This is a genomic window from Gammaproteobacteria bacterium (assembly GCA_016705365.1).
Classification (GTDB): domain Bacteria; phylum Pseudomonadota; class Gammaproteobacteria; order Pseudomonadales; family UBA5518; genus UBA5518.
The window spans coordinates 570,775-683,496 of sequence record JADIYI010000008.1 but is presented as its reverse complement, the minus strand read 5'-3'; the positions used below and the strand labels follow the sequence as shown (position 1 = coordinate 683,496).

Here is a 112,722-nt window from a genome sequence, read left to right as displayed (position 1 = left end):
GCATGAGGCAGCGCTGGGTGTCCGCATCAGCCTCGTCGCTCAGCACACCGTGCAAATCGATTCCGACAAGGCGCCCCCGATACAGCGGCGGCCCCTCGAAACCCCTCAGCAACATCCCACCCTCGGAGATATTCCTGGTACTCGTGACACACGCTGTCACCCGGTCCAGCCGCACCACCACCTGCAACTTGACGTCGACACGGCGGTGAAGGCGCAAATCGCCGTGACTCGCTTCGATCGTCGTTATCTGAACGGCATTCATGCAAACAGGATCCTGCGCTTTCAGCTTGGCAATGACGGCCGGGGCCGCAATTGTAGGCGATCGCGCCCGCCATGTGATTTCCCGAGCATGAACTTCGTCACTTTTCCGGCAAGCTGCCAGCCTGCCCGATGCCCAACTCGCGCTCCAGCCGCTGGCCGGTCGCACCGGGAAGCCCGGCCCGTGCGGTGAGCAAATGATAGGTCAGCGGTACCACCAGCAGGCTCAGCACCGTGGAGACGAGAACTCCGGCAACCACCACCACGCCGATCACGTAGCGCGCCTCGGCGCCCGCACCATAGGCCAGCACGAGCGGCATCGCTCCCATGATGGTGGTGATGGCCGTCATCACGATCGGACGCAGACGCAGGCTCGCAGCCTCGAGCAGCGCCTCTTCGCGCGCCATTCCCTCGCCCCGTAGCTGGTTGGCGAACTCGACGATCAGGATGCCGTTTTTCGCCGCCAGGCCTACCAGCATGATGATGCCGATCTGGCTGTAGATATTCAGTGTCTGGCCGGTCAGCCACAACCCCAGCAGCGCTCCCGCGACTGCCAGCGGCACCGTCAGCATGATGACCAGCGGGTGCAGGAAACTCTCGAACTGCGCCGCCAGCACCAGGTACACGATCAGCAACGAAAGCAGGAATATCAGGTAGATCGAGCGGCCCGAGTCACGCAGATCGCGCGATTCTCCCTTCAGGTCGGTTACTACCCGCGCCGGCAGCGATTCGCGCGCGCTGCGCTCCATGAAGTCGATGGCCTCACCGAGCGCATAGCCCTCCTCCAGGTTGGCCTCGATCGTGATTGCGCGCGTGCGATTGTAGCGGTTGAGCACCCCGGCATCGGCAAACTCCTCGATGCTCACCAGGCTGGCGAGCGGAATCAGCGCGCCGCTGCTCTGCGAGCGCACGTATATGTTCGCCAGGTTCGCGGCGGTGCGCTTGGTTGCGTCGAGCCCCTCGAGGATCACGTCGTATTCCTCGCCGTTCAGCAGCAGCTTGGTCACCCGCCGCGAGCCGAGCAGGGTCTCGAGCGTGCGCCCCACGTTCTCGACACTGACCCCGAGATCTCCTGCGCGGGCGCGATCGATCGCCACGCGCAGTTGCGGCTTGGTTTCCTTGTAATCGTGATCCACAGCGCTCAGGCCCGGATTGCGCGCCATGCGCTCGAGCAGGATATCGCGCCATGCGGCGAGCTCCTCGTAAGTGCCGCCACCGATGACGAATTGCAGCGGTTTTTCGAAGCGTCCGCCAAGCCCCTGGGGCATGGTCGGAAATGCCTGCACGCCCGGGACATCCGCAATGCGACGATTGACGTCCGCAAGGATATCCATGCCCGGGCGTCGTCCCGTATTCCAGTGCGGCAGGTTGAAAATGCCGATCGCCTCGTTGTAGCTCTCGGTGCGCGAGAACCCGCCGGGGACACGCATCAGCATGCGCTCGATCTCGCCGTCGGCCACCATGGGCATCAGGCGACTCTCGATCTCGTCCACGTGCTTCCTGGTGTACTCGTAGGACGACCCCTCCGGGGCCTTGATGAACATGAAGAACGAACCGCGATCCTCGCGCGGTGCAAACTCGCTCGGCAGCACCCGGTAAAGCAATCCGGTTCCGGCAAGCACCACGGCGATCAGCACCAGCGCGATCCACGGGTGATGCAGAACCGAAGCGAGCCGGGCGCGATAGCCCAGCTGGGCACGCGTGAACAGCACACCGAAGCCATGCGGGGTCTGTCCCGGCCGCAACAGGCTCGAACACATCGCCGGTGACAGGGTCAGCGCAACCAGCATGGAGAACAGTACCGCCGCGGTCATCGCGATCGCGAATTCACCGAAAAGGCGCCCGATATCGTCCTGCAGAAAAGTGATGGGCACGAACACCGCCACCAGCACCAGCGTGGTCGCAACCACGGCAAAGCCAACCTGGCGCGTGCCGCGGAATGCCGCCACCAGCGGCGACTCCCCGCCCCGGATACGACGATGAACGTTTTCCAGCACGACTATCGCGTCATCGACCACCAGCCCGATGGCCAGCACGAGCGCCAGCAACGTGAGCAGGTTGATGCTGTAGCCGAAAAAATACAGCACGATGCAGGTAGCGACGAGCGATACCGGCAGCGTTGCGGCCGGCACCAGCATCGCCCGCATATCGCCGAGGAACAGCCAGATAACGGCGACCACCAGCAGGGCCGCGATCGCCAGCGTCTTGTAGACCTCATCGATCGCGCTCTCGATGTATACCGAGGAATCCCAGCTCTGCAGCAACTGCATGCCATCGGGCAGCGACAGGTTGGCGCGGTCGCGCTCGCGTTTGACCGCCCGCGCCACCGCGAGCGTGTTGGCGGTGCTCTGCTTGATGATGCCGATACCGACCATCGGCACGCCGTTGGCGCGAAACTGCTTGCGATTCTCCGCGGCGCCGAGTTCCACCTCGGCCACGTCGCCGAGACGCACCAGGTACCCGTCGCTGCCCTTGCCGAGCACCAGCGCCCGGAAATCCCCGACGCTGCGGTAACCGCGCTCCATGCGCACCACGAAATCGCGCTGGGTCGAGCGTATGCTGCCGGCCGGAAGCTCGACGTTCTCGCGCTCCAGGGCCGCCTCGACGTCCGCCACCGTCAGCGACCGAGCCGCGAGTGCGTTGCGATCCAGCCAGATGCGCATCGCGTAATCGAGACCACCGCTCACGTAGACCTGCGCCACACCATCGATCACCGCAAAGCGGTCGGCAATGTAGCGGTTGGCATAATCCGTCAGTTCGAGACGATCGAGACGGTCGCTGACGAGGCTCATCCACAGGATCACGCGACCTGATGAATCCTGCTTGCGGATGTCCGGCGCGTCCGCTTCGCGCGGCAACTGGTCGAGCACGCCGCCCACGCGGTCACGCACATCGTTTGCAGCCGCATCGATGTCGCGTTCGAGCGAGAATTCGATGGTTATCTCCGATACGCCGTCCATGCTCGAGGAAGCAATCGACTCGACACCCGCGATGCCGGATATCCGATCCTCTATCTGCTGCGTTATCCGCGTTTCGACCACTGCCGCGGAAGCGCCGCGATAGGCGGTTTCGATCGAGACCACCGGCGGGTCGATATCCGGATATTCTCTCAGCGGCAGCAGATCGAACGCCACCGCGCCGAAGGCGATCAGCAGCAGGCTGATCACCACGGCCAGCACCGGCCGGCGTACCGAAAGGTCGGAGAGAATCATTGGGCTGTGCCGGTGAGCGGCTGCTCGCGCATCTGCACCTGCTGTCCTGGCCGTACGGTGAGGCCTTCGATCACCACGAGATCCCCTTCGGCGAGACCACCGAGCACTTCGGCACTGCCCGGAATGCGCAGACCCACCTCGATCTGCCGCCGCTGCACCCGGTTGCCGTCGGCGCTGTCGATCAGCAACACGAAATGATCACGCTGGTAATGGATGATGGCCTGCTCGGGGATCAGCAGCGCATTGCGTCGTTCATGGCGAAGATCGACATTGAGCAGCATGCCGGGCTTCAACAGCAACTCGCGATTGTCGATGCGCGCGCGCAAGCGGACCGAACGGTCAACCGGATTCACGCGCGAGTCGATGCCGATCACCTCGCCGGCAAACTGATGCCCGGCCAGCGCCGGTGTCGTGGCCGAAACCGTGTCACCCGTGCGCAGGCTCCGCAGGTAGATGGACGGAACCGGAAAGTCGAGCCGCAGGGTGGCGATATCGTCGAGCGTGGTGATCACGGTCTCCGGCGTGACCAATGCGCCGGGGCTGACACTGCGCAAACCGAGCACGCCCGCGAACGGTGCGCGGATATTGCGGTCTGCCACCGCCGCCTCGGCGCCGGCGACGCGCTGGCGGGCAATCTCGAGCAGTGTCCGGCGTTCGTCGAGCTGGTTGCGTGACAGGGACTTGCTCGCCACGAGGCCCTCGATCCGCCGCACCTCGCGTATCTGTTCATCGAGAAAGGCGCGCGCTTCGGCGAGCTTCGCGACTTCCTCGCGCTGCACCAGCGTCAGCAGCGGATCGTTCCTTGCCACCGCCTGTCCGTCGCTGAAATGAATCGCCTCGACAAATTCCGTGACCGTGCTGCGCACTTCGATCGACTCCCAGGAGGACGTCGTGCCGAGCGCCTCGATATGCTCCTCGATCTCGCGCATCGTGATCCGTGCCACACCCACTGACGGTGGCGGCGGCGTGTATGCCGGATTGCCTCCGCTGGCGCCGCCGAACAGCTGCCACAGTCCGGCGACCGCCAGCACGGGCAGCAACAGCAGTAACACGACACGGCGAACCCGCATCAACCGAGTCCCATCAGCTCGACCAGGCCATGGCTGTGACCCGCGGTATAGCCGCCGTCGACTGCAAGCGCCTGGCCGGTCACGAACGAGGCGTCCTCACCGGCCAGGAACAGCGCCACGGAGGCTATTTCGGAAGCGCGGCCCAGGCGCTGCATCTTGGTTTCCGCCTGGATGCTTTGCGCGTATTCGCGCAGGAAATCATTGCCGATGGTCTGGCGCAGCAGGGGTGTATCGATGAAGCCGGGGCAGATCGCGTTGCAGCGGATCCCCTGGCGCGCATAATCCATGGCGATATTCCTGGTCAGCAGCACCACACCCCCCTTGGATGCGTTGTAGGAGCTGCCTCCTTCGGAACCCACCAGCCCCTCGATGCTGGCAATCGTGACGATACTGCCGCTGCGCTGCGCCATCATTGCCGGCAGCACCGCTTTCACCGACAGAAAGGTGCCCTTGAGGTTCACGTCGAGCACCCGGTCCCAGGCGGCTTCCTCGACCAGGTGCACCGGACCCGCATCCGCGATACCGGCCGCCGTGACCAGCACGTCGATGCGCCCGAACCGCGCCAGCACCGCGGCGACGGCGCCCTGCAGGGCCGCGGCATCGGTCACATCGCATGCATGAAAAAGCGCGCCCGAAGCGCTGCCGAAATCCTCCTCGCCGCGCAGATCGATTCCCGCGACCGTGGCGCCTTCGCGCGTGAAGCGCTCGGTGCACGCCAGCCCGATTCCCGAGCCTGCTCCGGTCACCAGCGCAACCTGCCCCTGCATCCGTCCCGTCATGTGCAATTCCTCCTCAATTCGCGCACTGCGGCGCGGTGCCAAAAAATTCGACCAGTGACTCCTCGGGCGGTGCGTACCAGTACGAACCGGACACCGGTGTCGAGAACTCGGTGAGCCGGTCCATCAGGCCGTCCTCGGCGCGCCCGAACATGCGATCGAGCTGGATCGCGAAACGCATCAGCTCGCAGGAGAAGCCCAGGAAATACAGCCCGTTGCTGCGCACGCCCCCAAATGGCGTGCTGCGGCGGTAGATCTTGAGCCCCTTGCCGTCGATCTTCACATCCGTCCGGCGCACATGCGAGGTCGGTGGCGCGTCCTCGAGCTCGATGCTGTCGGCCTTGGTCCGCCCGATCACGCGTTCCTGCTCCTCGACGCCGAGGCGGGCGAAATGCGCGAGATCATGCGTCCACTGCTGGGTCAGCACGAAGCAGCCACCGGCTCCTGCCTTTGCCGGTGCAATCACCGCGGCCTCGCGCGCCTCGGCGAGGCGCGGATTTTCGGTGCCGTCGATGAAGCCGGTCAGATCGCGCGAATCCAGGTAATTGAATCCGTGCAGTTCGAGCTCGAGCGCGGCGCTGGCGCCGAGCACCGCATCGATCGCCATCGCGCGCGCGAGGTTGAGATCATGGCGCGTGCCATGAATCCAGAAAAGGACATCGCCCTGGGTACCCGGTGCGGTGTGGTCGTTCCTGCCAAGAATCGGATGAAAGTCGATGAAATCCTCCGGCGCCGCAGTGGGTGCAAGTTCGGACCAGGCGTTACGCCCGAAAGCGACCACCAGATTGCTGTTCGCGTCCGGCACCGCCAGCGCGCGCCCGATCAGCGCTGCGCGCGTGGCGCGCTCGACGCCACCGCGCAGCGCATATTCGAGAAAATAGTGGTGCGTGCTGTCCTCGCGAAAAATCGCGCTCTGGGGGCTCGGCATGACAAAAACTCCGTGGTGCGGATCGAAATAGCGGCTCCGCAGCTAAGCTAGCACGCCGATTGCACGCCCAACAATACGTGCCGGCATGGCCGTGCATGGCTGTACTTGGATCACTTGCCTGAATAAACTCCCCATCCCGGCGCGGTTGATGCGCCCGTGCGCCAAGGGTGCCATCGTGAACGCGCAATTCGAAAAGCGATTCGCTGAATTGAGTCAGCGCGACAATATCGCGCTGCTGCGCTACATCCGCCGCGGCATCGAGAAGGAAAGCCTGCGGATCACGCCTGCCGGCAAACTGGCCCAGACCGCGCATCCCGCCGCGCTGGGATCGGCGCTGACCCACCCCTGTATCACCACCGATTATTCCGAGGCACTGCTCGAGTTCATCACCGCGCCGGACACCGAGTTGAGCAACACGCTCGCCGAGCTGGACAACATACATCGCTTTGTGTACCCGCGGATCGACACCGAACTGCTGTGGACCGCGAGCATGCCCTGCCTGCTCGAACAGGACGCCGACATACCGGTTGCACGCTACGGCAGTTCCAATGTCGCGCGGATGAAGACGATCTACCGCGTGGGTCTCGGGCATCGCTACGGACGCCTGATGCAGACCATTGCGGGCATTCATTTCAATTTCTCGCTGGACGATGACTTCTGGGAGTGGCTGCATGCAGCCGTGCACAGCCAGCTTTCCCTGCGCGATTTCAAGACCGAGCAGTATTTCGCGCTGATCCGCAATTTTCATCGCTACTCCTGGCTGCTGATCTATCTCTTCGGCGCCTCGCCGGCCCTGTGCGAGACCCTGACAGGCGATCGTCCGCACACGCTCGAACCGCTCACACGCGGTACCCTGCACGCCCCCTGGGGCACCTCGCTGCGCATGGGTGATCTCGGTTACCAGAGCGACGCCCAGGGCCAGATCGAAATTGTCTACAACAGCCTCGATGACTATATCGAAGCCTTGCAGCGCGCGATCACCACGCCCCACCCGCCCTATGTCGCGATCGGCACGCGGCGCGACGGCGAGTGGCTGCAGCTGAGCACCAGCCTGCTGCAGATAGAGAACGAGTTCTACTCATCGGTACGCCCCAAGCGGGTAACCCGGAGCGGCGAGTCTCCGCGGCACGCGCTGAGCGAGCGCGGCGTGGAATACGTCGAGGTGCGCTGCCTCGACATCGACCCTTTCGAACCGGCCGGGATCGGGGCGCCTACCGCGCGCTTCGTCGATGCCTTCCTGCTGTACTGCCTGCTGCGCGAGAGCCCGCCGTCCGATGCCGAGGGACAGCAACGGGCGCGCAACAATCTGCAGCTGGTGGTCAATCGCGGTCGCGAACCGGGCCTGATGCTGCAGCGCACGCAATCCGTGCACCAGGAACTCCCGGTCTGGGGGCTGAAGATGATCGAGGATATCGCGCGTATCGGGGACCTGCTCGATCAAGCGCGCGGTGGCAGCGAGTACCGCGCCAGTATCGAGCTCCAGAAGCGCAAACTCGAGGATTCCGCACTGACACCATCGGCAAGAGTGCTTGCGCATCTGCGCGAGCGCAACCAGTCCTTTTTCCGGTTCGCGCTGGAGCAGTCACTCGCCCATCGCGGGCATTTTCTCGCGCGTCCGCTACCGGACGCGGAGTTCGCACGCCTCGCCGTGCTCGCCGGCGAATCGCTCGCGGCGCAGCGGGCCATCGAGGATGCCGACGATATTTCCTTCGAGGAGTATCTCGCGAATTACTACCGGCAATGATCCGTGAATCATCTGGCGCACTTTCACCTGACCGGCGGCTCCGAGCCGCTGGTGGTCGGTGCGCTGCTCGGCGACTGCATCAAGGGGCCCCTCGACGGACGGCTGAGCCAGCCGCTCGAGCTGGGTGTGCGACTGCACCGGCGGGTCGATGCGTTCATGGACGGGCACCCGTTGCTGCGCCAGCTGCGAAGCCTGTTTCCCGGCCGGGAGCGGCGGCTGGCCGGCATCGTGCTCGACATGTACTTCGATCATCTGCTGGTGCGCCACTGGAGGCGGTTTCACGAGCGCGAACTGGCGCATTTCAGCAGCTCGATCTACGCGATCCTGCGGCGCAACCTGGCTCAATTTCCCGCTTCCGCAACACATCAGCTTGGCCGCATGATCGAGCACGATCTGCTCAATCGCTACGGGGATTCGTCACTGATCGACGGCGTGCTGGAGCGCATTGGCACGCGCCTCGGGCAGCCCGTCGCGATGCGTGCGGCCAGTGCGCGGGCGGGCGGGCGCCTCGACGAGCTGGAGCAGGCCTTCCTGGTGTTTTATCCCGAAGCCATCACGATGGCACGGCGCATGGTTCTCAGCGCTGGACGATGAACGAAGTGAACAGCAGGTCGGTTACGCCGGAAACTCCTGCCTCGTCCTGGATGATCTTCTGCACCTCCGTCAGTGCCGCGGTGCGCAGCGTTTCGCGCGCCTCCGTGGATTGCAGGTTCTCGATGCTTTGACCGCTCAGCATCATGATCAGCTGATGGCGCAGCGCCGGCATGTGCTGCCGGACGGCGTCTGCCGCCGCCGTATCGACCCGCAGCGAGACATCCGTCTTCAGAAAGGCCATCCGCTTGCCATCGCCAACGTTGACGATGAATGCCGGGCTCATTTCGATATAGCCAAAGCCACGGCTGCTTTCCTCGGGCTTCTTGTCGGCCGACGCGCTCGCCAGCGCCGGCAACAGCAAGATACACAGCAGCCAGGCAATACGAGACATCGACATGATCCGGGGTTCCGCAGGGAAGTTGCCTACAGGATACACGAGGCGGGTGATTTTTCGCGCCGGGCGCGCCGGGTGCATTGACCCGCCGCCGCTCATCAAATAGCGTGGCGCTTCCCTGCGCTGCGACGGAACCCCGATGTTGCCCTCCTGGTTCACTTCCCGAATGCTGTTCCTGGGTGTGTTTGCGGTTTGCACCGCCATGATGGCATGCGGGTACTGGCTGCAATTCGCACTCGGGCTCGAACCCTGCCCGCTGTGCATGACGCAGCGCGTCTTTATCGTGGCGGTGGGGCTTGCCGGCCTGGTCGCGACGCTGCATGACCCGGCGCGCCTCGGGACCCGGATCTACGCGGCGGTCATGGCACTGTTGTGCGTGGCGGGCGGCGCGTTTTCCGCGCGCCATGTGTGGCTGCAAAGCCTGCCCCCCGACCAGGCGCCGGCTTGCGGTCCCAGCATCGATTACATTCTCGATACCTTCCCGATCATGGAAGCGCTGGAGATCCTGTTGCGCGGCAACGGCAATTGCGCCATCGTGGACTGGAGCTTCATGGGCGTTTCGATTCCCGGATGGACCCTGCTCGCATTTGGCGGCCTGCTGGCGCTATCGGCCTGGACCCTGCTTCAGCCGCGCACCAAGTCTAGGTGAGCGAACACTTACTCCCTGTCCAGGCGCCATATACCGAATCTTCAACACGATTATCTGAAAAAGTCCGGATGCTCTCGGCCAATTCAACCGACAACGGGTTCCCGTTCAAATGCGAAAAATTGCCGCTTATCTCTTCACATTAAAGTGAATTATGAGAAATATCTTGCTAACCTCCTGATTGAGAAAGACTATATATTTTTGGTCAATACTGCTGTTCAGGGGATTGGAGTCAAGCATAATGAAAAACGGCAAACTCAATGCTGCCCAACAATGGCAAAACGTGGATTCACTGCTGCGCCGCTGGCTCGCCGAACGCCAGCAGTTACTGAGCCTGTTCTGCTCGCTGAGCAGCGCCGCGACAGAAACGCCGCCGCGCACCAGCGCCCAGCCGAAAATCGATCGCTTTTGCGAAATACTGGTCGATTATGTTTCGGCCGGGCATTTCGAAGTCTATTGCGAGTTGCTCGACGAGGGGGCGCGCCGCGGTGCCCGTGGCAGCCACGAAGCCGCCGCACTGTACCAACAAATCGTTCCGACCACGGCGGTGGCGCTCGACTTCAACGACCGCTACCTGCGCCGCGCCGGATGCACCAATTTCGCTGCGGATCTTTCCGAACTTGGCCAGGTGCTGGCCTCGCGCTTCGACTGGGAAGACGAGTTGGTCCGTCTCCTGCACCTCGGATCGCGCGCCGTCGCCTGATAGCCCGGGCCCGCGACGGCGGGCGCACGCGGAGATTTGCCATGCTGCATGCGCTACGGTCCCGGCCAGTGCGAATCGATATTCCCCGGCTGCTTGCCTGCCTGGTCCTGTTGTTCGCACTCGGCGGATGCGATGCTGGCCGCATGCCTTCATCGAGCCTCGAGGTAGCTGACAAGGGCGCCTTCAGCGCCGCGCTGTCCCTGGACGGTAACCTCGCGGTGGTGGGCTCGCTGACCCACGGCGGCAGCCTGTGGGATATCGGCACCAATGAGCGTCGCTTCAACTGGAATCACCGGTCCGGCGAATACTCACCGCTCACCGCCGCGGCGATCTCCCCCGATGCCGGTTACGCGATTACCGCGGAGAACGATTCGCTGGTGGTATGGAATACCGCCAGCGGCGCCGCAATCACCTTCTTCAGCGCACCGAGCCAGGTGCTGAGCATGGCGCTGGGGCCACAGGGCCAGCATGCGCTGCTCGGGCTTTCCGATGATAGCGCGGTGCTGTTCGATGCGCTGAAGGGCGGAATCCTGCGCGTGTTTCCGCACCAGGGACGGGTGCGCAGCGTCGCGCTGAATCGCGACGCAACGCTCGCGCTAACCGGTTCCGAGGATGACACGGCGCGCTTGTGGGATATTGCCAGTGGCCGCGAACTGCAGCGCTGGGAGCACGCGGGTGACGTTAGGCTGGTGACTTTGTCGGGCGACGGCGCGCGTGCGCTGAGCGTCAGCAAATACGATCGCGCAGCGCTCTGGGACACCTCTACCGGCCTCGAGATCGGCTCATTGCCGGTCTCGCGCTGGCGCACCGTCCGTGGCGAGACCTTCACCGCGGCGGCCTTTTCCCCTGACGGAACCCGGTTGCTGACGGGAACCACCGATCACCGGGTGCAGTTGTGGCAACTACCCACGCAGCGCCAGGTCGAAGCGTGGGAGTTGCCGCGGCGCGCCGACTGGAAACGTTCGGGCGCCTACGTGCTGACGGTTGGCTTCACGACCGACGACCGCCTTTTGCTGGGCGTTTCCGCCGACGGTTTCATTCACCGTCTTTCGCTTGCGGCGGCTCGATAGCGAGCAGCTCCACTTCGAACGTGAGCATCGCATTCGGCCCGATCTGACCGCCTGCGCCGCCGGGGCCATAAGCCAGGTCCGCGGGAATGTAGAGGTTCCACTTCGAGCCGACCGGCATCAGTTGCAGCGCCTCGACCCACCCCGGAATCACGCCACCTACCGGGAATGTCACCGGTTCGCCGCGCTTGTAGGAGCTGTCGAATTCGGTGCCATCGAGCAGCGTCCCGCGATAATGCACCTTGACGGTATCCTCTGCGCTCGGCTTGGCACCGTCGGCCGCCGTGATGATCTTGTACTGCAGACCGCTTGCCGTGGTCACCACGCCTTCTTCGGCGCCGTTCTTGGCCAGGAATGCGTCGGCTTCGGCCTTGTTGCGCGTGGCAATATCTTCCTGCTCGGCTTTCATCCGCTCGGCATGCCCTTCCTGAAGCTGCTGCATCGCGGCACCGATCTCTTCCTCCGTCATGCTGAGCGTGTCGCTGCTGAAGCCCTCGCGCACCCCGCGCACCAGCGCATCGGCATCGACCTGCAGGCCGTCACCGCGGAACTGGCGGCCAACCGACACTCCAAGCCCGTAGCCCATGCGCTGCTGGTCCGTTTCGAGGGTTGCCGGCTTGGCAGCGGTCTCAGGTGGCTTGGCATCGCTGCAAGCCCCCAGGGCAAACAGCGAAAGGCTGAAAAGCACGGGCAACGAGAAAGAACGGCTCATGGGGAAATCCTCTGTATGGATCGCGCGGGTGAAGAAACGCGGCATGATACACGAGCGCCCGGATCGCCGCTCAGGATCCGGACACGGCCGCGGCCAGCGAATCGGCGCGGCGTTGCGCCACCGCGGATTCGACTCCCAGCAAACGCAGGTAGTCGGCAATCGAGGTGCCCGCCTGCGTGGCGCGCTCGCCGCTCCGGCTGACGCACACCGGCAACAGCCCGGCTTGCGCAAGCCAGCACGCCTGCAGACATTCGGCCCGCAACTCGGCGGCCTGCAGCCGCGCCGCGGCCTGCGCGAGCTCGACCGAGCCGCTTGTCTGCGCGGCGGATTTCAGCGCGCGGCGGGCGGCACGCAACGGACCGATGAGCTGACGTGCCAGCGGTGCGGAGCGTTCGCACAACGCGCGCAGGCGCGTCATGTCCAAGACATCACCGCAACTGGCGCGCCAGCACAGGAACAGCAGCACCAGCACCTCGGCCGCGTACCGGTCCTGCAACTCGAGACACTGTGATTGCACTCCTGGTCGGTCGTAGCACTCGAGAGCAAAGCTCCAGAATGCCGGGCCCGCACCTGTCCCGGGCGCTCGCACGGCAACGCGGGCGCGTGATTCATGCTGCTGCGATACGCTGCTCATGGCACGCACTATAAACCCCGCGCGCTTGAAACCGGAGCCGTTCGCCTCCATGTTGCAAGCAGCTTGCACGCGGATGCTATTATGCGGGCGCACTTGAAACCCACCTGTATTGACTGCGGAGATTTCCGATGAGCGATTCCATTGTCCACGTCACCGATGCCAGCTTCGAGGAGCAGGTGTTGAAGTCGACACTCCCGGTTCTCGTGGATTACTGGGCCGAATGGTGCGGGCCCTGCAAGATGATTGCCCCGGTGCTCGAGGAGATCGCGCGCGAGTATGCCGGGCGTCTGAAAGTGTGCAAGCTGGACGTCGATGCCAACAACGAGACACCCAATCGCTACAGCGTGCGCGGCATCCCGACGCTGATGATCTTCATGAACGGGAATACCGAAGCCACCAAGGTAGGTGCCGTCAGCAAGAGCCAGCTGGCCTCGTTCATCGACGCCGCGATTGCCTGAACGGGCATGAGAGGTCCGGGTGCGGCTGCACTTGTCGGCGGGGGCTTTGGTCCGACTGACCGGATCGAGTCGTCTGGAATCAACTGATCAGCGAGAAAATTTGATGAACGAACGACCAGGAATTATCTTGACATCACAGGATCTGGATCGTCTGCAGACGCTTCTTGATACGTTGCCGGCGGCCACTTTCCCGGGCAAGACCGAACTGCAGATGGAACTCGATCGCGCCGAGGTCGTTGCGCCGCAGAGCGTGCCGCCCGATGTGGTGACGATGAACAGCAAGGTGCGCTTTGCCCTGGAGTCGGGGGAAGAGTTTTGCCTGACACTGGTATACCCGAAGGACATGGATGGCAGCGCCGAACGTATCTCGATACTCGCGCCCGTTGGTAGCGCGCTGTTGGGGCTGTCCGCGGGTGAACATATCGAGTGGCCCCGACCGGGGGGCGGCATGATGAAGGTGCGTCTTGTGGAAGTCGTCTACCAACCCGAGCGGACCGGCGAGTTCCACCGCTAGCGCGCAATATCGCCATGCCCACGCAGGTTATTCCGGCAGCGTGTAGCGGGCATTCACCAATTCTTCAATCATCTGCCGCGTCTGCCAGGGCTCGAGGTCAGCGCGACATTCGACGCGTTCCGTCTCGTCGGCGAGATGATCGTCCTTGATCGCGTGGCGGAACCAGCGCGAGTAGTCGCCACGACGGAGATGGTACATCCAGGTCGACTCATCGATACCCTGGGCGATCTGGCAGAAGACGACGAGGTTCTGGGCCTTCAGGTTGTGATGGTTGTCCGGGCCGCGGAAATAGAAACTGTGCCAACGCAGATTGCCTTCCGCATACTTGCGGTGGTGGCGGATACGCTGGGCCCGCCCGGGTTGTGCCTGCATCGCGAATGGTGCGTGCCCGCCTTTGTTGAGCCATACGACAACGCGATCTGCCTGGTAGACCAGATCCACGGGCCAGGCAATCGACCGCCCCGCCGCCCCGGCGAATTCCTCGAGGGTCTTTTCGGGCGAATGCCCGATGGCCACAACAACGTCAATCGGCGCGAGGATTTCCGGGGCCACGTGGTCGGGATGCACGGTGACCAGAATGGTTTCGTGGAGTCGTTGAGGCAGCACGGACGCGGCGTGCCCCCAGGTGTCGGGCAACAGATGGTGCGCTTCGTCCACGACCAGCCAGTGTGGCCGCCCGGTCCGGGCACGCATGGCCTGCAGGTTCGGTGCAAGTTGGGCGAAAAAATTCGGCCGCTCATCCAGCGAGATGCCGAGGAGATTGACGCTCAGGTTGATCTTGGGGTCCTCGAGGATCGCCAATACCTCGGCGACGCTCGGGGAGCGCCACTGGTTGCCGAGAGCCACGACATCGCGCAAGGTTCCGTAATCGCCTTCCGGATCGACAATGCAGACCTGGTAATCCTTCTCGATGAGCCGTTCGATGATGCCGGCGGCGAGCGTGGACTTGCCGCAGCCGGAAGGACCGGCAACGAGCATGTTGTGGCCGTAGGGCGAGAGTTGTACGGTGGTCCCGTCTGTGCGTTTCCCGAGCGAAATCAGGTTTTGCGAAAGTGAGCCTTCCAGTCGGCGCAAATCGTCGCTGATCAACTCGTCGATCAGTTCGATGACACCATTGCCATTTTCGGCCGCCGTTACCAGGGCGGCGATCTGCTTGATGGACGGTGCCGCGTTGGCCACCGCCACGGCGCACTCACAGCGCTCCAGAAACGAATGATCGTTTTCCGCGTCGCCGATGCCCACCACCTCGTGGCGCGAAAGGCCCAGCTCGCACAGCGCGTGCTCGAGGCCGGTCGCCTTGTTGACGCCAGCCGGGAGCACCATCACCGCGCCGCGATTACCGATCACCTGGACCTCGAGGCCGAGTTCCCAGATCACGTCCTGAACGGCCGCGCGGTGCGGTGCGTGCGTCGCCACCAGGACCTGTCCGATCTCGAGTGGCGCGACCCCGCGCGCCCGCAGGCCCTGTATCAGCATTGCGGAAGGTGGGTTGCCAAGCCGCGTCTCTTCGCGGCTGTCCGGAGCATAGACGACTGCGCCGTTCTCGGCGACGATGAGATCGAACAGTTGCACGCAGGAACAGAGCGCAAGCAGGTCGTCGAGCCGACGACCCGTGACCAGGATGGCCCGCCTGCCGGATACCCTCAGGCGCTCAAGGGCGCGCACCGCCGGCTCTGACACTCTGTCATTTGAAGCCAGCGTGCCGTCATAGTCCGTTGCGAGCGCAAGGTAACGCATATCGTTCCCCCCCCCACTTTATGACTGGTATTACTGCGCAGCCGGATCCAACTTGCTGGAGGTGGCTACGCTCGTATCAACACCGATCAAGCTGAAGCTGGACTGCCCGGACGGCACATGCTACATTTCTCTCCGTTCCAACGCATTCGACCCGATAATCCAGCCCTGTTTTCGTTGACCCCCTTTCCTCCGCGTCTGGATCCGCGCCCTCCGGCGTGACTCGCTCGTACTCCGATATTCCGGTTCCCGGACAGTGCTGAATATTGCCCATCCACTTTTTCCAAGACAACACACCACACCACCATGAACCTTACCGAACTCAAAGAAAAGCCGATCAATGAACTTGTCGAGATGGCCGAGGCCATGGGCATCGAAAACGTTGCCCGCTCGCGCAAGCAGGACATCATCTTCTCGTTGCTCAAGCGTCACGCCAAAAGCGGCGAGGACATATCGGGCGACGGCGTGCTCGAGATACTCTCGGACGGATTCGGATTCCTGCGCTCCGCCGACAGCAGCTATCTCGCCGGCCCCGATGACATCTACGTCTCGCCAAGCCAGATCCGGCGCTTCAACCTGCGCACCGGTGACACGATTTCCGGCAAGATCCGGCCACCGAAGGACGGCGAGCGCTACTTCGCGCTGCTCAAGGTCAGTGACATCAATTTCTCGGGTTCCGATTCGGCTCGCCAGAAGGTGCTGTTCGAGAACCTCACGCCGTTGTTTCCGGAGGAGCGCCTCAAGCTCGAGCAGGGCAACGGCAGCAGCCAGGATCTCTCGGGGCGGATCATGGACCTGGTGTCCCCGATCGGCAAAGGCCAGCGCGGGCTGATCGTCTCGCCACCCAAGGCCGGCAAGACCCTGATCCTGCAGAACATCGCGCAATCGATCGTGCGCAACAATCCCGAATGCCACCTGATCGTGCTGCTGATCGACGAGCGCCCGGAAGAGGTCACCGACATGGAGCGCTCGGTGCGCGCTGAAGTCGTGGCCAGCACCTTTGACGAGCCTCCGTCGCGTCACGTACAGGTGGCCGACATGGTGATAGAAAAGGCCAAGCGTCTGGTCGAGCACCAGAAGGACGTGGTGATCCTGCTCGACTCCATCACTCGCCTGGCACGGGCGTTCAACACCATCGTGCCCTCGTCGGGCAAGGTGCTGACCGGCGGCGTCGATGCGCATGCCCTGGAGCGGCCCAAGCGCTTCTTCGGTACCGCACGCAATATCGAGGAAGGCGGCAGCCTCACCATCATCGCCACCGCGCTGATCGATACCGGTTCGAAAATGGACGAGGTGATCTACGAGGAATTCAAGGGCACCGGCAACATGGAACTGCACCTCGACCGGCGTATCGCCGAAAAGCGCGTGTTCCCGGCCATCAATATCCGCCGTTCCGGAACCCGCCGCGAGGAGTTGCTGACCAGCGACGAGGAACTCAACCGGATGTGGATCCTGCGCAAGCTGCTGCATTCGATGGAAGACATCGACGCCACCGAATTCCTGGTCGACAAGCTCAAGGAATCGAAGACCAACGAAGAGTTCTTCAACTCGATGAAGCGCAAGTAACCGCTCGCATTGCAATGAGCTACCGTGACCTGCGCGAGTTCATCGCGGCGCTCGAGCGCATGGGCGAACTCAAGCGCGTCGCGGTCGCGGTTGACCCCCGCCTCGAAGTCACCGAAATCTGCGACCGCACGCTGCGCCGTGCCGGACCGGCACTGCTGTTCGAAAAGCCACGCGGCTCGGACCTGCCCCTGCTCGCCAATCTCTACGGCACCGAACACCGGGTCGCGCTCGGCATGGGCGGCAAGGACGCCTCGAGCCTGCGCGAAATCGGCGAACTGCTGGCCTTCCTGCGTCAACCCGACCCGCCGCGCAGCATGCGCGAGGCGTGGAACAAGCTGCCGGTGTTCCGCCAGGTGCTGGATATGGCGCCAAAGCTCGTGGCGCGCGGCGACTGCCAGCAGAACATTCTCGAGCGCGATGATGTCGATCTCGGCATGCTGCCGGTGCAGACCTGCTGGCCCGGAGATGCCGCGCCATTGATGACCTGGCCCCTGGTGATCACCCGCGGTCCGCACAAGGAACGCCAGAACCTCGGCATCTACCGCATGCAGGTGCTGGGCAGGAACCGCCTGATCATGCGCTGGCTGTCGCATCGCGGTGGTGCGCTCGACTTCCAGGAGTGGCAGCGGGCGCATCCCGGGCAACCGTTTCCGGTCGCGGTCGCGCTCGGCGCTGATCCGGCAACCACCCTGGCGGCGGTAACGCCAGTTCCCGACACCCTGTCCGAATACGCATTTGCCGGGCTGCTGCGCGGCGGCAAGACCCTGCTGGTCAAGTCAACAGTGGGCACGTTGCAGGTGCCAGCCAGCGCGGAGATCGTGCTGGAGGGGCATATCTACCCCGATGACCTTGCCGACGAGGGCCCGTTCGGCGATCACACCGGGTACTACAACGAAGTGGAGCGTTTCCCGGTCTTTACCGTCGAACGCATGATGTTCCGCGACAATCCGATCTACCACAGCACCTATACCGGGCGCCCGCCCGATGAGCCCGCAGTGCTCGGCGCGGCCCTGAACGAGGTGTTCGTGCCGTTGCTGCAACGTCAGTTTCCGGAAATCGTGGATTTCTACCTGCCACCGGAAGGCTGCTCCTACCGCCTGGCGGTGATTACCATGAAAAAGCAGTATCCGGGTCATGCCAAGCGGGTGATGATGGCGGCCTGGTCGTTCCTGCGCCAGTTCATGTACACCAAGTTCCTGATCGTCACCGATGACGATGTGAACGCCCGTGACTGGAAGGACGTGATCTGGGCGATGACCACGCGCATGGACCCCGCGCGCGACAGCCTGATACTCGAGAACACGCCAATCGATTACCTGGATTTCGCCTCGCCGGTCTCGGGCCTCGGCGGCAAGATCGGGTTCGACGCGACCAACAAGCTCCCCGGTGAAACCACCCGCCAATGGGGCACACCGATCACGATGGACCCGGCCATCAGGAGCCGTGTCGATCAGCTCTGGTCACAGCTCGGTATCGATTGAGCAGGCGTCGTGCCTTTTATTCCAGCCGATTGAATACCGGCGCCGCGAGCTGGTTACGACTCTCCGGCATCGGCAGCGTCGGCAGCTCTCCTACCGACAGTTTCACCGCACGCTGCAGCATTGCGCTGGCGCGTTCGTGCTCTCCCAGGTGCTGGTAAAGCCGCGCCAGTTCCGCGCAGGCTTCGCTGCCGGCGCCGTTGGCCAGGCTGCTCTCGAGATACTCGCGGGCCTTGCCCCACAGGCGATTGCCGAGCGCGAGTCGCCCGAGGGCGAGCAGCAGCTGCGGCTCGCGCCCATGCCCGGCAAGCAAGGATTCGGCAAACTTCAGCCGGGCGCGCGCATCGCCGGTTTGCAGCAGCGCATATGCCCGCACCAGTTGCGCATTCCATTCGCGCCGCAGCGCGGCGGACAACAGTTTCGCGGCATCGTCGCCGAACCCCGCGCGCCAAGCCGGCGGCATAGGCAGTCAGCAATGCCGGATGCTGTCGAGCCGGCGAGGGTAGCGCTTTCCATGCTGTTTGCAGGGACCCCGAGCTCGCGCCCGCGTGCTCGAGCCGCGCCAGCCAGCTACGCTCCTCGAGCGCTGCCAGGGCAGTCTCTGCGCGCAGTCCGTAGCGGCGCGCCTCGGGCAGCAGGGCCGCGATCCGCTGCCAGTCTCCCAGCCGTTCCAGCACTTCCAGTTGCAGACGCAGCAGTGCCGGGGCATCGGCGTGATCGGCATCGTCCACATCCAGCAATGCCAGCGCTTCGCTCAAGCGCCCGCCGCGCATCTCGGCCCGCGCCCGCGCCAGTCTGACCGCCAGCCCGGCACCGGGCGCTTCCGCCGCCAGCTGATAGAAGCCTTGCGCCAGTTCGCGATCACCGAGCTCCTCGCTGGCGCGCGCCGCCAGCAGATGATTCAGCAACGGGGTATCGCTGTTGCGTGCGCCGCGCGCCAGCAGGCGTACCGCAACGCGCCAGCGCCCTTCGATGAAAGCCACCGTTCCGCGGGTCGTGATCCCCCGGCGTCGCGCATGCCAGGAACCCAGCATGCCTCCAAGCCGACCGGGCTTGCGCCGCCCGAGCACACGCGCCAGCAGGTCCGCGCAGACCACCAGCAATCGCCCCAGATAATAAAAACCGAACAGCAGCAGCAGCAGAGCCAGCAGCGCAACCCAGATCGTGGTCTCGACGCTCAGCCCGTGGAACTGGACCAGCACATAGCCCGCGTCGAGGCGCACCAGGTAGGCCAGGCTCGCGGCCGCCGCAAGGATGACCAGCACCGCCACAAACAACCGGCGCATCGATCAGCCCTCGTCCGCGGTGTTGCGTTCGCGCAACGCCCGCAACGAGCCGGAGATATCGGGCAACACGGGCGCGATATCCACCTCCGCAAGCCGGGTCAGTTCGCCGAGAAAGGCCTGGTTGGCCGCAACCTCGGCACTGAAGTACGCGCGCGTCAATGCAGCCGCCTCCTGCAGCGCACCACGATACACCGCGGGCTCGGTAGCCAGCAGCGCGAGCTTGGCCTGCTCCAGTGCCAAACGCTGGTTGACCCGCAGGTACTGCTCCTCGGCCAGGGGCATCAGTGGCTTCACCGGTTGGCGCTGACGCACCACGATGTAGCGATCGAGCAGCAATCGCACCCGTGTCCACCAGCGCGGATCGGCATCACTTGCGGGTGCCACGGGCGATGCTTCGCGCGCTTGCGCCAGCGAACGCTCTTCAACCACCAGCATCGGCAATTGCGCGCCCAGCGCGGAAAGTCGCAGGTAAAGCCCCTCGACATCGAATCCGGCCACCGCCTCGAGGCTGGCACGATCGCGCGCCAATGCCGCGCGCACTTCGTGCAAAGCGGGATCATCCTGCTTGCGCAATATCTCGTCCGCGGCATCCAGCAGCGCGAGCGCCCCCCGCACTTCGCGCCCCATCAGCAGGCTCTGGTTGGCAAGGCGCAGCAGGTACTCGACCTCGGCGAGTGCCCAGTCACGCTTGTCGGCGCTGCCGATCACATCGAGCGAGGCCTGCGCGGCGTGCTGTTGCGCATCGAGTTGCGTCAGGCGCGCATTCAACGCCGCGAGTTCCTGATCCACATTTTGCAGCGACCGCAGCATCGCCGGCACCCGCACATCGGCCACGCCACCGGCCGGTGCCGCGCTATGCGTTGCGAGCGCCGCCAGTTCGAGACGCAAGCCATCGATCGTGGTCCACAGATAAGCACCACCTGCGGCCATCAGCAGCGCAAGCAGCAGCAACGCCAGCCACAGCAGTCTGCGTCCGGCCGCCGGCTGCGGGGCATTGGTCTCCACGGAAAGGACTTCCACGGTGTTTTCGCTGTTCTGCTGCTTCATGTGTGTTCCGATTCTGCACGTTTGCGCGCGGCCAGGCCGCGGAGCGCGGCGAGCATCGCCTCGTCGGTGGCATTGGCCGCGATCTCGAGACGCATGAATCCGCTGGTACGGGCCAGCTGCGCCACCCGTTCACCGGGAACCACCAGGGTGATCCTGCCTGCCATCGTGCCAGCCAGATCCCGACCGAGCAAGCCGAGCAGGTTGGTGAAGCCCTCGCCGCTGCTGATCAACACGGTATCGACGCCGCTGCGTGCCAATTGCCGCGCCAACTCGGCGGTTGGCGTGGCGGGTGCCACGCGCCGATAGAGCGCACACCCGCTGACGTGGGCGCCGCGTGCACGCAGGCTCGCGGCGAGCAGATCGCGACCACCGGCACCCTTGAAGATGACGATCCGCCGGCCATCGACCTTCGCGAGCACATCCAGCGCCAGCAATTCCTCGCTGTTCATCGCCGCCGCAGCACTCGTCGCTGCAATGCCCTCGCGCGCCAGCGCCTGTTCGGTGGCGCTGCCGATCGCCAGGCACATCAGCTGCGCCGGCCATGCGCCTCCCCGCGCGCGCCAGCGCCCCAGCGCCACACGCACCGCGTTGGCACTGATGAAAATCGCGATATCGAAACCATCCAGCCGATCGAATACCGCATCCGCGGACGCGTCCCGCTCGAGCTCCCGGATCTCCAGCAACGGGAGCGCCAGTGCTGCGCCACCGGCTTCGCGAATCGCCGCGACCAGGCTCTCGCCCTGTGGCGCGGGTCGCGTGACCAGCACGCTCACACCCTCCAGGGACCGCGCCATGCCTCAGTGCGCCTGCGCCAGTTCACCGAGAATGCGCGCCGCGCCACGGCCCAGCAACTCATCGGCAAGCGTCGCCCCCAGCGTTTCGGCATCGGCGCGCGCGCCGGAAATCTCGCCGCGCACGATCTCGCTGCCATCGATCTTGCCCACCAGCGCACGCAGGCGCAGCGTTGCAGCCAGCGAATCGATCTCGGCGAAACCGGCGATCGGAACCTGGCACCCACCCTGGAGACGGTGATTGAGCGCGCGCTCGGCACGCACGCACACAGCCGAATCCTCATCGTGCAACGGGGTCAGCAGCGCGCGCAGTTCGGCATCGTCGGAGCGGATCTCGATGCCGATCGCACCCTGCCCCACCGCCGGCAGCGATTGCACTTCGGACAGCAGGGCACGGATGCGCGCGCGCATCCCGAGCCGCAGCAGACCCGCCGCCGCGAGCACGATGGCATCGTAGTGTCCGTCATCGAGCCGTGCCAGACGGGTGTTGACATTGCCACGCAGATCGAGAATCCGCAGATCCGGCCGCAGCGCGCGCAACTGGCATTGCCGGCGCAGACTCGAGGTGCCGACCCGCGCCCCCACGGGCAGCGCCTCGAGCGCGGCAAAACGATTCGACACGAAAGCATCGTGAGGATCTTCGCGCCCGAGTATCGCGCCGAGACCGAGCTGCGGCGGAAAATCCATCGGTACATCCTTCATCGAGTGCACCGCCAGGTCCGCGCGGCCCTCGAGCAGCGCGGTTTCGAGCTCCTTGACGAACAGGCCCTTGCCACCGATTTTTGCCAGCGGTACATCGAGGATGCGGTCACCCTGCGTGGAGAGCGGCACCAGCTCCACGCCAATGCCCGGATGCGCCGCCTCCAGGCGGGCGCGGACGTGCTCCGCCTGCCACAGGGCAAGCTGGCTCTTGCGGGTTGCGATGCGGAGAATCCTGGCGCTCATGCTCGGCTCGATATCAACGGCTGGAGTGCCATGATAAGCCATGCGCGCCGCCGCGCGCGGCGGCGGCAACCACCCGGAGCCCGTCGGATCTGGTCGTCCGGGGCCTAGAGTCCCGCGACCACCGTGCGCACTGCGCTCAGATGACGCCGGCTGACCTGCACTCGCAGGTCCAGGCCATCGAGTTGCACCCGCTCGGTGCCCGCATGGCGGCTCAGCCCACTGATATGATGGATTGCAACCAGCGCCTTGCGGTGTACCCGCAGAAACTGGCCCTCGAACTCCAGCTCGAGCTCGCGCAGGCTCTCGTCGAGCAACAGGCTGCCACCGGGATACAGCGCGGTGACGTATTTCTGGTCGGCCAGCAACACCCGGACATCGGCAACCGGCAACAGATGGGTCCCGGCAGCGGAGCGCGCGCTGAGGAAGCGCCGCTGTTCGCGGGTCTCGCGCGCCAGCGCGTTCATCTGGTAGCGGGTGGTTGCGCGCGCCGCATCGAGTGCCGCGTCGAGTTTGTCACGCAGCACCGGTTTCAGCAGGTAACCGACCGCTCGGCTCTCGAAAGCTGCCACCGCGTACTCCTCGAACGCGGTGCAGAATATGATCGCGGGCGGGTGCTCGCCCTGCGTCAGGTGCCGTGCGGCCTCGATACCATCCATGCCCGGCATACGGATATCGAGCAATATCACATCGGGCTCAAACTCGGCATTGGCCTCGATCGCCGCGGCACCATTGGCGGCTTCACGCAACTCGGTGCAGTCGCTGCGCTCCTCCAGCAGGCGCCGCAGCCGCGCCCGGGCGAGCGGTTCGTCATCGACCAGCAGCAGTTTCATGCCTTCGCCTCGAGCGGAATGCGCAGGCTCGCGCGAAACGTACCCCCCTCGCTGTGCAGCTCGAGACTTGCCCGGCCTCCGTAGATGGCGCCCAGCCGGTCGCGGATATTCTCGAGCGCGATCCCGCTGCCACGACCATTCACGTGCACCGGCCCGGGTAGCGGATTCAGCACATCGATGCACAACACCCGTCCACGCACGGCAACATCGAGGCTCACGCAGCCGCCCTCGGGCAGGGGCTGGATACCGTGATATACCGCGTTCTCGAGCAGCGGCTGCACGCACAGCGGCGGCAAGCGCACCTGCTCGGGCATCTCGCCGATATGGCGCTGCAACTGCAGCCGCTCGCCGAGTCGCAGTTGCTCCAGCCGCAGGTAACGCTCGCAGAGATCCAGCTCAAGTGCCAGCGCGACCGTTGTATCACCTTCGCGCAGGCTGGCGCGGAACAGCTCCGCGAGATCCTCCACCGCGCGCTCGGCCAGCTCCGGCGCCAGCGGTATCAGGCTGGCGATGATATTCATGCTGTTGAACAGGAAATGCGGGCGAATCCGCGCCTGCAGCGACTGGATGCGGGCACTGAGCTCGGAGCTCTCGCGCTTCATCAACTCGCCGCGCAGGTGGAAATGGCGCAGCGCGGCACCACCGAGCAATGCCGCGATCAGCATATCGCGCCCGCAACGCGTGTAATCCACGCGCCCCGCACCAAGCTGTTGCAGGAACCATTGCGCCGCGATGCTGGTAAGCGCACACACACCGAGCACGATGGCAAAGCTGAGACAGGCGCCGGTCGCCACCGGCCAGCGCGCGATACGCAGACGCAGCTGACACAGCAACGCCGCGCACAGCAGCATGTTCCAGAGAATGAACAGCGCGACGCGCCCCAGCTCCATCCAGCTGAAGCTGGACAACCCGGTCGCGAACAGCACCAGCGTCAGCGCCAGCAGGGCGCTGTTCAGCAACAGGAACAACACCGCCTGCGGCGAACACAGGTCCGGGATCAGGAAACCCGGCGCCGCGGACCGCGCGCCATTCACCGGTGTGCTCCGGTGACCGGTGTCGATGGCAATTCGATGCTGCGCATGCCGCGTCTCGATCGGGAACCCAAGCGCTAGTTTAGTCCGCAAACGGCGGCGACGGGTCCGACGCCCTCCGGCGCGCTGCTATAATCGCGCGCCGGTTCACAGCTGCACCAAGGAAACCATGGACAAAGAACCTGTTGCCAAGCCCTGGGGCGGGCGTTTCAGCGAAAGTATCGATGCGTTCGTGGAGCGCTTCACCGCTTCGGTCGGGTTCGATCACCGCCTGGCGCCACACGATATCCGCGGCTCGCTCGCACATGCCTCGATGCTGCAACGCGCGGGACTGCTGAGCGAAGCCGAGCACGCCGCGATCAGGAGTGGACTCGAGACACTCGGCACCGAGATCGGTGAAGGACGGTTCGAGTGGAGCGTGGCGCTCGAAGACGTGCACATGAATATCGAGGCGCGGCTCACGGACCGTATCGGCATCGCCGGCAAGAAGCTCCATACCGGTCGCTCGCGCAACGACCAGGTCGCCACCGACATGCGCCTGTTCCTGCGCGCCGAGATCGATCGGATCGCGACCGAACTCACCCGCCTGCAACACGCGCTGGTCGATATTGCCACGCGCGAGGCCGCCACCATCATGCCCGGCTTCACCCATCTGCAGACCGCGCAGCCGGTGACTTTCGGCCACCACATGCTGGCCTGGAACGAGATGCTGGAACGCGATCACGGCCGCCTGCTCGATTGCCGGCGTCGCGTGAACAGTTGCCCGCTGGGCGCCGCGGCGCTGGCCGGTACCAGTTACCCGATCGACCGCGCCTACACCAGCGCGCTGCTCGGTTTCGATGCGCCCAGCGCCAACAGCCTCGACGCGGTGGCGGATCGCGATTTTGCGATCGAGTTCTGCGCTTTCGCGGCCCTGCTGATGACCCACCTGTCGCGTTTCAGCGAGGAACTGGTGCTGTGGACCTCGGCGCAGTTCGGCTTCGTGAACCTGCCGGATCGCTTCTGCACCGGCTCGTCCATCATGCCGCAGAAAAAGAATCCCGATGTGCCCGAACTGGTGCGCGGCAAGAGCGGGCGCGTGACCGGGCACCTGATGGGCCTGCTGATGCTGATGAAATCGCAGCCGCTCGCCTACAACAAGGACAACCAGGAGGACAAGGAACCGCTGTTCGATACCGTCGATACGGTGCGCGATTGCGTGCACGCGTTCGCCGACATGATGCCGGCACTCAGCGTCAACGCGGCGGTCATGCGCGAGGCGGCGCGGCGCGGTTTTGCCACCGCGACGGATCTGGCGGATTACCTGGTACGCCGCGGCATGGCGTTTCGCGATGCCCACGAAGTGGTCGGTCGCGCGGTCGCCGCCGGCGTCGCCAGCGGCACCGATCTCGCGGACATGTCCCTGGAACAGCTGCGCGGCTTCAGCGCGCAGATCGATGCCGACGTATTCGAGGTGCTGACCCTGGAGGGTTCGGTAGCCGCCCGCGATCATCTCGGCGGCACCGCGCCGCGGCAGGTCGCACAGGCGGCGCTCGCCGCACGCGCGCGGCTCGAGGCACGAACGGCTCCACCCGGGTAGCGCGCCGGCACTCCTCTATACTAAGCGGCATGCCGAGCAAAGCCGCATCCCCTTCGATTCCCGAGGAAGGCATCGACCGCAAGCAGTTGCGGCTCGCGCTGACGCGTTTTCGCGCAATCAGCGCAGCGCGGCTCGCGCGCGTACGCGCGATGCTCACGCAACGCCAGCGGCATTTCATCGACCTGTTACCGCTGTTGCTGCATGCCAACCACCCGGCCCTGCCAGGCTATGTCTCGCAGCAAACACCCTGCGGGATCAGCGGTTATACGCCGCCGGCGCAGGTCCTGTCGCTGGCACGACGCGTCGCGCTCAGCTTCGGCTACCAGCGCCCGGCAGCCAGCGAGGCGCAGGTGCACGGCGTGTACCTGATGGGCAGTTCGGGCACGCTCGGACACTCCGACGGCAGCGACCTCGACGTGTGGATCTGCTATCCGGAGCAGCTCGACGGTAAACAGCTCGCTCTGCTGCAGAAGAAGGCGGAACGCTTGCAGCACTGGGCGCGCGAGGGCGGATTCGAGGCGCACCTGTTCCTGATGAATGGCGAGAAATTCAAACGCGGGCAACGCGAGCCGCTGACCGGAGAGAACTGCGGCTCGGCACAGCACTATCTGCTGCTCGACGAGTTCTACCGCACCGGTATCCTGCTGGCCGGTCGCTTGCCGGCCTGGTGGCTGGTGCCCCCGGCCGCCGAAGCGCATTACGCGCAATTCTGCCGCCAGCTCACCAAGAAGCGTTACGTCAAGAGCGCCGAGCTGGTGGACTTTGGCGGTATCTCCTCGATTCCGCAGGGAGAGTTTGTCGGGGCGGGAATCTGGCAGCTCTACAAGGCGATCGACTCGCCGTTCAAATCGGTGCTGAAACTGTTGCTGTTCGAGGTCTATGCGGCGCAATTCCCGCGCACCGAAAGTCTCAGCACCGATTACAAGCGCGCGGTCCACCAGGGCGTGGTCGATATCGACGAGCTCGATCCCTACATGATGGTCTACCGGCGCCTGGAACGCCATTTGCTGCGGCGCGAGGAACCGGAGCGCCTCGAGATCGTACGCCGCTGCCTCTATTACAAGGCTGGCACGAAACTGTCCCGCCCTGCATCGCAGGACATCGACACCTGGCAACGCAACCTGATGACGCGGCTCACCGAGGAGTGGGGATGGGACGCGCACAAGCTCGCAAAGCTCGATTCGCGCCCGGACTGGAACATCCATGAAGTCGGTGCGGAGCGCAACGAGCTGGTAAGGGAATTGACCTACAGCTACCGCTTCCTGGCGGAATTCGCCGGCCAGAGCGAGGCGGGAGCATCGATCGATGCGCACGAATTCAGCATTCTCGGTCGCAAGCTGTACGCGGCATACGAACGCAAGGCCGGCAAGATCGAAGCCGTCAATCCGGGTCGCGCCCGCAACGTCGCGGAGCGCGAGCTCAGCATATGCACCCGTGCGGCACCTGCGCAGGAAGCCGCCGATTCGCCCTGGATCGCGCTCCCCGGGATCGTCGCGCCGCGCGCCGCACCAACCGCAAGCGCGCTCAGGCAAAGCGCCTGCCTCACCGAACTGCTGGCCTGGTGCGTGCTCAACGGCGTGATCGGAAAGCATTCACGGCTCGCCACACGCGAGGCTTTCGACGGGCTGCGTCAATCCGAACTGCGCCGCATGCTGGCGGACCTGCGCGAACTGGTGGATGCCAGCACCAGCCCCGAGCGGCTCGACGACGAAGCCTTTGCCAGCCCCGCGCAGCCCCTCGAATTGCTCGCCTTCGTGAATGTTGCGGCCGATCCGCTGCGTCACATGCGCGAGCAGGGCCTGCAGCGCGTGACCAACCGTACCGATTCCCTGGATTTCAGCGCGCTGCGGGAAAACCTGGTGCTGAATATCGAAACCGTGCAGTGCAACAGCTGGGGAGAAATCGTGGCGACTCGCTACGTACGCGAGGACGGCCTGATCCGCTGCCTGCGTGACTATCTGCAGCTGATAGCGGCCGGCAATGCACGCCCGCATCTCGCGATCCGCTGCTACTGCGCCAGTCGCTCCACCGCGATCGCCGCCCGGGTCGAGCAGCTGTTCGAGGACCTCGGACGCAGCTTCGGCGGCGCCGGCTTGCACGATGCGCGCTACGTGCTCGCGATCGGCAGCCGTCTGCACCTGATGCAGCTGCACGACGGCGTGGTGAGTGCGCAAAGTGCCGCTGACCTGAAGCAGCTGTATGCGCTGCTCGGCCAGGCGTGCGCCACCTGGAGCCCGCTGACCATCGATCGTTACGCCCTTCGGGACTCGGCACTGCCCACCATCTGCCGCCACATCGGTGCCGGGCGCGTCACGGTATTTTGCGGTAGCGACGACGCGGCACTGGAGATCACGGTCATCGACGAACAGGGATCTTTCTTTCACGCCCGCCATGACGATGCGCACGAGGGGCCGGCACTGTGTGCCCTCGACCAGTTTCTGGCCGCGGTTCGCTACCGCCAGAACGGTGCCGCGCTGCCGCCCTCGGCGGGCCCCGGAGGCGGCGCCGGTCCGCGGTTCTACCGTCTGTCGCGAACCGGCAACCGTGGCGAGCGTGAGGTACAGCACCTGACACTACCCGCGGACAAGCGTGCCGTTCCATTTCTGGACCTGCAGGCCATTGGCGAGAAGGGGGAGGGGGACGAGTTGCTTTACACGGTATATTGCAACGGGATCGCGTTTTCGCAACGCGAGCTCGGTGACGCCTTTCCCGGGCAACTGGCAGCGCATGTGCGTGCCCGGCGCAGCGCCGGCGCACACTACCCGATCTATCTCACCGATATCGATCTGAGTGCACTCGCCGGCAACACCCGGCAGACCCTGCAAACGGTCCACTACCTGCAGCACAAACAGCTGCTCGAGCAGCGCATCGAGCTGGCGCTGCGCGACGCGCCGACCTGAATCCCGCAGGCCGGCGCAAGCGAGCTATAATCCGCGCTCACTCAGCTGGGGTTACCCTCGTGCGCCTGTTCCTGTTCGCCTGCATTCTCGTCATGCTCTCCGGCTGCGGCCAGAAAGGTCCGCTTTTCCTGCCGCCCGATCCACCACCTGCACCAGCAGGCACCCCCTGAGTCCAGCAACCAGTATCGGGATCACGATGGACGCTTTCTGCTACCAGGATGACCTGCTCGTTGCCGAGCAGGTTTCACTCGAGAGTATTGCCGCGCGTTTTGGCACTCCGACATACGTCTACTCGCGTGCGGTCATCGAGACGCAGTACGACGCGTTCGCGCAGGCGCTCGCCATCCACCCGGCACACCTGATCTGTTATGCGGTAAAAGCCAATTCGAACCTCGCGGTGCTGGATCTGCTGGCCCGTCGGGGCGCCGGCTTCGATATCGTTTCCGGGGGCGAACTGGCGCGCGTGCTGAGCGTGAGTGCCGATCCGCAACGCATCGTGTTCTCCGGCGTGGCAAAGTCCGCGGCCGATATCGTGACCGCGCTCGATGCGGGCATATTGTGCTTCAACGTCGAGTCGGAGGCCGAACTCGAACGCCTGCAGACGATCGCGGCACAACGCGGCGCCGAGGCAGCGGTTTCGATCCGGGTAAACCCGGATGTGGATGCCGAAAGCCATCCCTATATTTCCACCGGTCTGCGCGACAACAAGTTCGGCGTCGAGATCGGTGCCGCCGGCGCACTGTATGCGCACGCCGCCACCCTGCCCAATATCCGCGTGCGCGGCATCGATTGCCATATCGGATCACAGCTGACCTCGCTCACCCCGTTTGTCGATGCACTGGATCGGGTGCTGGCACTGGTCGACCAGCTTCGCGAACGCGGCATCGTGCTCGAGCACGTGGATGTCGGTGGTGGCCTCGGTGTGTGTTATCGCGACGAGCAACCACCGTCACCGCAGGCGTATGCCGCGGCGCTGCTGTCACGCCTGGGTCCGCGCCGCCTGAGCCTGATAACCGAGCCCGGGCGCGTGATCGTCGCGCGCGCCGGCATCCTGCTGACGCGCGTGGAGTATCTCAAGCGCAACGGCGAGCGCCGCTTCGCACTGGTCGATGCCGGGATGAACGACCTGATCCGGCCATCCCTTTACGGCGCATGGATGGGCATAGAATCCGTCCGGCGCAACGCACGCGCCGAACCGGCACTCTACGACGTGGTTGGACCGGTCTGCGAATCGAGCGATTTTCTCGGCAAGGAGCGGCTGCTGGCGCTGACCGCCGGCGACCTGTTGGCGGTGAGCGGCGCGGGCGCCTACTCTTTCGTGATGAGCTCCAATTACAACTCCCGGGCACGCCCTGCCGAGGTGATGGTCGATCGTGGCACCGCCTATCTGGTCAGGGCGCGCGAGAGCTTTGCCGACCTGGTGCGGGGCGAGAACCTGCTGCCACCGGACGCCTGACGATGCTGCTGCGCTTCACCAAGATGCACGGGCTGGGCAACGATTTCGTCGTGTTCGACCTGATCACGCAAACGCTGCGCATCGATGCCCAGCTGATCCGCCGCCTGGCCGATCGTCGTCTCGGGATCGGCTGTGACCAGGTGCTGGTGATCGAGCCGCCCACCGATCCGGAGATGGATTTCCGCTACCGGATCTTCAACCAGGACGGCACCGAGGTGGGGCAATGCGGCAACGGCGCGCGCTGCGTGGCACTGTACATCCGCGATAAACGTCTCAGCGCCAGAAATCGGCTGCGGGTGGGCACGATCGGGGGGCCGCTTGATCTCCGGCTGGGCAAGGGCATCGTGGTCAGCGTCGGCATGGGTGTGCCACGCCTGCAGCCGCAAGAAATACCATTCAAGGCCGAGCTCCAGGCCAGCAGCTATACTCTCGAGGCTGATGGTGAGTGCCTCGAGATCAGTGCCGTTTCGATGGGTAATCCGCACGCGGTACTGCTGGTAGAGAACGTTGACCTGGCCCCCGTGGCCGAGCTTGGCCCGCGCCTGGAGTGGCATCCGCGTTTCCCGGAAGGCGCCAATGTCGGCTTCATGCAGGTGGTCAATCGCACGGAAGTCCGTCTGCGCGTGTTCGAACGCGGTGCCGGCGAGACCATGGCCTGTGGCAGCGGTGCCTGTGCCGCGGTCGTGGCCGGACGGCTGCGCGGCCTGCTCGACGAGCGGGTGCGCGTCTATCTTCCTGGCGGCTACCTTCAGATCGAATGGCGCGGCGAAGGCGAGCCGCTGTTGATGAGCGGTCCCGCAACCACGGTATTCGAAGGGCAGATTGCACTATGAAAGAAGAACACGCCACGAGCTTGCGCATGCGCGACAGCGCAACGGAACTTGCGACCGAGGAGGTACTCGCCTATCTCGGGCGTCACCCGGATTTTTTCCTGCATCACGAGAACATCCTCTGCGAACTCGAGTTGCCGCACCGCGCGGGCACTGCGGTATCGCTGGTAGAGCGACAAGTCAGCCTGCTGCGCGAGCGCAACATCGAGTCGCGCCAGCGCCTGAGCCGGCTGCTCGATCACGCCCGCGACAACGACGAGCTGTTCACCAAGACCCGCCAGCTGATTCTCGCGCTGCTGGAAGCCGGCACGCTCGAACAACTCAGCCAGAGCCTGGTGCAATCGATACGACGCGAGTTCGGCGTGGAACATTGCCGGCTGCTGCTGGTGTCGGACCACGACTCGCGCTGGAGCGAGGGCGGCGAGCGCATCACGCGTGACGATGCCGAGAGCACACTGAAGAGCATGTTTCGACCGGGCAAGCCCATCGTCGGACCATTGCGCCCGCAGGAACGTGCGCTGCTGTTTGCCGCCGCTGCCGAGACGGTGCATTCGGCGGTGGTGGTGCCGGTGGGTACCGGCACTCCGCTTGCGCTGCTGGCAGCCGGCAGCAGCGATGCCCGCCGCTTTCATGGCGAGATGGGCACGCTGTTCCTGGAATTCATCGGCGATGCACTGCAGCGATTGTTGCCGCGCTTTGCAGAGCACACCTGAATTGGCGCTCGAATCGGCACTGCAAGCGGGTATCGACGACTACCTCGGCTATCTCGAAGCCACCCGCCGCGCCTCGAGGCACACGCTGGCGGCCTATCGTCGCGATCTAGCATTGCTATCGACCTGCCTTGCGCAGGCCGGCATCGACACTGCGCAGGGGATCGATGCGGCGGCGATTCGGCAGTCGGTTGCGGCGCTGCACCGGCGCGGACTGGGCAGCCGCAGTCTGCAACGCTTTCTCTCGGCCTGTCGCGGCCTGTTCAACCACCTGGTCAGCAATGGAACGCTGCGGGTCAATCCGGCGCTGGGTGTGGCGGCGCCAAAAGGGCCTCGCAAGCTGCCCGCCACGCTCGATGTGGACCAGACCGCGCGCCTGCTCGATGCCGAACCCCAAAGCTGGGAGTCACTGCGTGACGGCGCCATCATGGAGCTTTTCTACAGCTCGGGATTACGGCTCTCGGAATTGTGCCGGCTCGATCTCCCCGAGCTCGATCTCGACGGCGCCCTCGTCACGGTCACCGGCAAGGGCAACCGTACCCGCACCATTCCGCTCGGCGCCCAGGCCGCACAGGCCCTGCGGCGCTGGCTTCAGGCGCGCGGCTTGTGTGCACGCGCGGCCCATCACGCGGCGGTTTTCATCAGCCGGCGCGGCACGCGCATCAGCGTGCGCGCGGTACAGAAGCGGCTCGAGCAGCAGGGGCGCGCACGCGGTCTCAGCCAGCGCCTGCATCCCCATATGTTGCGCCATTCGTTTGCGAGCCACCTGCTCGAATCGAGCGGCGATCTGCGCGCGGTGCAGGAGATGCTCGGGCACGCCAACCTCTCGACCACCCAGATCTACACCCATCTCGATTTCCAGCACCTGGCCAAGGTCTACGACGCCGCCCATCCACGCGCCACGCGGCGGCGCGGCGGCGCTGACGACTAGCGCGGCGGCGTCGATCGATGCGCCCTGACAATCCGCCCCGTTGCGCCGCGAACGCAGCACGATGAACCGGCGCTTCCGGCTGATTACCTTCGATCTCGATGACACGCTCTGGGATGTGCGCCCGGTTCTGGTGCGCGCCGAGCAGCGCGTGAGCGAATGGCTGATGCGCCATTGCCCCGAGGTGCCGCAGCGCTTCAACCGGGCGGAACTGATGAACCTGCGTCTGCGCCTGCTGCGTGAACGCCCCGAGTTGCACCACCACGTGAGCGAGCTGCGGCGCGAGTCGATGCGGCTTGCGCTGCTCGATTGCGGCTACGCCCCGCAACAGGCCACGCAACTCGCCGCAGAGGCTTTCGCGATCTTCATCGAGGCGCGGCACGATATCGAACCCTTTGCGGATGTCGCGCAGTGTCTCGAGCAGCTGTCACGCAGCTACGTGCTCGGGGTGCTGACCAATGGCAATGCCGATGTGTTCCGGCTGTCGTTGGGCAAGTATTTCAATTTTGCTTTCAATGCCGAGGCGCTGGCGGCAAGCAAACCGCAGGCACAGCACTTCAACGCGGCGCTCGCTGCCGCGCAGACCAGCGCGGAGCACTGCATCCACATCGGGGACCATCACGAGCACGACATGCTCGGCGCACAGCGCCTCGGCATCACCACGGTCTGGTTCAATCCCGATGATCGCGCATGGCCCGGCGGAGAAGCGCCGAGGGCCGTTTTCAGGGCCTTCAGCGAGCTGGCTGCCCTGATCAACGAACTGGAGTGCAGCTAGCTGCTTTCCACCGCGGTTTTCGCGGCATCCTGCGCGCTCACATTCGGCGCTACCTGCTCGATCCGACCGCCCGAGCGCAGGAACGCCTCGATATCCGACTGCATCTGATCACGCAGCTTGCAGCGCGCTTCCAGCGAACGGGTTTCCAGGGGTTCGTCACGCGGCGGCGGCGCCTCGACCTCGATCGTGTCCGAATCAACGCTTTCGTTTTCGTTCTCGTTGTCTTCATCATCTTCTGGGGACATGGCTTTCCTTCCCGTCAGCGGCGCCCGCCATTCATCACACCCGCGCGTAATTGCCCGGCTTTCACCCGCATACTTATAGTCGAGTGTTTGTGCGAGTCAAAAACTTTTTGTTTATTTGATGCGCGCTTTTTATACCCTAAACCGAGGGTGCCCGGCTCGAGGCCAGCCTGATCAGATCGCGTCCGGGCCAGCCTCGCCGGTGCGGATGCGGATCACCTGCTCGAGCGGAGCCACGAAAATCTTGCCATCGCCGATCTTGCCGGTATTCGCCGACGCGCGTATGGCCTCGATCACCGCGTCCGTCTGGCTGTCATCAACGGCAATCTCGAGCTTCACCTTGGGCAGAAAATCCACCACGTACTCGGCTCCGCGATACAGTTCGGTGTGTCCTTTCTGACGCCCGAAGCCCTTCACTTCGCTCACCGTCACACCCTGCACGCCGATATCGGAGAGAGCCGAGCGCACGTCATCGAGCTTGAAGGGTTTGATGATGGCGGTGATGAGTTTCATGCGCGAGGCTCTCCTGCGAACGGGGGGTGTACGTGGGCGCGCATTATACCGGGATACGCAGCGTACCGCCCACACTACACCGGCAGATCAGAGGTTGTAGCCACGCTCATCGTGCAGCGCGATGTCGAGGCCCATGGTTTCATCTTCCTCGCTGACCCGCAGGCCGATCACCAGGTCGACGAGCTTCAGCAACAGGTAGCTCAGCACACCGCTATAGACCAGCGTGAACAGCACGCCCTTGGTCTGGATCCAGACCTGCAGCGCGATGTTCTCGACTTCGCCAAAGCCACCCAGGGCGGGGGCGGCGAACACACCGGTGAGAATCGCACCGACGATACCGCCGACACCATGCACACCGAACACGTCGAGCGAGTCATCGTAACCAAGCGCACGCTTGAGGCGGGTCGCGGCCAGGAAGCAGATCAGTCCGCTGGCAAAGCCGATCACCAGCGCGCCACCGGGACCGGCGGTGCCCGAAGCCGGCGTGATCGCGACCAAGCCGGCGATGGCGCCCGAGGCGATGCCGAGCACCGAGGGCTTGCCGTGCCTGAACCACTCGGCCAGCATCCAACCCAGAGCAGCGGCGGCGGTGGCGATCTGCGTTACCGCCATGGCCATGCCGGCGTTGCCGTCGGCGGCAACCGCGGAACCCGCGTTGAAACCGAACCAGCCGACCCACAGCATCGAGGCGCCGATCACGGTGTAACCGAGGTTGTGCGGGGGCATCGCGGTTCCGGGGAAGCCCTTGCGCTTGCCAAGCACCAGGCAAGCCACCAGGCCCGCGATACCGGCATTGATGTGCACCACGGTGCCGCCGGCGAAGTCGAGCACGCCCCAGTCCCACAACAGTCCACCGTCGCCGCTCCACACCATATGCGCCATCGGGAAGTAACAGACCGTCACCCACAGCGCCATGAACACCATCATCGCCGAGAACTTCATGCGCTCGGCAAAGGCACCGACGATCAGCGCCGGCGTGATGATCGCGAACGTCATCTGGAAGGTCATGAACACCGACTCGGGAACCGCCAGAACCAGCGCATCCTTGGTCATCCCGGCAAGAAAGGCCCTGGACAGCCCGCCAATGAAGGAGTTGAGGTTGGTGACGCCCGCCTCCATCCCGGTGGTGTCAAAACTCATGCTGTAGCCGTAGATGGTCCACAACACCGAGACCATCGCGGTAATCGCAAAGCATTGCATCAGGACCGAGAGCACGTTCTTCGAGCGCACCATGCCGGCATAGAACAGGGCCAGCCCCGGAATGGCCATGAATAGGACCAGCGCGGTCGCGGTCAGCATCCAGGCGGTGTCGCCGGAATTCAGTACCGGCGCGTCGTCGGCCAACGCAAGCGCGGGCAAAAGCAGTAACGAGGCGCCGAGCGCCCGGGCAATCGTGGTCTTCATGGAAGCTCCCCGTGGTTCGTGAACAGCAAGTAGCGCGCTCATACAGCCTCCTCGCCGGTTTCCCCGGTGCGGATCCGTACGGCCTGGTCGACGGCGACGACGAAGATCTTGCCGTCGCCGATCTTGCCGGTGCGCGCGGATCGGGTGATGGTCTCGATGATGTTGTCGACGATGCCGTCGGCCACCACGACCTCTATTTTCACCTTGGGCAGGAAATCGACGACGTATTCGGCGCCGCGGTAGAGTTCGGTATGGCCTTTCTGGCGCCCGAAGCCCTTGACCTCGGTGACCGTGATGCCCTGCACCCCGATCTCCGAAAGCGCCTCGCGTACATCATCGAGCTTGAAGGGTTTTATGATGGCGGTGATCATTTTCATTGCGGTTTCTCCTTGAGCCCTGGCGCGCCAGGGCAGATGTGTTACATGCTTTTCGATACCGAGAACACCAGTCGCTCGTCTCCGAGTTCGTTGCTGCCGTCGATGCTCGTACCCCAGTAGGTCAGCGCGAAATCGGCACCGAGAAACGATTTGCCCAGCGATGCGTTCCACTCCGTGTATTCGTTTTCCCCGCGGCTCTCGAATGCAATGTTGTTCACGTCGCCATCGGCCTGGTTCAGTGCCACGTGCAACCCCAGCGCAAAGTCCGCCGGCAGGGCAAAGCTGTAATCGGCGAAGTAGTAGAAGAAATCCACGTCACCGTCACCGAAGGGATCTTCCCCGAGATAGTTCCAGGAATAGTTCACGCCGACGGTGAGGTCCTTCCAGCCGAGAGCCGCCTTGACTTCGTCGTAGTCGAGGTCGGACTCACCGGCGTAGGAGTAGCGGATATAGCCGATATCGAGGCTCAGATCCTCGGTGAGACCAAATACATAGCCGCCGTAGTAGTCGATTTCGGCGGTGGCATCGCTGTTGAAATCGACGTTGGAACCCCAGGCCCCGACATAGAAGCCGCAGTATTCGAGATCCAGTCCGCCCTGGACAGCCGCGTTCTCCTGGGTCTGCGACTGCCCGCGGAACACATACTCCGAGGCAAGGCTCACATTTCCGCTGATGGCGAGTTCGTCCCCGGCGACAACCGGCAGGCTGAGGCCTGCACCAACCGCGGCCAGGACAAACGTATTCACGAACAACTTGGTTTTCATCGACTGTCTCCGTAACAGTAAGGTTTGACCATGTTTCAACTGCATGCTGCAGTGCGAAACTCGATATGCCTTTTGCAGCGCACGTGCCAGCTTGATAAAAACCTTTTAAACCAATGAATTAGGATATTTCCAGGACGAAAATGGCGCGCGATGAGGAAATCAACCGGAGTCTTTTGCACCGATTCAACGCACCCGCACCGCGTTTGTGCATCGCGCCGCGGCCAGTCCTCGCATCCTCGGCCACACCATTTGTGCGCGGCATGGTTTAGAATCCCTGCGGCAAACGTTTGCCCGGAATCCCGATGATCAACGACAACCTGTTGCGCAACCTCGGCGATCAGCTCGGCCGCTTCATCAGCGACGCGGGCGCGCGCGAGGACATGCAGAAAAGCCTCAACACCATCGTGCAGACCGCGTTTGCACGGCTCGATCTCGTAACCCGCGAACAGTTCGACGCACAACTCGAAACCCTGGAGCGCACCCGGGCACAGCTGGCGGAACTCGAAGCGGAAGTTGGCCGGTTGCAGCAGCAACTGGCGGAACTGGAGCGGGCCACGGAATAGGCCCGCGTTCGTCAACCATGTATCCAGGGAAGGATCATGTCATTTGCAACCGTCGACACCCGCGCCCAGATCGGAATTTCCGCCCCGCCGGTACGCGCCGAGATCCACATTTCGGGCGGCCTGCCACGCATGGCGATCGTCGGGCTGCCCGAAACCGCGGTGCGTGAAAGCAAGGACCGGGTGCGCAGCGCGCTGCTCAACACCCAGTTCAAGGTTCCCGCGTCACGCGTGACGATCAATCTCGCACCCGCCGATCTGCCGAAGGAAGGCGGGCGTTACGATCTCGCGATCGCACTCGGGATTCTCGGCGCATCGGGGCAGATCGATCCACGCAGTCTCGAGGGATTCGAGTTTCTCGGCGAACTGGCGCTGAGCGGAGAAATCCGCAGCGTCACCGGCGCACTGCCCGCGGCCATCGCCTGCCATGCGAACGGCAAGGCACTGATCGTGCCCGGGGCGAATGCCGCCGAGGCAGCGCGGATTCCCGGTGCCTGCGTGATTCCCGCGCAACATCTGCTGCAGGTGTGCGCGCATCTCAGCGGCGCGGCGCTGACCGACACCCAGGCACCCGACAGCCCTGTGCACGCAGCGCCGGACGCCGATATGGCCGATGTACGCGGGCAGGCTCGCGCCAAGCGCGCATTGGCGATTGCGGCCGCGGGAAAACTGCACCTGCTGATGAGTGGCCCGCCGGGTACGGGCAAAACCATGCTGGCCACCCGCATGCCCGGCATCCTGCCGCCGATGGAGACAGCGGAATGGCTCGAAGTGGCCTCGATCCGTTCCGTGGCGGGCCTCGGGGATTTTGCTCCAGAGGGTTATCAGCGCCCGTTCAGGATGCCGCACCACAGTGCCTCCGGCGCGGCACTGGTCGGTGGTGGCAGCCATCCGCGCCCGGGCGAGATCACGCTCGCCCACCAGGGCGTGCTGTTCCTGGACGAGTTGCCGGAATGGCCGCGGCGCCTCCTCGACCTGCTGCGCGAACCGCTCGAGTCGGGCGAGATCATGGTGGCGCGCGCGCTGCGCAGGGTGTGCTTTCCGGCGCGCTTCCAGTTGCTCGCGGCGATGAATCCCTGCCCGTGCGGCTACCTCGGATCGGGCTTTCGCGATTGCCGTTGCACCCCGGACCAGGTGGGTCGCTACCGCGAACGGCTGTCCGGTCCGTTGCTCGATCGCTTCGATATGCTGGTCGAGGTCTCGCGTCCCGGCGCGGCGCTGTTCGAGCGCACCGACACGCATCCCGAGGAACCCAGTCACAGCATCCGCGAACGGGTGATCGCCGCGCGCGAGCGGCAACTGTCGCGCCAGGGTTGCAGCAACAGCGAACTGCGGGGCCGGGAGCTGGAACGCGTGGTCTGCCTGGGCGACGAGGATCGCGCGTTCCTGGTGGCCGCCATCGAGCGCTGGGGATTGTCGGCGCGTGCTTATCACCGCGTGCTCCGCGTGGCGCGCAGCATTGCGGACCTGGATGCCTGCGACGCGATCGCGTCGGCGCATATTGCCGAAGCGCTGGCGTATCGGATCGGGGAAACGCGCGACTGAAAAGCGGCGGTGGCCGGAATGCAGATCGTCACGACCTCCGCAATCGACGCGTCAGCGCGCCACCGATCCGAACACCTTCTGCAACAGATCGCTGCTGCGTTCAAGCGGGTTCGTGCGAATCGCCTTTTCCTCTTCGGCCACCTTCAGAAACAACCCGTCGAGGGCTTTCTCGGTCACGTAGCTGTCAATATCCAGCGAATCGCCAACCAGTCCACTGGCGGGTCCAGCCTTTTTGAGCAGGCGCTTGTAGGCGCTCGTCACGCCGGCAGCATCGGTGGCGCGCTTCACGATCGGCATCATCGCCTGCGTCAGGTCAGCGCCGGTCTTGGCGCGAAAGTACTGCGTGGCCGCGTCATCCGGACCCGTCAGGATCTTCTTCGCATCCACGATACTCATGTCACGCACCGCATCACCGACGATATCCGATGCCAGCGGCACGGCCTTCTCCGCGGCGCGATTCACCGTCACCAGAAACTCGTCGACTGCATCACCCTGGCCCATCATGCGCAGCAGCTTTTCTGCCTTCTCGAGCGACCCCGGCAGCGGTATGCGCACACTTGCATCGTCGAGATAGCCGCCCTTCCTGCCGAGCTCCTTGATCGCGCGCTCGGTGCCAACGGCCAGCGCTTCCTTCAAGCCACCATCCATCTCGACGCTGCTGAGTCCGGAAAGCTGGCTGCCGGCACCCGTGTTGCCGACGTTGCCCACCACGGCATCCAGCTGGTCCTTCCAGTCAGCATGACCGGATATCGCCAGCATCAATGCCACGGTACCTGTCGCAACGATCAACGCCCTGTGCTTCATTTCCTTTGCTCCCGTCCGGTTTCGTTTTCATGTTACGCCACAGAGCTGCGAGCGCAAACCAGAGCATGGAGCAAAGGTAAAAGGGCGAGTACGCTCGAGGAGGTCGCGGACTACGCGTCCGGTGGCGGCTGGAGCGGGAAATCAGTTTGCTGTCGTGCTGGCTCAGGCGGTAAGAGACAGATCGCGCCGCACGAATTCCAGCAGCTCGGCGAATTTCACCGGCCTGGAGTAGAAAAAGCCCTGGACCTGGTCGCAGGCGTGATCGCGCAGGAAACCCACCTGCTCGACGGTTTCCGCACCCTCGGCGATCACCGCGAGGCCGAGGTTATGTGCGAGCGAGATCATCGCCTTCACGATGGTTGCATCGCCCTGCATGCTGGTGACGTTCTGCACGAAACTGCGGTCGATCTTCAGCGCGCCGATCGGCAGACGCTGGATGTGCGCAAACGAGGAATAGCCGGTGCCGAAATCATCGAGCGAGAAGGTCGGTCCCATCGCGCGGATGGTCTGCATGCTGCGCTCCGTCTCCTCGAAATGCGACATGATGGCAGTTTCGGTCAGCTCGAATTCGAGACGGTGCGGATCGATCACCGCGCTGTCGATGATATTGCCGACCGTCTCGACGAACTTCACGTCGAGAAATTGCCGGAACGAGAGGTTCACCGCCACGTGGATCGGCTCCATGCCACGCGCATCCATGGCGCGCATGTCCTGGCAGGCCTGGTGTATCACCCAGTATCCGAGCGGCACGATCAGTCCGACTTCCTCGGCGAGCGGTATGAAGTCCGCCGGCATCACCAGCCCGCGCACCGGATGATTCCAGCGCAGCAGGGCTTCGACACCGGCGACGCGCGCATCGTCGAGCGATATGCGCGGCTGGTAATACAGTTCGAACTCGCCACGGCGCAGACCCCGGCGCAGATCCGCCTCGAGGTACATCTGGTTCATCGCTTCGACATTCAGCTTTTCGGTGTAGAAACGATAGGCGCTGCCGCGCAAACCCTTGGCCTGGTACATGGCCATGTCGGCATGCTTGAGCAGCGAGTCGACATCCTGACCGCCTTCGGGATAGACCGCGATGCCGATGCTGCAGCCGACCGTGATCTGCTGTCCGCCCACCGTGACCGGACGCGAGACGACATCGATGGCCTTGCGGGCCACGTTGACGATATCCGCGGTGGTCTCGATGTCTTCGAGTATCACCGTGAATTCATCGCCCCCGATACGCGCCACGCTGTCGCTCTTGCGCATGCACGCGCTGAGTCGTTCCGCGACGCAGCGGATCAATTCGTCACCGGCGTCGTGGCCAAGGGTGTCGTTGACCTGTTTGAATCCGTCGAGATCCATGAAAAACAGCGCCACGGCCTGGTTGCCACGCCGTGCACGCTCGACCGCGCGCTGCAACCGATCCCGGAACAGGATGCGATTTGGCACGTTGGTGAGCGGATCATAGTGCGCGAGGCGGGCAAGTTTCAGCTCGGCCTCCTTGCGATCGATTGCGTAGCGGATCGCGCGCTCGAGCACCAGCGAGTCGATACGCCCCTTGATCAGATAATCGGACGCGCCGCTGCGAATCGCCTCGCGATCGACGTTGCGATCCATCTCGTCGGTCATCACGATGATCGGGCGGGTACAGTTGTGCTGTACGGCCTTGGCGAGCAGGCCGCTGCCCTTGACGCGGTCGCTCTGGTAGTCGAGCAGTATCACGTCATGCAGATCGGCGGCGATTGCCTCGAGGGCATGACCGGATTGCCGGCACCACGTGAGTTCGTAGGCATTCGGTCCAACCGCACTCAGGAGTTGTCCGATCAGCGCGTACTCGGCGGGGTCCTGATCTATCAGGAGAACGCGGATTGCCTTGTCGCCGATAGCACCTGAATCCATTTGCCGTCGCGTTCTGCTGCCGTGCGCGGCCCGCCCCGATAGGCAAAGCCAAATTGATGATGTCGCAAACCCGATAGCTGGTTATAGGCGACAACGGCACATTTTTCTAATCGTGCGTGAAATTTCCCGGCTTAAAACACGACCGATGCAGGCTCTCGCGGCTGTTGCGCCACATCGATCGTGTGTTTTTTGACCAGGGTTCGCCGGTCGAACCAGCATCCGTGGCTATTGGCTCCTGGACACCATGTATTCAACCGCGAGCTTGATTTCCTCGTCGGAACAGTTCATGCACGTGCCTTTGGGCGGCATGCCACGAATGCCACTGAGCGCGTGGCTGACCAGGGTTTCCTCGCCCTGCGCGATACGTGGCGCCCAATCGGCCGCCACCGCGATTTTCGGGGCACCGGCCAGGCCGGAATCATGACAGGCCACACACGCGGCGCCGTATACCTGCTCGCCCGAGCGAGGGCCGCTGGCAACGGCCGCGACCGGAGCCGCGCAATCGCTCTTGCCCTGGATGCACACCTCGCCGACCGGCTTGATCCGGTCGATGAGTTCCTGCTCGAGATCGGTTGCTGCAATGGAAGCCATTGCCGCCATTACCGCCATCACACCGGCAGCCGTAATCCACAATTCGCGCTTGATCGACACTTGGGCAAACCTCTCGGCTGGGACATTGAACCGCACGATTGCCGCGAAGCAATATGGCGCGTGAAACGCGGCGGATTATAGCCATATGCTTCCCATGCGGGAAACCGCCCGCCAAATTTTGACGATGGACGCTCCCCCGGGGCGCGGTTATGATGCCCGCCGTTGCCAGTTGCCCCCGTACGAACGCCACGAGCCTGCAACGAGTGGCCGGGTCCGGCGCCACCGGCGACGGGGAGCGCTGCGCAGGCCGTCAGGCCTGCCGGTTGCAGTAGGCGAAAGTGTTGAGAATGAGATGAAGTTTTGCGCCCGTAGCTCAGCTGGGTGAGTACGGGAAAAGCCGAAGCATCGCTTCGGCCCGTACGAACGCCACGAGCCTGCAAGCGAGTGGCCGGACCCGGCGCCGCAGGCGACGGGGAGCGCTGCGCAGGCCGTCAGGCCTGCCGGTTCAACGAGTGGCCGGACCCGGCGCCGCAGGCGACAGCGCCGCAGGCCGTCAGGCCTGCCGGTGATGAAATGAGATGAAGTTTTGCGCCCGTAGCTCAGCTGGGTGGTACGAACGCCCGACCGCAAGCGGCCCGCCGGCGCGAAAGGTTGAGAATGAGATGAAGTTTTGCGCCCAAAGCCGCTGCCGCCCGGCCGCAACCCCGCAGGCCCCAGGCCCGGCCCGCCGGTGAACGTGTTGAGAATGAGATGAAGTTTTGCGCCCGTAGCTCAGCTGGATAGAGCGCTGCCCTCCGGAGGCAGAGGTCAGGGGTTCGAATCCCTTCGGGCGCGCCAAACACAAAGGGATCCTGGAAAGGATCCCTTTGCGTTTGGGCATTCTGATGGATTTGATTCAACGCCCACTGCGAATGGCCGCTATCGACGGCCCGATCCGGTCCGCGATCGGCTGCAGGGCGGCCAGGTCGAAGCCATAGGCCCGCGCGGCATTCAGGCCGAGAATCGCGCGGATCTCGTCTTCCGGGTATTCACCGAAGGTGGCATTGAGCGCCTTCATGGTGTTTGGCCAAGTGCCCTCGAGGTGCGGGTAGTCCGAGCCCCACATCAGGCGGTCCACGCCGATCTGGTGGCGGAAACGCCCTTCGTGCTCGGGCATGAACGAGGCCCCGACAAAGCAGTTGCGCGCGAAGTACTCGCTTGGCGAGAGTGACAGCCCCTTCCTGAAATGCCTGAACATCGGGTTCGCGGCCTTGAACTCGAGCACCCGCAGCTTCTCGACCACCCAGCCCACACCGGTCTCGGTGAGCATGTACCTGATGCGCGGATAGCGCTCGAACACACCCGACCACAGCAGCGCGGTGAACGGGCGCTGGGCAAACATGTCGACCTCGCTGATGAACATGGCGGTCGCACTGGGGACGTCACCGTAATCGGGCGACCATCCGGAGTGCGACTGCAGCGGCATGTCCAGCTCCTCGCACACGGCCCATATCGGCTCGTAACGCGGATGGTGATAGAACGGATGGGCACCGGTGCTGGTCGGCAGCAACACGCCGCCCCACAGCCCCATCTCCCTGGCGGCGCGGATTTCCCTGACCGAGGCGTCGATGTCTTCGACATCGATCAGCGCCACGCCCGCATGGCGCTGCGGATTCGCCCGGCACAGATCGGCCAGCCAGCGATTGTAAGCCTGGCAACCGACGAAACTCTGCTCGGGCGTGACTGCAAAGCGGTATTGCATCAGGCCCGCGCCAAAGGGCGCCATCTGAGGGAAAATCACCTCGCCCGCGATGCCGTCCGCATCGAGTTCACGGATACGCACGGTGGCATCGAATTCGCCGCGGCGCGGCGCAAACGGGCTGCTCGCATCGCTCAGCATGCCGAGCACATCTTCATCACTCAGCCGGGTGCCGGGGTCCGAGAATGCGCGCATGCGCCCGCCGCCCTCACCGACCTGTTCGGCGTAGGTCTCGACCGCCTCCTGGTCGAAAAAAGTCCCGGCACGTGCGTACATCTCCCGTGCATACCCGATCCACCAGGCGTTGGCGGCCTCGTGGTAGCGCCGGGGCATGTACTCGTTGTAGGTCACCGGCAGCGCGCCGGCGTGGCAATCGGAACTGATGATCGTGACTCTCGACATGACGGCTTCCTCGTTCACGGATGGGCGCTCAACCGAGCCCCATGTGCTGGAGCTCGATCGGGCATTCGCCGCGCGCAAGTTTTGCGGCACGCTCGCGCAATGTCTGCTCCATGGTTTCGCGCCCGATCATGATCACGAAATCCCCGTTGCGGATGCCCTCGAGCGCGAATTGCGCGAGTTCATCGAGATCCTGCACCGGCAGATCGAAGCCGGCCTTGCGCGCACCCTCCATGAACGCATCGAAGGTGGTCTCGCGCGCCGGATCGACCTGCTGCTTGCGTGCAAGCGCGGCGGGGCGGTTACGTTTCGTGGTCCAGATACCGGTGGGAAGCATCCCGCCCGACGGATAGAAGATCGCCGCGCGCAGCCTGGTGCCGCGACCGATGAGCTGCGCCGCGAGACACTCGGTCATGATCGAGACCGCCGCCTTGCTCGAGGCATACACCACCTGCTGCGCGAGCGGCGAGATGCCACCGTCACCGGAGGAGGTGTTCATCACGAAACCCTCCTCGCCGGAGGCGATCATGCGCGGCACGAAGGCCTGCACGCCGTGCGCGACCCCGTTCACGTTGACGCCGTGCACCCATTGAAAGTCCGAGGGCTCGGTCTCCCACAGGTCCAGGTTGGGAGCGGAAACGCCGGCGTTATTGCACAGGATATGGCAGGCACCGTGGATCGCGAACACCTGATCGGCCAGCGCTTTCACCGACTCCGGGCTGGAAACATCGGTGACCACGCCGCACACGGTGCCACCGAGTTCCCGCGTCGCGGCCTCGAGCGCGCGCGCCTCGACATCGGCAATCACCACTTTCATGCCCGCGCCGAGGAAGGCCCTGGCCAGCGCCTTGCCGATTCCGCTCGCGCCGCCCGTAACCACCGCCACCCGGTCCTTGAATTCTTTCATTGCATTCGCCCCGCGTTGTTGTTCGATTCGTGGCTCACGGTATCGGGGTCCGGGGCGCGTGGCAATCAGGAGTTTGATCACAATTCGGATGATGCAGCTCCACGCATGGCGGCGAGTGCCCGCTTTGCGCTAATCTCGCGGTGATGGTTTCATCGCGCGAGGCACACCAATCAGCAGCGCGCTGGGTACGGAGCTACGCCATGAGCGTCGAAACTCGAAAGACCTACTGCCGCTTCTGCCTCGGCTGCTGCGCGATCGATGTCGATGTCGAGGATGGGCGCCCGGTGGCGCTGCGCGGCGATGCCGGCAATCCGCTGAGCGGCGGCTATACCTGCCTGCGCGGCCGCGAACTGATCACGATGCACACGCACCCGGAGCGCATTCGCACGGCGCTGAAGCGCGACGGTGCGGGCTTCGTCTCCATTCCGCTCACCCGGGCACTCGACGAGATTGCGGCCAGGACCCGCGAGCTGATCGCGCGCGACGGCCCCCGCGCGATCGCCACCTATAACGGCAGCTGGGCTTATTCAAACTACCCCACGCTATCGGTATCGAAGGCTTTCCATCGTGCGATCGGGTCCACCAGCCTGTATTCCCCGATGACGCTCGATCAGCCGGCCAAGGCCTTCATGCCGTTTCGATTCGGCATCTGGGGCGGCGGCCTGCACACCTTCAGCGACTCCGACGTCGCAATGTGGATCGGCAACAATCCGTTGCTGTCGCAGTACGCCGCCAAGGGCGGGTTGCCGGTCTACAACCCTTACCGGCGGCTGCAGGATGCATTGAACAACGGCCTGAAGCTGATCGTGATCGACCCACGGCGCACCGAGGTCGCACGCCGCGCCACGCTGCACCTGCAACCGCGCCCGGGCGAGGACGCGACCCTTCTCGCAGGAATACTGCGGATCATTCTCGACGAGCAACGTCACGACCGGGCGTTCTGCGAGGCGTACGTCGATAGCCTGGAGGCGTTGCGCAGCGCCATCGACGGCTTCACCCCGCAATACGTGGCGCGACGCTGCGATGTGCCGCTGACACAGATCTACCAGGGAGCACGGCTTTTTGCCGACGCGCGCCGGGGCGCCGCAACCACTGGAACCGGCCCCGAAATGGCCCCGCGCGGCTCGCTCACCGAGCACCTGGTGCTGACCCTGAACACCGTCTGCGGTCGCTATTACCGCGAGGGCGAAGTGCCACCGACGGCTGCGCCGCTGAGCGCGCCGCAGCCGCTGCGTGCGGAAGTCGTGTTCCCGCCCCGCCCGTGGGGCGAAGGCATGGCGAAGTCGCGCTTTCGCGGTCTCACCCAGATCGGTGGCGAGATGCCCTGCAACGTGATGGCCGACGAGATCCTCACCCCCGGGGAGGGGCGCATCCGCGCCCTGTTCTGCGTGGGCGGCAATCCGATGGTGGCCTTTCCCAACCAGGTGAAAATGGGCGCCGCCATGGATGACCTCGAACTGCTGGTCGCGATCGACCCGTGGATGTCGGCTACCGCGAAGCGCGCGCACTATATCCTGCCGCCGCTGCTGGCGCTGGAGCGCGCCGATGCGACACTGCTCGGCGAGCTGTACTTCGAACAGCCTTATGCGCACTACACCGAGCGCGTGCTGGAGCCCGAGGGCGAGATGATCGAGGAGTGGGAATTCTACTGGGAACTCGCGCAGCGCCTCGGGGTGGAGCTGGTGGTAAACCGCCAGCCCTTGCCGACCGATCGAAGACCGGACAAGTACGCGCTGACCGCGATCCTGAGCCGCGGCTCGCGGATACCGCTGGCCACCGTGCGCGAGGATACCGCGACGCAGGGCGGCCGTTTCTACCCCGAGGCGCGCAGCGCCGTCGGGCCGCGCCGCCCGGGCAATACCAACCGCTTTCGCCTGTTGCCCGACGAGGTGCCGGCGCAGCTGGCTGCGCTGCTGGCCGAGACACTGGACGAGGAGGGCAGGCCCGCCGCGATCGCCGGGGCGGGCTACACGCACCTGCTCACCTCGCGCCGCATCCGCCAGTTCTTCAACTCGACCGGGCACAATTTCCCGCGCCTGCGCGACAAGGGCACGACCAATTACGCCTATATGCACCCGGACGATCTGCGACGCCTCGGCATTGCCCCCGACACCCTGATCGAGATCCGTTCGGAAAGCGGCGCGATCGTCGGCGTGGCACGTCCCGGCGAGGATCTGCGCCCCGGAATCATTTCGATGGCACATGCCTTCGGCGATATCGACAGCGACGCCGGCAATGTGCGCGCGCAGGGCAGCTCCACCAACCGCCTGGTCAACGACGAGACCTGTTTCGATCCGATCACCGGGCAGGCGCGCCAGAGTGCCATACCCGTCAGCGTCCGCCGTGTTCCCGGGTTGCAATGAGCGAGCGATCCGAACTCCATCTGCTGGACTCCGGCTTTGGTGCGCGCTGCGAGGCCGCTCCATCGGCAGCCGGGGACGGGCCGCGAGAGCCATGTACTGCTGTCCTGTCTCAGTCCGCTGGCCCTGACCAGCATCCGTCGCACATTGAAAGAAGGGCTTTTCGGCGAAGTGAGCGCTCAGTACGCAACCTCCCTGGACAGTATCCGGCAAAAATTCGCGGACCATGGCTTTGGCCTGGTTGCCGATATCGCCCGTCTGCCCGTGCTGCACACGCTGCATCTCGCGATATTCGTGCGCAATGAATAAGCCTGCCGATTAGCTGGCCGATTGGGCAATTGTCTATTACTCTGCAAGTGTCACGGTTGTTTTGTACAAGGATCTGAAGCCCATGCCATTCCCGGTAGTACTTCGTGCGGCGCTCGCGGGGCTGGTTTGCGCCGTGTTCGCCTGCGCCACCGCAAATGCCCAGCCCCGCACACCCGACCCCAAGCGGTTGCAGCTCGCCTCGTCGATGGCAGTGGTGTTCGATGCCCAGACCGGCAAGGTGTTGTACGCGAAAAACGCCGACAGCAGCGCTCCGATCGCCTCGATCACCAAGTTGATGACCGCGATGGTGGTGCTCGACGGCAAGCTGCCGATGGACGAGATGCTGACCATTTCCGGGGACGATGTGGACCGCCTCAAGGGCACCTACTCGCGCCTGCGCATCGACACCCGGCAGTCACGCAAGGAAATGCTGCGCCTGGCCCTGATGTCTTCCGAGAACCGCGCCGCCTCGGCGCTCGGGCGCCACTACCCGGGTGGCAGGGCCGCGTTCATCGAGACAATGAACAAGAAGGCAAAAGCGCTGCGGATGACACACACGCATTTCGCCGATTCCACCGGCCTGTCCAGCCAGAACCAGGCCTCGGCCGGCGACTTGGTGCTGATGGCACAGGCCGCCAGCCAGTACTCCCTGATCCGCGAGTTCACCACCACCGCGCAACGCACCGTGAGCTTCCCGCAGCCGCGCTATTCGCTCGACTTCGTGAACACCAACCGCCTGGTGCGCGGGGGATCCTGGGACATCCAGCTCAGCAAGACCGGATTCACCAACGAAGCCGGTCGCTGCCTGGTCATGAAGACCCGGGTCGGCAATCGTCCGCTGGTGATGGTGTTGCTCGATTCGCAGGGCAAACTGACCCCGCTCGGCGATGCCAACCGCATCAAGCGCTGGCTCGAAACCGGCAGCAGCGGTCCTGCACCGCGCGCCGCCTGAGCCCTCAGATCAGCGGCAAGGCGCCTGCCGAATCCATGCGCTGCAGCTCCCACAGACGACGATAGAGCCCGCCACGCGCGATGAGCTGCGCGTGGCTGCCGCGCTCCTGCACCCGTCCGGCGCCCAGCACCAGGATTTCGTCCACCTCGCGCAGGGTCGAGAGCCGGTGCGCGATGATAACCATCGAGACCTCGCCCTTGAGGCGGTGCAGCGCATCCTGCAACAGCGACTCGGTGCCGCTGTCGATGCTCGCGGTGGCCTCGTCGAGCACCAGTATCGCCGGGTTGCGCACCAGGGCACGGGCCAGGATCACCTGCTGGCGCTGGCCGGCCGACAGCGCCGCGCCGCGCTCTCCGACCTGGGTGGCGAGCCCCTGATCGAGGCTCTGCAGAAATGCGCCGAGACCCACGCGCTGCGCCGCCAGCATGATCTGCTCCGCGCCGGCGCCAAATCCGAAGTCGATATTCTCCGCCAGGGTGCCGGCGAGCAGGAACGGGTCCTGCGGCACGTAGCCGACGAGGCGGCTGAAACTCGCGTCATCGATCGCGGCCAGCGGCACCCCGCCGAGCGTGATCGTGCCGGAACCCGGCTGGTGAAAGCGCAGCAGCAAGCCCGCGATGGTGCTCTTGCCGCTGCCGGTCGCGCCAACCAGCGCCAGCAGGCGCCCGGGACCGATCTCGAAGGAGATGTCCTGGAGCACCGGCTTGCCGGCGCCGTAGGAGAAGCTCAGCGCGCGGACGCCGAGATGCGTGTCACGCGGTAGCGGACCGCTCAAGAGCGGCGCGCGGGCATCGTCACGATCCACCAGCTCGAACACCCGCACCGCCGAGACCATCGCGTTCTGGAACAGGCTGAGGCGGTGGGTGATATCGATCACCGGCTCGGCAAAACGGCCGAGGTAGTTCACGAACACGTAGACCAGCCCGATGCCGATACCTCCGGCCAGCGCCTCGGCACCCAGCCACCACACCAGCGTGGCCATGCAGCACATCATCAGCAGGTCGACCAGCGGGCGCAGCAGCATCGCGTCGAGACGCAGCGAAGCCATGCGTGCCCGATAGTGGGTTTCGCACATCCCCCTGAAACGCAGCCCGAATCGCTCCAGCTGGCGGCTCAGTTGCACCGCCTTGAGGCCACCGATCGACTCGGACAGGAACGCATTGATCTGGGCCAGCGCCGCGCGCACCGCGCGAAAACGTGGCCCGCTGGCGCGCTGGTAGACCCACATCACCGCCAACGCCGCGGGCAGGAACGCCAGGCAGGGGATCGCAAGACGCCAGTCCAGCCACAGCATCGCCACCGCCATGCCGAGCACGCGCGCGCTGTTGGCCACCACGACGCCGAGCACGTTGACATAGAAGTCCTTGACCGCCTCGGTATCGTTGGTCAGCCGCGAGACCACCGTTCCGACCGGCGTGCGGTCGAACCACGCGACCGGCAGACGCAACGCGGTCCCAAACGCCGCGACCCGCAGCGCACCGACCGCGGCGAGCGCGATATGCGCCAGCGCCACGCCCTGTGCGTAGCCCGCCGCCGCGCTGAGCAGTTGCAGGAACACATAGGCCGCGCCGAGTGCCGCCACCGTCGCCAGCGGATAGACCCCGGTCTGCACGTGCTCGTCGATGAACACCTTGATCAGCAACGGTCCGCCGACCTCGGCCGCCGCCGCCACCAGCACCAGCGCGGTGGCGATTGCGAACGCGCGCCGGTCGCGGGTTGCCAGGGCCAGCAAACGCCACAAGGCACTGCGTTTCACGAGCTCTGCTCCACCGCGGCGCTGAGCTGCTGGTAGCGCCAGGTCTGGGCATACCACCCGTCTCGGGCCAGCAGCATGGCATGGGTACCACGCTCGCTGATCGCGCCGTCGCGCAGCACCAGTATTTCCGCCGCGCCCTGCACCGCCGAGAGGCGGTGACTGACGATGACCCGGCTGAGATGACGCGTACGCTGCTCGAGCGCGCCGAGGATATGGTGCTCGGTTTCGGCATCGACCGCCGACAAGGCATCGTCGAGCAGCAGGATGCGTGACTCGCCGAGCAGCGCCCGCGCCAGACACAGGCGCTGGCGCTGGCCACCGGACAGCGTGACACCGCGCTCGCCGACCTCGGTCCGCAGCCCCTCTGGGAGCGCCTCGAGATCGCGCTCGAAACCCGCTACCCGCACCACCTCGCGGATCGCCTCCTCGCTGGCCCCGGGGCTGGCGAGTGCGAGGTTTTCGCCGAGCGTTGCCGAGAACAGCACCGATTCCTGCATCACCCAGCAAACCGCCGCGCGCAGCGCATCGAGCCGGTACTCCGCCACCGGATGCTCACCCAGGCGCACCGCGACACCCTCGGCTTCATGGAAGCGGGCGATCAGCGCCAGCAGGGTCGACTTCCCGGAACCCGTTGGCCCGACGATACCGAGGGTCTGGCCGGGGGCGACGCTGAAACGCATTTCGCGCAGCGCCGGCTGGCTGCGCCCGGGATAGCAAAACGTGCTGATCGCAACAGTGAGCCGGTGGTCCTCGACGGTATCGATCCGGCCCCGATCCTCCACCGCCGAGGGCGTATTCAGGAAGGCCTGGATCCGCCCCCAGGCCGCCTTGCCACGCTGCACCAGGTTCGCCATCCAGCCGAACGCGAACATCGGCCACACCAGTTGCCCGAGATAGAGCGTGAAGCTGGTCAGCTCGCCTACCGTGAGCTGCCCGGCGCTGATCAGCCAGGCGCCACCACCCACGCTGATCATGAACGACGCCCCCACTGTGAGGTAGATGATCGGGTCATAGCGCGAATCGATCCGCGCCACCCGCAAACTCGCCGCGTTGGCCTCGTCGGAGGCACGCCCGAGCAGTGCCGCGGCGTGTGCCTCGGCACCGAGCCCGCGCACCGCGCGCAAGCCCGCGACGCTCTCCTGGGTCACCGTGTTGAGGGTGCTGAAGGCCGCCTGGGCCGCGTCGAAACGCCGGTGCAGCGCGTCCCCGAGACGCCACATCGCCCAGCTCATCAGCGGCCACGGCGCGAGCGCCATCAGGGTGAGCCACCCGCTCAGCGCGAACACCATGACCGCGAGCACCAGCAGGCCGGTCAGCAGGCCGTCAAATATCGATAACACCGCCTCGCCGGCGGTCATTTCCACCGCCTGCACATCGTTGGTGGCGCGCGCCATCAGATCGCCGGTGGGGAAATTGCCCATCGCCGCCGGTGACAATTGCAGCAGGTGGGCATAGATCTGCTGGCGCAGCTGCAGGCTGAGCGAATAGGAAGCGCCGTAGAGAATCTGCCGCCACAGGAAGCGCAGCACGTAGATGCCGAGTGCACAGGCCACGATGGCGCCCGCATGCAGCAGCAGCGCACGCCGGTCCAGGGTGCCGGCATCGATGCCATCGACCACGCGGCCAACGATCGCGGGCGGCAGCAGGCCGAGCAGCGCCACCCCGACCAGCAACAGCGCCGCGATGCAATAGCTTCGCCAGTGCGCGCGGAAGAACCCGCGAAGCGCCCAGAAAATATCCATGGTTGCCGAATGTCCGTCAGCTCCGGGAACACCCCGGGCCCTGTCCCGTTCAGAGCCCGGAACGATAACCGATCGGGCTCCCGGGCGCGCCGGAAATATTGCCCGCGAAGGAAATCCCCCGCGGCGCGCGTCAAACCCGTACCGCCGCACGCAGACGGCGCCGGCCTGGCGATGGCTCGCAACGAGGACATTTGCGAAGATGGTGCAAAGCGTACTTTCGGTCGACTTGCCGCGTGCCGCGGACGGCGCGAGCGCTCATGGAGTCGAAACATTGGAGCAGTGCAGCGACGCAGAACTGGTGGCGGCAGTGGGGCGGCGCGAGCAGCACGCGCTCGAGGAGCTGGTTCGCCGCCACGGGGGCTGGGCGGCGCGCTTCGCCCAGCGCCTGTGCGGTGAGCCGCAGCTTGCCGAAGAAGTGGTGCAGAGCGCGTTTCTGAGGTTGTGGGAGCACCCCGGGCGCTGGGAGGGACGTGCAAGCTTCCCGACCTGGTTCTATCGGGTCGTGCACAACCTGTGTATCGACCAGCTGCGCCGCACGCGCACGAATGTCGACCCGCTCGAGGAAAGTCTCGCCGACCCTGCCCCCACGCCGCCCGAGCTGCTCGAGCGGCGCCAGCGTGGCCTCGGAGTGCAGCAGGCGCTGGCGCAATTGCCGCAACGCCAGCGCTCCGCGATCGTGCTGAGCCATTACGAAGAGCGCAGCCAGGCCGAGGCGGCCGCCATTCTCGACATCAGCGAAGGCGCGCTGGAATCCCTGCTGTCACGGGCGCGGGCAACGTTGCGCACCCTGCTTCGCGATCAACGTCACTAGGAGGCGCGGATGAACGACAAGCGATTTGCGGAACTGGCGGCGGCCTACGGGGCCGAGCGCCGACGCTGGCCGCAAGCGGAACGGGCCGTATATGACGCCTTTGCCGGTACCCCCGAAGGTCTCGCGCTGCTCGCCGATGCCGAGCGCCTCGATCGCCAGCTCGATGGCTGGACAACGACCGGCGACGACGCGGCCCGCGTGGCGCGCATCGTTGGCGCGGCCACCTCGCGCCACGCCCACCCGGTGCGGCTTGCGTGGCTGTCGACCGGTTTTGCGGCCTGCGCACTGCTCGGCTTCGTGCTCGGTTTCATGCAGGTTTCCGCGGACAGCGACGAAGCACAGTTATATGACCTGCTGCTCGGGAGCAGCACAATCGAGGAATTGTTATGAATATTATCGATACTCTTGCCAAGCCACGGGTGCTGGGCGTACTGCTGGCCGTGTCCGTTGCCCTCAACCTGTTGCTGATCGGTTCGGTGGCCGGGCGCTACAGTGCACGCTTGATGCACCCGCCCATGATGGGCGGCGGCTTCGAAGCAGGTTTGCGCTTTCTGCCCGAGGGACAGCGCAAGGAGCTGCGCCGCCAGTTTCATGAGCGCATGCCGGAGATGCGGCGCGAACAGCGCGCGCTCGGCAGCTTGCACAAGGAGCTGGCGCGCGAGTTGTCGCGCGCGGAACCCGATCGGGCCGCTATCGAGGCCAAACTGCGCGCGATCCGCGACCAGGTCATGAAGACCCAGGAAGCGTTGCAGGCCTCGTTCATCGATACGGTCCTGGCATTGCCACCCGAGCAGCGCAAGCCGCTGATCGACGAGATGCTCGCGCGGCGCGGCCCGATGATGCCGCCGCATCGCCCGCACCGGCGCGGCGGCGCGGCGGCGCCTGCAACTCCGCCACCACCCCCACAGCCGCCGCCCGCGCCAGACGAATGAGTACACTGCCGCCGTGGCCGATTACAATGCCGCTCCCGATCCCCTGAGGCCTGTCTGCCGCCCGCATGCCGGAAGAAGCCCGCAATCATTGTCTGCGTCCGCGCCACCCGGGACGCCTTGGGCTGCGAGACGGCCGGGGTTTCATCGAATCCCTGATGGTGCTCTGGCTGCGCCGATCGAGTTGGCTGATCGCACGCGAGGTGCTGCCCGACCGCATGCTGTTCGTCTACCCTCCGGGTGACTACACGAACGAGTATCCGCGCATGTTTCCCTGCGATCACTACTTCACCATTCACCCGAGGCAACATCGATGATTCCACGCACACTGTTCAGTGACGACCACGAGATTTTTCGTGCCAGCGTACGCAAGCTGCTGGAGAACGAATGCGCACCGCATCACGAGCGCTGGGAAGAGCAGGGGCATGTGGATCGCGACATCTGGCTGCGGGCAGGCGAACAGGGCTTGCTGTGCCCGACCGTGCCCGAGAAATTCGGCGGCGCGGGCACCGATTTCCTCTACAACGTCGTGATCGACGAGGAAATCGCGCGGCTCGGTCTGTCCGGCATTGGCTGGGGCCTGCACAGCGATATCGTCGCGCCGTACATCGTCAATTACGGCAGCCCGCAGCTCAAGGAAAAGTACCTGCCAAAAATGATCAGCGGCGAGATGATCAGCGCCATCGCGATGACCGAACCCGGCGCCGGCTCCGATCTGCAGGGCGTGAAGACCAGCGCGGTGCGCGACGGCGATCATTACGTGATCAACGGTTCGAAGACGTTCATCACCAACGGCTATCTCTCGGACCTGGTGATCGTGGTCGCGAAAACCGATCCCGCGGGTGGAGCCAGGGGCACCAGCTTGATCCTGGTGGAAGCCAACACCCCGGGTTTCAGCAAGGGGCGGCTGCTGAAGAAAGTCGGCATGAAGGCCCAGGACACCTCCGAGCTGTTCTTCGAGGACGTGCGCATTCCCTGCAGCAACCTGCTCGGCGAGGAAGGCATGGGCTTCTTCTACCTGATGCAGGAGCTGCCGCAGGAGCGCCTGTCGGTAGCCGTTGGCGCGGCAAGCGCGTGCGAAGCGGTTCTGGCCCAGACGGTGGCTTATGTAAAGGAACGCAATGCCTTCGGCAAACCGGTCGCAGCGTTCCAGAACACCCAGTTCAAGCTCGCCGAAGTCGACTCCGAAACCACCGCGATGCGGGTCTTCGTCGACCGCTGCATCGAGCTGCATCTGCAGGGCAAGCTCGATGTGCCGACCGCGGCCAAGTCCAAGCTGCTGTCCACCGAGCTGCAATGCCGGGTGATGGACGAATGCGTGCAGTTGCATGGCGGCTACGGATTCATGTGGGAATACCCGGTGGCACGCGCCTGGGCCGACGCTCGCGTGCAGCGCATCTACGCCGGCACCAACGAGGTAATGAAAGTGATCATTTCGCGGGCCTTGCTCGGTTGACGCCGGATAGCGGAGCAGCAACCGCCTTGCACGGAACCCGTGCTCAGGAGAGCAGCTTGCCGGATTCGCTGCCTTGCCCGGAGTGGAGCTGCAGGATCTCGAGTCGATCCACACCGTGCGCCAGGAATTCCTCGCCATAAAGTCTGCGATAGGGATCTTCCCGGCGTTCGCGCTCGTCGAACTCGAGCTTCTGGAGCGCGGGCTCGCCTATCTGGCGGATCAGGTCACGTTCGACCAGCCGCTCGGCGAGTTGATCCCAGAACGCATCGTTCTCGAATTCCGTGATGAAATCCTGCGCCGGGCTGCTCTCGCCGAAATCGCGGCTCGATACGAAGCGCTTGGCGAGGGCGTCGTAGTCGACCAGGTCCTCGAAGCCGAAAGACTCCGCCATCGCCAGCACCTTCTGCTCGAGTTCGCGATAGGGGCGGGTCTCGGCGGGCTCCTCCGCCTTGTAGGCATGCAACACCCAGTCGGCGATTTCGAGCACTTCCAGCAGCGAGCGAAATTCCTTGCGGCTCAGTACCAGGTTCATGCCTCAGGCGGCCTGAACGCAGGCGCGCTGCGCGATGGCGGCGTGCCAGCGCTTCAGGTTGGCGCAATCCGCGGGAATGCTCTTTCTTATCCAGCCGGAAAATCCACAGCTCACGAACGCGTCGATATCGGCCATCGAGAAGGCATCTCCCACCATGTACTCGCGACCGGCGAGATGCGCGTCCAGGGTATGAAAGAATAGGTCGAGACGCTGCAGCCCGCGCTCGACCAGCGCCGGGATCTGCGCGCAATCCGTCGGCCCCGGCAAGGCCCGGTTGGCGAACGCGGGGTTACCATTGCGAAACGCTTCCGCGATCGCCATCAGCCCTTCCATGAAGATCCGGTGGCACCACTCGCGCACCAGCGCCTTCTCCAGTGGATCACGCCCAAGCAGCGGTTTGGCCGGATGCAGCGCCTCCAGATAATCGCAGATGGCGTTGACCTGGCCGAGTACCGGGCCCTCGTCAGTAAGCAGTGCCGGCACCGTGCACAACGGGTTGATGCTGCGAAACGGTTCCTGCAACTGCTCACGCTCCATCAGGTTGACCTGCTCGGTGGGGATCTCGATGCCCTTCTCGCGCATGAAGATATGCAATCGTTGCGGGTTCGGCGCCGGCGGGTAGGTATAGAGTTTCATCGGTTTGCTCCTGTGGAAGATTTCAGCACGCGGCGCGGCAATCGGCCATCTCGTCACGGCACATTGCCAGTGCCCTGCGCTCGCTGTCACTGCATTGCAGATATTCGGCGCTTGTATTCTGCAGATAGGCGCCGCTGCACAACGCGTAACGGTCGCGAAAGCGCTGCTGGCAACGCTCGCCGGCGTACGGGCTGGCGCAATGTCCCGCTCCGAAGTAGCCGCAGAACCCCAGCGAATCCTCGCGCCGCTGGGTGAATGGATCGACGCCCCCGGTGGCCGCGCGCCGCGCGCAATCCTTGCTCGACTGGCGCACGCTGAGGCTGCAATCGGCCTCGGCCTGTTCGCAGTAGGAAAGGCAGGCGGCATCGGGCGCGGCATGCACAGCCCCACATACCAGTATCGAGATCAAAAACCGTGTGGTGATCCTGAGCATGAGTTGCGCTCCATTGGGGACCCGATGCAATCTGGCAGCGCCACGGCCGAGCGTCAAGTGGGGCGTGCACTTGCGTTGACCCACGCTTGCTCCCTGATGCAGACTTCGGTCCTGCAAACCCTGCAGCTACAGAGGTATATGCCATGAGCCGCTCAAATCCGTATCTACGCCATTGCGTGCTTCTGGCGAGCACCCTGCTCCTCAGTGCCGGCGTGGCGTGTGCCGGGGTGACCGACATGAAGCAGGGGCAGGGAGGCACTGCGATCCAGGGCTCCGCGGGCACCACCGGCTCGCAGGGAGATACCGGCCTTGCGCACTGCCCGCAACCGATGGGGGCGATGGCCGTGGTCGAGCCACAGGATTATGTGATGGCCGCGCTTTCCAGCTACAACCTGCAATCCCCGGTCAGCCTGATCCGCATGATGATCCAGCAATCGAACTGCTTCATTGTGGTCGAACGCGGGCAGGGCATGCAGAACATGATGCAGGAGCGCGCGCTGGCCGACTCGGGACAGTTGCGCAACAGCTCCAATATCGGTGGTGGCCAGATGGTTGCGGCCGATTTCGTGATGACTCCGACGGTGGTGTTCTCCGATAACAACGCCGGTGGTGTGGGCGGTGCACTGGGTGGCGCGATCGGCGGGCTGTTCGGTGGCCGCACCGGCAGCGTGATCGGTGGCATGGCCGGTGGCCTCAAGTTCAAGGAAGCGCAAACCAGCATGCTGGTCACCGACGCGCGCTCCGGGGTGCAGGTCGCGGCGGCCGAAGGCAGCGCCAAGAAGGCCGACCTCGCGCTCGGCGGCTTCATGTTCGGCAACGGCAATGCGGGCAGTCTCGGCGGCTACCAGAGTACCGCCGAGGGCAAGGTGATCGCGGCCAGCCTGGCCGACAACTACAACAATATCGTGCGGGTGGTGAGCGGCGATCCCAACCTGCAGCGTAATGTCGGCACTCTCGCCAGGGAAGCGGCGGCGGGCGGCTCGAATGCCGCCGGCGTGGGCGCCAACGAGGGCGATGTGATCTATCCGAAAATCAACAATGTGAAGCTGATGGCGCAACCCTCGGATACCGCGAAGGTAGTCGCAACACTCGCCAAGTCCGACGAGCTCGTGTACATGGGAGAGGAGCGCTCGGGCTACCTGAAGGTCGAGGGTGGCATGGGTGGCGGCTGGATCAAGAAAGCGCTCACGACGCGCTGATTCCTCCGGCACGGGCGAGATCGGTGCGCAGATGGTGCGCGCCGCCGAGATACATCAGCGTCCCGCCCAGCGAAGCCAGCGCCAGCGTGGCGATCAGCGCGTAACGCAGGGAATCGGCACCGACCGCGGGCATCAGCAGGTCACTGGTCAGACCGGTAAACAGCGGTCCCAGTCCCATGCCAATCAGGTTGAGCACAAAAAACATCAGCGCAGAAGTCAGCGCGCGCATGCGCGCGCCAACCAGCGAGTGCGCCACAGCGAGCGTCGGGCCGAGATACATGTAGCTCAGGAACAGCGGCAAGGCGTTCAGCGCCAGTGCGGCGTGCCCGCTGTCGACGAGAAAGGCTGCCAATGCAAATGGCACCACCACGATACCCGCGATCATCGGCACCCACAGATACCAGCGCCGGTCGCGCTGACCGAGATAGTCCGTCAGGTAACCACCGGCAAGCGCACCCAGCGCCCCGACACCGCCTGCCAGCAACGCCAGCCAGGTACCGACCTCCACGACGCTCATGCCGTGGGTCCGTATCAGATAGGACGGAAACCAGCTGCCCATCCCGTACATCCCGAACGACTGCATGGCGCAGGCGAGCGCCACATAGCGAAACGTGGGCTTGCTCCAAAGCAGCCGCACCGCCTGCCCGACGGTGGGTGGAACCTCCTCGCGGGCATGCGGATCCGAGCGCCCGCGCGCCGGTTCGGCAACCGTAAATCCGACCAGCAGGGCAAACAGCACTCCCGGCAACCCGACCAGCAGAAACACGCTGCGCCAGCCAAAAAACTCGTTCAGCCAGGCCCCGAGCAGGAAGCCACCGAGAATTCCGATGTTGACCCCGGTCGAAAATATCGACAATGCGGTGCTGCGCTGCCCCGGTGGATACATGTCGGAGATCATCGAGTGCGAGGGCGGACTGCCCCCCGACTCGCCGACTCCAACCCCCATGCGTGCCAGCAGCAATTGGGTGTAGTTCTGCGCCAGACCACAGACAGCGGTCATCACGCTCCACGCGACGATCGAAAACGCGATCACGTTGCGCCGCGAGCGCGACTCCGCGAGTCGCGCGATCGGTATGCCGCAGATCACATAGAAAACCGCAAACGCAAGACCGCTGAGGAGCCCGAGCTGGGTATCGGACAGGCCCAGCTCGAGCTTGATCGGCTCCTGCAGGATGACCAGCAACTGCCGGTCGATGAAATTGAGGGCGTAGACCGCGGTCAGCACGGCGAGTACATAGCCGCGGTAAGCGCGGCTATCGTAATCGCCGTATGGCACGCCGTGCCTGCTCAGCAGACCTCGAACAGTCCCGCGGCGCCCATGCCGCCGCCGACGCACATGGTGACCACGACGTATTTGACGCCACGCCGCTTGCCCTCGCGCAGGGCATGCCCGACCATGCGCGCGCCGCTCATGCCGTAGGGGTGACCGATCGATATCGCACCGCCGTTCACGTTGAGCTTTTCGTCCGGGATACCGAGCCGGTCACGGCAATAGATCACCTGCACCGCGAACGCCTCGTTGAGCTCCCACAGCCCGATATCGTCGATCTTCAGCCCGTGCTGCCTGAGCAATTTCGGTACCGCGAACACCGGACCGATACCCATTTCGTCAGGTTCGCAACCCGCCACCGCAATACCGCGGTAGATGCCCATCGGTGCCAGGCCGCGCTGCGCAGCCAGTTTGCCGTCCATCAGCACGCAGGCGGCGGCACCGTCGGACAGCTGACTGGCATTGCCAGCTGTAATGAAACCACTCTCGATGATCGGCTTGAGGCTGGCGAGACCCGCGGCGTTGGTGTCCGCGCGATTGCCCTCGTCGAGCGCCAGCGTCACGTCCTTGTAGCTCACTTCGCCGCTCTGCTTGTCCTTGACCGCGACGCTCGCGGTGACCGCAATGATCTCCTCGGCGAATTTCCCGGCCTGCTGCGCCGCGGCGGTGCGCTGCTGGCTTTGCAGGGAGTACTCGTCCTGGCGCTCGCGCGAGATACCGTAGCGTTTGGCAACCACTTCCGCCGTCTGCAGCATCGGCATATACACGTTGGCGTGCATCTCCTTGAGCCGCGGATCGACCCGCCGGAACGTATTCTGGTGTTCGTTCTGCACCAGGCTGATCTGCTCCAGGCCCGCACCCACCGTGACCCGCATGCCGTCATGCATAATCTGCTTGGCTGCCGTCGCAATCGCCATCAAGCCCGAGGAGCATTGACGATCCATCGTCATGCCGCTGACGCTGACCGGCAGTCCACCCGCCAGCGCCGCCATCCGCCCGATATTCAGGCTGGTGGTTCCCTGGGGCATCGCACACCCCATGATCACGTCATCGATCTCGGCAGGATCGACGCCGGCGCGCTCGACCGCCGCGCGGATCGCGTGGCCGCCCATGGTCGGGGCCTCGGTGTTGTTGAACAAACCACGATAGGCCTTGCCGATCGGGGTGCGCGCCGCGGATACGATTACTGCGTCTGTCATTTGCCTGGTTCTCCGTCAAAAAATAGAATTTTCACCAAACCCGCGAGCTGGTGCCTGTCCGGTCAGAGCTCGATGCCCAAGGCCTTGGCCGCCCTGCCAACAAACTTGAAGCTCTGCTGGAATCCGCCGGTGTATTCCTCCTGGCCCGCGCGCTGGTTGATCTGCTCGAGCGATGCGAGCACGTTCTCGGGCGTCTGGTCCGCCGCCATCAGATGCACACCCTGTGTCTCGTAGATATGAGCACTGGCATATCCACCCGCTCCGGCCGCGAGAATCAGCCGGTTCGGCGCTTGTTCCGCGCACAGCACCAGCAAACCGGCCGTCACGGCTTCGGGGGTCAGCAGGTCGAAGACCTTCTGGTCGAACAATCCCTCGGTCATGCGCGTGCCGGCCGCCGGCGCCAGCGCGTTGACGCGGATACCGTATTTCTCGCCCTCGAGCACCAGCGTATTCATGAAGCCGACCACGGCCATCTTTGCCGCGCCGTAATTGCTCTGCCCGAAGTTTCCATACAGGCCGCTCGACGACGTCGTCATCACGATACGGCCGTACTGCTGCGCGCGCATGATCTCCCACACCGCCTTGGTGCAGTGCACGGAGCCGAACAGATGCACGTCCATCACCGCGCGGAAATCATCGATCGCCATCTTGCTGAACGATTTGTCGCGCAGGATGCCGGCGTTGTTGACCAGGATATCGACCCGCCCCCATGCCTTCATGGCCTCATCGACCATTTCCTGCACCTGCGCATATACCGCGACATTGGCGCCATTGGCCATGGCTTCGCCGCCCGCCGCGCGAATCTCCTCCACCACCGCCTGTGCCGCCGTGACCGAGCCACCGGTGCCATCGCGGGCACCGCCGAGATCGTTCACCACGACTTTCGCACCACGCGCCGCAAGCGCGAGTGCGTGCGAGCGCCCCAGACCGGTACCGGCGCCGGTCACGATCGCCACCTTTGCGTCGAATCGAATGCTCATGCCGTCAAAATCTCCTTCAAGTTACGCTTAGCGGGGGCCGGTCATGACCATCGTAAGCCATTCGGCAACCAGTGCGGGTTTCGGCTCGTTCTCGATCTCCACGGTGATCTCCTGTTTTATCAGGTACTGACCGGGTGCCTTCTCCTGGAAATCGGCAAGTTTCACCCGTGCGCGTACCCGGCTGTCGACCTTGACCGGAGCGAGAAAGCGAATCCTGTCGAAGCCGTAGTTCAGCCCCATCACCGCGCCTTCCATCCCGACCGCAACGCTGCTCATGAAATGCGGCAGCAGCGACAGGGTCAGAAAGCCGTGCGCGATCGTGGTCCCGAACGGCGACTGTGCCGCGCGCTCGGGATCGACATGGATGAACTGGTGGTCCACCGTGGTATCGGCAAATGCGTTGATCCGCGCCTGGTCGATCGTGAACCACTCGGAGACTCCGAGTTCGCTGCCGATCAGGCCGTGCGCATTGTCCCTGGTCAGCGCTGCAGTCATGTATTGCTCCTTGTCTGGTCGCGGATAGTTCAGCGGTAGGCGCGCAGTTCCCGGCGCGCCACCACCATGCGATGCACGGCATCGGGTCCGTCGGCAAAGCGCAGGGTGCGCGCTGCCATGTACATTCCCGCAAGCGGTGTATCCTGGGAAATTCCCAGGCCACCGTGCATCTGTATCGCCTCGTCGATCACGTTGAGCGCGACCGTGGGCGCCACGGTCTTGATCATCGAGATCCAGTGCTGGGATTCCTGAATACCCTGGGTATCCATCAGGTAGGCAGTCTTCAGGCACAGCAATCGCGCCATTTCGATATCCATGCGCGCCTTGGCGATGATGTCGTAATTGGCGCCGAGCTTGACCAGCGGCTTGCCAAAGGCCGTGCGCGACAGGCCGCGCCGGCACATCAGTTCGAGCGCCCGTTCGGCCTGACCGATCGCGCGCATGCAATGGTGAATGCGTCCCGGCCCGAGGCGGCCCTGCGCGACCTCGAAACCACGGCCTTCGCCGGCGATGATGTTCGCGCGCGGCACCCGCACATTGTTGAAGCGCATATGCATATGTCCGTGCGGCGCGTCGTCGGTGGCGAACACCATCATCGGGCGCAGCACTTCGACGCCGGGAGTGTCCATCGGCACCAGGATCTGCGAATGCTGCGCGTGCCGCGCAGCCTGCGGGTTGCTCTTGACCATCACGATCTGGATCTTGCAGCGCGGATCGCCGGCACCGGAAATCCAGATCTTGTCACCATTGATCACCCACTCATCGCCTTCCAGCACCGCGCTGGCGCTGATATTGGTGGCATCCGAGGACGCGCTGTCGGGCTCCGTCATCACGTAGGCAGAACGGATCTCGCCGGCCAGCAGCGGCACCAGCCAGCGCTGCTTCTGCTCCGGCGTGCCGTAGCGCGCCAGCACTTCCATGTTCCCGGTATCGGGCGCGCTGCAGTTGAACACCTCCGGCGCCAGATGGGACTTGCCGGTTTCCTCGGCGATATAGGCATATTCGACCGTATTCAGGCCGTGACCATCCTCGTGACCGGTGAGAAAGAAGTTCCACAAACCGCGCTCGCGCGCCTTGCTCTTGAGGGTCTCGAGGATTTCGGTCTGCCGCGGCGTGAACGACCAGCGGTCGCCCTTGTCCACCTCGGCAAGAAACTCGTGCTCGAGCGGCAGGATCTCGTTGTCGATGAAGCGCTTTACCTCATCGAGTATCGGCCGCAGCCGGGCGCTGATTCCCAGGTCCATGCTTGATTCTCCTTTTGCAATTGAATCTGCCGGTGCGTATCGCGCACCGGATCTCAGTAACCGGCCAGTGTGGCGTAACGATCGGTGTGGAAATGCGCATCACCGAAAATCTGCCGCGCGCTGGCCGCGCGCTTCATGAACAGCCCGATGTCGAACTCGTCGGTCATGCCGATGCCGCCATGCATCTGCACCGCCTCGTTGACGGCCAGCGTGGCGGTTTCACAGGCCCTCGCCTTGGCGAGGCTTGCAAACGCCGCGAGCCGCGGATGCTGTTCGTCTATCGCCCGCAACGCGCGCATCACCGCCGAACGGCACAACTCGATCTCGCAGAACAGTATCGCGGCGCGGTGCTGCAGCGCCTGGAATTCGCCGATCAGCTTGCCGAACTGTCTGCGCTGCCTGAGGTAGTCGAGGGTTCGGGCAAATGCCTCCTCGGCAATACCCAGCAGTTCCGCCGCCAGGCAAATATGCCCGACATCGAGCGCCTGGGCGAGCGCCGTCGCGCCACCGCGCCATTCACCGAGCAGGGCCTCGCGCGGCACCTTCACGGCGCTGAATTCGATGCGGGCCGCATTGCGCGTATCGACCATGATGGTGCGCTCGATTTGCACCCCGACAGCATGCGCATCGACCAGCAGCAGCGAAACGCCGTCACCGGCGCCGGCACCACGCGCCGCGACCACCAGCGTGTCCGCAACATGACCGTCCAGCACCAGGCGCTTGGCGCCGTTCAGCACAAACCCGTCGCCCTGCGGTTCCGCCACGAGATCGATTGCCGCGGGATCGTGGCGGGCCGACTCATCGAGCGCCAGCGCGAGCAGTACCTTCCCGGCGGCAATTTGTGGCAGCAGCCGTTTTTTCTGCGCGTCCGATCCCGCCAGGCGCAGCAACGTGGCACCGAGTATCGCGGTGGAGAACAGCGGTGAGTTGGTCAGCGTGCGGCCTGCCTGCTCGCAGAGTATGCCGGCGCCGGCATGTGCGAAGCCCAGGCCGCCATACTCTTCGGGAACCAGGATCCCGGCCCAGCCCATCTCGACCATGCTGGCCCACAGTTCACGCGAGAAGCCGTCGGGATCACGCGTATCGCGCAGCTTGCGCAGCGCCGCTACCGGCGCCCGCTCGCCAAGGAAACTTCGCGCCGCATCCTGCAGCATCCTTTCGTCTTCGTTGTATACCAGCGACATGCGTGCTCCTTATCCCGGCAAACCGAGGATGCGCTTGGCGATGATATTGAGCTGCACCTCCGAGGTGCCGCCCTCGATGGAGTTGCCCTTGCTGCGCAGCCAGGTTCGTGCAACGAAGCCATTCCCGGCATGCTCGCTTTCCCAGTCGAGTGCGTCGCCGCCATGAATCGCCATCAGCACTTCCTGGCGCTGCTTGTTCAGTTCCGTGCCGTAATACTTGAGCATCGACGAGGCCGCACCGGTGCCGACACCGGCCTTTGCTTCATCGCGCAGGCGCTCTAGCGTCAGGGCAAAGGCCTCGGCGTCGAGCTCGAGCCGCGCGATGTCCCGACGCAAGCCCGCGTCGGCGAGCCTTCCCTCGCGCAAGCCCTGGAGGCGCGTTGCAATCTCCGGCACGGTCTCCTGTCCGGCACCGGCCACGCCAAATGCGCCACTGATCATTTCCCGTTCGTGGGTGAGCAGGTACTTGGCAATGTCCCAACCCTTGTTCAGCTCACCGACGAGCTGCTCCTTGGGTACCCGGACATTGTCAAAAAAGGTCTCGCAGAAAGGCGAGGCGCCGCTGATCAGCAAAATGGGCCGCGTGCTTACGCCCGGGGACCCCATGTCAAACAGCAGGAAGCTGATGCCCTGCTGTGGCTTTGCGGCCTGGGTGTCGGTGCGCACCAGGCAGAATATCCAATCGGCCTTGTCGGCATAGGAAGTCCACACCTTCTGCCCGTTGACCAGGTAATGGTCTCCCTTGTCTTCGGCGCGCGTCTGCAACCCGGCCAGGTCGGAACCGGCATTGGGCTCGCTGTATCCCTGACACCAGCGGATCTCGCCGCGCACGATCGGTGGCAAAAACCGCCTTTTCTGCTCCTCGGTGCCGTATTTCATCAGCGCAGGCCCGAGCATCGAGATGCCAAAGCTCTCGAGTGGCGACCAGGCCTGGATGCGCGCCATCTCTTCGCGCAGGACCCTGGCCTCGGCCCGACCGAGACCACCGCCGGCGTATTCGCGTGGCCATTCCGGTGCAGTCCAGCCGCGCTCGCCCATGCGCTGCAGCCACAGTCGCTGGTCTTCGCTGGTGAATTTCCATTTGCGTCCACCCCAGCAACTGTCGGCATCCGACAGCATGTCGCCAACGCCGGTCTTGCGCAGCGATTGCGGACAATTCTGTTCGAGCCACGCGCGCGTGTCGCGCCTGAAATCGTCGAGTGCCGTCATGCTGTGACGTCCTCTTGTTGGACGGGAATCCGGAAAGGGCGCAACGTTATCACCAAATTGTCGGGTGATACCATAATCCAGCGCATAAAATGGCCCGCCACCAACACCGGGAAAGGAAACACGCAGTGAGCGATGATCTGGACGCATTGCTGGATGTACTTGCCGTCGAGCACCTCGATACCTATCGGTTTCGCGGCACCACGCCGGCCGGACGCGAGAAACGTGTCTACGGCGGGCAAGTGCTGGCGCAGGCGATGCACTCGGCCTCGTGCACCGTGGAAGGCAGTCGCCGGGTGCATTCGCTGCACGCCTATTTTCTGCGCCCCGGAGACCCGGCGCGACCGATACTCTACGAGGTCGATCCGATCCGTGACGGGCGACGCTTCAGCACCCGCCGGGTGATTGCGCTGCAGGCGGGGCGCGCCATTTTCAGCACCTCGATCTCCTACAAGTTGCCGGAAAAAGGGCTGCAGCACCAGGACCCGATGCCGGATGTACCGGGACCCGATCAACTCGAGAGCGATTTCGATTTCTATACCCGCCTCGCTGCTGTTCACCCGGAGCGATTCAAGGCGCCGCGGCGCCACGCGATCGATTACCGCATCGTGGAGCGCGAAGACCCGGCCAGCCCGCGCCATGTCGCGGCACGAATGGGCGTCTGGATGCGCGCCAACGGCGCACTCGCGGAGAATCCCGCCACCCACACCGAGCTGCTCGCCTACATGTCCGACAATTACCTGCTGTCGACCGCGCTGCTGCCGCATGCCTTGTGCTACGACAGCCCCGAAATCCAGACCGCGAGCATCGACCATGGCCTGTGGTTCTACGGCGATTTCCGGGCCGACGAATGGCTCTACTATCACCTGGCCAGTCCGTGCGCGGCGGGAGGAAGGGGTTTCAATATCGGCTCGATCTACACCCGGGACGGACGGCTGGTCGCCACCGCGGTGCAGGAAGGCCTGATGCATCTCCATGCCGAGGACTGAGGTGGTAACGACGGACGCAGGCCCGGAGCGGCCGGTTGCACGCGGGGTGTTGCTATGATAAACCGCCGCATCTGCCACCATCCAGCAGCTAAAGATCGGCCTGTCGGCCAGGGAGTGAATCCATGAATGGAGCCGAAGCACTGTTGCGCACCCTGATCGATTCGGGGGTCGAAGTCTGCTTTGCCAATCCCGGCACATCGGAAATGCACTTCGTGGCGGCACTCGATCGGGTTGCGGGAATGCGCTGCGTGCTCGGGCTGTTCGAAGGAGTGGTCACCGGAGCCGCCGACGGCTATTCACGCATCGCAGGCAAGCCGGCGGCCACGCTGCTGCATCTGGGCCCCGGGCTTGGCAACGGGCTTGCCAATCTGCACAACGCCAAGAAGGGCAAGGCGGCGATCGTGAATATCGTCGGCGATCACGCGACCTATCATCTGCAGTACGACACACCGCTCACATCCGACGTGGTGGCGGTGGCAAAGCCGATGTCGCACTGGGTTCACTCCTCCTCATCCAGCGAGCACCTGCCAGCGGATGCGGCACAGGCCGTTGCCGCCGCCTTGAGCGCACCGGGGCAGATCGCCACCCTGATCCTGCCGGCGGATGTTTCCTGGGGCGACAGCGCGCCCGGGCCGGCCGCGGCCCCGACACCGGCAAAACCGCGCCAGGCGCACGCCGATGCGATTGCGCGTGCAGCCGAGGCGCTCGATTGCGGGGAGCCGGCGATGATCCTGCTCGGCGGGCACATCAGCGATACGGAACTGGAGGTCGCCGCCCGCATTGCGGCCAGTTGCGGCGCACGACTCGCGGTCGAAACCTTTGCCAGTCGCGTTCCGTGGGGAGGCGGGCGCCCGAGTTACGAAAAGATCCCCTACCTCGCCGAGTTTGCCATCGACCATCTGAAGACCGTGCGCCGCATGGTGCTGGTCGGCGTGAATGCTCCGGCCTCGTTCTTCGCCTATCCTGGCGTACCCAGTCGGCTCAATCACGACGATTGCGAAATCGTCACGCTGGCGGAGGATTTTCATGATCGCCAGGATGCGCTGGAGCGGCTCGCGGACGCATTGCATGCCGACGGCAGCAACGTGGCGCGCAATCCCGACCAGCCCGCGGCAGCGCCGGGCGGTGCACTCTCGACGGCTACGGTCGGTGATGTGATTTCGGCGCTGCTGCCGGAAGGCGCGATCATCGTCGACGAGGGCATCACCGGTGCGATGGAAGTATTTCCACGCTGCACCTCGGCCCGTTCGCACCAGTGGATCATGCAAACCGGCGGCTCTATCGGCTGGGGTCTGCCGGCGGCTGTCGGTGCCGCGATTGCCGCTCCCGATGCCAAGATCGTTTGCCTCGAGGGTGATGGCAGCGCCATGTACACGATCCAGGCACTGTGGACCATGGCACGGGAAAAGCTCGATGTGACCGTGCTGCTGTTTGCCAATCGCGATTACGCGATCCTGCAACTCGAATACCTGCGGGTCGGTGCAACCGCGATGGGCAGCAATGCGCGCGGCATGATGCATATCGGCAATCCCGATATCGATTTCGTGACGCTGGCGCAGTCGATGGGTGTGACGGCAACACGCGCCACCAACGCCGATGAACTGTTCGCGCAGTTCGGCGACGCGATGACGCAACCCGGACCACGTCTGATAGAAGTGATGATGCCCGCGATGAATCTCGGATTTTGAGGAGTCCCGGCCCATGGCAGAACTGATCGATCAACTGCACGAGCTGTTGGGTGCCGGTGGCGTATTGCGCGGAGACGAAGCCCGCAGCCGCAGCGGCGCGTGGGGGGTGAATCATTGCGCTGCGCTGGTGGTGCTGCGCCCGCGCTCGACAGGGGAAATATCCGCGATCCTGCGCTTGTGCCACGCCGCCGGCCAGCCGGTTGTAACCGAGGGCGGCAAGACCGGCCTGGTCAGCGGAGCACTGGCGGGTCCGGGAGAGATCGCGTTGTCGCTGGAGCGCATGAACCGCATCGAGCAGCTCGATGCGCGTAGCCGCACCATGACGGTGCAGGCTGGCGCGACCTTGCAGGCAGTGCACGAGGCGGCCGAAGCGCAGTCGCTGGTGATGCCGCTCGATCTCGGCGCCCGCGGCAGCGCCACCATCGGCGGCAACATCGCGACCAACGCCGGCGGCAACCAGGTAATCCGTTACGGCATGATGCGCGAGCAGGTGCTCGGGCTCGAAGCCGTGCTCGCCGACGGCACCGTGGTTTCCTCGATGAACGCGGTGCTGAAAAACAATACCGGCTACGACCTCAAGCATTTGTTCATTGGCAGCGAAGGTACTCTCGGGATCATCACCCGCGCGGTACTGCGGTTGCGACCACTGATGCCGGCGCGCAATTCGGCGCTGGTAGCGACCGATTCGCTGGAAAAACTGATCGAGCTGCTGACCTTCATCGAACGGGAACTGGGCGGGCGGATGAGCGCCTTCGAGGCGATGTGGAACAGCTATTACCGCATTGCCTGCAAAGGCCCTCACCTCGGCGAGCCTCCGCTGCCCGACGAATATCCTTTCTATGTGCTGATCGAATCGGCCGGTGCGGACCTGGAGGCCGAAGGCGAGCAATTCCTGGCAACCCTTGGGCGGGCCCTGGAAAACGGGCTGCTGACGGACGCGGTGCTGGCCCAGAACAGCAAGGAGCGCGAGGCATTCTGGGCCATACGGGACAATATCGAGTCCGTCGTGACGCTGTGGCCGCTGGCGATATTCGATATCAGCCTGCCGATCGCGGCGATGGAAAGCTACCTCGAGCGTTGCGCGGCGGCGCTGCGGGAGTTGCTCGGAGAACTGCGCTGGGTCACCTTCGGCCACCTCGGTGACGGCAATCTGCATCTGGCGATCGCGCTCGGCAGCGATGATCCGGCGCTCAAGCAGGCGGTGGAGAAACTCGTTTACAGCGAACTCTCCGGTATCGGTGGCTCGATTTCGGCCGAACACGGTATCGGCCTCGATAAGCGCGCCTGGCTCGGGTGCAGTCGCTCGCCGCAGGAGATTGCGCTGATGAAAACCCTGAAACGAGCTCTGGATCCGGGCAATATTCTCAACCCCGGCAAGATCTTTCTCGCGAGCTGAGCATCAGGAATCCGCGGCCTGCGCTCAGGTGCCGGGAAGGCTGGCAGGCTGGCTGACACCTTCGCGCGGTGCTGCCGAATCGCGTTGTTTGCGTCGGGAGCGGTTGCGCCGCTCCGGCGCCGGCTCGCGCTCCTCGCGGTCGCGACGCCGGTCACTCTTGCGTTCGTCCAGCGCGTCTTCGATACGGCGCACGATTTCTTCGTTGAGCTTGGGTTTTCGCATTGCTACGACAAATCCACTGCAGGATTTGCGGACCTGCTGTTCCGGTGCCCGGAAGCCGTGGTTTCCGCGACACAATTTCGAGTAGCTCAAGCATAGACCCGGGTCTGCATTTTATCGAATAAGCTCGAGGGATTGCTGCGTCATGGACCTCCCGATTACCCCCGCGCTCGACCACCTCGGTATTGTCGTGCTGGTGGTGCTGAGCTTCGTCAGTTCGATCCTGACCGCCGCGCTTGGCGCCGGGGGCGGCTTGCTGATGCTGTCCGTGATGGCGACCACAATGCCCGCGGCAGCCGTGATCCCGGTGCACGGCATCGTGCAGCTCGGCTCCAATGGCGGACGCGCACTGCTGGCACGCGAGCATGTAGTGTGCCGCGTGACCGCGGTGCTGCTGGCGGGCGGGATCGTTGGTGCGCTGCTCGGTTCGCTGCTGCTGTTCCGCTTGCCGATGGACTGGCTACAACTCAGTATCGCGGTCTTCGTGCTGTACATGGTGTGGTCGCCAACGCCGCGCATCGGCAACACTTCGACCACGGGCATGGCCCTATTCGGCGCCTTCTCGAGCTTTCTCGGCCTTTTTGTCGGAGCTACCGGACCGCTGGTGGGCGCTTACATCCAGCGGCTCGGCCTGAACCGTCACCAGTTCGTGGCCAGCGCGGCGGCGTGCATGACCGGGCTCAACCTGCTCAAGCTGGCGGTATTCGGTGCCACGGGTTTTGAATGGCGTGGCTGGCTGCTGCTCGCATTGCTGATGATCGCGAGCGGTATCGGCGGAACCTGGGTCGGGCTCCGCTTGCTGGGCCATCTGCCCGAACGCGTGTTCAGGCAGGCTCTGAGATGGATGCTGAGCCTGCTCGCGCTACATCTCGCCTGGCGCGGCCTGCTCGCTCTGACGTGAAAGCCGCCGGCTCAGGGGCTGGACTTGGGACGTGCCGCCCGCTCCTGCGCAACCAGGAAATCAACGACTTTCAGCATCGCTTCGGGACTGCCGGCGGTCTTGGCTGAAATCCGGTACTTGCCGTTCACGACCAGTTCCGGCGTTCCGGTGATCCGGTAACTGCGTGCCCGTGCATCTGCCTGCTTGACGCTGTTCTCGACACCGAACGAACTGAATGCCTTGCGAAAATCCTGTTCCTTGACTCCCTGCTCGGCGAAGAACGCGGCAAGTTCATCTTCGGTATCGAGCTTCCTGCGGTCCACGTTCAGTGCGGCAAACAGCCGATCGTGCACCTTGTCGAGCACACCGAGCGCCTGGGCTGCATAGAACGCCTGGGCGTGAATCGCCATCGGCTTGTTCCAGATCGCCGGCGAGCGATGGAAGTCGACATCCGCAGGCAGTGTCTTCTGCCAATCCTTGATCAGCGGATCGAGATGGAAGCAATGGATGCATCCGTACCAGAACACCTCCACGACCTCGATGCGTGCCGGGTCGGCGGTGCGCACCGGCTCGGGAATACGCTCGTACTGCTTGCCTTCCACGAACGCCGGCGCAGTATCGGCAGCCAGCGTCGCCAACGGCAACAGCAACAGCAGACCCATTGCAAGAAATCGCTTCATACCCCTGGCTCCTCGAACAGTCCGGGCTTTCGACAACCGTGATTGGACCGGGTTTCCGATGCGGGTGCGCCGAGTGGCAAATTACCACCCGAAGCCAGCCCTGGGATCAATGCAATCCCGAGGCGTAGCTCGCAACGGCATCGACTTCCTTGTCACTCAGGCGGCTCGCGACATCGCGCATGATGCGGGTATCACCATCATTGGTGCGCTCGTCATTGCGGAAGGCGCGCAGCGACGCCGCAATGTAGTCGGCATGCTGCCCACTCAAGGACGGGAAGCGTGCCGCCGCATTGCCCGCGCCAATCGGCGAATGACAAGCGGTGCAGGCAGCCACCCCCTTGTCGCGGACACCGGCACGATAAACACTCTCTCCGAGTTCCACCCGCTCCTCCTTGGCCATGCCCGGCGTTGCCTTTTGCGCACCATAGTAGGCAGCGATGTCGGCGAGGTCCTGGTCGTTCAGCGCATCCAGCTGCCCGGTCATCGCGGGTACGCTGCGTGCGCCGCCCTTGATGTCCTTCAGCTGTTTCAGCAGGTAACCCGGATGCTGCCCCGCCAGCTTGGGAAACGCAGGAGCGAGGCTGTTGCCGTCAGCGCCGTGACAGGCGCCGCAGGCAACCGTCTTGCTCTTGCCGGCGTCGGCATTGCCGGCCGCCAGCGCATTGGCCGCAAACAGGGTTGCAGCCATCACCCAAACCATGGTCTTGATCACGGTAATCAATCCTTTGCAATCAGCGGGAAAACGGGCGAAATACTCAGGACGCCTTCATCATGAATTCGATCAGCGCCTTGTACTCGGTATCGGTGCAATCCATGCACATGCCCTTGGCCGGCATCGCGTTCAGACCGTTGTGCACACTTTCCATAAGGCCATCCATGCCCTTGGCGTCAAAGCGCGGCTGCCACAGGGTGGCATCATGGGCTGTCGGAGCGCCGGCGACACCAGCGCCATGACAGACGCCGCAGGTGTTCGGATAAATCTCGTCGGCGCTGCGGTCGGCGTAGGCCATCGAGGATGCCAGCAGCAGGGTGCCAAGTGCGAAATTCTTCATGAAGTACTCCATAGGATAGCGGGTGGAAACCGATTCGATGGCCTCCGCAGGGCCGCTCCAGACCACATGCTAGACTGCTTACCGAATCAGGCGCGCGCAGTATAACAAAGCGGCCCGCTAACGGAAATTGGAGGAATTGGCCTTTGTCCCATCGTTTTGCGCCGCCGGATTATCGTGGCGCCAGCTTCATTCTGAGTGCCGCGCGGGTGTCCCAGTGCCCGCCCGACCAGGGCATCGAGGTGGCATTTGCGGGGCGCTCGAACGCGGGCAAATCGAGCGCGATCAATGCGATCTGCGATCATCGCAAGCTGGCGCGGGCGAGCAAGACGCCGGGGCGCACGCAGCAGATCAACTTTTTCAGTCTCGCGGAGAGCCTGCGCCTGGTCGATCTGCCCGGTTACGGCTTTGCCAAGGTGCCGATCGAGATGCGCAAGCAGTGGGGCAAGCTGGTCGAATCCTATCTTGGCGCAAGACGTTCGCTGGCGGGCATCGTGTTGCTGATGGACGCGCGTCACCCGCTGAAGGAGCAGGACATCACGCTGATCGAATGGGTGGCGCGCAGCAACATCGCGCTGCACGTGCTGCTCACCAAGTCCGACAAGCTCGCACGCGGCCCAGCCAAGGCAACGCTGCTCGGCGTGCGCCGGAACCTCGGCTGGTTCCCGGGTGCAACGGTACAGCTATTCTCGGCACTGAGCGGCGCCGGGGTCGATGAGGCGCGCGCCGTGCTCGACAAATGGTACACGCCGCCCTGCGACGGCGCTCAGTGAGCCTCGTCCCAGTTGCACCCGGTCCCGACATCGACCACCAGTTCGACCTCGAGACCGGCAGCCCCTGACATCAGCGCACGCACCCGCGCCGTGACCTCGGCTACCACATCCTCGCGCACCTCGAACACGAGCTCGTCATGCACCTGCATGACCATGCACGCCGGCACCTCATCGCCCCGCAGCCACTGGTCCACCCCGATCATCGCGCGCTTGATGATATCGGCTGCGCTGCCCTGCATCGGCGCATTGATCGCGGTGCGCTCCGCTGCCTGGCGGCTGTTGGGATTGCGCGAACGGATATCGGGCAGATAGAGCCTGCGGCCGAACAGGGTCTCGACGAATCCCTCGTCGGCGGCCTTGCGACGGATCTCGTCCATATAACACTGCACGCCCGGATAGCGGGCAAAATAGCGGTCCATCCAGGCTTGCGCCTCCTGGCGGCCAACCCCGAGCTGCCGCGCCAGCCCGAACGCGGACATGCCGTAGATCAAACCAAAGTTGATCGCCTTGGCGCTACGGCGCTGATCGTCCGTGACCGCCGCGATGTCCATCCCGAACACCTCTGCCGCGGTAGCGCGGTGCACATCGAGCCCGTTGCGAAACGCCTCGATCAAACCGCGATCGCCCGACAGGTGCGCCATGATGCGCAATTCGATCTGCGAATAGTCGGCCGCCAGGAGGCGCCACCCCGGGGGCGCGATGAAAGCCTGCCGGATGCGCCGCCCCTCGGCGGTGCGCACCGGAATGTTCTGCAGATTGGGATCGGTCGAGGACAGCCTGCCGGTCGCGGTGACTGCCTGCTGGTACGAGGTGTGTACCCGGTGGGTCGCGGGGTTGATCTGTTCGGGCAGGCGGTCGGTGTAGGTCGACTTCAGCTTGCTGAGCCCGCGGTACTCGAGAATCACCCGCGGCAGTTCGTAATTTTCCGCCAGCTCCTGCAACACCGGCTCCGCGGTGGACGGCTGGCCGGTAGGTGTCTTGCCGATCTGCGGCAGCCCGAGCTTGTCGAACAGGATGTCCTGCAGCTGTTTGGGCGAACCGAGATTGAAGCGCTGCCCCGCGACCTCGAAAGCGCGTGCCTCGATCTCCAGCAGCCGTTCTCCAAGCTCGCGACTCTGTACCGCCAGCAGCGCGCCATCGACCAGCGCCCCGTGGCGCTCGAGACGCGACAGCACCGGCACCAGCGGCATTTCTATCTCGGTGAACACGCGGCACAGGGCGGGCGCGGATTCGAGTTGCGGCCACAACGCCTGGTGCAGGCGCAGGGTGATGTCGGCATCTTCGGCGGCATAGGGTGTCGCCTGGTCCAGGTTCACCTGGTTGAAACTGATCTGTTTGGCGCCCTTGCCCGCCACCTCCTCGAATGAGGTCGTGCGGTAATCGAGGTGCTTGAGCGCCAGCGAGTCCATGTCATGGCGCGATCCCACCGAGTCCAGCACATAGGATTCGAGCATCGTATCGTAGGCGATGCCCGCGAGCTCGATGCCATGGTTGAGCAGTACACTGCGATCGTACTTCAGGTTCTGCCCGACCTTCCGCGGCGTCTCGGCCTCGAGCAGCGGACGCAGGGCCTCGAGCACCTCACGCTCCGTCAGCTGCTCGGGTGCCCCCAGATAGTCGTGGCCGAAGGGGATATAGGCAGCGTGCCCGGGCTCGACCGCAAGCGACACGCCCACCACCCGCGCGCGCATGTAGTCCAGCGCCGTGGTCTCGGTATCCACCGCAAACAGCGGTACCGAGGCCAGGGTTGCGACCCAGCGATCCAGCGCCTTGCGATCGAGCACGGTTTCGTAATTCGCCGCGGGCGCCGGCGCCGCCGAAGTGGCAGCGCTCTCCGCGCCGGCCGCCAGCTCCGCGAGCCAGCTGTTGAACTCGAGATCACGGTACCATTTGCCCAGCGCCTCGCGATCGGGTTCGCGATTGTGCAACGCATCGGCCTCGGTACCGAGCGGCACATCGGTGCGGATCGTGGCCAGCTCGCGTGACAGCATGGCCTGCTCGCGTTGCGCCGCGAGCTTCGCGCCGAGACGTCCCGCACCACGCACCGCGACGCCGGCAACCGCATCGAGGTCGGCGTAGATCGCATCGAGACTGCCAAGACCCTGCAGCAATGCCAGCGCGGTTTTTTCCCCCACGCCCGGCACCCCGGGAATGTTGTCGACCTTGTCGCCCATCAGCGCCAGCAGGTCGACCATCTGCCCCGGCGCGATGCCGAACTTCTCGCGCACCCCCGTCTCGTCGAGACGGGTATCGCTCATGGTGTTGATCAGCGTGACACGTTCGCTCACCAGCTGGGCGATATCCTTGTCGCCGGTGGAGATCAGCACCTGTCCGCCATCAGCGCTGACTCTTGCGGCCAGGGTGCCGATCACATCGTCGGCCTCGACCCCCGGCACGCACAGCAGCGGCAGTCCCATTGCGCGCACGATCGCATGCACCGGCTCGATCTGCGCGCGCAGCTCTTCCGGCATCGGTGGTCGGTTGGCCTTGTACTCGGCGAAGATATCGTCGCGGAAAGTCCTGCCCTTGGCATCGAACACCACGACCACCGGGGTGTCCGGGTATTGCTGGCAGAGTTTGCGCAGCATGCCGATCACGCCGCGCACCGCACCGGTGGGACGGCCACTGGCCGTGGCCAGCGGCGGCAACGCATGGAATGCACGGTACAGATAGGAGGAGCCATCGACCAGAATCAGGCTGGGGGGCGTAGCGGTCTGGTTCATTGGAAGGCCTTCGGAGCTGGGTTCATGACGCCGGCCCACGCAGGCAACCGGCGACAGTGCGGGTGAAGTCGGTCAGAAACGCCGCGAAATCCGCATCGTCCGCCGCCAGCGACAAGGCCAGCGGGTCGACTTCGCGAATACGCATCGCGGTGCCCTCGGCCAGCAAATCCGCAAGACGCCGGTTGCTGTTGCTCTCGCGCAGCAGGCACACCGCGGCGCTGTCGAGCGCGCTCTGGCGCATCCGCGACACCGCCCGTGCACCCGGCTGGCGCTCGGCGTCCGGACCGAGAGCCAACACCTGGTTCAGACTGAAACGACGCACAAAATAGCCATAACCGTCATGCATCACCATGAAAGGCACCCGCTCGAGTCCGTTCAACTCCTGGCGCATGTTCCATTCGGCGCTCTCCATCGAGGCAATGAAGGCCTCGAGCCGGGACTGCAGCAGCGGCTCCTCGGCGATACCACGCTCGATCAGCACTGCGGCCATCGATTCCGCGATCGCCACGGCCAGCCGTGGATCGAGCCACACGTGCGGATCGGCATCGGCGGCAATCGCGGCGGGCGGCATCCGCGGCAACAACGCGATATCGCGGCGCCCGGGCATACGCTCGAGCAACTCGGCAAGCGGGCGCTCGAGCTCGGGCCCGATCCAGAATACCACTCGTGCGGACTCGAGGAGGCGGATTGCCGACGGGCGCACCACGAAGTCATGTGGCGACGCGCCAATCCCCGGGAACTCGCGCGCCTCGACCCGATCACCGGCGAGCGCCAGCACGATCAGGTGCAGCGGCCGGATGCTGCTGAGCACCAGCGGCAGCGGCTCGTCGGCGTGCGCGCGCATCGTCATGCACAGCAGTGCCAGCACCAGGCGGCACCTGCGGGCTCGCAACATGAGCATGGACCTCGATGCCAAAAGTTATAATATAACGCGATGAACAACCGGGCCGCGACCACCAGCACGGCGACGCCACAGATGGCGTTTGCCGTTCACGACCATCGACGCTGCGTGCAGCGCGCGATTGCCGAGGCGCGCGGAGCCTGCCGCGAGCGTGGCGCACGGCTTACGGCGTTGCGCGAGGAGGTGTTGCGGCTGGTGTGGCAGAGTCATCGTCCGATCGGGGCGTATGCGCTGCTCGAAAAGCTCGGCACACGTGACGCCGCGCGGCGCATGCCGGGTCCGCCCACGGTTTACCGCGCCCTCGAGTTTCTGCGCGAGCAGGGGTTCGTGCACCGCGTTGCGACGCTGAATGCCTATGTGGGCTGCCAGGTCGGTGCCGAGCCGCATGACCACCAGCTGTATATCTGCCGCGGCTGCGGCAGCACGCTCGAATCGATGCAGCCGGCGATCGGCAGCGCCATCCGACGCCTCGGCAAACGGGTCGGTTTTCGGGTCGAGTCGGTCGCGCTGGAAGTTCTCGGCCTGTGCCCCGGTTGCTCCGCCCCATGACCGACCCGGAATTCCTGCTCGAAGCGCGCGCCATCGGTTTCCGGATCGGCCCCGACCTGGTGCTCGAAAATGTCTCGCTGCGCCTGCACGTTGGCGAGATCCTGACCGTGATCGGCCCCAACGGCGCCGGCAAGACGACCCTGTTACGTCTGCTGATAGGCCTTGCATCTCCCTCCACCGGCACCATCTGGCGCCGCCCCGGTCTGCGCGTGGGCTACATGCCACAAAAATTGCAGATCGACCCGGCGCTGCCGCTCAGCGTGGAGCGCTTCCTGCGGATTGCCGAACGCAATCCGCAGCGACTCGCCGAGGTGGCGGCGGAAGTCGGCGTGAGCGCGCTGCTCGGGACACCGCTTGCCGGTGTATCCGGGGGCGAGTTCCAGCGCGTGTTGCTGGCGCGCGCGCTGTTGCGCAACCCGCAATTGCTGGTACTCGACGAGCCGGTACAGGGTGTGGATGTCAACGGGCAAGCGGAGCTGTATGCGCTGATCGACGCGGTGCGCCATCGTCATCGCTGTGCGGTGCTGATGATTTCCCACGATCTGCACCTGGTGATGGCCGCCACCGATACCGTGCTGTGCCTGAATCGGCACGTCTGTTGCGCGGGCAAGCCGGAGGTAGTGAGCACCCACCCCGCATTTCTGCAACTGTTCGGCAAACAGGTCAGCTCGGAGATTGCGCTCTACACGCACCACCATGATCACCAACACGATATGCACGGGCAGGTAGTGGAGCATCCGCATGGATGAGTTCCTGCTGCGGGCCCTGGCCGCAGGTATCGGCGTGGCCACGATTGCCGGTGCGCTGGGCTGCTTCCTGGTGTGGCGACGGATGGCTTTTTTCGGTGACACGCTGTCGCATTCAGCGCTGCTCGGGATTGCACTCGGGCTGTTTCTCGGTATCGATATCACGCTCGCGGCATTGCTGCTTTGCGCCATGGTTGCGGTGGCTTTCGCGCGGCTCCAGCGCACGCGGCTACTCGGCTCGGACACCCTGCTTGGCGTGATCGCGCACGGCACTCTCGCCGCCGGCATCATCGCGGTTACGGTGCTGGCGCCGCGCCGCGCCAATATCGAAAGTTACCTGTTCGGCGATTTGCTTGCGGTTGGCGCGAACGAATTGCAGCTGGTCTACGGGGTGGGTTTCATTGCCGCACTGCTCGGTGCGCTGTTCTGGCGTCCATGGCTGGCGATTGCCGTTGACGAGGAGCTGGCACAGATCGAGGGCATTGCCGTCGAGCGCCTGAAGCTGCTGCAGATGCTTGCCATCGCCGCGTTGATCGCGGTGGCGATGAACGTGGTCGGCGTGCTGCTGGTCACGGCACTGCTGGTGATCCCGCCGGCAGCAGCGCGGGCTTTCGCGCGCTCACCGGAGCAGATGGCCGCGGGCGGCGCGGTGCTGGGTTCGTTATCCGTCGTGGCCGGACTGCTGATGTCCTGGTACGCAGATACGCCGGCCGGCCCTTCGGTGGTGGTTGCCGCATGCACATTGTTTGCGTTGTGCCACGGACTCGCACGGGCACGCTGAGGTTCAGGACCCTCGCGTGCGCAGTAATTCGAGCACGCGCACCATCCGCTCCTTGTCAAACGGCGGCGTCATGTACCCGGCATAGTGGCCGCGCGGATTGATCAGCACCAGGTTCGCGGAATGGTCCACGCTGTAATTGGCGTCATCGAGCACGGCCTTGCGGAACGGGATGTTGAGTTGCGTGGCAAAACGGTGGATGTCGGGAAAATCGCCGGTAAGCCCGGTGAACTCGCTGCCGAAGTGCTCGAGATAGGGCTTGAGCTGCGCCGGCGTGTCGCGTGCGGGATCCACCGAGACCATGTAGAAGGCGAGTGGCGCCCGCCCATCGGTCGCCGGCTTGAGCATCTTCTGCACCTCGCCGAGCAGGCTGAGAGTGGTCGGGCACACATCGGGACAGAACGTGAAGCCAAAGAACACCACGCTCCATGAACCGCGGAAGGCCGCACCGTCGAACGGCTGGTCGTTTTGATCGCGCAGCTGCAGCGTGTCGAAGCTGCGCGGCGTATCGAACAATACCGTGCCGTGCAGCTGCAGCCACTGCGGATCGAGGTGCTCCGGATTCATGAACTGGCGCACGAACATCACAACCACCAGCAATGCCAGCAACGAGAGCCCGAGCGCCGTGAGCCGGATCTTGCGGCGTTGTGATTTCGTGATGCTCAAGGCGGATATCTCAGGAAGCCAATAGCAGGGCCATCGGGCGCGGGTAGATGTAGTGATCCGCCAGCATGACCAGGAACAACGCCATCAGGTAGATGATCGAGTACTTGAATGTTTCCATCGGTGCCCGCGGGTTCCTGCCGGTCATCAGCACGATCGCCCAGTACAGGAAGCCGAAACCGAGGCCCACAGCTCCCACGAGGTACAACGGACCGCTCATGCCGGTCGCAAAAGGCAACAGCGTGACCGCGAACAGGATCAGGGTATACAGCAGGATATGCAGGGCGGTGTGCCGCTCGCCGTGGGTGACCGGCAGCATCGGAATATCGACCTTGGCATATTCTTCCCTGCGGTGGATGGCCAGTGCCCAGAAATGCGGCGGCGTCCAGGCAAAGATGATCAACACCAGCAGCAAGCCGTAACCATGCACTTCGTTGGTTACCGCCGTCCAGCCGAGCAGCGGGGGCGCGGCGCCAGCCAGTCCGCCGATCACGATATTCTGCGGAGTGGCACGTTTGAGGTAATAGGTATAGATGAACGCATAACCGATCAGCGAGGCCAGCGTCAGCCAGGCGGTGAGCGGATTGACCAGCACGACCAGGATCAGCATGCCAACCACCCCGGTCGTGCAGGCAAACAGCACCGCGTGGCGGGTATCGACGCGCCCTCGTGCCAACGGACGATTGCTGGTACGCACCATCACCGCGTCGATCCGTCGGTCGACCAGATGGTTCACCGCCGCCGCGGACGCCGCGCACAGCGCGATGCCGAGATTGCCGAATATCAGTGCCTGCCAGGGAACCATGCCGGGCGTGGCAAGCATCATGCCGATGACCGCCGTGAGCATCATCAACGCAACCACGTTCGGCTTGCAGAGTTCGAGGTAATCGCGCCATAGCGGGCGCTGCGCGAGAGTCGTTTCCATGATTTTTTGCCAAACGCGTGATCGCGTAATCTGCTGGCCGGCTATTGTAACGGATAGTGATGCCGCCGGAGGTGCATGTTTCAACGCACTTTTTCGCGCGAATGCTCGAGCAGGAAGCGCAGATCGGAAATCGTCTCGGCTCCGGCATGGGTTGGCAGGTAATACATCATCGCAAAACCCGCCGGGTCGACGATGAAGATCGGCTGCCCGGCGAGCGGATCGGGGTCGCTTGCCAACCCCAGCCAGGCCTGCAGCGCGGGCCGATCGACGTGCAGCAACTGCAGATCCGGGTGTTCCGCGGCCAGATAATCGGCAAAACCCCGCTCCGGTGTCTCGTCCGTCATCAGGTAATAACGGCTGATCCGGTGCGTGTCCTTGCCGAGCGCGAGGCGAATCTGGCGCGTCAGGTACAACCTCTCCCGGCAGGAATCGGCACAATCACCGGCGCCCACCGTCAACAACCCCCATCCCTGAGCGCTTTGCGCATGATGCCAGGGTTGCCGGGCCCGGTCGCTCAGCTTCAGCTCGTCGATCGGGCGCGGCGGTATCAGCAGCACCCCCTTGTTGGTGGTGGCTCGCGGTATCCCGGTGCCGGTGTAATAGACCAGCGTCGACAGCCCGATCGCGAGCAACGGCAACAGGAACATCAACGCCAGCTTGATCCGGCTCGCCCGCAGTGCTTTCCCGTCTGGCTCGATCGGATCAACCATGACGCTTGCCACCCCCGTGATTATTCGTATACCACTCGCGGACATTGGTGCCGCCCAGCAGGAACACCAGCAGCAATGCGAGCCCCATGAAAAACCATTGCGCCGCATACGCAACGTGGCGCTCGGGCGCGATGTTCACGGTTTCCCAGTGCGCATCGCGCACGCCTGGCTGTTCCGAACGCAGGCGCACCAGGTAAGGAAAGGCCTCCACGCCCGCGATACGCGCCATCTCGGCGATATCCACGGCCTGTAGAATGCAAGGCCAGCCACCGCTCGCAGCGGAGCGCAGCCGCCGCAGATCCTCGGGCGCATACACGTCGCCGATCAATTGCACTTCCTGCTCGATGATCTCGGGCACCGGCAATTGCTCGCGGGTGCGCAGCGCGGCACGCCAGCCACGATTCACAAAAGCCACCGTGCCATCACGATCCTGAAACGGCGTGATCAGCTCGTAACCTACCGTGCCGCGCAGGACGCGGTTGTCGAGCAGGAAATCCCGGCCCTGCAGATAGTGCCCGCGCAACTCGACCGGCAGGCGATCCAGCCCGGAGCGTGTCGAATCCTGCAACAGGGAGACCCGGATTGGCGCCTGCTGACTGCGCGCCTCGACCACCGCAAGCATCACGGCTTTCTCTTGGCTGCGCCACATCTGCCAGCCGGCGAGACCCATGAGTGCCGGGAACAGCACTATCACCAGGGCGGCAAACTTGGTATTGAACCGCAGGCCGCCCGCCAGTTCGCTCACAGGCGCTTCCTCGCAGGGTGGCTCGCTACTCATCGGGTTATACTCGCCGCCTCGATAACCACGGAACAATCGGAATATGTGGATCAAGCCCGTAATCGTGATCCTGTTCGTGCTGCTGCTCGTCAGCCTCGCCAGTGGCCTGGTATTCCTGGTCAAGGACCAGGGGCGTACACGACGCACGCTGAATTCGCTTGGCATACGCGTGACGCTTGCGGTCACCCTGGTAGCAGTCATCGGCTACGGATTCTACAGTGGCCAGCTACGCTCGAAGGCACCCTGGGATGCCGCAATCAGCGCCTCGAAAACCGCTACCCCCGACAAATAGCAACGGCAAGGCCAGCGCGCGGCACCGGCCTTGCCCGTGAAAGACACGGATTACAGGATGTAGACGAACAGGAACAGGCAGATCCACACCACATCGACGAAGTGCCAGTACCAGGACGCGGCCTCGAATCCGAAATGGTCTTCCGGCATGAAGTGGCCCTTGGCGCTCGCGCGCAGGAACATCACCGTCAGCATGATTGCGCCAAGACAGACGTGGAAGCCGTGAAAGCCGGTGAGCAGGAAGAATGTCGAGCCGTAGATGCCAGAGCCCAGAGTCAGACCGAGCTCGGTATAAGCATGATGATACTCAAGGGCCTGGAAACCGACGAAGGAAAAGCCGAGGATCAGCGTGATCGCAAGCCACAGGCTCAGTGCGCTGCGCTTGTTGGCCTTGAGCGCCATATGCGCGAAATGCACCGTGACGCTGGAACTCACCAGTAAAATCGTGTTCAGCAGCGGAATCCCGTTCCAGCTCACGAATTCCTTTGCCGCGGTGAAAGTGCCGGAAGCCATCAGTTGCTTTCCACCAGTCGCGGCCAGCGCTTCCTGCGGCGTCTGGGTCATTGGCCAGCTGGCATGAAAGCCCTCCCAGAGGTATTTTCCCGCCAGGCCATGATCGCCTTCACCACCCAGCCACGGCACCACGAAAAGCCGCACATAAGCGAGCGTGAAAAAGAACGCGAAGAAGAACATCACTTCGGAAAAAATGAACCACTGCATTCCCAGCACATAGGATCTTTTCAGCTGAGGGCTCGCGAGACCCGCCATGTTTTCGCGGATCACGCTGGAAAACCAGTTCCAAAGCACCGCGATCAATATCACGAAGCCAAGCGGCAACAGCCAGGAGATGCCGCCCGTGCCGTGGAAAGTGTGGTTGTTCAGCGTCAGCCCGCCGCCCAGGATCGCCATGCCCAGCCCGATCGTCGCCAGGAAAGGAAACTTGCTCTGCTCCGGCACGTAGTAGCTCTGGTGTCCGCCGGTTCCACTTGCCATATCCATGTCTCCCTTGAATTCCTTGTGTATGTCGGGTAGCCGAATTATCGCTCAGTTGACGGCCGTAACCTGGCTGTCAGGCTGCTTTCCGGTCACGTCAAACAGCGTGTAGGAAAGCGTGATCGTCTTTATGCTTGCAGGCAGCGCCTGGTCCACGATGAACTGCAACGGCATGTCCAGCGACTCACCCGGGGCGAGCGACTGCTGCGTGAAGCAGAAACATTCGGTCTTGTGGAAGTACTGCGCTGCTTCGGCCGGATCGATGCTGGGGATGGCCTGCGCGACCATCGGTCTCGGGGCCGGGTTACGGGCAAAAAATGTCGTCGTGTTGGCGGCGCCCGGGTTCACCCTGATCTCGAATTCATGGGGATGGAACTCCCACGGCATCGTGCCATCATTGGTGGCGATGAACTGCACCCTGACGCTGCGGCCGGTATCCACGACCGCAGCCTCCGGCACATATTCGCTCAGCGAATTGATGTTCTCGCGGCTGATGCCGATCGCCTCGCAAAACACGTCATAGAGCGGTACCAGCGCAAAACCAAAACCGAACATACCCACGGCGACCGCCGTCAGCCACAACGCCGTTTTGCGGGTTGTACCCATGGACATGCCTGTTTGACCCTAGTTGATCTGCGGCGGCACCGCGAAGGTGTGATAGGGCGCCGGCGAGGGTATCGACCACTCGAGACCATGCGATCCTTCCCACACCTTGTCGGTGGCCTGTCGTCCGCCCCTGATGCACTTGATCACCACCACCACGAATATCAGCTGCGAGAACCCGGTGATATAGGCCCCGATGCTGGACAGCATGTTGAAATCCGCAAACTGCAGGGCGTAATCGGGGATACGACGCGGCATGCCGGCCAGTCCGACGAAGTGCATCGGGAAGAACGCGGTGTTCACGCCGATGAACGTCATCCAGAAATGCGCCTTGCTGAGGCTCTCGTCGTACATGTGGCCGGTCCACTTCGGCAACCAGTAGTAGACGCCGCAATAGAGAGCGAAGAGCGCTCCCTGTACGAGCACATAGTGGAAATGCGCGACCACGAAATAGGTGTCCTGGTACTGGAAATCCAGCGGCGCCAGCGCCAGCATCACCCCGGAGAAGCCACCGATGGTGAACAGGATGATGAACGCAATCGCGAACAGCATCGGCGTCTCGAACGTCATCGAGCCGCGGAACATGGTGGTGACCCAGTTGAACACCTTCACGCCCGTCGGCACCGCGATCAGCAGGGTCGCATACATGAAGAACAACTCGCCGGCGATCGGCATGCCCACCGTGAACATGTGGTGAGCCCAGACCAGGAAGCTCAGGAACGCAATCGAAGCCGTCGCGTAGACCATCGAGCTGTAGCCGAACAGGGGCTTGCGGGCAAAAGTCGGCAGCACTTCACTCACCACGCCGAATGCCGGCAGGATCATGATGTAGACCTCGGGATGACCGAAGAACCAGAACACGTGCTGGAACAGCACCGGGTCCCCGCCGCCGGCAGCGCTGAAGAAGCTGGTGCCGAAGTGGATATCGAACAGCATCATCGTGACCGCACCGGCGAGAACCGGCATCACCGCAAGCAGCAGGAATGCCGTGATGAACCAGGTCCACACGAACATCGGCATCTTCATGTAGGTCATGCCGGGAGCACGCAGGTTCATGATGGTAGCGATGATATTGATGGAGCCCATGATCGAGGACATGCCCATCAGGTGCACGCCGAAAATGAAGAACGTGACCGATGGTGGCGCATAGGTGGTGGACAACGGCGCATAGAACGTCCAGCCGAAGTTGGGCGCCCCGCCCGGCATGAACAGGGTGGAAACCAGCATCGCGAACGCGAACGGCAGGATCCAGAAGCTCCAGTTGTTCATGCGCGGCAGCGCCATGTCGGGTGCGCCGATCATTATCGGAATCATCCAGTTTCCGAGCCCGACCCAGGCGGGCATGATCGCGCCGAACACCATCACCAGGCCATGCATGGTGGTCATCTGGTTGAAAAATTCCGGCTGCACGATCTGCAGGCCGGGCTGGAACAGCTCGGCGCGGATGACCAGTGCGAAAGTACCACCGACAAGGAACATGCAGAAGCTGAACCAGAGGTACAGCGTGCCGATATCCTTGTGGTTGGTCGTGAAGAACCAGCGGGTAATTCCTTTTGCGGGACCGTGATGATCTGCGCCCATGGCGTGGCTCCTGAATTACTTGGCTTTCTTGAACTTGGCAACATCGATCGGCTGCAACATGTCACCCATGTTGTTGCCCCAGCTGTTGCGTTCGTAGGTGATGACCGCAGCGAGGTCGATCTCGTTGAACTGCGCGCCGAACGCCGCCATCGCGGTGCCCTGCTTGCCGTTGACGACGATATCGAGATGCCCGTCCAGCGGACCGGTCGCGATGGCGCTGCCTTTCAGCGCGGGGAATGCACCGGGTACGCCCATGCCGGTCGGCATATGACAGGCAGCGCAAGTCTTGGTGTAAACCGCTTCACCCCGCGCCATCAATTCGTCCATCGTGAAGGTCTGAGCCATCAGTGTGCGCTCCTGCTCGGCTTCCACCTTGCGCTGCGCCAGCCAATCCTTGAATTCGTCTTGCGCAACCGCACTGACCACGATCGGCATGAAACCGTGGTTCTTGCCGCACAACTCGGCACACTGGCCACGGTAGATACCGGGTTCGGGAATGCGGGTCCACGACGCGTTGACGAAGCCGGGAATTGCGTCCTTCTTGACCGCCAGCTGCGGAACCCACCACGAGTGGATCACGTCCGCGGAGGTTATCAGGAACCGCACCTTCGTCCCGACCGGGATGACCAGCGGCTCGTCAACCTCGAGCAGGTAGTGTTCACCCTTGGGCGCCTTGTTGTGAATTTCATCGTCGGTAGTGCGCAGGTTGGAAAAAAAGCTCACGCCCTGCCCGAGATATTCGTATTTCCACTTCCATTGATAACCGGTGATCATCACATCGAGACCGGCGTCGTCGGCATCGTAGATTTCGAGCAGCGTCGAGGTCGCCGGTACCGCCAATGTAATCAGGATCACGAACGGAACCAGGGTCCACATGACCTCGAGTTTGGTACTCTCGTGGAACTGTGCCGCTACCGCGCCGCGCGATTTCCGGTGTGCGAAAATCGAATAGAACATCACCGCAAACACCACTACGCCGATGAGCACGCAGAGCCACAGCGAATACATGTGCAGTGCGTAAATCTTGTGGCTGACTTCCGTCGCTCCCTGGCTCATGTTGACCGATGATCGCGCAACCTCTTCCGCCATCAGGCTGGCACTGGCCATCGAACAGGCTGTACCGAAGGTGGCGGAGGACATCAGGCGGAGTCGTTTGGCTGCTCGCAACATGTCTCCTCAATCTCCCGTATTGTAGGTATTTGCCCCGGCAGGCGGGCGTATTCAACCAACGACCGGAAGGTCGCTGACAAGATTTCTGGCTGGCGCTGAACAAGGTCTTGCTCGGTCGGAACCACGCTGGATCGCGCTCCAGCGGCATCGCACGCGCGGCACCACGCTGGGAGTATAACAATTCATTCTCGTTGGCGCGAGAACCCCCCGGGTGGACTTTTTTGTGGGGGCATATCGTTTGGCGCAGCCCTGCGGCGAATCAGGGCTCCACGATCCGCACCACAGCCGTATCCGTTGTGCCACCCAGGCGACGTTGATATTCCTCGCTTCCCGGGTCGGCCGTGCGGCTCTGGGCGTCGCGAAACCCGCAGGCAACGCATTCGCAGACATTGCTGTCCTCGAGCACGTAAACGAAGAGCTTGTCCTGCAGCTTGCAGGCCGGACAAACGGCTCCCGCAATGAATCGTCGCAGGCTGTTCATGAATCGTGCTTCCCGTTGCGCAGATCTTTCTCCCAGTACACGACGCCCGCAAGCGGATTGGGATAATACGGATCCCGCACCTTGAAGCCGAGACTGGCATACAGCGTCATCGCCTCGTGCAACCGCTCCAGGGTGTCGAGACGCATGAGATGATAGCCGGCACGCCGCGCCAGCTCGATCACTGCCATCGCCAGTGCCCGCCCGATGCCGGCGTCGCGCCCGTCGGGGGCTATATATAGCCGCTTCATTTCACAGACCCCATCGGCCACCGGGCGCATGGCCACGCAGCCAAGCGCGCGGCCACCGCGTTCGGCAAGCAGCAGGGCGCCTGCGGGCGGCGCATACAGACCCGGCAAAGACGCCAGTTCCCGCTCGAAGTCCTGAAAACACAGATCGACCCCGAGCCACTGCTGGTATTCACGGAACAGCCCGACGGCACATCCGAGGTCCGCCGCGCCCAGCGCCTGGCGAATCGCAACCGGCGCGCGCAATTCCTCGATCACCGCGCCGGTCTCCGGTCGCAGCCCGCGCCAGAGCAGGAACGACTCGGCAGCCTGCTCGACCAGCATCCCCAGGCCATCGGCGGTAGCGATCGCTCCAGCCGCCAGCGCCCACTCGACAAACGGTGTGGTGCGTTGCGCGTAGACCATGTCATAACAGCGCGAGCTCCTGCCGATCAGCGCCCCCGTCAGCGGCAGCTTTTCGCCGGCAAGGCTGGCGCTGGTGCAATTGACCAGCAGATCGAACTCGCCATCGAGATCGGCAAACGCGCAACCCCGCACCGCACCGTGTCCGGCAAACGCCAGGGCGAGTTCACGGGCCTTGTCAGGCGAACGGTTGGCAATCACCACGGAATGCGGCCGTTCTGCCAGCAATGGCCCCAGCACCCCGCGCGCGGCACCACCGGCCCCCAACAGCAACAGGCGTCGCCCGCCGATATCCCAGCCGAGGTTGTGCCGCAGATCGCGCACCAGACCGGCCCCGTCGGTGTTGTCGCCGAGCAGCGTCGCGTCATCGAGCAACGCCAGCGTGTTTACCGCCCCGGCCTGTTGCGCGCGCGGCGTGAGCGACCCGGCAAATTCAAAGGCATCGACCTTGAACGGCAGGGTGATATTCATGCCTTTGCCGCCACCGGCGAAAAACTCCCGCGCAGCATCGGCAAAGCCCCCGTTTGCCACCAGCAGTCTGCGGTACTCCATGTCCTGCCCGGTGCGACGCGCGAAGTGGGCGTGGATCTGCGGCGAGCGCGAGTGCGCCACCGGGTTGCCCGCCACCACATAACGGTCGCTCACGTGGCCCACTCGCGCGGTCGCAGGAAGTCGCTGTAGAGGCGGGCTTCGGCGCTGCCCGGTTCGGGATGGAAATCGTAGTCCCAGCGCACCAGTGGTGGCAGCGACATCAATATCGATTCGGTGCGTCCGCCCGATTGCAGGCCAAACAGGGTGCCGCGGTCATGCACCAGGTTGAATTCGACGTAGCGTCCGCGCCGGTAGAGCTGGAAGCGGCGCTCGCGCTCGGTCCAGGGCAGATCCTTGCGCCGCTCGACGATCGGCAGATAGGCATCGATGTAGGAGTCGCCTACCGCGCGCAGGAACTCGAAGCTGGTGGCAAAGCTCCATTCATTCAGGTCATCGAAAAACAGACCACCCACGCCTCTCGGCTCGGCCCGGTGGCCGAGATAGAAATACTCATCGCACCATTTCTTGTAGCGCGGATAGATCTCCGCACCGAAAGGCTCGCAGGCCGCACGGGCGACCCGGTGCCAATGGACACAGTCGTCCTCGTACCCGTAGCAGGGCGTCAGATCGTATCCGCCGCCAAACCACCAGACCGGTTCCGCATCCCGATGGTGCGCCACGAACAGCCGCACGTTGGCATGCGAAGTCGGCACATGGGGATTGAGCGGATGGATGACCAGGGAGACGCCCATGGCCTGAAAGCTGCGACCGGCGAGTTCCGGGCGATGTGCAGTGGCCGAGACCGGCAAATGCGCGCCGCTCACCCGCGAGAAATTCACGCCAGCCTTCTCGAATACGCGTCCCTCGACCAGCACCCGGGTTCGGCCGCCGCCGCCCTCGTCGCGCCGCCAGCGGTCCTCGCTGAATTGCGCCGCTCCGTCGAGCGCCTCGATGGCAGCACAGATCCGCTGCTGCAGTTGCAGCAGGTAGTGCTCTACCAGGTCGGGCTCGATGGCATCCATGATCGTTCCTCGTGGCGGCTGTTAACCGGGGCGCAGAATCCGGCCGCTCAGCGCATCGCGGATTTCACTCGGCTTGCGGCGCCCGCCGAGCGCACCCGGGAGCAGATAATCGATCCGGTCCCCGAAATAGCGTCGTACCGTCTGCGCACTGCGCGCCGGCGCCATGCCCTGCGGATTGGCGGAAGTCGATACGATTGCACCACCAAAACCAAGACAGAGCGCCCTAAGCTGCAAGTGATCGCTTACTCTAATCGCCACTCCCGGGTGTGCGCCGGTAATCCACACCGGCAGTTCGCCGTGATGCGGCACGATCCAGGTGACGGGACCGGGCCAGCTGTCATGAATCTCGGCCAGCCTGTCAGCCGGAACATGGCGCAAACAGGACTCTACCTGCGCGAGTCCGCCCGCAACCAGAATCAGCCCCTTGTCCGCCTCGCGGCCTTTCAGCGCCAGAATGCGTCGCACCGCTGCCTCGTTGCCGGGATCGCAGGCAAGTCCCCAGACTCCCTCGGTAGCGCAGGCGATCACGCCGCCCGCGCGCAACACGCTGACGGCCCGGTCAAGCTGCTGCGGACCGGGCGCGGTCACAGTTCCTTCAGGCGCTCCTGTAGCGCCCGGTTCTTCCCGGCCAGCGCCGTGGAATTGGCGTCCCGATCCGCGACCAGGCGCGCCGCCAGCGCGGCATCGCCGAGTGCCAGGATTTGCGCCGCGAGATAGGCGGCATTCTTGGCGCCTGCCTTGCCGATGGCAACCGTCGCAACCGGTATCCCGCCCGGCATCTGCACGGTGGACAAAAGCGCGTCGAGCCCCTCGAGAGAGGTACCGATTGGTACCCCGATGACCGGCTTCACGGTATTGGCGGCAACGGCCCCGGCAAGATGCGCGGCCATGCCGGCGGCGGCGATGAATACCCCGCAGCCACGCCGATCGGCGTCTTGGACATACTCGATTGTCGCGGCCGGCGTCCGGTGTGCGGACGTGACCCGCGCCTCGAGCGCTATGCCAAGTGCCTTGAGCGTAGTGAAGGCCGCTTCCATGACCGGCAGATCGGAATCCGAACCCATCAACACGGCGACGAACGGCTGGTTCATCGTGATACCTCGGCAAGCAAAAAAGGGGCGAAAACTTACAGCAATAACCCGGACTCCACAAGCGGACCCTCGGCAGCCTGCCGGGTTCGACAGGCTCCTGGCGCGGACTAGGGCGCACGGGCGTACCCGCCCACACAGGCTACGATCAGGCCGCGCAATTCCAGCCGGGTGACGGCAGCGCCGACCGCAGCGGCACTCAGGCCTGCGCGTTCGCTCACCGTGTCGAGCGTGGTAACTTCGTACCCGGTCGCATCGAGCACGCGTCGCTCCTCCGCGGACAACGACCCGGGGGGCAGCACCGTGGTGCTGGTTGCGGCGGCGATCCGGTCCGAACCCAGCAGCGGGCGGAAGCGATCACCCAGCGCTGCCAGCACATCGTCGGCTCCCTCGACCAGGGCAGCGCCCTGGCGCAGCAGTTCATGGCAGCCACGGCTGACGGGGCTGCGTATCGGTCCAGGTACCGCCATGACTTCGCGGTTCTGCTCACCGGCATAACGCGCGGTCAGCAGCGAACCGCTGGGCAGTGCCGCCTCGACCACCAGCACACCGAGGCTGAGTCCGCTGATGATGCGGTTGCGGCGCGGAAAGTTCGCCGGCTCCAGGCGAGCACCCGGCGCAAACTCGCTGACCAGCGCTCCGCCGTCTGCCAGGATCCGTGCGGCCAGGCCGCGATGACGCGTCGGGTAGATCTGGTCGGAACCCGTACCCATTACCGCGACAGTATGCCCACCGCCCCTCAACGCGCCCTCATGGCTTTCTGCGTCTATTCCAATGGCAAGCCCGCTGGTGATAGTAAGCCCATACTTCGATAGCTCGCCGGCAATTGTGCGTGCGGCTTCGCGCCCACTGGGCGTCGGCCGGCGGCTGCCCACCATCGCGACCTGGGGCTGCAGCAACAGCGCGGGATCCCCCTGCACGAACAACACCGGTGGCGGGCAGGCAATGGCGGCGAGCAGTGGTGGATAGCGGGGATCGTTCACGCTGATCAGCTCGACCTCGTTGCGCACCAGCCAGGCGCAGGGCGCACTGGAGGCGGGGTCGGGCATGCCGCGCAACGTCAGCAGCGCCGCGATGGTCTCGCCGCGCAAGCCCAGCGCCTGCAGCGCTGGCGCATCGAGTTCCAGCGCGGCGGACGCCGAACCACCGGTGCGCAGCAAACGCAGCACGCTGACGGCTCCCGCACCGGGCAGCGCCAGTAAACTCAGGTGATTGCAGATTTCAGCTTCGAGCATGACACGGCCTCCCTGCCGTCGGTTTCAGCCAGCATCCTGCCGGCCATTCAAGCGTCGGAGCCCCGGGTGGGGCTCCCTCGATTCATGGGTTGGCGACGGTATCCATCACCGCGAGTGGTTGCGTCGCATGCAATATCAGACCGTAGCTCATCTTTTCGAAAGTGCGGAAAACCATCAGCAACCCGGCACGGGTAGCGGGCAATTGCACCGCCTCATTGGTCACCGGGTCGTTCACCATTCCACCGCGCTTGCTGATTTCCAGCACGTTACCCTCTTTCAGACCCTCGCGCGCGCCGCGATTGATCGCAACTACATCCAGATGACCGATTTGCGTGACGCCGCCTTCAACGGCCAGGATTACACCGGAGATTTCGGACTCCGGTGCACTCGGGAAGAAAGTCGCGGTAATCTTCTGCTCGACCATCGGCAGCAGGCGATCACCGGCGCGAATCTCCTCGTTGCTCTTGTTCACGGCCAGGGTCGCCATGCCGCTCTCGAGATCCGTCATCTTGACGGCACCGATCTCGACCGCTTCCTTGCCAAGCAACTCGTTCGTCACCGGGTCAACGAACACCTGCCCGGCCCGGAAAATACCGAAACTGCGCTCACCGGGCGGGAAACTGCCTCCGCGCGCATAAAGATTGTCACCGGCGCCGGTCACCACGTGACCGCCGGCACCCGCCAGCACATACGGCGCCTCATCGAGCTCGGTGCTCCCGACGATGCGGCTGCGGGTCAGAAAGGCATTGATTTCCTCGAGCGGGATGGCCGGGATCGCGTTATCGAGCGCGCTGGAGCGCACTTCGGGGCTGAGCTTGACCACACCACCGACGCCACGATTGAGCGCCAGCCAGGGACGCCCGTCGACGTAGATGAGGCTGAGTCGATCACCCGGATAGATCAGGTGCGGATTGGCAATCTGCGGGTTCACCTGCCAGATTTCGGGCCAAAGCCACGGCTTCTCCAGGAAGCGCCCCGATATATCCCACAGCGTATCGCCCCGCTTGACCACGTACTCATCCGGATGGTCCGATCGGAGCGCCACCGGATCCGCGGCCATTGCCTGCAGAGCCAGCACCGCGCAGGCCAAGATTCCGAGCAAAAATTTATTCATCGCTTGGTCCTTTCGAACATCGACCGCCCCGCCATGGGAAACGGCTTGGCCAAAGTGTAGTCAAAGCTGGGCAAAATGCGTATAGCCAAAGCGGCCATTAGCCTGCGCGTGACGCATTGGACCTTTATACTGTGTGCCGCCATCGCGAGCGCGGTCACGCGACAGGGCTGGCGGAGCCAGAATCAGGGGCAGATTTATGAGCATTCTGAACATACTCGAGTTTCCGGACCCCCGGCTGCGTACCATCGCGGCGCCGGTGCGACAAGTCGATGCCAGCATCCGCCAATTGATCGACGACATGTTCGAGACCATGTATGCCGCCCCCGGGATCGGGCTGGCCGCAACCCAGGTCAACGTGCACAAGCGCGTGGTGGTGATGGATATTTCGGAAGACGACAGCCAGCCGCTCGTGTTCATCAACCCCAAGGTGCAGGTGCTGGAGGGTGAACTGCGCGAGTATGTCGAAGGCTGCCTGTCGGTACCCGGCTTCCAGGAAGCGGTGATGCGTCCGGAGAACATCATCGTCAACGCACTCGATCGCCACGGGCAGCCCTTCGAGTTGCACCCCGACGGCCTGTTGGCCGTGTGCATTCAACACGAGCTCGATCACCTGAACGGCAAGCTTTTCGTCGATTACCTGTCGGCACTGAAGCGTCAGCGGATTCGCGGCAAGCTCGAAAAACTTCAGCGTCAGCCGGCCTGAACCCGATGGGCCGCCCCGCTTCGGTGAACCCACCGCGCATCGTCTTTGCCGGAACTCCGGAATTCGCCGAGCAGATCCTGCGCGCACTGCTCGAACACACCGCGTATCCGATCAGCGCGGTATTTACCCAGCCCGATCGCCCGGCCGGGCGGGGCCGGCAGTTGCTGCATTCGCCGGTCAAGCGGCTGGCGCTCGAGCGCGGTCTGCCGGTTCATCAGCCGGCCTCGCTGCGTGATCCGGCGGCCCGGGCCGGGCTCGCGGAACTGCAACCCGATCTGTTGATCGTTGCGGCCTATGGCCTGATTCTGCCTGCGGCGGTGCTGTCGATTCCGCGCCTCGGCTGTATCAATGTGCACGCCTCGATCCTGCCACGCTGGCGTGGAGCGGCGCCGATAGAGCGTGCCATCGAGGCCGGGGATCACGAGACGGGCGTGACCATCATGCAGATGAACGAAGGCCTCGATACCGGTGCGTTGCTGCTGGTGCGCCGCTGTCCGATCGGTGCCCACGACACCGGTGGCACCTTGCGCGATCGGCTTGGCACGCTCGGAGCCGCCGCGCTCGTCGAGGCGCTGGAGGAGCTGTTCGGCGGGCGCAGCCAAGCGCTTGCGCAGGATGACTCCCTGGCTACCTATGCCAACAAGCTGCACCGTGATGAGTCGCTGATCGACTGGCATGCCGATGCGCAGACGCTGGAGCGCCGGGTACGCGCGTTCAATCCGCTGAACGTCTGTCACACCACCGTCGCGGACCAGGTGCTGCGGGTATGGCAGGCAAGCGCCGAAACCCCCTCGCTCGGCGGGGCGCCGGGCACCGTGCTGCAAAGTGGCCGCGACGGAATCCTGGTCGCCTGTGGCAAGGACGCGCTGCGACTGCAGCGACTGCAACTTGCCGGTGGCAAGGTCATGGACGTCCCCGCGCTGCTCAACGGACGCGGCGAGTGGTTTCGTCCCGGAACCGTGCTTGGCGGCGCAACCGTGTGAGCTCGCCACGCAGTTCGGCAGCCAGGGCACTGGCACTGGTCATTGCCGCCCGGCTCACGCTCGACGAGGCGCTGGCGCAGGCGCCGGGAAAACTCGAAGGCCGCGACCGTGCAATGGCGCGCGAGATGGCGTTCGGTGTCTGCCGCCGGTTTTTCGAACTCGACGGCGTGTTGGTGCAGCTGCTCAAAAAGGCATTCAAGAGCCGCGATGCCGATGTGCATGCGCTGCTGCTGATCGGGCTTTACCAGATGCGCTACATGCGGGTACCGGATCACGCCGCCGTGAGCGAGACCGTGGCCGCCTGCCGGCAGCTCGGAAAGCCGTGGGCCGGCGGGCTGACCAACGCGGTGCTGCGCCAGTTCCAGCTACGTGGCGAAGAACTGCTGCGCAATCTCGATGCCGCGCAGCGTTGCGCCCATCCACGCTGGCTGTACGAGGCGCTGGCGCAGGCCTGGCCGGAACAGCATGCCGCGATAATCGAGGCCAACAACGAGCCGGCACCGATGAGCCTGCGCATCAACCGCTCGCGTACCACGCGCGCGGCCTGGATGGAGACTGCGCGCGCCGCCGGGCTGCAATCACGTGCCGGCGCGCTTGCACCCGATGCGGTGGTGCTGGAGCAGGCGGTGGATGTCATGGCGCTGCCGGGATTCGCCGACGGGCTGGTCAGCGTGCAGGACGAGGCCGCGCAGTTGCCCGCCGATCTGCTCGACTGCCATTCCCCACAGCGCGTGCTCGATGCCTGCGCCGCACCCGGTGGCAAGAGTTGTCAGCTGCTCGAGCGCAGCGGCGGCATCGAGCTGATGGCGCTCGACAACAGCGCCGCGCGCCTGGAACGGGTACAACAGAATCTGCAACGGCTGGGTCTGCGAGCCGACGTGGTGTGCGCCGATGCTACGGCGCCGGCATCCTGGTGGGATGGTCGTCATTTCGGGAGAATCCTGGTCGATGCGCCCTGCTCGGGCAGTGGCGTGATCCGCCGCCACCCCGATATCAAGATGTTGCGCACGCCACGCCAGATCGTCGAGGCCAGTGCACTGCAGCGCCGGATCCTCGATGCCTTGTGGCCATGCCTGGCGCCGGGCGGCATGCTGTTGTATTGCACCTGCTCGGTGCTGCCGACGGAAAACGAGCAGCTGGTGGCGGCCTTTCTCGGTTCCACGCCCGATGCGCGCGAACTGCCCATCGATGTGCCCTGGGGAATCGCCCGCGTTCACGGTCGTCAGTTGTTGCCAGCAAGCGGAGCCCAGGACGGCTTCTATTACGCGCGCCTGCTCAAGGATACGGGGGCCTGAGACTCCCGGGGCATTTTCAGGCTGAATCGCGCCCGGTCAATGGATAGACTGTTCTCACCCCGTTACTTCCCAGGGCACAAGGCACTCGCGTCATGAAGATAATCATCGTCGGAGCCGGGCAGGTGGGTGGTACGCTGGCCGAACATCTCGCCAGCGAGAAAAACGACATCACGCTGATCGACAAGGACAGCAATCGGCTGCGCGAACTGCAGGACCGTCTCGATATCGGGACCGTATCGGGACACGGATCGCACCCCGGGGTGCTGGCGCGGGCCGGCGCCCAGGATGCCGAGATGCTGATTGCCGTCACCAACAGCGACGAGGTCAACATGGTCGCCTGCCAGGTGGCCTGCACCCTGTTTCGCACACCCACCCGCATTGCGCGCATCCGCAGCCATTCCTATACCCAGAAAGGAGCGCTGTTCTGCAAGGAAGCGATCCCGATCGATGTGATCATCAGCCCCGAGCAGCTGGTGACCAACGCCGTCGAGCGCCTGATCGACCTGCCGGGCTCGCTACAGGTGCTCGATTTCGCCGAAGGAAGGGTGCGGCTGGTCGGGGTCAAGGCGCAGCACGGCGCACCGATGGTCGGGCAACAGCTGGCCGAAATCCGCAAGCGCATGCCGCAGGCCGATACCCGCGTTGCCGCGATCTTTCGTCGCAACCGCCCGATCATCCCCGAAGGCAACACCGTCATCGAGGCCGACGATGACGTGTTTTTCATTGCCGCGCGCGAGCACATTCTGCAGGTCATGGCCGAGATGCGAGGCGCCGACAAACCCTACAGGCGAGTGATGATCGCGGGTGGCGGAAACATCGGCATGCGTCTCGCGGAGACCATCGAGTCGCGCTACAACGTGAAGGTCATCGAGATGCACCCCGAGCGTTGCAACCTGCTGAGCGAACGTCTGCACCATGGCATTGCGCTCAAGGGCAGCGCCTCGGATCGCGAGCTGCTGATCTCCGGGAACATCCAGGACACGGATGTATTCTGCGCGCTGACCAACGACGACGAGATAAACATCATGTCCTCGCTGCTCGCCAAACGACTCGGCGCCACCAAGGTCATCACCCTGATCGGCAATCCCGCCTACGTCGACCTGGTGCAGGGCGTGGATATCGACATCGCGGTATCGCCGCAACTGGTCACGATCGGCAGCCTGCTGACACATGTGCGCCGCGGCCACATGACCAACGTCTACCGCCTGCGACGCGGTGCCGCCGAAGCGCTCGAGATCGTCGCCCACGGCGATGCCAGCAACTCGAAGGTGGTGGGCAGAACCCTTGGCGAGATCAAGCTGCCCGAGGGAGCGACCATCGGCGCGATCGTGCGCGGCGAGAAGGTGCTGATTGCACACCGTTACGTGCTGGTCGAAAGCGGTGACCACGTGATCCTGTTCCTGGTCGACAAGAGCCGCACGCGAGAGGTGGAAAAACTGTTCCAGGTCGGCTTCAGTTTCTTCTGAACACCATGCGTCGTACCACGCGTTTTGCGCTTATCTGTCATCTGCTCGGCTTGTTGCTGATCCTGTTCGGCCTGACGCTGCTCGTGCCGCTGGCGATTTCCCTGATCGATCGCGACGGCGCAGGGCCCGCCTTGGCGCTGGGATTCCTGATCACCACGGCGTGCGGTGGCGCCCTGTGGGTACCCAGCCGAGGCGCGCGCACCGAGCTGCGCACCCGCGACGGGTTCGTGATCGCCACGCTGTTCTGGGTGGTGCTCGGTGGATTCGGAGCGCTGCCGTTGCTGCTGGTTCCCGAGCCGCAACTCGATCTGAGCAACGCCCTGTTCGAGTCGGTATCGGGCCTTACCACGACCGGAGCCACCGTGATCGACGCACTCGACACACTGCCGCGCTCGGTACTGTATTACCGCCAGCAGCTGCAATGGCTCGGTGGCATCGGCACCATCGTGATCGCGATCGCGATCCTGCCGCTGCTCGGCGTCGGCGGGATGCAGCTCTACCAGGCGGAAACACCCGGCGCCATGAAGAGCAACAAGCTCACGCCACGCATCCTGGGCACGGCTGGCCAGCTGTTCCTGATCTATCTGGCGCTCACGGCTTGCTGCGCACTGGCCTATTGGCTGGCGGGCATGGATGTCTTCGACGCGGTGGCACACAGCTTCTCGACGGTCTCGGTCGGTGGATTTTCCACCCATGATGCGAACCTGGGTCACTTCGACAACCCGCTGATTGTAGTGATCAGCATCGTGTTCATGGTGCTTGCGGCACTGAATTTCGCGCTTCACTACCTGTGCTGGCGTCAGCGCTCGTTGCGCTTTTATGCCAGCGACCCGGAAGCACGGTTCTTTCTGACGGTGATCGCGGTGCTGTCGGTACTGACTGCGGCGACCTTGCTCGGCGCCGGCTCGCACGGGCCCGCCGACGGGGTGCTGCAGGGAGTGTTCCATGTGGTGTCAGTGGTCACCACCACGGGTTTCACTACCGGGCATTTCCTCGACTGGCCCGCCTTCGCGCCGCTGCTGCTGTTGCTGTTTGCCTGCATGGGCGGATGCAGCGGATCCACCGCCGGCGGGATCAAGGCGGTTCGCATGCTGCTGATCGGCAAGCAGGGACTGCGTGAACTGCGCCAGCTGGTGCATCCGCGCGCGGTGCTGCCGGTGCGGCTTGGATCGCGCACCATTCCCGACCGGGTGATCATCGCGGTCTGGAGCTTTCTTGCGGTCTATGTGCTGACGTTCCTGGTGATCCTGTTTGCACTCTTGCTGGCCAAGCTCGACTTTCTCACCGCGTTCTCCGCAGTCGCCGCGACGCTCAACAACCTCGGTCCCGGGCTCGGCGAGGTGGCGTTGCACTACTTCGACATGGAGGCGCCGGTAAAATGGCTGTTGTGCCTGTCGATGCTGCTCGGGCGACTCGAGATCTTTACCCTGCTGGTGCTGTTCACGCCCGCATTCTGGCGCGATTGATCCCTGCGCCGGTTCAGTCCGGCGTTCGTTTGCCGCGCCGGCGGCGCACCGGGCAAGTTGCAACAACCCATGTGCCCACGTCGACGTCCAGGCCGGAACCGCAAAGAAATCGGCGAATACATTGCCGGCTTCCGGCCCCTGGTCGGACCGAGTTCACCCAGCACCAGGCTCAGCCGTTCCCGGTTGCCGAGATGCGGTGCCAGCACCAGCAGGCCTTTCCCTTCCGCCCGGGCGGCGCGGGCGTTCTCTTCACCCTCGAGCCAGCTTATTGCCGGTTTTTGCGTCCGCGTTGTGTCGTCCGTCCTGTTTCATATCCTTATAATAAGCCTTCTTTTTGCGCCCCTACCGCGAGCACGCCATGGCTTCTGCAATTTCGCCCACCGCCCCCGCGAGCTTCCAGGATCTGATCCTGGCCTTGCAGCAATTCTGGTCCGCGCAGGGTTGCGTGATCCTGCAGCCGCTCGATATGGAGGTTGGTGCAGGTACCTTTCATCCGGCGACTTTTCTGCGCGCGATTGGCCCCGAGACCTGGAACGCCGCCTACGTTCAGCCCTCGCGCCGACCGAAAGACGGCCGCTACGGAGAAAACCCCAATCGTCTGCAGCATTACTACCAGTTCCAGGTGGCGATGAAACCCTCGCCCGCGGATATCCAGGACCGCTATATCGAATCGTTGCGCGTGCTCGGCATCGACCCCTCCGTGCACGACATCCGTTTCGTCGAGGACAACTGGGAGTCGCCGACGCTGGGCGCCTGGGGGCTTGGCTGGGAGGTTTGGCTGAACGGCATGGAGGTCACCCAGTTCACCTATTTCCAGCAGGTCGGGGGGCTCGAATGCTACCCGGTGACCGGTGAGATCACCTATGGCATCGAGCGCATCGCGATGTATCTGCAGGGCGTCGACAGCATCTACGATCTGCTCTGGGCGCAGGGACCGGATGGCCCGGTCAGCTACGGCGACGTTTTTCACCAGAATGAAGTCGAAATGTCACGCTACAACTTCGAGCAGGCCGACGTCGCGTTCCTGTTCGGCTGTTTCGACAAGCACGAAAGCGAAGCACTGCGCCTGATCGGCGAAAACCTGCCTTTGCCCGCTTACGAACAGGTGCTGAAGGCTTCGCACACCTTCAATCTGCTCGATGCGCGCCAGGCGATATCGGTCACCGAGCGCCAGCGCTTCATCCTGCGCGTGCGCACGCTGGCGCGCGCAGTTGCACAGAGCTATTTCGCGATGCGCAAGGCGCTCGGATTTCCGCTCGCGACGGAGGAACTACGCAGGGAAATGCAGGCCGCGGAGAGCAACGCATGAGCATGGACGCATTGCTGGTCGAAATCGGCACCGAGGAACTGCCTCCGGGCAGCCTGCGCACGCTCGGCGAAGCCTTCGAATGCGAGCTGCTGGCACAACTCGACACACACAACATTGTGCACGGCACATCGCGCTGGTTTGCGACGCCGCGCCGGCTCGCGGTACTGATCGAATCGGTGGCCGCGCTGCAGGCCGATACGGTACTCGAAAAGCTCGGACCGGCACTGAGCGCGGCCTATGATCAGGACGGCAAACCAAGCAAGGCGGCGTTGGGTTTCGCCCGCGGCTGCGGCGTTGCATTCGAGACCTTGGAACGCACACCAGGCGAGCGCGGCGAGCGTCTCGTATCACGGCAGAATATCGCGGGGCAAGCGAGTGCCATGCTGCTGCCGGCCTTGGTTGAGGCGGCACTCGGCGCGTTGCCGATCGCGCGCCGCATGCGCTGGGGCGCAAGGCGTGCGGAATTCGTGCGCCCCGCGCACTGGGTGGTGCTGCTCCATGGTGCCACCGTGGTGCCGGGAACGTTGCTCGGCATCGCAACCGGACGCGAGACACGCGGACATCGGGTGCACGGCGAGGCGCGGATCACGCTCGATACCGCTTCCGCATACGAAGAGCTGCTGCTGCGGCGCGGTTCGGTGGTGGCGGACTACGAGGCACGCAAACAGTCCATCGCCCGCCAGGTTCACGCCAAAGCCGTCGAGCTCGGCGGCCAGGCCGTCGTCGATGATGAGCTGCTCGAGGAAGTATGCAGCCTCGTGGAGTGGCCGCGGGCACTGGCCGGACGGTTCGAGAGCCGCTTTCTCGCGGTGCCCGCCGAAGCGCTGGTTTCCTCCATGAAGCGGCACCAGAAATATTTTCATGTGACGGCTACCGATGGCGCCCTGCTTCCCTGTTTCATTACCGTCGCGAACATCGACAGCCGCGATCCCGCGAAAGTCATCGAGGGCAATGAACGGGTGATCCGGCCGCGCCTTGCCGACGCCGCGTTTTTCTTCGGGCAGGATCAGCAGGTATCACTGCTGGAACGGCGCGAGCGCCTGCGCAGCATCGTGTTCCAGAAAGATCTCGGCAGCGTCTGGGACAAGACCGAGCGCGTGGCGCGGCTCGCACAATGGATCGGTACCGAACTCGGCGCCGATCCGGCGCTGTGTGCGCGTGCGGCCCGGATCAGCAAGTCCGACCTGGTGTCCGAGATGGTGCAGGAATTCGCCGAACTGCAAGGTGTCATGGGCAGCTATTACGCCCTGCACGATGGCGAGGATCCGGCGGTTGCGCGCGCGCTCACCGAGCAATACCTGCCGCGCCATGCCGGCGACGAGCTGGCGCAGAGCACGCTCGGACAGGTGCTCGCGATCGCCGATCGCATCGACACGCTGACGGGAATCTTCGGCATCGGCCAGCCGCCCACCGGCTCGAAGGATCCGTTTGCGCTGCGCCGCGCCGCGCTCGGCGTGCTGCGCACGCTGCTCGAGCGGCAACTGCCGCTGGACCTGCAACCGCTGCTCGAGCATGCGGCCGAGGGTTTCGCAACGCTGGCGCAGCGTGCCTCGGTAGTCGACAGCGTGCGCGAATACATGCTGGAGCGGTTTCGTGCGCTCTACAGCGATGCGGGCATCAGTGTGGAGTGTTTTCTCGCGGTGCAGGCACGCGGCATCACCCGGGCGCTCGATTTCGACCGCCGGGTGCGCGCGGTCGCGGCGTTCGCGGAGTTGCCGGAGGCCGCGGCACTCGCCATCGCCAACAAACGGGTCGCAAACATCCTGGCCAAGCAAGGTGCCGATGGCAGCACGGTACTCGCGCAACAACTGCTGCGGGAACCCGCGGAACTCGAGCTGGCGCAGGCGCTCGAGCGGGGAATGCAGGACAGTGCGCCGATGCTGGAAAACGGTGATTACGCCGGGGTGCTGCGGGTTCTCGCGCAGCTGAGGACCCCAATCGATGACTTTTTTGAACAAGTGCTCGTCGCCTGCGAGGACGATGCCCTGCGTCTCAATCGGCTGGCGTTGCTCGGGCAGCTGCGCAACGCGTTTCTGGCGGTCGCGGATATTTCGCTGCTGGCAGTCAGCACATGAGATTCGTGAACCTGGATCGTGACGGGGTGATCAACCAGGATTGCGCGGAATATATCCGCAGTGCCGGCGAATGGCAGCGGGTTGCGGGCAGCATCGAGGCGATTGCGGACCTGCACCGCGCCGGCTTCGCGATCGTGGGCGGGGCCGCGGGAGGGCGCATCGGTGGCCACTGAGCACTCGCGGCTTGCAATGAGCGTGTACCTTGTGCGCTCGCTGGTGTTTTATCTCGGCTACGGCGCATCGGTGATCGCTTACGGCGCACTGATGTTGCTGCTCGCGCCGCTTCTCGATTATCCGCAACGCTACCGCCTGTTGATGGTCTGGAACCGTTTCGCGCTGCGCTGGCTGAGACTGGTGTGCGGCATACGCCATCGCATCAGCGGGCTCGAGAATCTGCCTGCAACAGCCTGCGTGGTGGTCAGTAATCACCAGAGCAGTTGGGAGACGATCTTTCTGGCCACGCTGTTTCCGCAATTGTGCATCCTGCTCAAGCGTGAACTGCTGCGGATTCCGTTTTTTGGCTGGGCTCTGGCGATGATGCGCCCGATAGCGATCGACCGCGACAATCCCCGTGCGGCGCTGAAGCAGGTCGTCGAGGACGGCGCCGAGCGGCTGGCGCAGGGCTGCGGGGTGCTGATCTTTCCCGAAGGCACTCGCGTCGAGGCCGGACAGAAACTGCGCTTCACGCGCAGCGCGGCGCAACTGGCGATTCGTGCCGGCGTCGATATCGTCTGCGTGGCGCACGATGCCGGAAGCTGCTGGCCACCACGACGTATCACCAAGACGCCGGGCATGATAAATGTCGTGATCAGCAAGCCCTGGTCTCATGCGGGCACGGACGCGGCGCAGCTTACCCGGGCGATGCAGACCTGGATCGAAGAGCGGCTCGAGGAATTCGGACAGGTTTGAGTGCGATGGCGCGCAGTGTCACCCCGGTATGCGGTGACTGGAATCGCGCGCAGTCACGGGATGCCGCGCACCCGGTGACTGCCACACGGCATGATGGGCTGCTCAGTCCTTCTGCTTGACTGGCTCGACGGAGACGGCGGCCGCTTCCACATAGGTTGCCTCGATACGGTCACCCACGCTGATCAGCGCGAATTGCGCAGGATCCTTGACCGTCAGCTCGACGCTCTGCTTGGGTCCCTGCAGCGTGACCGAGCGGGTCTCTGCGTCGACAGCCGTGACCTCGGCCATGATCGTGACTTTGCGCCCGATCACACCACCCGGCTGTTCGCCCTCGGCAGCCCGCGCACCGGCAGCATCGTCGGTACGCGATACCACGGCAGTGCTTCCCTTCTTGAGCTCCAGGGTCAACGCCTGCGTCATCGTGATCGTGACGGTATCACCGACCTTCAGTTGTGCGAAATTCCTGACCTCGGGGCCTGCCTCCACGCTGACTTCCTTGCCGTTCTCGCCTTTGAGTGTCACGGCGCGCGTTTCGGAGTCTATCGCAGCGATAGTGCCTTGAACCTCGACCGTTTCTGCCACGCTTGCCTTTCCGGGCGCGGAGCCCGCGGCAACCATGCCGGTTTGAGCGGCAACCGGACCCGCCAACAGGGCCGCCACCAGGGCTCCCATTACAATCTTGTACATTCGCACCGTTCTTGCTCCTTGTTTGTCTGTAGCGTGATGATTGACGACAGTCAGCGAAGTGCCCGCCGCCAGCGGGTGATTATATGCGTGTCTCCCTCAGCGGGATACCGCCGTGTGCCGGGAATCCGGGCCCGACTCGTCGGCAACATCCGCAGGCATCGGGAACGGTGTCGCAAACGACAGCGGCGCCATGAATACCGCGCCGCCTCCCGGGCGACCGATATTGGCGTATTCGTAGATGAAATCGAACATCGCGTCTGCCTCCGCCGTATCCACCACGACCGTCAGCAGGCGCACGAGTTGCGGCTCGGGCATTTTCCCGCGCCGCCCGGCGCTTCCGCGCGGAATCGACACACCGCGGCAGTAAACGCTGTTGGCGCGGGTGATTCCATGGCGCTCGCGCAGTTCCTGCAGCAAGCGCCGCTCGCTGCCATCGTCGGGAACGAGGCAATAGATGAGCTTCGCCTTCGCTCCGGGAACGGGCAGCTGCCCCGGCGGGTTCATTCCCTGGCCTCGGGACCGCGTGCGCGCTGGAGAATTTCGCGGGGAATATAGGTAGCCATCTTGTCCAGGCGCGTCATGTAGGCCATGCCGGCTCCCGGCACATGGAGCTCTCCGGCCCGGTATATTGCCTCGAATACGATTTCCTCGTAGTCGCTCGCGACCAGGATACTGACGACTTCCTTTTCCGCTTCAATAGCGATGCCGAGCAATCCAAGCCTTTCGCGGGGGCCTACCCCGCGTGCGTGATACACGAGAGCACCGGTCGCGCCCATATCCTGTGCCGCCTTGATCACTGCGTCGCTGCGCCCGGCGGAAACCACGCAGGTGATCAGCGACACATCCGTAACGTAGGTAATCTTGGTTTCGTTCATGTCAGTACCTGCGCCTCATTGTCCCCACCGGAGCCTTCTTGTTCGCTGCTGGCTGCCCTGGCCTGCATGGCGGCCTTGAACCGCGCCAGCTGGCCGGCCAGCAGCACACTGATGATCGGTCCGATGGAGGCGAGACACAGGATCCCGAAACCCTCGACCGCATTCGTGGCATTGCCGAAACCCAGCCCCATCGCCAACACCAGCGGTACCGTTATCGGACCAGTGGTCACACCCGCGCTGTCCCATGCCACGTTGACGAACTCCTCCGAGGAGATCGAGGTCAGGAACGCAGCGACCAGATAGGCCGGCACTATCATCCACACCAGCGGCAGTTCGAACACCAGTTTCGCAACTCCCGCCGCAATACCAAAGGCGACGCCGAGCGATACCGACGTGATCAGCATGCGCTTGCGGAAAAAACCGTTGGTAAGCTGTTCCGCGGTGACACCGAGGGCGTTCAGGGCGGGTTCGGCCAGGGTTGCTCCAAAGCCAAGCAGCCAGGCAAACACCAGCGCCAGGCTCAGGCCGACCGGGTAGAGATACAGCGGCGATCCGCTGGCTGCCGGGACTTCCATGAAGGCAGCCGGAACCAGGGAACCGGCGCCGGCACCGAGCATCGACAGCCCGTAGGTGAGACCGATATTGAAGATGCACATGCCGCCGATAGTCAGCCCGATACCCAGCAGCATTTCGCCTCGCCGCGGCAGATCCTGGCGCAGGATCAGCTTGAGAATCAGGAACAGGAACAGCACCAGCGGCAGTATCGCCCTGATGCCCAGAACCACCTCGAGTCCCGGGCTACGCTCGTACCAGGGGAGTGCGTCCGTATCCACTATGGTTGCGGCATGCGCCGCAAAAGCGATGATCTCGGCGGGGTCGGAAGTGGCGGCCACGTACAGCGCCAGCAACAGCACACCGAGCACCGGAAACAGGGAGGCGAGGGTCACGATGCCAAAGCCCGACAGACCTGAACCACCCTTTCCCGCGGCCGCCGAAATTCCGATCCCCAGGGAAAGAACCAGCGGCACGGTGACCGGTCCGGTCGTGACGGCGCCGGTATCCCAGGCAAGCCCCATGACCTTGGCAAATTCGGGATCCGTCGAGCCATACACCGTCAGCCCGAGAATCGGCAACAGCGAAGCATAGATCAGCGGTTTCAGGCTCCAGCCATAGAGGAATCGCAGCGTCCCCAGCACGGCCGCCAGGCCGACACTGGCGCCGACGACCAGCACCAGTGTCCCGACCCACTGGTTGAGCAACGCCCAGAGATACGGTGCGCGTTCCGCCGAGACGTTCTGTCCCGCCGCCTGCAAGGCGCCGATGGCCGGCTCCGCGAAGGTCACGCCGATGCCGAGCAGCAGCGTGATGAACAGCACCAGGGGCAGCGGCGACTTGCGCGGAAGAGTGTGGCCTATGAGTTCACCGAACGGCATCAGGCCGAGCTTCAGGCCCTCCATGAACAACATCAGGCCAACGATCACCGCGAACAGTCCGCCCGTGATCAACCACGAGTCCTCGACCAGTTGACGCAGGATCAGAACCTGGAACAGCGCAAGGTACAGCGCCAGCGGAACCACGGCCCTGAATTGCTCCGCAAACCTGATATACGCATAGGGCCTCAGCAGGCCGACGATCTCGGAGCCATGGAGCTTGAGTTTCGGACGGGGCACCGAGATCGGCTGACCGCTGGCGTCGCGCGTCACCGGCGGCACCACATCCCGCAGGCTGATCTGCTGGCGCCCGGCACCGAGTACCCGCAAATAATCCCCGTAGCGAATCGAATTCTTCATGGAGCTTTCGGGTCCCTTGCCACGATGCACGTCACCGAACTTCGCATCGGTTTTTTCAGGCCACGCAACCAGCGCACGAGTATAACGTCATATCCCGACGCGATGCGCTCGCGAACAAAAAAACAGCTCGTGCACGGGGTTTCGTTTCCAGGGCAGCGAGGAGAGCGGATCGCGCAGACCCGATACCTGGCGAGTGCGCTCAAATTGGGCGGTCTGCAAAAAAGCAGGTAGCATGAAGACCGGCGATTTGCAGTCAACTATGGATACGCATCGAGCAGCCTATGTTCAGCCTGTTTCAGTCGATTTTCGCGCGCCGCGCGACGCAGGACACCGGCTATCCGGAATCACTGGTCGAAGCCGCGATAGAACGCGCCGTGGACGGAACCGATCCGCGGCTGCGCGCGCTGAGCGGCTATCGCAAACGCCTGCGCGAGCCGGTGCTGCACGCCGTCGATCATGTCGTGCGCCTGATCGATGGCTTGGCGGCAGCGGTTGTCGTGAGCGGCGAGAGTTATCGCGGCGAGCCGCTGCTGGGCGCGATGTTCGCCTCCCCCCGGCGCATGCTCGAGGTGCTCGCGAACGATCGCAACATCGACGCGGCCCGGCGCGCAGCCAACACGCGCCATATCGCCCTGCTCGTCGCACAGATAAGTGAAAAGCATACCCTCGGCATCGACCAGGAAGAGGGCATGATGAAACGCGATGTGCGGCAAACCATTGTCAGTTTCGATGAGCATCGCCTCGTGGACCCGTTCACGGACGCATCCGAAACACTGCGCGCGCTGAAGCGACGCGCCTTCGATCACCTGCTTGCACAGGTCCTCGAGGCGATCGGCAAGCGCCGCGATTCCCGCCAGGAACTGGGCGGGCAGCGCGCGCTGCTCAAACGCAAACTGAGTACGCTGAAGGCTGCTGGCTGGAATTTCGACAAGGAGGATGCCGCAACCCCGGATATCGCCGCACTCGAACGACGGCTGGAGGAAATCGAGGCCGGGATCAATGCAATCGGTGCCGATTCCGAAACCCTGGAAACGCATTTGCAGATGCTCACGACGGCGCTTGGCACCGCAGAGCAGCAATTATGGATCGAACCGCGCTCGCTGATTCTCGATCACCGCAACGTGCTGCGCTCCACGCCTGATTCGATCGCGCGCCCCATGAGCCTGCAACAGCTGCGCGATTCCCGGGGCGGACTGGCGGTCATCTTGCTGCTCGACATCGAGTTCGGGTCATTGCCTGCAAAGACGGACTTCTTCAACGTGGCAAAATCGTACCTGCGATAGACACGGCAGTGCCGTTCATCCGGCCTGTTCGTTTGCCAACGCAGCGTCGGTGATTTCCTTGTAAAGGCCGGAAACCTTGCCCAGAAGCGCCGCAAGCTCGGGATGGCGGGACACCAGCGGCTGTCCATCGCGCATGTCTTCGAGCACGCGATCGAGAAACTCGAGATCGGCGTCGCTCAGCTTTTCACCGCGGCCCACCTTTTCCTTCAACGCGAGCGCCGCGGGAAGGCGCTGCAACCTGAAGCGATCGAGAAGAGCGACGATGGTGCCTCCGTCATCAGCGTGGTCGGCCATAAAAACTGATCTCCATACCGGTCCGCTGCTTGGTGGATCCTGCGCGGCAAAATTCGATTCAATCGTCATTCGTCGCAGCTTGTCAATCTCCGATTGCATTGCCGATCGAAGTCCGCTAGAAATGCACCCTGTGCAAACCGCTCGTAAAACTGCTTGGTGCGGCTGTTTTGACCCGAAACAACGCGGCAGCGGATTTTCCATGCGGAAAATCGTCGATCACTGGAGGAATCATGACCACGAAAGGCAATCGCGGCAAGCCCGGCCGCGCCAAGGGCGCTGAAGCGAAACCGGACGGAAAACTGAAGCGCAAGGAGTACGAGAAGGAGCTCGAGCGGCTGCATGGCGAGCTGGTGAAGGTGCAACAGTGGGCGCAGAAAACCGGCGCCAAGGTGTGCATCGTGTTCGAGGGCCGCGACGGTGCCGGCAAGGGCGGGACCATCAAGGCGATCACCGAGCGCGTGAGCCCGAGGGTATTCCGGGTGGTGGCACTCCCTGCACCAACCGAGCGCGAGAAGAGCCAGATGTACCTGCAGCGATACGTGCAGCATTTTCCCTCGGCAGGAGAGGTCGTGATATTCGACCGCAGCTGGTACAACCGTGCCGGTGTGGAGCGCGTGATGGGGTTTTGCACGGACGAGCAGGCGCAGCATTTCCTGCTTGGCGTGCCGCTGGTCGAAATGGCGATGGTTCAGTCGGGCATCATCCTCATCAAGTACTGGCTGGAAGTCAGTCCCGACGAGCAGACACGCCGGCTGATGGATCGCATCGACGACGAACGCAAGATCTGGAAGCTGACACCGATGGACCTCAAGTCCTACACCCGCTGGGATGATTACACCAGGGCGCGCAACGAAATGCTGCAGGCTACCGACACTACATCCGCGCCATGGTACGTGGCCAATTCCGACGACAAGAAGCGACTGCGTCTGAATCTGATCACGCACCTGTTGAGCTGCATTCCGTACAAGTCCGTCAAAGCGGACAAGGTAAGACTGCCAAAACGCAAGGTGGCCAGGACAAAGTCCTCGCTTCCGGCCGGCGCCAAGGTGATTCCCGAAGCGTTTTAGTGATTCCGCACCAGCGCGTCATGATACCCAAGCGTGCAGTTGCAAAAGTCATATCCGGTGCATTTGCCCTGATGCTGCCCAATGCTCCCAAGGAGCTGTTGATGAATACACGATTTGTTTCTTTTGCCGCGATGGCCCTGCTGGCCACGGTCGCTTCGGCAGGCACGCACGCGGATACGCTCGCCTCGTCGGTCGGGGTTTACATCTACCCGGCGAAGGACCAGTCAGCGGAGCAACAAGGCAAGGACGACTACGAATGCTTCGGCTGGGCCAAGGGCCAGACCGGTTACGATCCGCTCAATCCACCGCCGGCGACGGCGGCGGCTCCAGCTCAGCAGCAGGCAAGCGGGTCGCGGCTGCGTGGCGCGGCTCGCGGAGCTGTCGGTGGCGCGATCATCGGGGAGGTCGCCGGCGATGACGGGGGCAAGGGCGCCGCGATCGGCGCGACCCTCGGCGTCATGCGCGGCGGTGCGACCGACCGCCAGCAGAAAGAACAGCAGGCACAGCAGGCGCAGCAATCGGCCCAGCAGCAAGCTGCGGCGCAGCTCGATGGGTTCAAGAGTGCTTACGGTGCCTGCATAGAAGCGCGGGGCTACTCAGTCAAATATTGATTAGCGCAACCGCCGGTGCCGCCACCGGGACCCGGCACACGAGTTTTGTTCTGTGCGTTGCGCGCGACACGCAGGCTCAAGGGAGATGATCGACAGTGAACAGCACCTCGAGGAGCCTCGTCCCCGCGATCGGCTGGATCGCACGTTACCGACGGGGCTGGCTGGGAGCTGACATCGTCGCGGGCCTGACCGCGGCAGCCGTGGTGATTCCCAAGGCCATGGCCTATGCGGCGATCGCCGGCCTCCCGCTTCAGGTGGGCCTGTACACGGCGTTCATCCCGCCGCTCGTCTACGTGCCGCTGGGTACCTCTGCGACCCTGAGCGTGACCACGACCACCACCATCGCCATCCTTTCGGGCGCCGCGCTCGGGGAGGTGGCCGCCGCGCAGCCGGATATCCCACTGCTGACGGCAACCGCAACACTCTCGCTGCTGGTTGGCCTGATGCTGCTGGCAGCGCGCGTGCTGCGGCTCGGTTTCCTCGCCAGCTTCATCTCCGACCCGGTGCTCACCGGCTTCAAGGCCGGCATCGGTTGCGTCATCGTCGTCGACCAGTTGCCCAAGGTACTCGGCGTGCATATCGACAAGAGCGGATTCCTGCGCGACCTGTTCGCGATCGCATCCGGGCTGCCTCACAGTTCGATGACGACGCTGCTGGTTGCCGTCGCCACCCTGTTATGCCTGGTGCTGGTCGCCAAAGTATTGCCGCGCGCGCCGGCGCCGGTGATTGCCATTGGCGGGGCGATTGCCGCCTCGTCACTGCTGGGGCTGGAGGCCGCTGGCGTCAGTGTCGTCGGGACCGTTCCTGGCGGGCTGCCAGCGTTCTCGAGCCCGGACCGGAGTCTGCTGCTGATGCTGTGGCCGGCGGCGCTCGGCATTGCGCTGATGAGCTTCACCGAGACCATCGCGGCGGCCCGCGCGTTCCGCCGCGAGGGTGAAGCCCGGGTGGTATCGGATCAGGAGCTGGTGGCAACCGGGATGGGCAATGTGGTGGGCGGCTTTTTTGGCGCGATGCCGGGAGGTGGCGGGACATCGCAGACCGCCATAAACACCCTGGCTGGCGCCAGAAGCCAGGTTGCCGGGATGGTCGCGGCCCTGACCGCGCTGGCGACGATGCTCTTTCTTGCTCCGATCATAGGCAAGATGCCGCATGCCACGCTGGCTGCGGTCGTGATCGCCTATTCGGTGGGCCTGATCGATCCCGGCGAGATGCGGGCAATCCTGAAAGTCCGCGCAGTCGAGTTCCGCTGGGCCATCGCGGCCTTTCTCGGCGTGATATTTCTCGGGACCTTGAAGGGAATCCTGGTTGCCGTGCTGCTGTCGATGCTGAGCCTGATGTATCAGGCAAACAACCCCATGGTCTACGAACTGCGCCGCAAGCCGGGCACCAACGTGTTTCGCCCCCGCTCTGCGGAGCACCGGGAGGACGAATCGACGCCAGGACTCCTGATCGCGCGTATCGAGGGCCGCGTCTACTTTGCCAATGCGCAGAACGTCGGCGAGAAGCTGCGCGAACTGGTGGAATCGGCAATGCCCACGGCGCTGATTCTCGACTGCGGCGCGATCCCGGATTTCGAATACACCGCGCTGAAAGGACTGGTGGAAATGGCTGCCGGATTCCGTGCTCGGGGTATCAACCTTGTGCTGGCCGCGCTGAACCCGACTTCGCTGAGCGCCGTGCGCCGTACCAGTCTCCCCGAGACACTGGGATCGGCCGGGATGTTCGCGACCGTGGAAGCCGCGGTGGCGAGCGTTGCGCGCAAGGCCGTTTCATGAAGTGCCAGATAACATTTTCCCGAGGTCGAACCCGATGAACCGCAAACGATCGAACAGGTTTTTTTCTTTCTGCGCATCCCTCGTGCTGGCGGCGACGGTCGGCGGCAAATGCTACGCCGAGGACGCGCCGGTCGCTTCCGGCGCCGAGCCGACGGCGAGCGCCCCGGATGCCCGCGCCATCCTCATGGGCATGGCGCAGTTCATGGCAAAGACCCCGCGCTACAGCATGCGCGTCTTGAGCGCATACGACTCCTTGCAGGATACGGGGGAAAAGCTCGAATTTGCCGCAATCCGCAGGATCACGGTTCGCCGGCCCGACCATCTGCGCGTCGAGGTCGAGGAAAGCAACGGCGAGACAAACCAGCTGCTCTTCGACGGCAAGACTCTCTCGGCGTTCAGCGGTGACGAGAACGTCTATGCACAGAGCAAGCAGGCGGGAGACATCGACGCGGCGCTGAAAACCTTCGTTGGCGATCTGAAGATGCGTCTGCCGCTTGCACTGCTGCTGACCGAAAGCCTGCCACGCGCATTCGAGCGCCGCGTAAAGACGGTCGATTATGTCGAATCAACGACGATTTTCGGCGCCCCCGCGCATCATCTGAGTGCGCGCGGCGATACCGTGGATTTCCAGATCTGGGTAAGCGACGGCCCGCAGCCGTTGCCGCTTCGCATCGTGCTGACTTACCGGGATTACAAGGGCCAGCCCCAGTTTCGCGCCCAGTTTGTCGATTGGAATCTCGCGCCTGACACCGTCGATGCAGTGTTCGCTTTCAAACCGCCGAAGGACGCGCGAAAAATCCAGTTCCTGGCCCGCATGGGTTCCATGGTCGCACTGCCGCCGGCGGCCGAATCGCTCGAGGGAGAACAACCATGAACCGCCACACCCGCAAATGGGCCGCCTGCATGGTGACCAT

General features: G+C 64.1%; 115 protein-coding genes and 1 tRNA gene (2 of these 116 cut by a window edge). 53 read left to right on the top strand and 63 right to left on the bottom strand.

What is annotated here, in order from left to right; all coding sequences use genetic code 11:
- The 5 genes from IPF49_10690 to IPF49_10670 form a co-directional block, all read right to left on the bottom strand.
- Window positions 1-262, bottom strand: the 5' portion of a protein-coding gene (locus tag IPF49_10690) for a PilZ domain-containing protein (GenBank protein ID MBK6288081.1). Its footprint begins 68 nt before the window's first position; 262 of the gene's 330 nt are visible here — the first part of the coding sequence; it begins with the start codon at window positions 260-262; its stop codon lies beyond the left edge, outside the window.
- Window positions 263-359: 97 nt separating this feature from the next.
- Window positions 360-3,470: an efflux RND transporter permease subunit gene (locus IPF49_10685; GenBank protein MBK6288080.1), complete on the bottom strand. Its 3,111-nt coding sequence runs from the start codon at window positions 3,468-3,470 to the stop codon at window positions 360-362.
- Window positions 3,467-4,522, bottom strand: a complete 1,056-nt coding sequence (locus IPF49_10680; protein MBK6288079.1) for an efflux RND transporter periplasmic adaptor subunit — start codon at window positions 4,520-4,522, stop codon at window positions 3,467-3,469. The genes IPF49_10685 and IPF49_10680 overlap by 4 nt, the downstream gene beginning before the upstream one ends.
- Window positions 4,523-4,539: 17 nt before the next feature.
- Window positions 4,540-5,319 carry an SDR family oxidoreductase gene (locus tag IPF49_10675; protein MBK6288078.1) on the bottom strand — a complete coding sequence of 260 codons (780 nt, stop codon included), beginning with the start codon at window positions 5,317-5,319 and terminating at the stop codon, window positions 4,540-4,542.
- Between the two features lie 13 nt (window positions 5,320-5,332).
- Window positions 5,333-6,244 carry a Dyp-type peroxidase gene (locus tag IPF49_10670; protein MBK6288077.1) on the bottom strand — a complete coding sequence of 304 codons (912 nt, stop codon included), beginning with the start codon at window positions 6,242-6,244 and terminating at the stop codon, window positions 5,333-5,335.
- 175 nt (window positions 6,245-6,419) lie between these two features.
- On the opposite strand from IPF49_10670, the gene IPF49_10665 reads away from it, so the two are divergent.
- Both IPF49_10665 and IPF49_10660 read left to right on the top strand, forming a co-directional pair.
- Entirely contained in the window at window positions 6,420-7,988 is a 1,569-nt protein-coding gene (locus tag IPF49_10665; GenBank protein MBK6288076.1) for a glutamate--cysteine ligase, read from the top strand.
- Window positions 7,989-7,991: 3 nt separating this feature from the next.
- Window positions 7,992-8,582 (top strand): DUF479 domain-containing protein, encoded by a 591-nt coding sequence (locus IPF49_10660; GenBank protein MBK6288075.1) that lies wholly within the window; start codon window positions 7,992-7,994, stop codon window positions 8,580-8,582.
- Here the strand turns inward: IPF49_10660 and IPF49_10655 are convergent.
- On the bottom strand, window positions 8,566-8,979 hold the full coding sequence (locus tag IPF49_10655; protein MBK6288074.1) for a flagellar basal body-associated FliL family protein: 414 nt from the start codon (window positions 8,977-8,979) through the stop codon (window positions 8,566-8,568). The genes IPF49_10660 and IPF49_10655 overlap by 17 nt on opposite strands.
- A gap of 163 nt (window positions 8,980-9,142) precedes the next feature.
- Between IPF49_10655 and IPF49_10650 the strand changes: the two genes are divergently transcribed.
- The 3 genes from IPF49_10650 to IPF49_10640 all read left to right on the top strand — a co-directional run bounded on the left by IPF49_10650 (window position 9,143) and on the right by IPF49_10640 (window position 11,395).
- Window positions 9,143-9,625, top strand: a complete 483-nt coding sequence (locus IPF49_10650) for a disulfide bond formation protein B (protein MBK6288073.1) — start codon at window positions 9,143-9,145, stop codon at window positions 9,623-9,625.
- Window positions 9,626-9,863: 238 nt separating this feature from the next.
- Entirely contained in the window at window positions 9,864-10,325 is a 462-nt protein-coding gene (locus IPF49_10645) for an Rsd/AlgQ family anti-sigma factor (protein MBK6288072.1), read from the top strand.
- A 41-nt stretch (window positions 10,326-10,366) separates the two neighbouring features.
- Window positions 10,367-11,395 (top strand): hypothetical protein, encoded by a 1,029-nt coding sequence (locus tag IPF49_10640; GenBank protein ID MBK6288071.1) that lies wholly within the window; start codon window positions 10,367-10,369, stop codon window positions 11,393-11,395.
- On the opposite strand, the gene IPF49_10635 is transcribed toward IPF49_10640, so the two are convergent.
- Both IPF49_10635 and IPF49_10630 read right to left on the bottom strand, forming a co-directional pair.
- Window positions 11,361-12,104, bottom strand: a complete 744-nt coding sequence (locus tag IPF49_10635; GenBank protein MBK6288070.1) for an FKBP-type peptidyl-prolyl cis-trans isomerase — start codon at window positions 12,102-12,104, stop codon at window positions 11,361-11,363. The two genes, IPF49_10640 and IPF49_10635, sit on opposite strands and share 35 nt — an antisense overlap.
- Before the next feature lie 70 nt (window positions 12,105-12,174).
- Complete coding sequence (locus tag IPF49_10630) at window positions 12,175-12,738, bottom strand: TIGR02444 family protein (GenBank protein MBK6288069.1); 564 nt, start codon at window positions 12,736-12,738, stop codon at window positions 12,175-12,177.
- Between the two features lie 128 nt (window positions 12,739-12,866).
- Here IPF49_10630 and trxA point away from each other — a divergent pair, with 128 nt between their 5' ends.
- Both trxA and rnk read left to right on the top strand, forming a co-directional pair.
- A complete protein-coding gene (gene trxA, locus IPF49_10625; GenBank protein MBK6288068.1) occupies window positions 12,867-13,196 on the top strand; it encodes a thioredoxin TrxA in 330 nt (109 codons plus the stop codon).
- Window positions 13,197-13,299: 103 nt separating this feature from the next.
- On the top strand, window positions 13,300-13,710 hold the full coding sequence (gene rnk, locus IPF49_10620) for a nucleoside diphosphate kinase regulator (protein ID MBK6288067.1): 411 nt from the start codon (window positions 13,300-13,302) through the stop codon (window positions 13,708-13,710).
- 27 nt (window positions 13,711-13,737) lie between these two features.
- On the opposite strand, the gene IPF49_10615 is transcribed toward rnk, so the two are convergent.
- Window positions 13,738-15,447, bottom strand: coding sequence for an HAD-IIB family hydrolase (locus IPF49_10615; GenBank protein MBK6288066.1), 1,710 nt, complete (start codon window positions 15,445-15,447; stop codon window positions 13,738-13,740).
- Window positions 15,448-15,750: 303 nt separating this feature from the next.
- On the opposite strand from IPF49_10615, the gene rho reads away from it, so the two are divergent.
- Together rho and ubiD are read left to right on the top strand one after the other, a co-directional pair.
- Window positions 15,751-17,010, top strand: a complete 1,260-nt coding sequence (gene rho, locus IPF49_10610; GenBank protein ID MBK6288065.1) for a transcription termination factor Rho — start codon at window positions 15,751-15,753, stop codon at window positions 17,008-17,010.
- A 14-nt stretch (window positions 17,011-17,024) separates the two neighbouring features.
- Entirely contained in the window at window positions 17,025-18,491 is a 1,467-nt protein-coding gene (ubiD, locus tag IPF49_10605; GenBank protein ID MBK6288064.1) for a 4-hydroxy-3-polyprenylbenzoate decarboxylase, read from the top strand.
- Between the two features lie 53 nt (window positions 18,492-18,544).
- On the opposite strand, the gene IPF49_10600 is transcribed toward ubiD, so the two are convergent.
- The 6 genes from IPF49_10600 to IPF49_10575 form a co-directional block, all read right to left on the bottom strand.
- Window positions 18,545-19,774, bottom strand: a complete 1,230-nt coding sequence (locus IPF49_10600) for a hypothetical protein (protein ID MBK6288063.1) — start codon at window positions 19,772-19,774, stop codon at window positions 18,545-18,547.
- Window positions 19,775-19,777: 3 nt separating this feature from the next.
- Window positions 19,778-20,821 carry a uroporphyrinogen-III C-methyltransferase gene (locus tag IPF49_10595; GenBank protein ID MBK6288062.1) on the bottom strand — a complete coding sequence of 348 codons (1,044 nt, stop codon included), beginning with the start codon at window positions 20,819-20,821 and terminating at the stop codon, window positions 19,778-19,780.
- On the bottom strand, window positions 20,818-21,615 hold the full coding sequence (locus tag IPF49_10590) for a uroporphyrinogen-III synthase (GenBank protein ID MBK6288061.1): 798 nt from the start codon (window positions 21,613-21,615) through the stop codon (window positions 20,818-20,820). Before IPF49_10590 ends, IPF49_10595 begins: the two co-directional genes overlap by 4 nt.
- Window positions 21,616-21,618: 3 nt before the next feature.
- On the bottom strand, window positions 21,619-22,557 hold the full coding sequence (gene hemC / locus IPF49_10585; GenBank protein ID MBK6288060.1) for a hydroxymethylbilane synthase: 939 nt from the start codon (window positions 22,555-22,557) through the stop codon (window positions 21,619-21,621).
- Window positions 22,558-22,661: 104 nt separating this feature from the next.
- Window positions 22,662-23,387 carry a response regulator transcription factor gene (locus IPF49_10580; GenBank protein ID MBK6288059.1) on the bottom strand — a complete coding sequence of 242 codons (726 nt, stop codon included), beginning with the start codon at window positions 23,385-23,387 and terminating at the stop codon, window positions 22,662-22,664.
- Window positions 23,384-24,421: a histidine kinase gene (locus IPF49_10575; GenBank protein ID MBK6288058.1), complete on the bottom strand. Its 1,038-nt coding sequence runs from the start codon at window positions 24,419-24,421 to the stop codon at window positions 23,384-23,386. The genes IPF49_10580 and IPF49_10575 overlap by 4 nt, the downstream gene beginning before the upstream one ends.
- A gap of 166 nt (window positions 24,422-24,587) precedes the next feature.
- Here IPF49_10575 and argH point away from each other — a divergent pair, with 166 nt between their 5' ends.
- From argH to IPF49_10535, 8 genes are all read left to right on the top strand, one after another.
- On the top strand, window positions 24,588-25,997 hold the full coding sequence (gene argH, locus IPF49_10570) for an argininosuccinate lyase (GenBank protein MBK6288057.1): 1,410 nt from the start codon (window positions 24,588-24,590) through the stop codon (window positions 25,995-25,997).
- A 29-nt stretch (window positions 25,998-26,026) separates the two neighbouring features.
- A complete protein-coding gene (locus tag IPF49_10565) occupies window positions 26,027-28,897 on the top strand; it encodes a class I adenylate cyclase (protein MBK6288056.1) in 2,871 nt (956 codons plus the stop codon).
- A gap of 92 nt (window positions 28,898-28,989) precedes the next feature.
- The gene (locus tag IPF49_10560) at window positions 28,990-29,067 is read left to right on the top strand and encodes a lipoprotein (GenBank protein ID MBK6288055.1); all 78 of its coding nucleotides are present in this window, start codon (window positions 28,990-28,992) and stop codon (window positions 29,065-29,067) included.
- A 26-nt stretch (window positions 29,068-29,093) separates the two neighbouring features.
- The gene (gene lysA / locus IPF49_10555; GenBank protein ID MBK6288054.1) at window positions 29,094-30,353 is read left to right on the top strand and encodes a diaminopimelate decarboxylase; all 1,260 of its coding nucleotides are present in this window, start codon (window positions 29,094-29,096) and stop codon (window positions 30,351-30,353) included.
- A gap of 2 nt (window positions 30,354-30,355) precedes the next feature.
- Entirely contained in the window at window positions 30,356-31,186 is an 831-nt protein-coding gene (gene dapF, locus IPF49_10550; protein ID MBK6288053.1) for a diaminopimelate epimerase, read from the top strand.
- Complete coding sequence (locus IPF49_10545; protein ID MBK6288052.1) at window positions 31,183-31,896, top strand: DUF484 family protein; 714 nt, start codon at window positions 31,183-31,185, stop codon at window positions 31,894-31,896. Before dapF ends, IPF49_10545 begins: the two co-directional genes overlap by 4 nt.
- The gene (gene xerC, locus IPF49_10540; protein MBK6288051.1) at window positions 31,853-32,824 is read left to right on the top strand and encodes a tyrosine recombinase XerC; all 972 of its coding nucleotides are present in this window, start codon (window positions 31,853-31,855) and stop codon (window positions 32,822-32,824) included. Before IPF49_10545 ends, xerC begins: the two co-directional genes overlap by 44 nt.
- Window positions 32,825-32,885: 61 nt before the next feature.
- The gene (locus IPF49_10535; protein ID MBK6288050.1) at window positions 32,886-33,596 is read left to right on the top strand and encodes an HAD family hydrolase; all 711 of its coding nucleotides are present in this window, start codon (window positions 32,886-32,888) and stop codon (window positions 33,594-33,596) included.
- Here the strand turns inward: IPF49_10535 and IPF49_10530 are convergent.
- The 5 genes from IPF49_10530 to IPF49_10510 form a co-directional block, all read right to left on the bottom strand.
- Entirely contained in the window at window positions 33,593-33,841 is a 249-nt protein-coding gene (locus IPF49_10530) for a hypothetical protein (protein MBK6288049.1), read from the bottom strand. The genes IPF49_10535 and IPF49_10530 overlap by 4 nt on opposite strands.
- Window positions 33,842-34,012: 171 nt before the next feature.
- Window positions 34,013-34,351: a P-II family nitrogen regulator gene (glnK, locus tag IPF49_10525; protein MBK6288048.1), complete on the bottom strand. Its 339-nt coding sequence runs from the start codon at window positions 34,349-34,351 to the stop codon at window positions 34,013-34,015.
- A gap of 87 nt (window positions 34,352-34,438) precedes the next feature.
- A complete protein-coding gene (locus IPF49_10520; GenBank protein MBK6288047.1) occupies window positions 34,439-35,755 on the bottom strand; it encodes an ammonium transporter in 1,317 nt (438 codons plus the stop codon).
- Window positions 35,756-35,793: 38 nt separating this feature from the next.
- A complete protein-coding gene (locus tag IPF49_10515; GenBank protein ID MBK6288046.1) occupies window positions 35,794-36,132 on the bottom strand; it encodes a P-II family nitrogen regulator in 339 nt (112 codons plus the stop codon).
- Window positions 36,133-36,173: 41 nt separating this feature from the next.
- Window positions 36,174-36,896, bottom strand: a complete 723-nt coding sequence (locus tag IPF49_10510; protein MBK6288045.1) for a hypothetical protein — start codon at window positions 36,894-36,896, stop codon at window positions 36,174-36,176.
- Window positions 36,897-37,198: 302 nt separating this feature from the next.
- Here IPF49_10510 and IPF49_10505 point away from each other — a divergent pair, with 302 nt between their 5' ends.
- Both IPF49_10505 and IPF49_10500 read left to right on the top strand, forming a co-directional pair.
- Complete coding sequence (locus IPF49_10505) at window positions 37,199-37,459, top strand: accessory factor UbiK family protein (protein ID MBK6288044.1); 261 nt, start codon at window positions 37,199-37,201, stop codon at window positions 37,457-37,459.
- Window positions 37,460-37,495: 36 nt separating this feature from the next.
- Window positions 37,496-39,001, top strand: a complete 1,506-nt coding sequence (locus tag IPF49_10500; protein MBK6288043.1) for a YifB family Mg chelatase-like AAA ATPase — start codon at window positions 37,496-37,498, stop codon at window positions 38,999-39,001.
- A gap of 51 nt (window positions 39,002-39,052) precedes the next feature.
- Here the strand turns inward: IPF49_10500 and IPF49_10495 are convergent, their stop codons facing one another.
- The 3 genes from IPF49_10495 to IPF49_10485 all read right to left on the bottom strand — a co-directional run bounded on the left by IPF49_10495 (window position 39,053) and on the right by IPF49_10485 (window position 42,298).
- On the bottom strand, window positions 39,053-39,805 hold the full coding sequence (locus IPF49_10495; GenBank protein ID MBK6288042.1) for a DUF4197 domain-containing protein: 753 nt from the start codon (window positions 39,803-39,805) through the stop codon (window positions 39,053-39,055).
- Between the two features lie 162 nt (window positions 39,806-39,967).
- Window positions 39,968-41,689: an EAL domain-containing protein gene (locus tag IPF49_10490; GenBank protein ID MBK6288041.1), complete on the bottom strand. Its 1,722-nt coding sequence runs from the start codon at window positions 41,687-41,689 to the stop codon at window positions 39,968-39,970.
- A gap of 225 nt (window positions 41,690-41,914) precedes the next feature.
- Window positions 41,915-42,298, bottom strand: a complete 384-nt coding sequence (locus IPF49_10485) for a cytochrome c5 family protein (protein MBK6288040.1) — start codon at window positions 42,296-42,298, stop codon at window positions 41,915-41,917.
- A 742-nt stretch (window positions 42,299-43,040) separates the two neighbouring features.
- Here IPF49_10485 and IPF49_10480 point away from each other — a divergent pair.
- Window positions 43,041-43,117 (top strand) — tRNA-Arg (locus IPF49_10480).
- A gap of 58 nt (window positions 43,118-43,175) precedes the next feature.
- On the opposite strand, the gene IPF49_10475 is transcribed toward IPF49_10480, so the two are convergent.
- Entirely contained in the window at window positions 43,176-44,420 is a 1,245-nt protein-coding gene (locus tag IPF49_10475; protein MBK6288039.1) for an amidohydrolase, read from the bottom strand.
- A 28-nt stretch (window positions 44,421-44,448) separates the two neighbouring features.
- Window positions 44,449-45,324, bottom strand: a complete 876-nt coding sequence (locus IPF49_10470) for an SDR family NAD(P)-dependent oxidoreductase (GenBank protein MBK6288038.1) — start codon at window positions 45,322-45,324, stop codon at window positions 44,449-44,451.
- A gap of 200 nt (window positions 45,325-45,524) precedes the next feature.
- Between IPF49_10470 and IPF49_10465 the strand changes: the two genes are divergently transcribed.
- The 3 genes from IPF49_10465 to pbpG all read left to right on the top strand — a co-directional run bounded on the left by IPF49_10465 (window position 45,525) and on the right by pbpG (window position 48,945).
- The gene (locus tag IPF49_10465) at window positions 45,525-47,687 is read left to right on the top strand and encodes a molybdopterin-dependent oxidoreductase (GenBank protein MBK6288037.1); all 2,163 of its coding nucleotides are present in this window, start codon (window positions 45,525-45,527) and stop codon (window positions 47,685-47,687) included.
- Window positions 47,688-47,726: 39 nt separating this feature from the next.
- Window positions 47,727-47,993, top strand: coding sequence for a hypothetical protein (locus tag IPF49_10460; GenBank protein ID MBK6288036.1), 267 nt, complete (start codon window positions 47,727-47,729; stop codon window positions 47,991-47,993).
- An 82-nt stretch (window positions 47,994-48,075) separates the two neighbouring features.
- The gene (gene pbpG / locus IPF49_10455; protein MBK6288035.1) at window positions 48,076-48,945 is read left to right on the top strand and encodes a D-alanyl-D-alanine endopeptidase; all 870 of its coding nucleotides are present in this window, start codon (window positions 48,076-48,078) and stop codon (window positions 48,943-48,945) included.
- Window positions 48,946-48,949: 4 nt separating this feature from the next.
- Here the strand turns inward: pbpG and IPF49_10450 are convergent, their stop codons facing one another.
- Window positions 48,950-50,701 (bottom strand): ATP-binding cassette domain-containing protein, encoded by a 1,752-nt coding sequence (locus IPF49_10450; protein ID MBK6288034.1) that lies wholly within the window; start codon window positions 50,699-50,701, stop codon window positions 48,950-48,952.
- Window positions 50,698-52,443 (bottom strand): ATP-binding cassette domain-containing protein, encoded by a 1,746-nt coding sequence (locus IPF49_10445; GenBank protein ID MBK6288033.1) that lies wholly within the window; start codon window positions 52,441-52,443, stop codon window positions 50,698-50,700. Before IPF49_10445 ends, IPF49_10450 begins: the two co-directional genes overlap by 4 nt.
- A 199-nt stretch (window positions 52,444-52,642) precedes the next feature.
- Between IPF49_10445 and IPF49_10440 the strand changes: the two genes are divergently transcribed.
- The 5 genes from IPF49_10440 to IPF49_10420 all read left to right on the top strand — a co-directional run bounded on the left by IPF49_10440 (window position 52,643) and on the right by IPF49_10420 (window position 55,639).
- Window positions 52,643-53,254 (top strand): sigma-70 family RNA polymerase sigma factor, encoded by a 612-nt coding sequence (locus IPF49_10440; GenBank protein ID MBK6288032.1) that lies wholly within the window; start codon window positions 52,643-52,645, stop codon window positions 53,252-53,254.
- Window positions 53,255-53,263: 9 nt separating this feature from the next.
- Window positions 53,264-53,644 carry a hypothetical protein gene (locus tag IPF49_10435; protein ID MBK6288031.1) on the top strand — a complete coding sequence of 127 codons (381 nt, stop codon included), beginning with the start codon at window positions 53,264-53,266 and terminating at the stop codon, window positions 53,642-53,644.
- Entirely contained in the window at window positions 53,641-54,186 is a 546-nt protein-coding gene (locus IPF49_10430) for a periplasmic heavy metal sensor (protein MBK6288030.1), read from the top strand. The genes IPF49_10435 and IPF49_10430 overlap by 4 nt, the downstream gene beginning before the upstream one ends.
- Window positions 54,187-54,251: 65 nt before the next feature.
- Window positions 54,252-54,500 carry a hypothetical protein gene (locus IPF49_10425; protein ID MBK6288029.1) on the top strand — a complete coding sequence of 83 codons (249 nt, stop codon included), beginning with the start codon at window positions 54,252-54,254 and terminating at the stop codon, window positions 54,498-54,500.
- Complete coding sequence (locus IPF49_10420) at window positions 54,497-55,639, top strand: acyl-CoA dehydrogenase family protein (GenBank protein MBK6288028.1); 1,143 nt, start codon at window positions 54,497-54,499, stop codon at window positions 55,637-55,639. The genes IPF49_10425 and IPF49_10420 overlap by 4 nt, the downstream gene beginning before the upstream one ends.
- Before the next feature lie 43 nt (window positions 55,640-55,682).
- Here IPF49_10420 and IPF49_10415 read toward each other — a convergent pair whose 3' ends face one another.
- From IPF49_10415 to IPF49_10405, 3 genes are read right to left on the bottom strand one after another with little or no spacing between them, the layout of a single operon-like run.
- Window positions 55,683-56,171: a hypothetical protein gene (locus IPF49_10415; protein ID MBK6288027.1), complete on the bottom strand. Its 489-nt coding sequence runs from the start codon at window positions 56,169-56,171 to the stop codon at window positions 55,683-55,685.
- A 3-nt stretch (window positions 56,172-56,174) separates the two neighbouring features.
- Window positions 56,175-56,807, bottom strand: coding sequence for a glutathione S-transferase family protein (locus tag IPF49_10410; GenBank protein ID MBK6288026.1), 633 nt, complete (start codon window positions 56,805-56,807; stop codon window positions 56,175-56,177).
- 22 nt (window positions 56,808-56,829) lie between these two features.
- Complete coding sequence (locus IPF49_10405) at window positions 56,830-57,240, bottom strand: hypothetical protein (GenBank protein MBK6288025.1); 411 nt, start codon at window positions 57,238-57,240, stop codon at window positions 56,830-56,832.
- Window positions 57,241-57,383: 143 nt separating this feature from the next.
- Between IPF49_10405 and IPF49_10400 the strand changes: the two genes are divergently transcribed.
- Complete coding sequence (locus IPF49_10400; protein MBK6288024.1) at window positions 57,384-58,439, top strand: peptidoglycan-binding protein; 1,056 nt, start codon at window positions 57,384-57,386, stop codon at window positions 58,437-58,439.
- Here IPF49_10400 and IPF49_10395 read toward each other — a convergent pair.
- The 7 genes from IPF49_10395 to IPF49_10365 form a co-directional block, all read right to left on the bottom strand.
- Window positions 58,426-59,733 carry an MFS transporter gene (locus IPF49_10395; GenBank protein MBK6288023.1) on the bottom strand — a complete coding sequence of 436 codons (1,308 nt, stop codon included), beginning with the start codon at window positions 59,731-59,733 and terminating at the stop codon, window positions 58,426-58,428. The genes IPF49_10400 and IPF49_10395 overlap by 14 nt on opposite strands.
- Complete coding sequence (locus tag IPF49_10390; protein MBK6288022.1) at window positions 59,727-60,908, bottom strand: acetyl-CoA C-acyltransferase; 1,182 nt, start codon at window positions 60,906-60,908, stop codon at window positions 59,727-59,729. The genes IPF49_10395 and IPF49_10390 overlap by 7 nt, the downstream gene beginning before the upstream one ends.
- Window positions 60,909-60,970: 62 nt before the next feature.
- On the bottom strand, window positions 60,971-61,888 hold the full coding sequence (locus IPF49_10385) for an SDR family NAD(P)-dependent oxidoreductase (protein ID MBK6288021.1): 918 nt from the start codon (window positions 61,886-61,888) through the stop codon (window positions 60,971-60,973).
- A 27-nt stretch (window positions 61,889-61,915) separates the two neighbouring features.
- Window positions 61,916-62,383, bottom strand: coding sequence for a MaoC family dehydratase (locus tag IPF49_10380; protein ID MBK6288020.1), 468 nt, complete (start codon window positions 62,381-62,383; stop codon window positions 61,916-61,918).
- A 29-nt stretch (window positions 62,384-62,412) separates the two neighbouring features.
- Window positions 62,413-63,627 (bottom strand): acyl-CoA dehydrogenase family protein, encoded by a 1,215-nt coding sequence (locus tag IPF49_10375; GenBank protein ID MBK6288019.1) that lies wholly within the window; start codon window positions 63,625-63,627, stop codon window positions 62,413-62,415.
- A 53-nt stretch (window positions 63,628-63,680) separates the two neighbouring features.
- Window positions 63,681-64,811 (bottom strand): acyl-CoA dehydrogenase family protein, encoded by a 1,131-nt coding sequence (locus tag IPF49_10370; GenBank protein ID MBK6288018.1) that lies wholly within the window; start codon window positions 64,809-64,811, stop codon window positions 63,681-63,683.
- Between the two features lie 9 nt (window positions 64,812-64,820).
- Entirely contained in the window at window positions 64,821-66,020 is a 1,200-nt protein-coding gene (locus IPF49_10365) for an acyl-CoA dehydrogenase family protein (GenBank protein MBK6288017.1), read from the bottom strand.
- Window positions 66,021-66,109: 89 nt separating this feature from the next.
- On the opposite strand from IPF49_10365, the gene IPF49_10360 reads away from it, so the two are divergent.
- From IPF49_10360 to IPF49_10350, 3 genes are all read left to right on the top strand, one after another.
- Complete coding sequence (locus IPF49_10360) at window positions 66,110-67,006, top strand: acyl-CoA thioesterase II (GenBank protein MBK6288016.1); 897 nt, start codon at window positions 66,110-66,112, stop codon at window positions 67,004-67,006.
- A 122-nt stretch (window positions 67,007-67,128) separates the two neighbouring features.
- On the top strand, window positions 67,129-68,694 hold the full coding sequence (locus IPF49_10355) for an acetolactate synthase large subunit (GenBank protein MBK6288015.1): 1,566 nt from the start codon (window positions 67,129-67,131) through the stop codon (window positions 68,692-68,694).
- A gap of 13 nt (window positions 68,695-68,707) precedes the next feature.
- Window positions 68,708-70,090 carry an FAD-binding oxidoreductase gene (locus IPF49_10350; protein MBK6288014.1) on the top strand — a complete coding sequence of 461 codons (1,383 nt, stop codon included), beginning with the start codon at window positions 68,708-68,710 and terminating at the stop codon, window positions 70,088-70,090.
- A 24-nt stretch (window positions 70,091-70,114) separates the two neighbouring features.
- Here the strand turns inward: IPF49_10350 and IPF49_10345 are convergent, their stop codons facing one another.
- Window positions 70,115-70,312: a hypothetical protein gene (locus IPF49_10345; protein MBK6288013.1), complete on the bottom strand. Its 198-nt coding sequence runs from the start codon at window positions 70,310-70,312 to the stop codon at window positions 70,115-70,117.
- A gap of 142 nt (window positions 70,313-70,454) precedes the next feature.
- Between IPF49_10345 and IPF49_10340 the strand changes: the two genes are divergently transcribed.
- Window positions 70,455-71,210 (top strand): sulfite exporter TauE/SafE family protein, encoded by a 756-nt coding sequence (locus IPF49_10340; protein MBK6288012.1) that lies wholly within the window; start codon window positions 70,455-70,457, stop codon window positions 71,208-71,210.
- An 11-nt stretch (window positions 71,211-71,221) separates the two neighbouring features.
- On the opposite strand, the gene IPF49_10335 is transcribed toward IPF49_10340, so the two are convergent.
- The 3 genes from IPF49_10335 to IPF49_10325 all read right to left on the bottom strand — a co-directional run bounded on the left by IPF49_10335 (window position 71,222) and on the right by IPF49_10325 (window position 72,921).
- Window positions 71,222-71,869 (bottom strand): thiol:disulfide interchange protein DsbA/DsbL, encoded by a 648-nt coding sequence (locus IPF49_10335; GenBank protein MBK6288011.1) that lies wholly within the window; start codon window positions 71,867-71,869, stop codon window positions 71,222-71,224.
- A 106-nt stretch (window positions 71,870-71,975) separates the two neighbouring features.
- Complete coding sequence (locus tag IPF49_10330) at window positions 71,976-72,569, bottom strand: cytochrome c4 (GenBank protein MBK6288010.1); 594 nt, start codon at window positions 72,567-72,569, stop codon at window positions 71,976-71,978.
- Between the two features lie 55 nt (window positions 72,570-72,624).
- Complete coding sequence (locus IPF49_10325) at window positions 72,625-72,921, bottom strand: cytochrome c5 family protein (GenBank protein MBK6288009.1); 297 nt, start codon at window positions 72,919-72,921, stop codon at window positions 72,625-72,627.
- A gap of 143 nt (window positions 72,922-73,064) precedes the next feature.
- On the opposite strand from IPF49_10325, the gene IPF49_10320 reads away from it, so the two are divergent.
- Entirely contained in the window at window positions 73,065-73,691 is a 627-nt protein-coding gene (locus IPF49_10320) for a YihA family ribosome biogenesis GTP-binding protein (protein MBK6288008.1), read from the top strand.
- Here the strand turns inward: IPF49_10320 and polA are convergent.
- Entirely contained in the window at window positions 73,685-76,414 is a 2,730-nt protein-coding gene (gene polA, locus IPF49_10315) for a DNA polymerase I (protein MBK6288007.1), read from the bottom strand. The two genes, IPF49_10320 and polA, sit on opposite strands and share 7 nt — an antisense overlap.
- A 22-nt stretch (window positions 76,415-76,436) precedes the next feature.
- Window positions 76,437-77,309 carry a zinc ABC transporter substrate-binding protein gene (locus IPF49_10310; protein MBK6288006.1) on the bottom strand — a complete coding sequence of 291 codons (873 nt, stop codon included), beginning with the start codon at window positions 77,307-77,309 and terminating at the stop codon, window positions 76,437-76,439.
- A 39-nt stretch (window positions 77,310-77,348) separates the two neighbouring features.
- Between IPF49_10310 and IPF49_10305 the strand changes: the two genes are divergently transcribed.
- The 3 genes from IPF49_10305 to IPF49_10295 are packed head-to-tail and all read left to right on the top strand — an operon-like array spanning window position 77,349 to window position 79,391.
- Entirely contained in the window at window positions 77,349-77,864 is a 516-nt protein-coding gene (locus IPF49_10305; protein ID MBK6288005.1) for a transcriptional repressor, read from the top strand.
- Complete coding sequence (gene znuC / locus IPF49_10300; protein MBK6288004.1) at window positions 77,861-78,613, top strand: zinc ABC transporter ATP-binding protein ZnuC; 753 nt, start codon at window positions 77,861-77,863, stop codon at window positions 78,611-78,613. Before IPF49_10305 ends, znuC begins: the two co-directional genes overlap by 4 nt.
- Window positions 78,606-79,391 (top strand): metal ABC transporter permease, encoded by a 786-nt coding sequence (locus IPF49_10295; protein MBK6288003.1) that lies wholly within the window; start codon window positions 78,606-78,608, stop codon window positions 79,389-79,391. Before znuC ends, IPF49_10295 begins: the two co-directional genes overlap by 8 nt.
- Window positions 79,392-79,394: 3 nt before the next feature.
- Here the strand turns inward: IPF49_10295 and IPF49_10290 are convergent, their stop codons facing one another.
- The 4 genes from IPF49_10290 to IPF49_10275 all read right to left on the bottom strand — a co-directional run bounded on the left by IPF49_10290 (window position 79,395) and on the right by IPF49_10275 (window position 82,431).
- Window positions 79,395-80,054, bottom strand: a complete 660-nt coding sequence (locus tag IPF49_10290; protein MBK6288002.1) for an SCO family protein — start codon at window positions 80,052-80,054, stop codon at window positions 79,395-79,397.
- Between the two features lie 10 nt (window positions 80,055-80,064).
- The gene (locus IPF49_10285; GenBank protein MBK6288001.1) at window positions 80,065-80,976 is read right to left on the bottom strand and encodes a protoheme IX farnesyltransferase; all 912 of its coding nucleotides are present in this window, start codon (window positions 80,974-80,976) and stop codon (window positions 80,065-80,067) included.
- An 80-nt stretch (window positions 80,977-81,056) separates the two neighbouring features.
- On the bottom strand, window positions 81,057-81,686 hold the full coding sequence (locus IPF49_10280) for a hypothetical protein (GenBank protein MBK6288000.1): 630 nt from the start codon (window positions 81,684-81,686) through the stop codon (window positions 81,057-81,059).
- Window positions 81,679-82,431, bottom strand: a complete 753-nt coding sequence (locus IPF49_10275; protein MBK6287999.1) for an SURF1 family protein — start codon at window positions 82,429-82,431, stop codon at window positions 81,679-81,681. The genes IPF49_10280 and IPF49_10275 overlap by 8 nt, the downstream gene beginning before the upstream one ends.
- Window positions 82,432-82,507: 76 nt before the next feature.
- On the opposite strand from IPF49_10275, the gene IPF49_10270 reads away from it, so the two are divergent.
- Window positions 82,508-82,756 carry a twin transmembrane helix small protein gene (locus IPF49_10270; GenBank protein ID MBK6287998.1) on the top strand — a complete coding sequence of 83 codons (249 nt, stop codon included), beginning with the start codon at window positions 82,508-82,510 and terminating at the stop codon, window positions 82,754-82,756.
- A gap of 50 nt (window positions 82,757-82,806) precedes the next feature.
- On the opposite strand, the gene IPF49_10265 is transcribed toward IPF49_10270, so the two are convergent.
- The 11 genes from IPF49_10265 to IPF49_10215 form a co-directional block, all read right to left on the bottom strand.
- The gene (locus IPF49_10265) at window positions 82,807-83,748 is read right to left on the bottom strand and encodes a cytochrome c oxidase subunit 3 (GenBank protein ID MBK6287997.1); all 942 of its coding nucleotides are present in this window, start codon (window positions 83,746-83,748) and stop codon (window positions 82,807-82,809) included.
- 51 nt (window positions 83,749-83,799) lie between these two features.
- Complete coding sequence (locus tag IPF49_10260; protein MBK6287996.1) at window positions 83,800-84,360, bottom strand: cytochrome c oxidase assembly protein; 561 nt, start codon at window positions 84,358-84,360, stop codon at window positions 83,800-83,802.
- 12 nt (window positions 84,361-84,372) lie between these two features.
- A complete protein-coding gene (gene ctaD, locus IPF49_10255; GenBank protein ID MBK6287995.1) occupies window positions 84,373-85,932 on the bottom strand; it encodes a cytochrome c oxidase subunit I in 1,560 nt (519 codons plus the stop codon).
- Window positions 85,933-85,947: 15 nt separating this feature from the next.
- The gene (gene coxB / locus IPF49_10250; GenBank protein ID MBK6287994.1) at window positions 85,948-87,102 is read right to left on the bottom strand and encodes a cytochrome c oxidase subunit II; all 1,155 of its coding nucleotides are present in this window, start codon (window positions 87,100-87,102) and stop codon (window positions 85,948-85,950) included.
- Window positions 87,103-87,361: 259 nt separating this feature from the next.
- A complete protein-coding gene (locus IPF49_10245) occupies window positions 87,362-87,583 on the bottom strand; it encodes a YheV family putative metal-binding protein (GenBank protein MBK6287993.1) in 222 nt (73 codons plus the stop codon).
- Complete coding sequence (aroE, locus tag IPF49_10240; GenBank protein ID MBK6287992.1) at window positions 87,580-88,875, bottom strand: shikimate dehydrogenase; 1,296 nt, start codon at window positions 88,873-88,875, stop codon at window positions 87,580-87,582. The genes IPF49_10245 and aroE overlap by 4 nt, the downstream gene beginning before the upstream one ends.
- Window positions 88,872-89,783 (bottom strand): oxygen-dependent coproporphyrinogen oxidase, encoded by a 912-nt coding sequence (hemF, locus tag IPF49_10235; protein ID MBK6287991.1) that lies wholly within the window; start codon window positions 89,781-89,783, stop codon window positions 88,872-88,874. The genes aroE and hemF overlap by 4 nt, the downstream gene beginning before the upstream one ends.
- A gap of 21 nt (window positions 89,784-89,804) precedes the next feature.
- Window positions 89,805-90,371, bottom strand: coding sequence for a Sua5/YciO/YrdC/YwlC family protein (locus IPF49_10230; GenBank protein ID MBK6287990.1), 567 nt, complete (start codon window positions 90,369-90,371; stop codon window positions 89,805-89,807).
- Window positions 90,368-90,874 (bottom strand): 5-(carboxyamino)imidazole ribonucleotide mutase, encoded by a 507-nt coding sequence (gene purE / locus IPF49_10225; protein MBK6287989.1) that lies wholly within the window; start codon window positions 90,872-90,874, stop codon window positions 90,368-90,370. The genes IPF49_10230 and purE overlap by 4 nt, the downstream gene beginning before the upstream one ends.
- Before the next feature lie 107 nt (window positions 90,875-90,981).
- Entirely contained in the window at window positions 90,982-92,106 is a 1,125-nt protein-coding gene (gene dprA, locus IPF49_10220; protein ID MBK6287988.1) for a DNA-protecting protein DprA, read from the bottom strand.
- Window positions 92,107-92,188: 82 nt separating this feature from the next.
- The gene (locus tag IPF49_10215; GenBank protein MBK6287987.1) at window positions 92,189-93,220 is read right to left on the bottom strand and encodes a LysM peptidoglycan-binding domain-containing protein; all 1,032 of its coding nucleotides are present in this window, start codon (window positions 93,218-93,220) and stop codon (window positions 92,189-92,191) included.
- A 196-nt stretch (window positions 93,221-93,416) separates the two neighbouring features.
- On the opposite strand from IPF49_10215, the gene IPF49_10210 reads away from it, so the two are divergent.
- The 9 genes from IPF49_10210 to IPF49_10170 all read left to right on the top strand — a co-directional run bounded on the left by IPF49_10210 (window position 93,417) and on the right by IPF49_10170 (window position 103,426).
- Window positions 93,417-93,923 (top strand): peptide deformylase, encoded by a 507-nt coding sequence (locus IPF49_10210; protein MBK6287986.1) that lies wholly within the window; start codon window positions 93,417-93,419, stop codon window positions 93,921-93,923.
- Between the two features lie 5 nt (window positions 93,924-93,928).
- Window positions 93,929-94,906, top strand: a complete 978-nt coding sequence (locus tag IPF49_10205) for a methionyl-tRNA formyltransferase (protein ID MBK6287985.1) — start codon at window positions 93,929-93,931, stop codon at window positions 94,904-94,906.
- The gene (gene rsmB, locus IPF49_10200) at window positions 94,903-96,201 is read left to right on the top strand and encodes a 16S rRNA (cytosine(967)-C(5))-methyltransferase RsmB (protein ID MBK6287984.1); all 1,299 of its coding nucleotides are present in this window, start codon (window positions 94,903-94,905) and stop codon (window positions 96,199-96,201) included. The genes IPF49_10205 and rsmB overlap by 4 nt, the downstream gene beginning before the upstream one ends.
- A gap of 92 nt (window positions 96,202-96,293) precedes the next feature.
- Window positions 96,294-97,667: a Trk system potassium transporter TrkA gene (gene trkA, locus IPF49_10195; protein MBK6287983.1), complete on the top strand. Its 1,374-nt coding sequence runs from the start codon at window positions 96,294-96,296 to the stop codon at window positions 97,665-97,667.
- 5 nt (window positions 97,668-97,672) lie between these two features.
- A complete protein-coding gene (locus IPF49_10190) occupies window positions 97,673-99,133 on the top strand; it encodes a potassium transporter (protein ID MBK6287982.1) in 1,461 nt (486 codons plus the stop codon).
- A 358-nt stretch (window positions 99,134-99,491) separates the two neighbouring features.
- A complete protein-coding gene (glyQ, locus tag IPF49_10185; GenBank protein ID MBK6287981.1) occupies window positions 99,492-100,442 on the top strand; it encodes a glycine--tRNA ligase subunit alpha in 951 nt (316 codons plus the stop codon).
- Window positions 100,439-102,517, top strand: coding sequence for a glycine--tRNA ligase subunit beta (locus IPF49_10180; GenBank protein MBK6287980.1), 2,079 nt, complete (start codon window positions 100,439-100,441; stop codon window positions 102,515-102,517). Before glyQ ends, IPF49_10180 begins: the two co-directional genes overlap by 4 nt.
- Window positions 102,514-102,690 carry a hypothetical protein gene (locus tag IPF49_10175; protein ID MBK6287979.1) on the top strand — a complete coding sequence of 59 codons (177 nt, stop codon included), beginning with the start codon at window positions 102,514-102,516 and terminating at the stop codon, window positions 102,688-102,690. The genes IPF49_10180 and IPF49_10175 overlap by 4 nt, the downstream gene beginning before the upstream one ends.
- A complete protein-coding gene (locus IPF49_10170; protein MBK6287978.1) occupies window positions 102,680-103,426 on the top strand; it encodes a 1-acyl-sn-glycerol-3-phosphate acyltransferase in 747 nt (248 codons plus the stop codon). Before IPF49_10175 ends, IPF49_10170 begins: the two co-directional genes overlap by 11 nt.
- 102 nt (window positions 103,427-103,528) lie before the next feature.
- On the opposite strand, the gene IPF49_10165 is transcribed toward IPF49_10170, so the two are convergent.
- The 4 genes from IPF49_10165 to IPF49_10150 all read right to left on the bottom strand — a co-directional run bounded on the left by IPF49_10165 (window position 103,529) and on the right by IPF49_10150 (window position 106,778).
- A complete protein-coding gene (locus tag IPF49_10165; protein ID MBK6287977.1) occupies window positions 103,529-104,098 on the bottom strand; it encodes a hypothetical protein in 570 nt (189 codons plus the stop codon).
- A 111-nt stretch (window positions 104,099-104,209) separates the two neighbouring features.
- A complete protein-coding gene (locus IPF49_10160) occupies window positions 104,210-104,617 on the bottom strand; it encodes a hypothetical protein (GenBank protein ID MBK6287976.1) in 408 nt (135 codons plus the stop codon).
- Window positions 104,614-104,988, bottom strand: a complete 375-nt coding sequence (locus IPF49_10155) for a P-II family nitrogen regulator (GenBank protein MBK6287975.1) — start codon at window positions 104,986-104,988, stop codon at window positions 104,614-104,616. Before IPF49_10155 ends, IPF49_10160 begins: the two co-directional genes overlap by 4 nt.
- Window positions 104,985-106,778 (bottom strand): DUF1538 domain-containing protein, encoded by a 1,794-nt coding sequence (locus IPF49_10150; GenBank protein ID MBK6287974.1) that lies wholly within the window; start codon window positions 106,776-106,778, stop codon window positions 104,985-104,987. The genes IPF49_10155 and IPF49_10150 overlap by 4 nt, the downstream gene beginning before the upstream one ends.
- Window positions 106,779-107,059: 281 nt before the next feature.
- Here IPF49_10150 and IPF49_10145 point away from each other — a divergent pair, with 281 nt between their 5' ends.
- Window positions 107,060-108,061, top strand: a complete 1,002-nt coding sequence (locus IPF49_10145; protein MBK6287973.1) for a hypothetical protein — start codon at window positions 107,060-107,062, stop codon at window positions 108,059-108,061.
- A 15-nt stretch (window positions 108,062-108,076) separates the two neighbouring features.
- Here the strand turns inward: IPF49_10145 and IPF49_10140 are convergent, their stop codons facing one another.
- Window positions 108,077-108,355, bottom strand: coding sequence for a hypothetical protein (locus tag IPF49_10140; GenBank protein ID MBK6287972.1), 279 nt, complete (start codon window positions 108,353-108,355; stop codon window positions 108,077-108,079).
- Between the two features lie 230 nt (window positions 108,356-108,585).
- Here IPF49_10140 and ppk2 point away from each other — a divergent pair, with 230 nt between their 5' ends.
- From ppk2 to IPF49_10115, 5 genes are all read left to right on the top strand, one after another.
- Window positions 108,586-109,422: a polyphosphate kinase 2 gene (gene ppk2 / locus IPF49_10135; GenBank protein MBK6287971.1), complete on the top strand. Its 837-nt coding sequence runs from the start codon at window positions 108,586-108,588 to the stop codon at window positions 109,420-109,422.
- Window positions 109,423-109,553: 131 nt separating this feature from the next.
- Window positions 109,554-110,033, top strand: a complete 480-nt coding sequence (locus IPF49_10130; GenBank protein MBK6287970.1) for a hypothetical protein — start codon at window positions 109,554-109,556, stop codon at window positions 110,031-110,033.
- Between the two features lie 95 nt (window positions 110,034-110,128).
- A complete protein-coding gene (locus IPF49_10125) occupies window positions 110,129-111,808 on the top strand; it encodes an STAS domain-containing protein (protein MBK6287969.1) in 1,680 nt (559 codons plus the stop codon).
- A gap of 34 nt (window positions 111,809-111,842) precedes the next feature.
- A complete protein-coding gene (locus IPF49_10120; GenBank protein ID MBK6287968.1) occupies window positions 111,843-112,682 on the top strand; it encodes a DUF2092 domain-containing protein in 840 nt (279 codons plus the stop codon).
- Window positions 112,679-112,722, top strand: partial view of a hypothetical protein gene (locus tag IPF49_10115; protein MBK6287967.1) — the start only. It continues 769 nt past the right edge of the window; the window shows 44 of its 813 coding nt (coding positions 1-44); its start codon is at window positions 112,679-112,681; the stop codon falls past the right edge of the window. The genes IPF49_10120 and IPF49_10115 overlap by 4 nt, the downstream gene beginning before the upstream one ends.

Bases quoted from the DNA above. Each gene is read 5' to 3' on its own strand.
- IPF49_10685 (MBK6288080.1), bottom strand. From the start codon at position 3,470: ATGATTCTCTCCGACCTTTCGGTACGCCGGCCGGTGCTGGCCGTGGTG.
- IPF49_10675 (MBK6288078.1), bottom strand. From the start codon at position 5,319: ATGACGGGACGGATGCAGGGGCAGGTTGCGCTGGTGACCGGAGCAGGC.
- IPF49_10670 (MBK6288077.1), bottom strand. From the start codon at position 6,244: ATGCCGAGCCCCCAGAGCGCGATTTTTCGCGAGGACAGCACGCACCAC.
- IPF49_10655 (MBK6288074.1), bottom strand. From the start codon at position 8,979: ATGTCGATGTCTCGTATTGCCTGGCTGCTGTGTATCTTGCTGTTGCCG.
- IPF49_10650 (MBK6288073.1), top strand. From the start codon at position 9,143: ATGCTGTTCCTGGGTGTGTTTGCGGTTTGCACCGCCATGATGGCATGC.
- IPF49_10645 (MBK6288072.1), top strand. From the start codon at position 9,864: ATGAAAAACGGCAAACTCAATGCTGCCCAACAATGGCAAAACGTGGAT.
- IPF49_10640 (MBK6288071.1), top strand. From the start codon at position 10,367: ATGCTGCATGCGCTACGGTCCCGGCCAGTGCGAATCGATATTCCCCGG.
- IPF49_10635 (MBK6288070.1), bottom strand. From the start codon at position 12,104: ATGAGCCGTTCTTTCTCGTTGCCCGTGCTTTTCAGCCTTTCGCTGTTT.
- IPF49_10630 (MBK6288069.1), bottom strand. From the start codon at position 12,738: ATGAGCAGCGTATCGCAGCAGCATGAATCACGCGCCCGCGTTGCCGTG.
- trxA (MBK6288068.1), top strand. From the start codon at position 12,867: ATGAGCGATTCCATTGTCCACGTCACCGATGCCAGCTTCGAGGAGCAG.
- rnk (MBK6288067.1), top strand. From the start codon at position 13,300: ATGAACGAACGACCAGGAATTATCTTGACATCACAGGATCTGGATCGT.
- IPF49_10615 (MBK6288066.1), bottom strand. From the start codon at position 15,447: ATGCGTTACCTTGCGCTCGCAACGGACTATGACGGCACGCTGGCTTCA.
- rho (MBK6288065.1), top strand. From the start codon at position 15,751: ATGAACCTTACCGAACTCAAAGAAAAGCCGATCAATGAACTTGTCGAG.
- ubiD (MBK6288064.1), top strand. From the start codon at position 17,025: ATGAGCTACCGTGACCTGCGCGAGTTCATCGCGGCGCTCGAGCGCATG.
- IPF49_10600 (MBK6288063.1), bottom strand. From the start codon at position 19,774: ATGCGCCGGTTGTTTGTGGCGGTGCTGGTCATCCTTGCGGCGGCCGCG.
- IPF49_10595 (MBK6288062.1), bottom strand. From the start codon at position 20,821: ATGAAGCAGCAGAACAGCGAAAACACCGTGGAAGTCCTTTCCGTGGAG.
- IPF49_10590 (MBK6288061.1), bottom strand. From the start codon at position 21,615: ATGGCGCGGTCCCTGGAGGGTGTGAGCGTGCTGGTCACGCGACCCGCG.
- hemC (MBK6288060.1), bottom strand. From the start codon at position 22,557: ATGAGCGCCAGGATTCTCCGCATCGCAACCCGCAAGAGCCAGCTTGCC.
- IPF49_10580 (MBK6288059.1), bottom strand. From the start codon at position 23,387: ATGAAACTGCTGCTGGTCGATGACGAACCGCTCGCCCGGGCGCGGCTG.
- argH (MBK6288057.1), top strand. From the start codon at position 24,588: ATGGACAAAGAACCTGTTGCCAAGCCCTGGGGCGGGCGTTTCAGCGAA.
- IPF49_10565 (MBK6288056.1), top strand. From the start codon at position 26,027: ATGCCGAGCAAAGCCGCATCCCCTTCGATTCCCGAGGAAGGCATCGAC.
- IPF49_10560 (MBK6288055.1), top strand. From the start codon at position 28,990: ATGCTCTCCGGCTGCGGCCAGAAAGGTCCGCTTTTCCTGCCGCCCGAT.
- lysA (MBK6288054.1), top strand. From the start codon at position 29,094: ATGGACGCTTTCTGCTACCAGGATGACCTGCTCGTTGCCGAGCAGGTT.
- dapF (MBK6288053.1), top strand. From the start codon at position 30,356: ATGCTGCTGCGCTTCACCAAGATGCACGGGCTGGGCAACGATTTCGTC.
- IPF49_10545 (MBK6288052.1), top strand. From the start codon at position 31,183: ATGAAAGAAGAACACGCCACGAGCTTGCGCATGCGCGACAGCGCAACG.
- xerC (MBK6288051.1), top strand. From the start codon at position 31,853: ATGCACTGCAGCGATTGTTGCCGCGCTTTGCAGAGCACACCTGAATTG.
- IPF49_10535 (MBK6288050.1), top strand. From the start codon at position 32,886: ATGAACCGGCGCTTCCGGCTGATTACCTTCGATCTCGATGACACGCTC.
- IPF49_10530 (MBK6288049.1), bottom strand. From the start codon at position 33,841: ATGTCCCCAGAAGATGATGAAGACAACGAGAACGAAAACGAAAGCGTT.
- glnK (MBK6288048.1), bottom strand. From the start codon at position 34,351: ATGAAACTCATCACCGCCATCATCAAACCCTTCAAGCTCGATGACGTG.
- IPF49_10520 (MBK6288047.1), bottom strand. From the start codon at position 35,755: ATGAAGACCACGATTGCCCGGGCGCTCGGCGCCTCGTTACTGCTTTTG.
- IPF49_10515 (MBK6288046.1), bottom strand. From the start codon at position 36,132: ATGAAAATGATCACCGCCATCATAAAACCCTTCAAGCTCGATGATGTA.
- IPF49_10510 (MBK6288045.1), bottom strand. From the start codon at position 36,896: ATGAAAACCAAGTTGTTCGTGAATACGTTTGTCCTGGCCGCGGTTGGT.
- IPF49_10505 (MBK6288044.1), top strand. From the start codon at position 37,199: ATGATCAACGACAACCTGTTGCGCAACCTCGGCGATCAGCTCGGCCGC.
- IPF49_10500 (MBK6288043.1), top strand. From the start codon at position 37,496: ATGTCATTTGCAACCGTCGACACCCGCGCCCAGATCGGAATTTCCGCC.
- IPF49_10495 (MBK6288042.1), bottom strand. From the start codon at position 39,805: ATGAAGCACAGGGCGTTGATCGTTGCGACAGGTACCGTGGCATTGATG.
- IPF49_10490 (MBK6288041.1), bottom strand. From the start codon at position 41,689: ATGGATTCAGGTGCTATCGGCGACAAGGCAATCCGCGTTCTCCTGATA.
- IPF49_10485 (MBK6288040.1), bottom strand. From the start codon at position 42,298: ATGGCGGTAATGGCGGCAATGGCTTCCATTGCAGCAACCGATCTCGAG.
- IPF49_10475 (MBK6288039.1), bottom strand. From the start codon at position 44,420: ATGTCGAGAGTCACGATCATCAGTTCCGATTGCCACGCCGGCGCGCTG.
- IPF49_10470 (MBK6288038.1), bottom strand. From the start codon at position 45,324: ATGAAAGAATTCAAGGACCGGGTGGCGGTGGTTACGGGCGGCGCGAGC.
- IPF49_10465 (MBK6288037.1), top strand. From the start codon at position 45,525: ATGAGCGTCGAAACTCGAAAGACCTACTGCCGCTTCTGCCTCGGCTGC.
- pbpG (MBK6288035.1), top strand. From the start codon at position 48,076: ATGCCATTCCCGGTAGTACTTCGTGCGGCGCTCGCGGGGCTGGTTTGC.
- IPF49_10445 (MBK6288033.1), bottom strand. From the start codon at position 52,443: ATGGATATTTTCTGGGCGCTTCGCGGGTTCTTCCGCGCGCACTGGCGA.
- IPF49_10440 (MBK6288032.1), top strand. From the start codon at position 52,643: ATGGTGCAAAGCGTACTTTCGGTCGACTTGCCGCGTGCCGCGGACGGC.
- IPF49_10435 (MBK6288031.1), top strand. From the start codon at position 53,264: ATGAACGACAAGCGATTTGCGGAACTGGCGGCGGCCTACGGGGCCGAG.
- IPF49_10430 (MBK6288030.1), top strand. From the start codon at position 53,641: ATGAATATTATCGATACTCTTGCCAAGCCACGGGTGCTGGGCGTACTG.
- IPF49_10425 (MBK6288029.1), top strand. From the start codon at position 54,252: ATGCCGGAAGAAGCCCGCAATCATTGTCTGCGTCCGCGCCACCCGGGA.
- IPF49_10420 (MBK6288028.1), top strand. From the start codon at position 54,497: ATGATTCCACGCACACTGTTCAGTGACGACCACGAGATTTTTCGTGCC.
- IPF49_10415 (MBK6288027.1), bottom strand. From the start codon at position 56,171: ATGAACCTGGTACTGAGCCGCAAGGAATTTCGCTCGCTGCTGGAAGTG.
- IPF49_10410 (MBK6288026.1), bottom strand. From the start codon at position 56,807: ATGAAACTCTATACCTACCCGCCGGCGCCGAACCCGCAACGATTGCAT.
- IPF49_10405 (MBK6288025.1), bottom strand. From the start codon at position 57,240: ATGCTCAGGATCACCACACGGTTTTTGATCTCGATACTGGTATGTGGG.
- IPF49_10400 (MBK6288024.1), top strand. From the start codon at position 57,384: ATGAGCCGCTCAAATCCGTATCTACGCCATTGCGTGCTTCTGGCGAGC.
- IPF49_10390 (MBK6288022.1), bottom strand. From the start codon at position 60,908: ATGACAGACGCAGTAATCGTATCCGCGGCGCGCACCCCGATCGGCAAG.
- IPF49_10385 (MBK6288021.1), bottom strand. From the start codon at position 61,888: ATGAGCATTCGATTCGACGCAAAGGTGGCGATCGTGACCGGCGCCGGT.
- IPF49_10380 (MBK6288020.1), bottom strand. From the start codon at position 62,383: ATGACTGCAGCGCTGACCAGGGACAATGCGCACGGCCTGATCGGCAGC.
- IPF49_10375 (MBK6288019.1), bottom strand. From the start codon at position 63,627: ATGGACCTGGGAATCAGCGCCCGGCTGCGGCCGATACTCGATGAGGTA.
- IPF49_10370 (MBK6288018.1), bottom strand. From the start codon at position 64,811: ATGTCGCTGGTATACAACGAAGACGAAAGGATGCTGCAGGATGCGGCG.
- IPF49_10365 (MBK6288017.1), bottom strand. From the start codon at position 66,020: ATGACGGCACTCGACGATTTCAGGCGCGACACGCGCGCGTGGCTCGAA.
- IPF49_10360 (MBK6288016.1), top strand. From the start codon at position 66,110: ATGGCCCGCCACCAACACCGGGAAAGGAAACACGCAGTGAGCGATGAT.
- IPF49_10355 (MBK6288015.1), top strand. From the start codon at position 67,129: ATGAATGGAGCCGAAGCACTGTTGCGCACCCTGATCGATTCGGGGGTC.
- IPF49_10350 (MBK6288014.1), top strand. From the start codon at position 68,708: ATGGCAGAACTGATCGATCAACTGCACGAGCTGTTGGGTGCCGGTGGC.
- IPF49_10345 (MBK6288013.1), bottom strand. From the start codon at position 70,312: ATGCGAAAACCCAAGCTCAACGAAGAAATCGTGCGCCGTATCGAAGAC.
- IPF49_10340 (MBK6288012.1), top strand. From the start codon at position 70,455: ATGGACCTCCCGATTACCCCCGCGCTCGACCACCTCGGTATTGTCGTG.
- IPF49_10335 (MBK6288011.1), bottom strand. From the start codon at position 71,869: ATGAAGCGATTTCTTGCAATGGGTCTGCTGTTGCTGTTGCCGTTGGCG.
- IPF49_10330 (MBK6288010.1), bottom strand. From the start codon at position 72,569: ATGGTTTGGGTGATGGCTGCAACCCTGTTTGCGGCCAATGCGCTGGCG.
- IPF49_10325 (MBK6288009.1), bottom strand. From the start codon at position 72,921: ATGAAGAATTTCGCACTTGGCACCCTGCTGCTGGCATCCTCGATGGCC.
- polA (MBK6288007.1), bottom strand. From the start codon at position 76,414: ATGAACCAGACCGCTACGCCCCCCAGCCTGATTCTGGTCGATGGCTCC.
- IPF49_10310 (MBK6288006.1), bottom strand. From the start codon at position 77,309: ATGTTGCGAGCCCGCAGGTGCCGCCTGGTGCTGGCACTGCTGTGCATG.
- IPF49_10305 (MBK6288005.1), top strand. From the start codon at position 77,349: ATGAACAACCGGGCCGCGACCACCAGCACGGCGACGCCACAGATGGCG.
- znuC (MBK6288004.1), top strand. From the start codon at position 77,861: ATGACCGACCCGGAATTCCTGCTCGAAGCGCGCGCCATCGGTTTCCGG.
- IPF49_10295 (MBK6288003.1), top strand. From the start codon at position 78,606: ATGGATGAGTTCCTGCTGCGGGCCCTGGCCGCAGGTATCGGCGTGGCC.
- IPF49_10285 (MBK6288001.1), bottom strand. From the start codon at position 80,976: ATGGAAACGACTCTCGCGCAGCGCCCGCTATGGCGCGATTACCTCGAA.
- IPF49_10280 (MBK6288000.1), bottom strand. From the start codon at position 81,686: ATGGTTGATCCGATCGAGCCAGACGGGAAAGCACTGCGGGCGAGCCGG.
- IPF49_10270 (MBK6287998.1), top strand. From the start codon at position 82,508: ATGTGGATCAAGCCCGTAATCGTGATCCTGTTCGTGCTGCTGCTCGTC.
- IPF49_10265 (MBK6287997.1), bottom strand. From the start codon at position 83,748: ATGGCAAGTGGAACCGGCGGACACCAGAGCTACTACGTGCCGGAGCAG.
- IPF49_10260 (MBK6287996.1), bottom strand. From the start codon at position 84,360: ATGTCCATGGGTACAACCCGCAAAACGGCGTTGTGGCTGACGGCGGTC.
- ctaD (MBK6287995.1), bottom strand. From the start codon at position 85,932: ATGGGCGCAGATCATCACGGTCCCGCAAAAGGAATTACCCGCTGGTTC.
- coxB (MBK6287994.1), bottom strand. From the start codon at position 87,102: ATGTTGCGAGCAGCCAAACGACTCCGCCTGATGTCCTCCGCCACCTTC.
- IPF49_10245 (MBK6287993.1), bottom strand. From the start codon at position 87,583: ATGAACAGCCTGCGACGATTCATTGCGGGAGCCGTTTGTCCGGCCTGC.
- hemF (MBK6287991.1), bottom strand. From the start codon at position 89,783: ATGGATGCCATCGAGCCCGACCTGGTAGAGCACTACCTGCTGCAACTG.
- purE (MBK6287989.1), bottom strand. From the start codon at position 90,874: ATGAACCAGCCGTTCGTCGCCGTGTTGATGGGTTCGGATTCCGATCTG.
- dprA (MBK6287988.1), bottom strand. From the start codon at position 92,106: ATGCTCGAAGCTGAAATCTGCAATCACCTGAGTTTACTGGCGCTGCCC.
- IPF49_10215 (MBK6287987.1), bottom strand. From the start codon at position 93,220: ATGAATAAATTTTTGCTCGGAATCTTGGCCTGCGCGGTGCTGGCTCTG.
- IPF49_10210 (MBK6287986.1), top strand. From the start codon at position 93,417: ATGAGCATTCTGAACATACTCGAGTTTCCGGACCCCCGGCTGCGTACC.
- IPF49_10205 (MBK6287985.1), top strand. From the start codon at position 93,929: ATGGGCCGCCCCGCTTCGGTGAACCCACCGCGCATCGTCTTTGCCGGA.
- trkA (MBK6287983.1), top strand. From the start codon at position 96,294: ATGAAGATAATCATCGTCGGAGCCGGGCAGGTGGGTGGTACGCTGGCC.
- IPF49_10190 (MBK6287982.1), top strand. From the start codon at position 97,673: ATGCGTCGTACCACGCGTTTTGCGCTTATCTGTCATCTGCTCGGCTTG.
- glyQ (MBK6287981.1), top strand. From the start codon at position 99,492: ATGGCTTCTGCAATTTCGCCCACCGCCCCCGCGAGCTTCCAGGATCTG.
- IPF49_10180 (MBK6287980.1), top strand. From the start codon at position 100,439: ATGAGCATGGACGCATTGCTGGTCGAAATCGGCACCGAGGAACTGCCT.
- IPF49_10175 (MBK6287979.1), top strand. From the start codon at position 102,514: ATGAGATTCGTGAACCTGGATCGTGACGGGGTGATCAACCAGGATTGC.
- IPF49_10165 (MBK6287977.1), bottom strand. From the start codon at position 104,098: ATGGGAGCCCTGGTGGCGGCCCTGTTGGCGGGTCCGGTTGCCGCTCAA.
- IPF49_10160 (MBK6287976.1), bottom strand. From the start codon at position 104,617: ATGAACCCGCCGGGGCAGCTGCCCGTTCCCGGAGCGAAGGCGAAGCTC.
- IPF49_10155 (MBK6287975.1), bottom strand. From the start codon at position 104,988: ATGAACGAAACCAAGATTACCTACGTTACGGATGTGTCGCTGATCACC.
- IPF49_10150 (MBK6287974.1), bottom strand. From the start codon at position 106,778: ATGAAGAATTCGATTCGCTACGGGGATTATTTGCGGGTACTCGGTGCC.
- IPF49_10145 (MBK6287973.1), top strand. From the start codon at position 107,060: ATGTTCAGCCTGTTTCAGTCGATTTTCGCGCGCCGCGCGACGCAGGAC.
- IPF49_10140 (MBK6287972.1), bottom strand. From the start codon at position 108,355: ATGGCCGACCACGCTGATGACGGAGGCACCATCGTCGCTCTTCTCGAT.
- ppk2 (MBK6287971.1), top strand. From the start codon at position 108,586: ATGACCACGAAAGGCAATCGCGGCAAGCCCGGCCGCGCCAAGGGCGCT.
- IPF49_10130 (MBK6287970.1), top strand. From the start codon at position 109,554: ATGGCCCTGCTGGCCACGGTCGCTTCGGCAGGCACGCACGCGGATACG.
- IPF49_10120 (MBK6287968.1), top strand. From the start codon at position 111,843: ATGAACCGCAAACGATCGAACAGGTTTTTTTCTTTCTGCGCATCCCTC.